The organism is Mycolicibacterium stellerae (assembly GCF_003719305.1).
GTDB classification, from domain to species: Bacteria; Actinomycetota; Actinomycetes; order Mycobacteriales; family Mycobacteriaceae; genus Mycobacterium; species Mycobacterium stellerae.
Genome location: NZ_RARC01000001.1, coordinates 57,672 through 173,014 on the forward strand (window position 1 = coordinate 57,672; position 115,343 = coordinate 173,014).

The window sequence follows — 115,343 nt, forward strand, 5'->3', positions numbered from 1 at the left end:
CTTCGCGATGTTCTCGCCCAACGTGGCCGGGGTGGTCGCCGTCGTCGCGTTGTCCTTCTGTTTGTCCCTGATGTTCCCCACGATCTACGGCGTGGCTCTCCAAGGACTCGGTCCCGCAACCAAATTCGGGGCCGCCGGTCTAGTGATGGCGATCGTCGGCGGGGCGATCATGCCGTTGGTCCAGGGCTTCCTGCTCGACGCGACGAGCCCGGCGATCTCCTTCATCGTTCCCGCCGTCTGCTTCGCCGTCGTCGCCTGCTTTGCCGTCTACGACCTGAGAGCGACGCCCAACGCGGTCAAGGAGGTAGCAGCATGAAGCGCTACTGGATCATCCTCCTGGCGGTCATGCTCGCGGCATGCGGCGGCGGCGGACAAAAGGGCAACTTCTCCGAGCCGACCGAGCGGCTCGAAGTCGTCTCGTGGTGGGTGTCGCCCTCCGAGCACCCGGCTTTCGAGGTGCTGCTCAACGCTTTCAAGGCGGGGAATCCCGACGTGGAGGTCGCTGACGGCGCCATTGCAGGCGGCGGCGGCAGCAACGTCCAGGTCGCGCTCGCCGCGCGCCTGCAGGCGGGCGATCCGCCCGATGTTTGGCAGACGTTCTTGGGAAGCTCGCTGCGCGCGTGGGTCGACGCCAAGCGTCTGGCCGACGTGTCGGGCGTCTATGAGAGCTCGGGCCTGGACCAGACGATGCCGCAGGCGTTGCTCGACGCGGCGACCTACCGCGTCAAAGCCTGGGGTGTGCCGACCGGTTCCCATCGCGGAAATGTGTTGTGGTTCAACCAGCGGATGCTGCGGGACGCAGGCGTGAAGGCGCCAGGACCCGGCTACACGACCGAGGCCTTTGAAGCGGATCTGGCACAGGTGGCGGCAACCGGCAAGGCGGCGTTGTGCCTTGGCGGCAAGGACAGGTTCACCGCGACCGAACTTTTCGAGAACACACTGCTCGGCGCGATCGGCACCGATGGCTGGGCCAGGATTCGCGACGATTCGTTCGATTGGCGGGGATCTCAACTCAGACAAGCGCTTTCGCAGTTCGCCAAGATTGTTTCTCTCGCCGACCCGAATGCGGGCGGCCTGACGTGGGATCAGGCGGCGAAGAAGCTGGCCACCGGTCAGTGCGCATTCCTGTCGATGAACGATTCCGTATACGGCGAACTCGTCGCGAACCGGTCGGTGGAAGGCAAGGACTTCGGGTATGTGCCGTATCCCGGGACCACGGGCGCCTACCTGGCGATCGTCGACACGTTCGTGGTGTCGTCGGATGCCACAGATGGGGTGAACGCCATGAAGTTCATGGCGACCATCGCCGATCCGAAGACGTCGCTGGAGTTCAACAAAGTGAAGGGGTCGGTGCCGATTCGCAACGACGTCGACGTGTCATCGCTGCCGGCCTATCAGCGACAGGCTTCAGAGTCGTTGTGGAAGGACAAGATTCTGCTGTCGATCACCCACGGCGAGTTGATGTCGACGGACTTCCAGCAGGCTGTATATGACGCCGTAGCCGCGTTCGTCCAGAGCAAGAACACGAACGCGTTCATCGACACGCTGCAGAACTCGATCGAGGTGCCAATTGTCGGACGATGACCGCGACGACGGACCGCTGTACCTGGTCGTCACCATCAAGCCGCGACTCGACCGCCTCGCCGAGGCGGAAGCCCAGCTGCAGTCGATGCGCAAGAACACCCTGACCGAGCCGGGCTGCGTGTTCATGCATTTCCTCGCGCCTCAAGATGATTCGGACACCTGGATGATGCTCGAGATGTTCCGTTCGCGCGCCGCGTGGGATGAGCACATGCGTCAGCCCTACAACACCGAGGGCAACAAGATTCTCGAAGACCTGCTCCGCGAGCCCTCCGATCTTAGGTTGCTCCGCGAGAAGTGAGGCCCACCGGGCCCACCGGACTGATGAAGCATGACCGTTCGTCCATCCGGGGCGGCGCGTGCGGGCGCCCACCCCGGGTGGGCACGGGCTACTGATTCAACGCTGCGATGGCGGCGACAATCTCTGGCTTGTCGGATTGCAGACTTCCCCGCCAGCCGACGTCTTCCAGCGGGTAATGATTGACAAGGACGAGGACCTCCTCGGTGTTGGCGAGGCCGTCGTAGGCGGCCGCGATCGCCGTCTCGATTTTTTGCACGAGCTTTCGCTTGGCATCCAAGTTCGTCAGCTCCGGCGCTTCCAGTGAGCACACCGGGCGCACCGGCTCGGCTTGAATGCGCCCATCCTGGGACACGCTGTCGGCGGGGTACTCGCGCAACCAGCCGCGGGTGTCGGGAATGGGCCAAGCTTCGTGGAGCGCCTCGGTGACGTCCTTCATCATCTTGTGCTTGGCGTCCTGCGGCACCCCTGAGGGTGCGTCGATCGTGAACACGGGCATTGGAATTCATCTCCTTGAGAAGGGGTCGAACAGTACAAATCCGACACTACAACTAGTTACTTGGAAATACCAAGTAGATAGATCGAGTTTCCTATTTTGGCTGCTAGAGTGGGTGCTATGACAGGTAGACGCAAGTATGAGCAGGGTTGCGCAGTCGCTCATGCGCTTGACCTCGTCGGCGAACGCTGGGCGTTACTGATAGTGCGGGACCTCCTATTGGGCCCCAAGCGCTTCACCGACCTGCTGGCCGGCCTGCCCGGCGCCAGCCCCGACGTGCTCACCCAGCGACTGCGCGAACTCACCGATGCCGGCGTGCTTCATCGCCGACGACTCGCCCCACCCGCCGCTTCGTGGGTCTACGAGCTAACCGCGTGGGGCGCCGACCTGGCGCCGGTCGTGGTCGGATTGGCTCAGTGGGCCAGCCGCTCGCCGTCGATGCCCTTCGACGCCCCGCTGGGCACCGACTCCCTGATGCTCTCCCTCAACGCACTCTTCGACCCCGCCGCCGCCTCCGACGTCCGAGCGACCATCGCAGTCCATCTCGGCGATGAACGCTTCGAGATCCGCGTCGACGGTGAGCTCACGGTCACCCGCGGCGACGCCGAACATCCGGACGCCACGCTCGAAACAGATCAGGCCACCCTGATTTCGTTGCTACGCACCGACCGTCCTCTCGACGAGGCGCTCACGAGCGGAGAGCTTCGCATCGCCGGGGACCGTGCGGTCGTAGAAAGGTTCCGGCATCTGTTTCCGCTCCCACAATCGATACCGGCAGCCGAAGCTCCCGACGACGCGCTCCGCGCGCCTCGATAGGCTAGTTGTCGTCGGCTGGGCGGGCATCACCGCCGGTCAGCCGCCAAACTTGGCGCACACGAGCTGCCGCGGCGGTCGAACGGCAGCGGCTACTGCAGCGCGATCGTCGCAGTGGCCGACCGCTCACACATCGGCTTTACCGCCGGGGCCTTGGGCGCGTTCAAGACCGCGCAGTTTTTGCGCGGACTCATCGACACGCTGCGATGCGCAGATCCGTTGCCGCCCTTGATGACCAACGAGCTGGATGCCATCCGGGCATCCTCTTGGATCACGGTTTGAGCGTCATCCGCTGAGACTCCGCCACGGAGTCGGCGTGCCGGAGGCGCACGGCAATGACACAGACGTCGTCTTGGCGGGGCGGCGAGGCGAGCGTTTCCGTGAGTTGCCTGCATCCCTGCGCCAACGTGGTCTCCGACGGCCAGCCCGCGAACAGGCGCTGCGCCTGCGAGATCCCTGTCTCGATGTCCCGGCCGCGGCGCTCGATCAGGCCGTCGGTATACATGACCAGGATGTCGCCGGGCTCGAGCCTCACCTGACCCTCGGTGTAGGTGGCGTCGCGGATGGGCCCAAGCACCGGGCCGTCGGCGTCGAGGAGTCGCACGACTTTCCCGTCGCGCGAGCGACGCAGCAAGGCCGGTGGATGGCCGGCCAGACCGTACGACAAGGCGCCGGTCTGCGGATCGAAGATGGCCACGGCCATGGTGGCGAACCGTCCGTGGCTGGTATGGGCGGTGAAGATGTTGAGCTCGGCGAGCAGTCGTGCAGGGGGCAGCCCCTGCAGGGCCATGGCGCGCCCGGCGCTACGCAGTTGCGCCATGTCTTCGACGGCGGGCAAACCGTGTCCGACCACGTCACCCACCGCAATGTAGGTCCGTTGCTTCGGCAGCGCCATCACGTCATACCAGTCCCCCCCGAGTCCATGCTCGGCGTCTGCCGGTTCGTAGCTGACGGCCAAGTCCAGTTCGGCGATGTCGGCCGGTTCCGTTGGCAGGACCGCCGCCTGCAGGACCGCGGCCCTGGCATGCTCGTCGGCATATGCCTGCGCACGCACCAGGGCCTGCTCGACCATGGTGGCGACGGCAGAGATGTAGGCCAACTGGGCGGCATCGAGCGGCTGCGGTCGTGTCCACATCATCCCGAGCACGCCGATCGGATTGCCGCCAGAAGTCAGCGACCAGTTCACCAGCGCCTCTGCCCCCGTCAGCGCCATCATGTCCGCATTGTCGGGATACCGCCGCCGGTATTCCGCGGAGCTGCCGATCACCACGGGTCGGCCGGTGAGCATTGCCTCGGTGGCAGCCGTGTGGTCGTCGAGTGGGATGCCGGCCGCGAATTTGTCGTGCGCGAGTTGGGGATAGCCCGCCGTCCTGACCCACTCCAGCCGGAATCCGTCGGGGGTCACCAGGCCAAGTGCCACCGCCTGCGCCCCCGCGTCGTTGAACAGCTGCGTGACGACGGCGTCGCCGATGTGGCTCGGGGTCAGCGCAGCCGACAGCCGCTGCGCCAACTGCGCCAGAATCTGCAGCCGGTCCCGTTCACGGCGTTCGGCTTCTCCTTGTCTGACTGCCGCGATGCGACCGGCGGCTTCCTGCGCGATCAGCATGGCGACCAGCACGATGACCGCGATGAACACCTGGTTAACGGCTAGCCTGGCCGGCGCCGCAAGGTCCATTCCCGCGAAGAAGCCGCGTCCCGAGCCCGCCATGTAGTTGACGGTGAAGGCCAGCACCGCGCCGGAGACCGCGGCACCGATCACATCGAGCCGAAACGCCGCCCATGCCATCACCGGCAGCAGCAGGAATGTCGGTGGCGCATGCCACCAGAACGCCGTCACTGTCAGCACCGCGGTGCTGGTGACCACCAGCGCAGTTTCGGCGACGCGAGCGCGCAAGATGTGAGATTGTATGGGCCACAGGAGAATTGGTGCCCCCACAACGAGGGCGCCGATCCCGTCGCCTGCACACCAGCGCACGGCGGCCATGGGCCACGAGGTGTCGTTCGACGCGGCGCTGACCACCCCGCCGATCAACCCGCCCACCAGCGGCCCGGCCAGGCAAGCCGCGGCGACGAACTTGGCCAGATCCCCCCGAGCCCGAAGGTCGGGCGCCCCTTTGCACCAGGCCCATGCCAGCGACGCACCGACGACGGGCTCCATCGAGTTGGCCAACGCAAATCCTGACGCAGCGCGCACGCCGACCCCATAGTGGAGATCGACGGCCAACTCCGCGACGACTATCGCGACGACGATGACTGGCCACCGCGATCGCGGTGTCAGCAGCATCGCGGCCACGGTCACGCCGGCGGGCGGAAAGAACGCAGGCCCCACCCCGGCGCCAAATGATTGCCAAGACAGCACCGCGCCGGCCAGATAGGTCAGTGCCACACAGGCGAAAAGCCCGCTAACCGACCGCCAACTCTCACGACGGCTTGCGCGCGTGCTGCTACGCGGCTTGCCAGGCGTGACTGGGGTCCAGGACACCCTCATCAGGGTATCGACACCGCCGTCAATGCGGTGAATTACGGCCCGGCTGCAAGCCGACTCTTATCGAGCGATTTTTCGATAGCTGCGAGTTCTAGAAACCGATGGGCAGACCCGCGTAGTTCTCCGCAAGACCCGCCGCGCCTGCCTCGCTGGAAGTGACCCAACGCAGCTGGGACAGCTGCAGCTGCTCGTCGAACGGGTCCTCGCTGTGATGCAGCATTGTGGTCATCCACCACGAGAAGTGGGTGCACCGCCAGACGCGCCGCAGCGCGGTGTCGGAGTAGCCGTCGGCGAGCCGGTGGTCGTCCTTGCGAATCAGGTCGACCAGCGCTGGCGCGAGCAGGGCGACGTCGGCGACCGCGAGGTTGAGCCCCTTGGCGCCGGTCGGCGGGACGATGTGGGCGGCGTCGCCGGCGAGGAACAGGTGGCCGTGCCGCATCGGGGTCTGGACGAACGACCGCATGGGCAACACGCTCTTGTCGGTTATCGGCCCGGTGTTGAGCTGCCAGCCGTCCTGCCCGTGGCCGAGTCGAGTCGCCAGTGCTGCCCAGATCCGGTCGTCGGACCAGTCTTCGGGTTCGGTGCCGTTGGGCACTTGGAGATAGAACCGGGAAACCGTCGCAGACCGCATCGAATGCAGTGCGAACCCGTTGCCGTGCCAAGCGTAGATCAGCTCGTCGGTCGACGGGGCGACGTCGGCGAGGATTCCGAACCAGGAGTACGGGTAGACCTTCTCCCACTGGTGGCGGACGCTGGGGGGCACCTGCTCGCGGCTGGGCCCGAACGATCCATCACAGCCGACGACGACGTCTGCTCTGACTTGCGCGTCACGCCCGTCGGCGTCGGTGAATGTCACTGCGGGGTGGTCGGTTTCGAGGTCGTGCAGTGTGGTGTCGGCGACCTCGTAGTGGATCTCCTGGGCTGCCGCGGTCCGCGCATCGATCAGGTCCTTCTGCACCTCAGTCTGTCCGTACACCCAGACCGAGCGGCCGGTCAGGTCGACGAAGTCGATGTGGTGGCGCTCGTTGGGCCATTGCAGGTAGATGCCGCGGTGCCGGTCGCCCTCGCGATCCAGCCGCTCCCCAAGCCCGCAACTGCGCAGCAGGTCCACTGTCGACTGCTCGAGGATGCCGGCGCGGATCCGGGACGCCACATATTCCTGCGAGCGGGTTTCCAGCACAATGGATTCGACGCCGTCCGCGGCGAGCAGGTGCGATAGAAGCATTCCGGCGGGGCCCGCTCCGATGATCGCCACCTGGGTTTGCAAGTCGACGTCGGTCATGGCGTCACTCGACGGCGGGTGCGTGCGCAGGCACGGTCGCAAGGGCCAGCACGGCGAGGACCGCCGCCAGCGTGAACGCATAGAAGCCCCACGGGTAAGCGAGGCCGGCCGTCACCAGCAGGCCGCCGAGCGATGGCCCGACGATCGCTCCGATCCGTCCGACCCCGGCGGCCACCCCCAGAGCCGTGCCGCGGATCTCGGGCGGATAGAGATGGCCGACGAACGCGTAGACGAGTACTTGGGCGCTGAACACGAAGATGCCCGCCAGCAGTACCGCGGCGTAGACGAGGAGTCGGCTTTCCATCTTGATCGACAGGAGCGCCAAGAAGATTGCGGCAAGTCCGAACCAGACGAGGACGGCAGGCTTGTTGCCGCGGGTGTCTGCGATGTGGCCCGCGACGAGCAGGCCGATCACCGCACCGACGTTGAGGACCAGGATCAGGGTGGTGCCCTGCTGAATCGAATAGCCCGCGTCGCGCATGATCGTCGGCAGCCAGGTGTTGAGCCCGTAGACCAGCAGCAGACCCATGAAGGACGCCACGCAGAGGCCGATGCTGATCCGGAGGTAGCGGCCCTTGACGACCTTGGCGCTGCGGGCCAAAGTGCCCGGCCCGGACCCGTCGCGGCTCTCGACCGCACGCAGGTATGCCGCGGATTCGGGCAGCTTCGCCCACATGAATGGCAGCGTCAGCAGGCCCAATACGCCGCCGACGACGAACATCGACCGCCAGCCGTAATCCTCGACCAGCCACAACGCCAGCACCGCGGAGAGCACGGCGCCCACGTGGTAGCCGGTCATCATCCGGGTGATCGCCGAGCCGCCGCGGCCGGTTGGTGCGTGCTCGCTCATGAAGGCGAGTGCTGTTGGCAGACAGCCGCCGAGGCCGAGCCCGGCCAAGAAGCGGAAGGTCGTGAACTGGCCGACGCTCTGCGCCAGGCCGGTCGCGATGGTGAGTAGCGAGAAGATGGCGACGCTGGTGATCAGCGCCTGGCGTCGGCCGAACCGGTCGGTCAGCGGGCCGATGATGACGGCGCCGATGCCCATGCCGACCAGACCGAGTGTGGAGGCCGTGGTGATCGTCGGACCGGTAAAGCCGAGCGCGTCTGACTCGAGGAGGGTCGGAATGACGACGCCCAGGACGACGAGGTCGTAGCCGTCGAGGGCGACCGCCACCCAGCACAGCAGGACGGGCCAGAGGTTGGCCGCTCGAGATGTATCGCTGGTCTGCGCGGCCCGCGGGGATTGCGTGGACATCGAATCGCCCCTTGCTGAGAGTCAACTGGGAACGGGATTGCCGCGCAGGACCACATTCACACCTGCTGGCGAAACATTTCGGATATCCGCCGTTTACGAATGCGCTTGCGGATGCGGTGTTAAACAGGCTTGGCCCCGCTAGGCATGGGGCAAGTCGTCTTTCCAGATCTGGAGCACATTGACGTAAGCGTCGGGCTTGACCGACAGTGCACCGACGAACGGATGCTCGAGCGCGAAGATCAGATACAGGACAAAGCCCATCAGAGCCGCCGTCAGCGCGACCCCGACCGCATGAATCAACAGGTCGCGAGTCCCAAACATAAAGGTAAACGCCATCACGACAACCCCGCCGCCGAGCAGAAGCACCCAGAGCTCTCCGGGAATCGCGGACTCCCCCGTTGAGACCCTTAGCTTGCGGTTGGCACTCAGATCGTTCAACTTGACGATGTCGTGATCGAAGAAGGCAATCTCGTTGCGGGTCTCCGGCTGCACCTTGAGGAAGGCTGTCCAGACTGCGGTCATGTGATCGGACTCCTCCTCGATGGTCTGACCCGCTCGCATTCGCGGTAGTTCGTCGTTGATCACATCCTCGGTGTAGGCGACGAGGCTGCGTTGCACCTCGGGCCGATAGGCAGCAGGTATCGCAGTCGAGTCCCTGAGCAGATCGGCGACGGCACTGGCCTCCGCCTGGGTTGCGTTCTCGGCATCGCCGAACTGCTCCCACACCACGACCACCACGAAGGCGACGAGCACCGCGTAAAGGATGCCGGCGAGCTGGAACACCTGACCTGAGACCGCATTCGCATTCTCGAGTCGGGTGTGAGACACCGCCTTTCGGAACAGAATCAATCCGCCGACGGACAGCCCGACGACGATGGCCACGGTGGCGAAACCGAGAATCGGCGCAGGTATCTGCAGAAGCCAGATCACGACACCCCCAGTCGGGCGGACACGCCGTCCGCCCGGCCAGTATGGCTAACTCGTCAGCTGAAGTGGGGACAACGCTCCGACGACGCGAATGTGGAGTTTCGTCGCGCACCACGCGGCTGTAGTCAGTTCTGCAGGCTTTGCGCAGTACTCGGTGAGCGCAATGCACAAAAGCCGAGGAATCGCGCTCTTCGCGGGTTGTGCACACAAGCGAGCCGGCCCCACCTGACGCGCCATAGCTTCATCGGCAGCGAAGTTCATCCCGAACTTCCCAGCTAGCCGAAGGGACAACGAACATGAACCGGACACCGCTCATCGCAACTATCGCCGCTGGCCTCTTGCTCGCAGGCCTGCCGCCCGCGTTCGCTGCCGCCGCACCGAGCACGGCGTCGTGCACTCAGTGGAGCTTCAACGGCGGAACCGCGATCGACGGGATCGCGTTCGTATTTACCGGCCCAACCATCGACCATTACATCCAAGCCTCGCGGCTTCCCGGCGACTCCCATGCAACACCGGTGGGCATACTGAGCGGCGGCATCTCAGGCGACCAACTTCAGCTGACTTACGTCCCGCAGGGCGGGAGAGGATTGAAGGTGCAAGGCCACGTCAACCCCGACGGGTACGCGCAAGGGACCGATGACCAGGGCGGGACATGGCAAATGGACGAAACGCCGCTGAAGTGTCTGACCACCACAGCGACCGCGTCGCCGTCTGCGTGACAGAGCAGATCGGCCGCCGCCCGACCGGCCCGCCGTTCCAGACCCCGGACGGCGGGCCGAACGCACCGGCGAACGAGGAACGTAATTCGGCTACGAACTCAGCGTCAGACGGAACGCGATAGCGGCCCAACGGAACCGACTGACGCTCAACGAGCTACGTAGATGCGGCGGCCAACAACACGCCCGCAACCACCTGTGGCCTGGACAAAAACGGTGAATGACTTCCGGGGAGCTCGACGAGATTCGCGCCAATGTCGCGAGCTTTGCCCCTCGACCATTCGGGGCTGACGACGCGATCCTCGCTGCAAACCACGTAGGTACAGCTGACCGACGGGTGGGCGGTCAACGGGCATGGCACTGCGAACGGGTAGGCCGACTGGGGGCGAAGGTGTTCAATGGCTGCAGCCTGCGTAGCTTCGTCGCAATCGCCATAGAAGACCCGTCGGACGAAATCGAAGTCGGCCCACTGCGTCCGCAGTTGGTCGTCTGGTTCAGTCAATGCCGCCAACCATCCCTCGCCGAACTCGGAGGCCATGATCCCCATCTGAGCAGCTAGGGCGACCCCTCCGTCGGGAATAGAAGCGCATAAATACACGAGATGCCGAATTGGCCGCCTGGACGGTATTAATGCGCCGGTGGCGCCAGCCAACGAGTGAGCCACTACCACCACGTCGTCGCTACATTCCCGGAGAGAAGTGCAAGCGACATCAGCGTAGGTATCGAAATCAGCAGAGCCGTCGTCACTCGGCAACCTGGGGACGATCACGTCGTGTCCCGCTTGCTTGAGCAACGGAGTCACCCGATCCCAACACCAGGCGTCGTGCCATGCGCCATGCAGCAACGCGAAAGTTGTCACACGCGCAGCGTAAATGGCCGACGCCGCTGGCAGGCACAAATGCGGATGGAGACACCGGCCATGACTACTGCTCGGGATTAACGGCCTCGCCGTCAGACTCAAGCCCTGGATACATGACGCACCGAAACGAGCCCAGGAGCCACATGTCGGAAGACCGAATGTCGGTGCGCTCAGCTACCTTCCGGTCTAGTGGGATGTGACCGGACATGATGGGAATGGCGTGGTGGCCGAAGCGAAATCAATGAGCGAGAAGCTCGAACGGAGACCCGTTCGTGTAGTCCTCTCGAACGGGGAGATCCGGTACGAAGTTCGACCAGCCGTCTACCTCCACGGTAAAAGGAAGCGTCTCAGACGACGGTTCAGAACTGTGATTGAGGCCGAGACATTCTTGGCCGAGACGCCAGAATCAATTCGGTTAGGGCGTTACAAGATCAGCGATGACCAGTATCGCGAGGCGGTCAGGCAGTCTCGTTCGATTGCTGGCGCTCTACGGCTGTTAGGCGTCGTGCCAGCGGGTGGAAATTACCGCGTCCTTCGTAGGGCCATCAAGCGACTGGATCTCGATACGTCACACTTCACCGGGCAGTCGTGGTCGAGAGGCGCGACGATCCCTCACCGTGTGCGGCCGATAGAGGACTACCTATCGAACAAGTATCCAATTCAGTCCGATCGGTTGCGCAGGCGACTTATCAAAGAAGGCGTCCTTGAACAGAGGTGCTCCGGCTGCAAGCTCGATACCTGGATGGACCAGCCGATTCCTCTGGAGCTGGACCACATAGACGGCAACCACCAAAACAACGCGCTGGACAACCTCCGACTGGTGTGCACCAACTGCCACTCGCTCACGCCGACCTTCAGAGGGAAGAACAAGGGATCTGCCTCCGCGCTAAACTCTGCTGCCTAGAGGGGACGTAGCCTAATTGGCATCGGCGGGGCGCTTAAAACGCCCGACATTTGTGGGTTCGAGTCCCACCGTCCCCACTCCGTCTGTCGCAAGAAATTCGCAGGTGGCCTTGCTTCAACCGGCGGAATGATCACCGCAGACTCGGCGCTGTACCGGACATGGCTATCACGCTGATCAACCCCGACGGACTGCCGAAAGTCGCCATCTACCGGCAGGTTTCAGTCGCGACAGGATCCAAGCTGATCTTCATCGCCGGCCAGGTGGCGCGCACCGCCGACGGTGAACCGGTCGGCGCAGGCGACCTCGCCGCCCAGGTCGAACAGTGCTACCTCAACCTGGGCACTGCACTCGCCGAGGTCGGCGCATCGTTCGAAGATGTCGCGAAGCTGACCGTGTACCTCGTCGACTGGACGCCCGACAAAATGGAGCACTGGATCGACGGCGTGAAACGTGCCACCTCGAAACTCCGAAGCACCGCGACCCCGCCCCTCACCGGCATCGGCGTCGCGGCTCTAGCCGAGCCCGACCTCTTGGTCGAGGTGGAAGCCATCGCCGTCCTCGACTGACCCGGCTGAGCCCTCGACGTCCATGTCGAACGTCAGCCATCGAGCCGCCTCAGAGCGGAATTTCGATTGGCTTAGCACCGGTTCTTTGCGCCCGAGTGGCTCGCCCAACTAACGCTCGCGATCCCGCATATTCGGCCGCGTCGTCACCTAAGTTGGTTGAAGTGGAACCTCCCCATAGCTATCTACGGGAGCCCTCCGCTTCGGTGGTGCACCACGCCGACTATCTGAACACCCGAGATGACCAAGCGCTCTGCGGTGCGGCATTACCGAATGCGACCGCCGTGACCCAGGCGGACACCGCTGACGCACTCTGCTCTGCCTGTGAGGCACGGCTTGTCGTGTATCACCTCGGGTGGTGGCGCGCGAGAGCGCTGGCGGCCACCGCGGAGCTCGAAGCGTTGCGCGTCAAGTACCCCGAGCTTGTGCAGTCCGGCGATACCGAGCCTCCGGAGCCCCCCACGGCACAGGTTGAGCAGGATCAGTCCGCCGAATCAATCCCAACTGAGGCGACGACGTTCCTCGACCGTGCGCGACGCGAACTCACCGAACTCTGTGGGCAATTCGACGGCGCTGTCCCCTTCTACCGACTGAACAACCTCATGCAGGAGTTCAGCGACAAGTTGGGTGACGACGAAAGGGTGCTCCTGGCACAGGAGATCGGGTCCGACAGCTCTCTCATACGTTGGGCCACAACGGAAGTCGAAGGACTCGGATTGAGCGTCACTAATAATCGTGTCCAGGAGAACTCCGACATGATGTGGGAGGAGTGGCTTCAGGAGTCGCAGCAGGCTCCGAAGGCCAAGCGGCGATTCGGACGGTCCCGGTAGCAGGACCGCAACGGACGGATCGGGTAACGAACCGCGGCCATCTTCTATGCGGCGATACCGCCGATCAAGATGTCGACCACTTGGGAAGCCAGGGTGTGGATGTCCTCGTCATTCTGTTCGTCGATCTTGCGGTACCAGATGTCGACGGCGTTGAGGTTGGTCAGCAGCGTGCGGGTGGCAAGCGCCTCGTCGACTCGGCGCAGCGAGCCGTCGGCGATCCCCTCGCTGATGACGCGGCCGAACATGTGCTCGTAGGCGCGCCTGAGCTCGTTGAGCGCGGTCAACTGGTCGCGCTGGCGGGCCTTCAACGCCGTCGATCCTTGATAGCGCACGCCCTGGTGCACCACGTGGTGATATCCGAGCTCGGTCATCAGGTTCTCCAGGTGCGCGATCGACATCGCCACCAGTCGCTGGCGTCCGGTTCCCGGTGCGCCTACATACGGTTCGACCCGCTCGCGGACCCGTCGCATGCCCTCCTCATAGACCGCGAGGAAGATGTCGAACTTCGACCGGAAGTGGTAGTAAATCAGGCCTTTCGTGGCCCCGAGCTCGTCGGCGATGTCGTCGATGGTCGTGTTCGCGAATCCGCGAACCATGAACGCCTCCGCTGCGGCGTCGAGTATCCGGCCCTTGGCGTTCGGTGCCAGTTCGGCGCTCGCGCTCACTTCAACTCCCGCTTCCGTGTCGTCTTCATTCAGCGTGGTCGGTTGCGGTCCCGCCGCCGCGACTTCACCCATGATTGACAGCTAATGTGACCGCCGTTACCATAATACTCAGTAGTATCCCTGATGGGACGCCATTTGCCCCGGTGAGCTTCGACTATTTTGAGCGACCGCGATGGCGTGTAGACCCGAGCGCTCAAGGCCGAAGATGCCTTGCGACGACCAGAAGGAAACTCATGAGCTTCGATTCTGTGCTCGCCTCAGCAGACGAACTTCACAAGCGCGCGACGCGCAAGGCCGTCCTGCGGCTGCTGCCGGTGATGTGCGCGGTGTACTTCATGGCCTACATCGACCGCACCAACGTCGCCCTGGCCAAGACCCATCTGGAAGCCGACGTCGGCATCAGTGCCGCCGCGTTCGGTTTCGGCGCAGGCATCTTCTTCATCAGCTACGCGTTCCTGGAAGTTCCGAGCAACCTGGTCATGTATCGGGTCGGTGCCCGCAGGTGGATCGCCCGGATCGCCGTCACCTGGGGAACGCTGTCGGCATTGATGATGTTTGTCCAGGGAGATCTGTCCTTCTACATCATGCGGTTCCTCCTCGGCGCCGCCGAAGCCGGCCTCTACCCCGCACTGATGTACATGGTCACCGTCTGGTTCGCCCAGAGCTATCGCGCCACCGTCGTCGGATTCATCTATCTGGCACCGACCATCGCGCTGGTCATCGGCGGTCCCATGGGCGGGGCGCTGATGGAACTCGACAGTGCCCTCGGGCTGCACGGATGGCAGTGGATGTTCCTCATCGAGGGTGCCGTCACGGTTCTCATCGGCGTCCTGGTGTGGTTCAAGCTTCCGGAGGTGCCCAGTGATGCACGGTGGCTGTCCGCCGACGAGGCGCGCATCCTCACCGAGCGGGCCGTCGGCGAAAACCACGACACCACAACGAAGATCCGGGGCAACCTGCGCGAGGCCTTCGGTCGCCCCTTCGTCATCGTCGTTTCGCTGATCTACTTCTTCAACCAGATCACCAACGTGGGCATCGTCTTCAACATCCCCGCGATCGTCGAAGACCTCGACATCAGCGGGTCGTTCGTCATCGGACTCCTGTCCGGCAGCGCAGGCATCGGAGCGACCATCGGCGTGCTGCTGGTTCCTCGCCTGTTCGCCTGGTACAAGCGCGAAGCCAGCGCCGTCGGCATCCTCGCGGCGGCCACCCTTGTCACGGCCGTCGCCTTCATGCTGTCCACGGGCGCGCTTGCCCGCATCATCCTGATCGCCGTCTCGATGATCTTCGTCTTCGGGACGCTGCCGTTGTTCTGGTCGATCGCGATGGCCCGGATGTCCGGGCTGATGGCCGCCGCCAGCCTGGCGTTCATCAACACCATCGGGTTGATCGGCGGGTTCGTCGGGCCTTATCTGTTCGGGCTGGCCGAAACCGCGACCAACAACCCGGCGGCCGGCTTCTACGTCGTCATCATCGCCTCGGTGATCGGAGTTGCGTTGGCGCCGGTGCTCGCCCACACCATCAGGCGCGAGGATGCCGCGACCGCACCGGCAGCCTGACCCGTTCTACCCCAAGGGATTCCGCGATTGGCTCATGCCGAGGGACCTCCCGTGTGTCGAATCGACCAGTCATGAGCAAACTCACTCCATTGACGTTTCCGGCAGTTAAACTGCGCTTGGAAGGCCGACGTAAGAGATGCAGCAAGGCCTTTCGGCTGTGCACCACCGGGGTGGGAGGCCCAGATGTCCAGCACCGGCTCAGGTCACCTGCCTGAGAACTTGGCCCTCGGCGCGGCATTGAGTTCGTTGTCGTTCTTCAGCACCGCGGTGATGAGCGCGCTCGTGAAGGCGACGGAGGAACTGACGTCCACCGCTGTCGTGCTGCTGTTCCAGAACCTCATCTGCTTGGTTCTCATCCTTCCGATTGCACTCCGCGGAGGGTGGGCATCGCTGAAGACCGAGAAGATCGGTCTGCATATCCTGCGCGCCGCCAGCGGGACCGCCGCCTGGTACGCGCTTTTCGTCGCCATCACGATGATGCCGCTGACGAACGCGATCCTGCTGACGTTCAGCGCACCACTGTGGATGCCGGTTCTCGCATGGATGTTGTTCCGCGAGAAAGCATCCAAGGCGACGTGGGTCGGCGCCGCGATCGGGTTCGTCGGTGTACTCATGGTCCTGCAGCCACATCACCAACACTTCAACATCGGCGCCCTCATTGCACTGGCCGGCGCGTTCTGCCTCGCCATCGCCTTCATGTCCGTCCGCTGGCTGGGAGCGACCGAGCCGACATCGAGGATCCTCTTCTACTATTTCCTTCTCTCCACCATCCTGTGCACACCGTTCGCGATCATCGACTGGCGACCGTTCGGGCTGCGCGGATCGATCAACCTCGTGGGCATCGCACTGACGCTTCTGGTGGGCCAGGCGCTCATCGTTCTCGCTTATCGCTACGCATCGGCAGTCAAGGTCGGCCCGTTCATCTACACAGTCATCGTGTTCACGGCATTCATCGACTGGTTTCTCTGGAATCGCGCGCCAACGCTGCTCGTCGTATTCGGCATGGCCCTGGTGATCGGAGGCGGGATCATCGCGATCCGCAAGAAGTCCGAGGTATCGCACACGCCCGTCGAACGGTGACGGTTCACGCCTTGATCAGCACCTGTCGCAGCACATGCCAGTGCTTCGGATTGCCTTCTACGTCGAACCCGTCGTGCTCGGACACCCCGAAGTAGATCGGCTGCAATCCGGTGAAGAGCTGCGCAGCGCGCCGTTCGGTCACGCCATTGATGGGCAAATCCGAAATGACCCACGAATCGCGGACACCGAAGTGGGTGCAGCACAGCACACCCCCGGGTCGAAGTCCGCTGACGATATCATCGGCGACCCGGTCGATGGCGTCGACCGGAATGAACGGGAGGACGTGCAGCGCCACCACCAACGAGTACGCATCCGGGATGATCCGGTGGTTCTGAATTTCATCGGCCACCATGGTGAATCGTGACCGACCGCTGACGACCCCCTTCGCGAGCTCGGTAGCGACAGGGTCGGGATCGACTGCGTCAACGTCGAAGCCGCAGTCCAACAGATAGCGAGTGTCCCCGAACGCACCCGCACCGATGTCGAGGGCGCGGCCAGTCCGCAGTCCCGTTCGACGCAACGCGTAGGCCAGAAGCGGATGGGTCTTGCGCGTGTCGCAGAGCGCCGCATATGACGGCGCGGCCTCACCCACAGACACGCAACAGCCTGGCGGCGACGAGGGCACGGGCCAGCCCGGCACGCTCTTCCCCAGTCAAACCACCGGGCAGCTCGCGAACATGGAAAGCCCCGGTGGTCGACGCGAACATCAGAGCCGAGCGCGCCAATTCGCTGACCCGGAACAGGACGGTGCCGTCCGCGGCGACCAGTTCGACCATGTCGTCCGCGTCCCGGACTGTCAGCGCCCCGACTCGCTCGTTGACCAGCCTTCGGTCTTCGGTGAGTGTCTCCGCGTCGAACCAAACCGAGGGCAGCTCGTCGCCGAACAGGTCCAGATAGCGGGCCTGGAACTCGCCGAATGCGGCTCGCCGCACTGACGAACTCGCACCCGAGGATGGCGAGTTGCTCGGTGCGTGATGCACAAACCGCCCGAAGTGGCGCTCACAAAAGTCGGCGTACTGAAAGGTGAAGAGGACAAACTGGTGCCACGCTTCGTCGACCCGCAACGAGTGCATCTGCCAAGCGGTGGAACGGTCGGACTGCGCGAGGACCAGGTAGCGCTTGGCCTCTCTGAACAACATCTGCGCCTCGGCATCGGAGTCGGCCGTCCGATTCTTGACCAACTTCTCAATCACGTACGGCGCCTCGAAGCGCAGGGCCGCCGTATACGCCGGGCTAAGACCATTACGTTCGGCGTCGACGCTGAGTTGTTCAGTGGGCGCCGTCATTGCCGTCATGACGAACACGAGTTGTCGCAGTGCGACATGCAGACCGAGCACTCGGTGCAAGTGCAATGAAAGGCCTGCCATCCGCTCGTCAGCATCTGCTCCGGCGGCGCAGCGCTCGGGTTCAGCATCGGGCTCTGGATCATCAGTCGGCCGATGCGTCCCTCGGGGAACGAGGACGGGGGCGCGGTGGGTTGGGGCGCACCGCCTTCAGACGAGCTCCCGGTATTCACATGCCGGAACCCCACCACAGCCTCCGGCCGCAACCAGAACATGGTGGCGCCGAACGGCTTAATGGACTCGGGGATCGATTCCGTGTGCACGATGTCGTCGACTGAGATCTCATAACTGCGGTCGAGCGTGCGCAGGCTCGGATATACGAGGACGTAGCCGTCGCGGGACGACCGTCCGACATAGCCGGACAACGCCTTCGGCGGCGTGGCATCCTCGGTCGCCAGCAGCTTGTCGACCACCGGATGGACTGCAGGTACGTTTGACTGGTTCTTGGGCACGTTGCACCTCTGTATCTGTGGTTGCTACCCGTCGAACGCTACGCCCGCTGAACGTGCGGAAATATCGGGTGATCACCTACGAATAGCGTCCGGATGGACCCCCGTGTACGCGGGCGGTAAATCGACCGGTCGGCGCCTGGCATCGGTCAGCGGTGTTTGACCTCGCCCCTTATTGCGATGGAAGCCAATCGGATCACAGGGCAGACCACAGTCACGGTGACGAGCACGACGTAGGCCATCGTTGCGGTTGTCACGAACTCACCCGTCCGGCGCCACAGAAAGCTCGCAGATTCTCATTGGATTTCACGCAACCCAGCATGTCGAGCGCCCCGCGGGTTGCCCACGTTCCTAGCGGTCCCCTGACGGCGCGGAGCGCAATTTCTACGACCTCCTAACGGGATCGTCGGCCACACCTGTCTCGCTTGCGCACTTCGCCGCCCCGAAGCCTGAGGTTCACGTCAGGCACCGCGATCCCGACACCCGTAAATGCCGATCCCGTGTCCAACGACTGGTCGAACAGCGTCCAACGGCCCTGTGCCCGGTCGTCGCGCCTTCTCATGTTTCACCTGGCAAAACCGAATTTTCGAGTCGTCCTATCCCGAAGCTGAGCAGGCGACGGGACTATCTCAGATCGCGGCGAAGTGGGCGCAGCGACGAAGGCCGTAAAGATGCACGGCCGGGGTGTAAGGAAACCGTCAACGACTAGCCAGGAGCCGTTTGAGCGGGTCTAGCGTCGCTGTGGTCCTCGAGGTTTGGGGTCATGCGCATCGGGTGAGGCCCGATGACGACTTCACAGACATGTCATGAACGGAGACGAGATGGGCGCTTTGGCGTACCTCGTGCTGACGGTGGCGATCTTCGCCCTGCTCGGCTGGATCCAGAAGGTGGTCGAGGGACTGTGAACCAGAACCTGATCGGCCTGCTACTGGCGATTCTTCTCGCCCTGTTTCTTTTTGCTGCTCTGCTCTTCCCCGAGAGGTTCTAGTGAGTACGACGACGGCGGGGATCATCTTCCTCGCGTTACTGATCATTGCCCTGGCGGCCGTCCATGTCCCGCTCGGCGACTACATGTACCGGGTCTACAGCTCCGAAAAGCATTCGCGCGCAGAGCGCGTCGTCTACCGGCTGATCGGCGCTGACCCGAAGGCCGAACAGACGTGGGGCGCCTACGCGCGTAGCGTGCTGGCGTTCTCGGCGATCAGCATCCTGGTGCTGTTCGTATTTCAGCTCGTCCAGGGCAAGCTGCCGCTGCACCTCAACGACCCGGCCACACCGATGACACCGGCACTGGCATGGAACACCGCTGTCAGCTTCGTGACGAACACCAACTGGCAGGCGTACTCGGGTGAGTCGACCATGAGCCACCTGGTGCAGATGGCCGGCTTGGCGGTGCAGAATTTCGTGTCGGCCGCGGTCGGTATGGCCGTTGCGATCGCCGTGGTCCGCGGCTTCGCACGCAGGCGCACGAGCGACCTCGGCAACTTCTGGGTGGACCTGGTCCGCGGCACTTTGCGCATCCTGCTGCCGATCTCGATCGTTGCAGCGATCATCCTGATCGCAGGCGGCGCGATCCAGAACTTCCACAACTACGACCAGGTCGTCAACACCATTGCCGGCGGTCAGCAGACCATTCCCGGCGGCCCGGTCGCCAGCCAGGAGGCCATCAAGGATCTCGGCACCAACGGTGGCGGCTTCTACAACGTCAACTCGGCGCACCCGTTCGAGAACCCGACCACGTGGACCAACTGGTTTGAGATCTTCCTGTTGTTGGTGATCAGCTTCTCCCTGCCGCGCACGTTCGGCCGCATGGTCGGCAGCAAGAAGCAGGGCTACGCAATCGCCGCCGTCATGGCGACCCTGGCCGTCATCAGTTGGAGCGCCACGATGTGGATGCAACTGCAGGCCCACGGCACGGTACCCACCGCAGTCAGTTCCGCCATGGAAGGCGTCGAGCAGCGCTTCGGGGTGGCCAACTCGGCGGTATTCGCTGCATCGACCACGTTGACCTCGACCGGATCGGTCGACTCGTTCCATGACTCGTACACCAGCCTGGGCGGGATGGTCTTGCTGTTCAACATGCAACTCGGCGAGGTCGCGCCCGGCGGTACCGGCTCAGGTCTATATGGCATGCTCGTTCTGGCGGTGATCACCGTCTTCGTCGCCGGCCTGATGGTCGGCCGCACGCCGGAGTATCTCGGCAAGAAGATCACGCCGCGTGAGATCAAGCTCGCCGCAACCTATTTCCTGATCACTCCGCTTCTCGTGTTGACGGGTACAGCTGTCGCGATGGCGATGCCCGGCCAGCGGGCCGGGATGCTCAACAGCGGGCCACACGGGCTGTCGGAAGTGTTGTACGCGTTCACATCCGCGGCCAACAACAACGGGTCCGCGTTCGCCGGCATCACGGTCAACACCGACTGGTACAACACGGCACTGGGCATCGCGATGGTGTTCGGCCGCTTCCTGCCGATAATCTTCGTCCTTGCACTCGCCGGTTCCCTGGCCCAGCAGGGCAAGACGCCGGAATCCATCGGCACCCTGCCCACCCACCGACCGCAGTTCGTCGGCATGGTCGCCGGCGTGACGCTGATCCTGGTCGCCCTCACCTTCCTGCCCATGCTCGCGCTCGGGCCCCTCGCTGAAGGAATTCACTGATGTCTGCACCCGCAATCGACACCGCTGAGGCAACGCAGCCGAAATCGAACGCGCCCAAGCGAGTTCAGGGCGGCTTGCTCGACCCGAAGATGCTGTGGAAGTCGATGCCCGACGCGCTGCGCAAGCTCGATCCGCGCACGCTTTGGCGCAACCCGGTCATGTTCATCGTCGAGATCGGCGCGGCGTGGAGCACGATCCTGGCGATCCTGGAGCCCTCCTGGTTCGCCTGGCTCATCGTGGTGTGGCTGTGGCTGACGGTGATCTTCGCCAACCTGGCTGAGGCCGTCGCCGAGGGCCGCGGCAAGGCGCAGGCCGAAAGCCTGCGCAGGACGAAGACGGCCACCATGGCACGCCGCCTCGCCGGGTGGGAGCCCGGCAGCAAGGGCCACGAAGAGGAAGTCGCCGCACCGCTGCTGCAGCAGGGCGACATCGTGGTAGTGGAAGCCGGCCAGACGATCCCCGGCGACGGTGACGTCGTCGAAGGCATCGCGTCCGTTGATGAGTCCGCCATCACCGGCGAGTCCGCACCCGTCATCCGCGAGTCTGGCGGCGACCGCTCCGCGGTCACCGGCGGTACCACCGTGTTGTCGGACCGCATCGTCGTGCGGATCACGCAGAAGCCGGGCGAGAGCTTCATCGACCGGATGATCGCCCTCGTCGAAGGCGCCAACCGGCAGAAGACACCGAACGAGATCGCGCTCAACATCCTGCTGGCCTCGCTGACGATCATCTTCGTGTTCGCCGTCGCCACGCTGCAGCCGCTGGCGATCTACTCCAAGATGAACAACCCCGGCGTTCCGGACACGTTGGCGCTCAACGGTAACGGCGTGACCGGCATCGTTATGGTTTCGCTGCTCGTCTGTCTCATCCCAACCACGATCGGGGCGTTGCTGTCAGCGATCGGCATCGCTGGAATGGACCGACTTGTGCAGCGCAACGTGCTGGCCATGTCCGGTCGCGCCGTGGAAGCCGCCGGTGACGTCAACACCCTGCTGCTCGACAAGACCGGCACGATCACGCTCGGCAACCGACAGGCGGCGGCGTTCGTGCCGCTGGCCGGCGTGACTCCCGAGGCTCTAGCCGACGCGGCTCAGCTGTCAAGCCTCGCCGACGAAACTCCGGAAGGTCGCTCCATCGTCGTGTTCGCCAAACAGGAATACGGCCTGCGTGCACGCAGTCAGGGCGAGCTGGCCCATGCCCACTGGGTCGAATTCAGCGCTACCACAAGGATGTCCGGTGTCGACGTGGACGACCACCGGTTGCGCAAGGGCGCGGCGAGCTCGGTGGCCGAATGGGTGCGCAGCGAAGGTGGCGAGGTGCCCATCCAGCTGGGCGACATCGTCGACGGCATCTCCGCCGCAGGCGGCACACCGCTGGTCGTCGGCCAGGTCCAGAATGGGAAGGCCGAAGTGCTCGGCGTCATTCATCTCAAGGACGTCGTCAAGCAGGGCATGCGTGAGCGGTTCGACGAGATGCGCCGGATGGGCATCCGCACGGTGATGATCACCGGTGACAACCCTTTGACCGCCAAGGCCATTGCCGACGAGGCCGGCGTCGACGACTTCCTCGCGGAGGCGACGCCTGAGGACAAAATGGCGCTGATCAAGAAGGAACAGGCGGGCGGCAAGCTGGTCGCGATGACCGGCGACGGCACCAACGACGCACCGGCGCTCGCACAGGCCGACGTCGGCGTGGCGATGAATACCGGCACGTCGGCGGCCAAAGAGGCCGGCAACATGGTCGACCTCGACTCCGACCCGACCAAGCTGATCGAGATCGTCGAGATCGGCAAGCAGTTGTTGATCACCCGCGGTGCGCTCACGACGTTCTCGATCGCCAACGACATCGCGAAGTACTTCGCGATCATCCCGGCGATGTTTGTCGGGCTGTTCCCCGGCCTGGATCTGCTGAACGTCATGCGGTTGCACAGCCCACAGTCGGCGATCCTGTCCGCGGTGATCTTCAACGCGATCATCATCATCGCGCTGATTCCGTTGTCGTTGCGGGGTGTTCGGTATACGCCCGCCAGCGCGTCAAAGCTGTTGAGCCGCAATCTCTACATCTACGGACTCGGCGGGATCATCGCCCCGTTCGTCGGCATCAAGCTCATCGACCTGGTAGTCCAACTCTTCCCGGGAATGTGAAATGAATTTCTCTAGCCTTGTTCGTCAGCACTGGGCCGCACTGCGGGCGCTTCTGGTGCTCACCATGATCGTCGGCCTCGCCTACCCGCTGCTGATTTGGCTGATCGCCCAAATTCCGGGACTGCGGGCCAACGCCAACGGATCGATCGTCGAGGTGGACGGAAGGCCGGTCGGCAGCAAGCTGATCGGGCAGTCGTTCGCCGACAGCGACGGCAACCCGCTGCCGGAGTACTTCCAGAGCCGGCCGTCGGCGGCCGGTGACGGTTACGACCCCATGGCCACCAGTGCGAGCAACCTCGGGCCCGAGAGCATCGTCGACACAGCGGGCGATCCGTCTCTGCCCGAGGACGACAACGGTGCCAAGTCCAGCCTGCTCACCCTGGTCTGCTCACGCAGCGCCGCGGTCGGCGCCCTCGAAGGCGTGGACGGCTCGCGGCCGTTCTGCACGGGCGACGGGGTCGGCGCCGTGCTGTCGGTGATCGGCCCGCGCGACTCGCGCGGCAACGTCGTGCAGCCGACCAGGGTCGTCAGCGTCAACCAACCGTGCGACACGACCAAGACACCGTTCCTCGACACCTACGAGGGGGTACGCGTCGAGTGTGCCAAGTACGGCGAGGACTACAGCGTGGGCCAGATCGTGCCGATCCGCGGCAGCGCTCCGGCCGATCCGGTCGTGCCGCCCGACGCCGTCACCGCCAGTGCCAGCGGCCTTGACCCGAACATCTCGATCGCCTATGCCGACCTGCAGGTCAATCGGGTGGCCAAGGCCCGCGGTGTCAGTGCGGATTTGATCCGGCAGGCCGTGGCCGACCACTCCGACGGACGGTCGCTCGGGATCTTCGGTGAGCCAAGGGTCAACGTGCTCGAGCTCAACCTCGAACTGGACCAGAAGTATCCCGCCAAGGCCTGACGTCACCGGTGGATGATGAGCGTGTGAGCACGGCCGATCAATCCGTGGCCGACCGGCCCGACTACCGCAAGAAACGCGGTGAGCTGCGCATCTACCTCGGCGCAGCTCCCGGCGTCGGCAAGACCTTCGCCATGCTCGGCGAGGCTCATCGCCGGGTGGAACGCGGCACCGACGTGGTAGCCGCGGTGGTGGAGACACACGGCCGCAAGAAGACCGCCGACCTGCTGTCGGGCATCGAGGTGGTCCCGCCTAAATACATCGAGTACCGCGGAAGCAGGTTTCCCGAACTCGACGTCGAGGCGGTGCGCAACCGCGCGCCTCAAGTCGTGCTCGTCGACGAGCTGGCCCACACCAATACCCCGGGTAGCAAGAATCCCAAGCGCTGGCAGGACGTCGAGGAGCTTCTCGACGCCGGGATCACCGTGATCACGACGGTCAACGTCCAGCACCTGGAGAGCCTCAACGACGTCGTCGCCCAGATCACCGGAATCGAACAGCAGGAGAAGGTACCCGACGAGATCGTCCGCGCGGCTGACCAGATAGAGCTTGTCGACATCACTCCGGAAGCGTTACGGCGCAGGCTCGCCCACGGGAACGTCTACGCGCCTGAGCGGGTCGACGCGGCGCTGTCCAACTACTTCCGCCGCGGCAACCTGACCGCACTGCGCGAGCTCGCGCTGCTGTGGCTGGCCGACCAGGTCGACGCCGCCCTTGAGAAGTACCGCGAAGAGAACCAGATCACCGCTACCTGGGAGGCCCGCGAGCGCGTCGTCGTCGCCGTCACCGGCGGACCGGAGTCGGAAACGTTGGTGCGCAGGGCATCTCGCATCGCATCCAAGTCGAGCGCCGAGTTGATGGTGGTCCATGTCGTGCGCGGCGACGGACTGTCCGGCATGTCCGCACCGCAGATGGGCAAGGTGCGCGAGCTGGCCACCAGCCTGGGCGCGACCCTGCACACCGTCGTCGGCGACGACGTGCCCACCGCGCTTTTGGATTTCGCCCGCGAGATGAACGCCACCCAGCTGGTGCTCGGCACCTCCCGGCGGTCACGATGGGCGCGCATCTTCGACGAGGGTATCGGCGCGTCGGTCGTGCAGCAGTCGCAGAAGATCGACGTCCACATGGTCACGCATGACGAAGCCGCCGGTGACGGACTGTGGGCACGAATCTCGCCGCGGCAACAACATCTCACCTCTTGGCTTGCTGCACTTGTGGTTCCATCGGCCATCTGCGCATTGATCTCCTTGCTGCTAGACCCGTATCTCGGGATCGGCGGAGAGAGCGCCTTGTTCTTCATCGGCGTGCTCGTCGTAGCACTGCTCGGCGGTGTCGCACCGGCCACGCTGTCGGCCCTACTGTCTGGGGTGCTGCTGAACTTCTTCTTCACCAATCCGCGCCATACGTTCGTGATCAGCGAGCCCGACGCGGCCGTGACCATCGTGGTGTTGCTGCTCGTCGCAGTCGCAGTCGCGGCGCTCGTCGACGGAACGGCGAGCCGGGCCCGAGAGGCGAGGATGGCGTCGCAGGAGGCCGAACTGCTCGCCCTGTTCGCCGGATCCGTGCTCCGGGGTGCGGACCTCGAGACACTGCTGGAGCGGATCCGAGAAACGTATTCCCAACGCGCCGTGAGCATGCTGCGGATTCGGGACGGCGAATCCGACGGCCATATCGTCGCCTGCGTGGGAAAGGATCCGTGCGCCGACGTGGACACCGCCGACACGGCCATCGAGGTCGGTGACGACGAGTTCTGGATGCTGATGTCCGGCCGCAGGCTCGCCGCCCGGGACCGCCGTGTGCTCGGCGCCGTCGCCAAGCAGGCGGCCGGGCTGGTCAAACAGCGCGAGCTGGTCGAGGAGGCGGGCAAGGCCGAAGCGATCGCGCAGGCCGACGAACTGCGCCGCTCGTTGCTGTCCGCGGTCAGTCACGACCTGCGGACACCGCTGGCCGCGGCCAAGGCGGCGGTGTCCAGCCTGCGGAGCGACGATATCGACTTCTCCGCCGAGGACACCGCCGAACTCCTCGCCACCATCGAAGAGTCGATCGACCAACTCACCGCGCTCGTCGGCAACCTGCTCGACTCGTCACGGCTGGCCGCCGGCGTGGTTCGGCCCGAACTGCGGCGTGTCTACCTCGAGGAGACGGTGCAGCGTGCGCTGCTCGGAATCAGTAGAGGTGTTACGGGTTTCGGCCGCCAAGGTATCGACCGGGTGAAGGTCGAAGTGGGCGACGCGGTGGCGATGGCCGACCCCGGCCTGCTCGAGCGGGTGCTGGCCAACCTCATCGACAACGCCTTGCGGTACGCACAGGACAGCGCGGTGCGCGTAACCGCGGGCCAGGTCGGCGACCGGGTGCTGATCGCCGTGGTCGACGAGGGACCGGGCATCCCCCGCGGCACCGAAGAGCAGTTGTTCGAACCGTTCCAGAGGCTCGGCGATCACGACAACAGCATCGGCGTCGGCCTCGGGCTATCCGTCGCCCATGGATTCGTCGAGGCGATGGGCGGGACCATCCAGGCCACCGACACACCGGGCGGCGGACTGACCGTCGAGATCGAACTGGCTGCGCCGCCGACGGGCGGCCCGGCATGACCGCAGCGAAGACCAAGGTGCTCGTTGTCGACGACGAGCCGCAGATCCTGCGGGCATTGCGGATCAACCTGTCCGTGCGTGGCTACGAGGTGGTCACCGCCGCAACCGGAGGCGGCGCGCTTCGTGCCGCCGCAGACGAGCACCCCGACGTCGTGATCCTGGACCTCGGCCTGCCCGACATGTCGGGCATCGACGTGATCGGCGGGCTACGGGGCTGGCTGACCGCGCCGATCATCGTGCTCTCGGCGCGCACCGACTCGGCCGACAAGGTCGAGGCACTCGATGCAGGCGCCGACGACTACGTCACCAAGCCCTTCGGCATGGACGAGTTCCTGGCCCGGTTGCGCGCAGCGATCCGACGCGGGGCAGCCGCCGCGGAGACCGACGAGCCGGTCGTCGAAACCGCCTCGTTCACCGTGGATTTGGCGGCCAAGAAGGTGACGAAGAACGGCGTCGAGGTTCACCTGACGCCAACCGAATGGGGCATGCTGGAGATGCTGGTCCGCAACCGCGGCAAGCTCGTCGGTCGCGAGGAACTCCTCAAGGAGGTGTGGGGCCCGGCGTACGCGAAGGAGACCCACTATCTGCGGGTCTACCTCGCGCAGTTGCGGCGCAAGCTCGAGGACGACCCGTCCCACCCCGTGCACCTGTTGACCGAAGCAGGCATGGGCTACCGCTTTCAGGCCTGACTTTCTCCGCCGAGCAGACGCAAAAGTACCCATTTTGGGCCCTCTGCGGGTACTTTTGCGTCTGCTCGCGCTGGGTTAGTGAGCGGTCTCCTTGGTCTCCTCGGCGAGCGCGATCAGCTTCTTGCGCACCAGGTCCGGCCGCTCGTCGACGACGAAATGCCTGGTGTCGACGGATTCCACCGTGTAGTCGTCGGCTTTGACACTGTCCTGAGACACCATCGACGGACGGACGACTTCGTCGCCGGCGCCGTACAGCACCCTGATCGGCACGGTGGCACGACGTGTCTCTGGTTTCCATGCAGCAGAGGGCAACTCGCGAAGCAAGAACGTCCGGTAGGTATCCCTGCCCGCGCGCGCACACACCGGATCGCGAAACCGATCGGCGAAGATGGCGACATCAGGGGGATCGAGCTCGGCTCCTTCGCGCAGGAAGTAATCAACCATTCGCGTGCGCCGTTGAAACGCGACACCGAACGTGGCGAGCGGCACTTGGTATGCCAATCGCCACAGATGCGGCAGGACAGCGCGCGGCGACAGCCACGGATGAAAGATGTTCATCACGAGGTAGCCGTCAAATCGCTCCGGTGATTGCAACACCATCAGGTGACCGACGTAACCGCCCCAGTCATGACCCACCAGCAGGACGCGGTCCAGCCCAAGCGCATCGAGGAGCGCCAGCACATCGGTGGCGACGTCCTCCTTCGCCCACTTGTGTGGAGCGGGCCCAGACCAGCCATAGCCGGGGAGGTCGGGCGCGATGATCCGCAGCCCCGGCGGCGGGTCGGCCAGCAGGTCGCGATACTCCCAGTGGTGTTGCGGCCAGCCGTGAAGCGCGACTACGGGGCGTCCATCGACGGGGCCTGCCTCGGTCACGTGAAAGCGCACCCCGTTGGCTTCGACGAATGAGCGACGCACCCCGTCGATCGGTGGTGGTTCAGAGGTCATGAATCGGACTATAGAGAACGCCTTCCGCGCTACGGTGCGGATATGTCCGGCTACCGTGAATTGTTCGACGCCAGCATCTCTGACCCCACGACCTTCTGGGCCGACGCCGCCCGCGCGGTGACCTGGACGCGGGAACCGAAGCAGATCCTCGACGACTCGAACCCGCCGTTCTACCGCTGGTTCCCCGACGGGGAGCTCAACACGTGCGCCAACGCGCTGGATCGCCACGTCGAAGGCGGCCGAGGCGATCAGGCTGCGCTGATCTACGACTCGCCGGTGACCGGTTCGCAAGCCACGTTCACCTACCGCGAACTACTCGACCAGACAGCGCGGTTCGCGGGTGCGCTGCGCGGGCTCGGCGTCGGCAAGGGCGACCGCGTCGTCATCTACATGCCGATGATTCCCGAGGCCGTCATCGCGATGCTGGCGTGTGCGCGGCTCGGCGCCGTGCACTCGGTGGTGTTCGGCGGGTTCGCCGCCAGCGAGCTGGCCGCCCGCATCGACGACGCCAGGCCCGCCGCCATCGTCACGGCGTCCTGCGGCATCGAGCCGACCCGCACCGTCGACTACAAACCGATGATCGACGCCGCCCTCGACATCGCCAAGTACGCCCCGCCCGCATGCGTCATCGTGCAGCGAGACCAGCGGCCGTGCGAGCCCATCTCCGGGCGCGACCTCGACTGGAACGACGTGATGGCCGACGCCGAGCCGGTCGATCCGGTGCCCGTGGCGGCCACCGACCCGCTGTATGTGCTCTACACATCGGGCACCACGGGCCGACCGAAGGGAATCGTCCGCGACAACGGCGGGCACGCCGTCTCGCTGCTGTGGAGCATGCGGCACATCTACGACACCGAACCGGGCGACGTGTACTGGGCGGCCTCCGACGTGGGCTGGGTGGTCGGGCACTCCTACATCGTCTACGGCCCGCTGATGCTGGGCGCGACGAGCATGCTCTACGAGGGCAAGCCGGTCGGCACGCCGGATGCGGGCGCCTACTGGCGGGTGGCTGCCGAGCACGGCGTCAAGGCGATGTTCACCGCCCCGACCGCGATCCGCGCGATCAAGAAGGAAGACCCCGAAGGCACTCATCTCGGCAAGCACGACCTGTCGAAGCTGCAGTATCTGTTCCAGGCGGGCGAACGCCTCGACCCCGGCACCTACCACTGGGCGTCCGAACGGCTTGGCATCCCGGTCATCGACCACTGGTGGCAAACCGAGACCGGCTGGCCCGTCGCCGCCAACCCGATGGGCGTCGAGCACCTCGAGATCAAGCCGGGCTCGCCGACCGTGCCGATGCCGGGCTACGACGTGCGCATCCTGCGGCCGGACGGATCGCAAGCCGACCCGGGCGAAGAGGGCGCCATCTGTGTGAAGCTTCCGCTGCCGCCGGGCACGCTGCCGACGCTGTGGGGTGACGACGACCGCTACGTGGAGTCCTACCTATCCGCCTACCCCGGCTACTACCTGACCGGTGACGGCGGCTACATCGACGACGACGGCTACCTGTACGTGATGGGGCGCACCGACGACGTCATCAACGTTGCGGGACACCGCATGTCGACCGGTTCGATCGAGGCGGTGCTTGCCGCTCACCCCGCGGTCGCGGAGTGCGCGGTGATCGGTGTCGCCGACGAGGTCAAGGGGCAGGTGCCGCGCGGCCTCGTGGTGCTCAAGTCGGGTGCGTCGGACGAGGGCCTTGCCGACGAGCTGATCGCCGCCGTACGCGAGAACATCGGCGCCGTCGCCGTTTTCAAGGCCGTCGACGTCGTGCCCGCGTTGCCGAAGACCCGATCGGGCAAGATCCTGCGCAAGACGATGCGCGGCATCGCCGACGGACGCGACGAACCTGTGCCGTCGACGATCGAGGACCCGGCGGTGCTCGAGACGCTCAAGCCGATACTCAAGGGCTGATCTGCGGCGACGCAGGTCACAGCGCACGTCCGGGTATCGTCGAGAACAACGACCTGACCTGACGACGTAAGGGAGCAATGAGTAGCGCCTCGCGCGCACCTCGAAGACCCGTCCCACCCCGGACCGACTGCAGTGAGACGTCTCCGGAGGTGGGAGCGTGCTGACAGCGCTGGCCAATATCGGCCTCGGCGTCCTGGTGGTCGTGGTGATCACCGCGTTCACCGCGTACTTCGTCGCTCAGGAATTCGCCTATACGACGGTCAGCCGCGCCGGCCTGACGGCGCATGCCGAGGCGGGTGATTCGGCAGCGGCCCGCGCGCTCGACGTGACAAGGCGAACGTCGTTCATGCTGTCCGGCGCTCAGTTGGGCATCACCGTCACGGGTCTGCTGGCCGGCTATCTCGCCGAGCCGTTGATCGGGACGGGCCTGGCGGATCTGCTTGGCCTGGCGAGCGTTCCGACGGCGGTCGGGGTGGCGATCGGCGCGGCCGTTTCGCTGATCGTGTGCACCTTCATCCAGATGCTGTTCGGGGAACTGTTCCCCAAGAACCTCGCGATCGCCGTTCCAGAGACGGTCGCGCGGCGGCTGGCGGCGTCCACCCGCTGGTATCTGCGACTGTTCGGCGGGCTGATCTGGTTCATGGACGAATCGTCGAACCTGCTGCTGCGCGCGTTGCGCATCGAACCGGTGCACGACGTCGAACAGACCGCCACCGCACGAGATCTCGAGCACATCGTCGCCGCCTCGTTTGCATCGGGCGAGCTGCCGAGCGATCTGTCGACGCTGCTTGATCGGGTCCTGGACTTCCCGACGAGCACGGCCGAACACGCGATGATTCCGCGTACCCGCGTCGACACGGTCCGCTTCGACGAGTCGGTCGACGCGGTGCTCACCCGGATGGCCACCGGCCACACCCGCTACCCGGTCGTCGGCCGGACCACCGACGAGGTGTTGGGCGTCATCGACCTGCACGCCGTGCTGGATGCCGAGCCAACCGACACCGCACGCTCGCGGTGTCGGGCCGCCGTTCAGGTGCCGACGTCGCTGCCCCTTCCCGCGACGCTCAACCGGCTGACCGAGGCCGCCGCCGAGATGGCGGTGGTCATCGACGAATACGGTGGCTTCGCGGGCATCGTCACCGTCGAAGACATCGCCGAGGAGCTCGTCGGCGAGATCGACGACGAACACGACGCGGCCGACAACCAGGTCATGCGGCGCACAGACGGCTGGCTGCTTCCCGGCGACATCCACCTCGACGAGGCCCAGCGACTCCTCGCCGAGCAGCTGCCCGACGGGGATTACGAGACCATCGCGGGGCTGCTGATCGAGCGGTTCGGCCGGCTACCCGCCGTCGGGGACAGCATCGAGATCGCGCTGCCCGACAGCTCCGCGGGTTGGTCAGCCAAGCCAAAGGTGTTGTCGGCCACCGTCCGATCCGTCGAACGGCGCGTGCCGGCCGAGGTGTTCGTGGCCGTGCGGACCAGGGGGGCCGACGGTGAGTAACCCATGGGTGGTGCTCGCGGTCACCGTCGGCCTGATCGCCGTCAGCGCACTGTTCGTCGCCGTCGAGTTCGCATTGCTGACGGCGCGACGCCATCGACTGCAGGACGCCGCGGCCAGAAGCCGGTCGGCGCGCGCGGCGCTGCGCAGCACAACCGAACTGTCTCTGCTGCTGGCCGGCTCGCAACTGGGCATCACGGCGTGCACGCTCGCCCTCGGTGCGACCACGAAGCCGGCCGTGCACCATTGGCTCACTCCGCTGCTACAGGCCACCGGCGCGCCCACCTGGGTCGCGGATGCCTGCGGCTTCGTGCTGGCGCTCGCGATCGTCACCTTCCTGCACCTGGTGATCGGCGAAATGGCGCCGAAGTCGTGGGCTATCGCGCATCCGGAACGGGCGGCGATCATCCTCGCGATACCGATGCGGATGTTCATGGCGGTGACCCGGCCGGTGCTGATCACCCTCAACCGCGCCGCCAACTGGTGTGTGCGCAAGGTCGGCGTCGACCCCGTCGACGAACTCGGCGAGGGGCAGGACCCCGACACCCTGCGCGCGCTCGTGGAGCATTCAGCGGCCGCCGGTGCACTCGATCCGCGGTACTACCGCAATCTCACCACCGCGCTGGACCTCGAGAAGCTCACCGTCGGCGATATCGTCTCGCGCACTGCGCAATTGAGCACGGTGGCCACCGACGCCGGACCGGCCGCAATTCAAGCGATGTCCCAGCTGACCGGCCATCAACGGATACTCGTGCACGGCGACGACCACGCCGTGACCGGAATGGTGCACATTCGCGACAGCCTGCGCGCCGAACCCGGCACCACGGCGCGCGACCTCATGCGGCCGGTGTTACGGCTGCCGTTGGGGATGCCGGTGTACCGCGCGCTGCACCTGATGCGCCAGACACGCAACCATCTGGCGATCGTCGACGACGACGGCGAGTTCGTCGGGCTCATCGCCCTGACCGATGTCATGCAACGGCTGCTTGACGACTCCGCGCCTGCGGCGTGACCGTCAGCGGAACGAGCTGTTGAGCCGCCGCTTGAACACTTCGTCGAAGCGGCGATAGGTGTTGCGCATCGCACGCGCAGGCCATCGACGTGGAATGAGCTCGGCAGGCAGCAACGGGTCGAGCTGGAGATGTCTGACAGCCGCGATGGACAGCGCGAACTGATAGGCGAAGTCTTCGGCGTCGAGAGCTTCGACGTCGAGTTCGTCACGCATGGCGGTGGTGAGTCGGCGCGCATCGACAGCCCAATCATCAAGCCTGAAAACCGATCTCACGGTTTCTGCAGGGATGTCTGTCTCGGCGCGGTGGAAATGCACGCACTGCTGATCCAGCACGGCGCGCATCGACGGCAGGCGGTTCCTTTCGAGGTTGTCGGGGCGCAACCACATCCCTTCGCGGAGTTCGCCGAGGTGCAGCGCGCTGGCGGCCTTGCGCAGCGCGAGCCGATCGGTGGCCGGTCTGCGTTCCATCGAGACGACCGCCAACTCCCACGTCCCGTCCCACGGGGGCAGGTCGGTGTCGTCGATCCGGGATGCGTCGTCGACGCGCTGCCGCCGTTCGAGCAGACGCCCCGCCAGCGCGTAGGTTCCGTCGTCGCCGACGAGTTCACCCGCCGAGGCCATTCGCCACAGGCATGTGCGGGCAGCGCCATCGCTGATGCCGAATAGTGCGGCCATGTCGACGAGTTCGCCGACCTTGAGGTGGGGCTGGTCGGCCCCCAGCAGCGCGGTGGCCAGGACGGACCGCGCGCTCAGCGGTCGGTCACCGATGAGATCGGCGACGCGCGCGCGGCGCTCATCCACTGCGACTGCTGGCACGCATCCATCTTCCCCTATCTCACAAAGTTGTTGACGCATGACATGCATAGTGTGATACTCGCATGGTATGGGCACTCCGACGAAGTCGTCGGTCGCCGAGGACGTGGAGGTCGTTCGCCGCATCCTCGCGCATATCGACGCGGGCACGACCGACGAAGGCGACGCCTGGCGGGAGCCCGTCGAGAACTATCTGGACCAGGGCCGATTCAGCCGCGAGCTCGAGATGTTGCGCCGTTTCCCGAGCGTCTACGCCCCGTCGGCGGCGATTCCGCACGCGGGCGATCACATCGAACGGGTCAGCTTCGGCGTACCGCTGTTCGCCGTCCGGGGCCACGACGGCCGCGCAAGGGTCTTCCGCAACGCGTGCCGTCACCGAGGGTTCGCGCTTGTCGAGGGCCACGGTTGCGCCCACGCGCTGGTGTGCCGGTATCACGGCTGGACGTACCGCCTCGACGGCACGGTGTCGCATGTCCCGCACGCCGACGCCTTCCCCGATCTCGACGTGGCCGGCCGGGGGCTGGTCGAGGTCGACAGCCGGGAGACCGACGGCTTGATCGTCATCGGGCCGGTGCTGGACTGCCCGACCGATTCGCAGCGCATGCGCGCCGATGCCGCGATGGCCTCCCTCACCGAGGGCAGCCCGTGGCGCGACAAACTACTGCCCGCCGAGCGGCTCGTGTACGTCGAATCCACTGCGCGCCCGATGAATTGGAAGGTTCTCGTCGAGCAGTTCCTCGAGGGATATCACATCCGCTCGACGCACAAGACCACCTTCTACCCGATTCAATACGACGACCTCAACGTGATCGAGGCGTTTGGGCCGAATACCCGGATCACGTTCCCCTACAAGAACATCGAGAGGCTGCGTGACCGCCCCGAGTCGGCATGGACCATCGGCCGGCGCGTGACGTTCGTCTATCACCTGTTCCCGAACGTCATGCTGGCAACGTTCCCCGACCAGGTGTTGGTGGTCACGATCGAACCCGTCGACATCGACCACTCCACAGTGACCATCTACGCCATGACCACACCGGCGGTGGCGGAGGTCATCTCGACCGCCCCCGGCGAAACCGCGGGCGCTCGCGGCCTGCTGGCCGTGGGTGCGCTGGAGGACAACGAGATGTCGGAAGGTGTGCAGCGGGGACTTCGGGCAGGCGCCAACACCTTCCTGGAGTTCGGTACACACGAAAGCGCCATCGGGCACTTCCACGCCACCCTCGACGAGCGCCTGGAATGCTCGCGATGAACCACTACGAGCATCTTCTCTACGAACGGCGCGGACCCGTCACGATCATCACCATCAACCGTCCTGACCGGATGAATGCCATTGGCCCGCAAACGCATCGGGAGCTCGTCGACGCATGGGGCAGGTTCCGCGCCGACGGCGATGCGCTCGTCGGCGTCCTCACCGGCGCGGGCGACGCCGCGTTTTGTGCCGGCGGGGACCTGAAGGCGGCTCTCGCCGGCGAGCTCCCCGTCAACGCAAGCCCGCAAGACGGTGTCCTCGGCCCGTCACGGTGGACCGACGTCTACAAGCCGACCATTGCGGCCGTCAACGGCGTCGCGTACGCAGGCGGCCTCGAATGGGCGTGCTGGACCGACCTTGCGATCGCCGACGAGCACGCCACATTCGGAGTGACGTGTCGGCGGTGGAACATCGGGCTTGCCGACGGCGGCACACAGCGCCTGACCCGAATCCTGGGCTACCGCCGCGCAATCGAGCTGATCATCACCGGCCGTGTCGTCGATGCCCACGAGGCGGAGCGGATCGGGTTGGTGAACCAGGTCGTTCCCCGCGGAACGTGTGTGCAACGCGCGATCGACCTCGCCGAGACCATCGCGGCACTACCCCAGCCCGCATTGCGGACCGATCTCGAGGCAGCCCGAAACGGGTTGGGCCGACCCCTCGACGACGGCCTGCTCATCGAGGCCGAGTGCTTCAACCGGTCGATCTCGGCGCCGGAGACCCTCGAGGGCCTGCGCCGATTCAACGACCGCGATCACCCGGATCGACGGCCGGGCGGTACGCCGGTGACACCAGGCATCGTCCGCGTTACGCGATAGACGCTCAGCGTTCGCTCGCCGGCTGCCTGGCTGACTGGTTTGCTCTGTCACGCTTGTCCCGCGTGAAAGGGCCTACCATGAGCGATAATTCGCACGCCTACAACAGTGTCTGGCAGATCCGAGGCGACGCCTGGTGCCGACTCGAGGAAGCCGCTGACCGGCTCACAAGGCCGACGACCGACGGCGCACTGAAGGACGAGTACTCCCAGATCTGCCGCGACCTACTGGCGACGCTGACCCCGCTGGAACCGTATTGGGCCTACCCCGGCTCACCGCAGTTCTCCCGCGTGCAGCGGCTGTTCAACGCAGGCAGCTACGACAAGTTCGCGCACACGGTGGCCCGCATCAACCGTGCGTTGACGACGGAGTCCTACCGCACCGGCGACGTCGAGCACGCCGGCCTCGACGAACACGACATGTTCCCCGCCGACCCCCGCGATCTGGCGAATCAACCCGCGACCAAGCGCGACCAGCCGTACTTCGAGGTGCTCGTCGTCGAGTCGATGACGGAGGCACAGGAACGCGCGCTGCGGAAAGAGGTCCGCAGCTGGCGACGTCCCGACGACGAGTTCATCTACGAGCTGGTTGTGGTGTCCAGTGGCGACGAAGCCCTGATAGCCGCACGGCTCAACGTCAACCTGCAGGCTGTCGTCATTCGCCGCCGGTTCTCGCATCAGTCCATCCGCGACCTGTCCTCCCTCGCGGAGTTCGTCGACACCAAGACCTCCACCGAACTCGATGACCACAAGTCGCCCGACGAGCGGGCCGAGATCCTCGCGAAGTCGATCTCCGAGCTGCGGCCCGAACTGGACCAGTACCTGATGACCGAAATTGAGGTCGAGCAGATCGCCGGACGGCTAGGCCAGCACTTCCGCCGGGTGTTCCACGCTCGCGAGGGCGTGCTGGAGCTGCACCTGTCGCTGCTGCATGGCGTCGCAGAGCGTTATCGCACCCCGTTCTTCAGCGCGCTGAAGCAGTACAGCCACCGGCCGACCGGGGTCTTCCACGCGCTGCCGATCTCTCAGGGCAAGTCGATCGTCAACTCGCACTGGATCAAAGACATGGTCGGCTTCTACGGCCTCGACGTGTTCATGGCCGAGACGTCGGCGACCTGCGGCGGCCTGGACTCCCTCCTCGAACCCACCGGCCCGCTGCGCGAGGCGCAGCAGCTGGCGGCGCAGGCCTACGGCTCGCGGCACACGTACTTCGTCACGAACGGCACGTCGACGGCCAACAAGGTCGTCACCCAGGCGCTGGTGGCCCCCGGCGACATCGTGCTGCTCGACCGCAACTGCCACCAGTCGCACCACTACGGAATGATGCTGGCAGGCGCGCACGTCATTTACCTCGAGGCCTATCCACTGCCCGACTACTCCATGTATGGGGCTGTGCCGCTGCGCGAGATCAAGTCGAAGCTGCTGGAGCTCAAGCGGGCCGGAAAGCTCGACCGCGTCAAGATGATGTCGCTGACCAACTGCACCTTCGACGGCATCGTCTACGACGTGCAGCGGGTCATGGAGGAATGCCTCGCGATCAAGCCAGATCTGGTATTCCTTTGGGACGAAGCATGGTTCGCGTTCGCGCGGTTTCATCCGGTGTACCGGAACCGGACCGCGATGGCGGCCGCCAAGACACTGCGGGACAAGCTGTCGGACGACGGTTACAAGCGACAGTTCGAGGCGACCCTGGAAGGCGACGCCAACCGCCCGCCGACCGACGACGAGCTGATGAACCGGCGGCTGATGCCCGATCCGGCGAAGGCACGGGTGCGGGTCTACGCGACGCAGTCGACTCACAAGACGCTGACGTCGCTGCGGCAGGGATCGATGATCCACGTCTACGACCAAGACTTCGACCAGAAAGTGGCCGAGGCGTTCCACGAGGCCTACATGGCGCACACGTCGACCTCGCCGAATTACCAAATCCTGGCGTCGCTCGACCTGGGCCGCAGGCAGGTCGCTCTCGAGGGCGTCGAGCTCGTCCAGCGTCAGATCGAGAACGCGATGCAGCTGCGCGACGCTATCGACAACCATCCGCTGTTGAGCAAATACATGTCGTGCCTGCGCACATCGGACCTGATCCCCGATGCGTTCCGGCCGTCGGGCATCGCGCAGCCGCTTCGGTCAGGTCTGCGCAACATGATGGCCGTGTGGGACAAGGACGAGTTTGTGCTCGACCCGTCACGGATCACCCTGTCGATCGGGCGGACCGGATACGACGGCGACACCTTCAAACGCGAGCAATTGATGGATCGCTACGGTGTGCAGATCAACAAGACGTCACGCAACACGGTGTTGTTCATGACGAACATCGGCACCACCCGCAGTTCGGTGGCGTTCCTGGTTGAGGTGTTGGTCAAGATTGCCGGAGAGCTGGACGAACGCATCTCCGAGATGGGGCTCGGCGAGCGCGACCGGTTCGAGCAGCGGGTCCGCCGGCTGACCGTGCCTTCCAGCCAGCAGCCAGACTTCAGCGGATTCCACGTGGCCTTCCGCGATGTCGAGGGTCCCGACCACACCCCCGAGGGTGATGTCCGGCGCGCGTTCTACCTGTCCTACAACGACGCCAACTGCGAGTACCTGACGAGCGATGAAATCTTCGACAAGCTCGACGCAGGCAAGGATGTGGTGTCCGCGACGTTCGTCACGCCGTATCCGCCGGGGTTCCCAGTCCTGGTGCCGGGACAGGTGTTCAGCCCCGAGATCCTGGCGTTCATCCGGGATCTGGACACTCCGGAGATTCACGGCTATCGGCCTGATTTCGGATTCCGCGTGTACACCGACAAGGCGGTTGAGATGAGCCGACCGTCGAACGGCCATGCCGGCAACGGCCACCGGACGCTGACCGACGGCCCGGCCGAGCACGCTACCGCCCAAGCCTGACGATCAAGATCAAAAACCGCTGACGTTCCTTTATTTCCAGAGTGACAAGAACTATTGTGAAATCGGCATATGTTGATACGAACTCTGCTCCCACCTGGACAGGGCGGTCAGAGCGACTAAGGAGTTGAACAGCATGCGAGTGTCAGAAACCAAGGCCGGCGGCTGCAATTGTCATTGCAACGCGTGCGACGGCGGTCATCACTGCGGCAACCCGCCCAACTGCAACGTCAGGCGCTGACCGCAGCGATTAACCGGCTCGGCGCCGGGGTACTTCTCTTTCCTGCAGTCCCGTCAATTAGCGGGTCATTAGCGGGTCGAAGGGAGGCGAAGCCGTGTCGTCGCGTCCGAAGATCATGGCGGTGCAGGGTGCCGCCGTACTGGTAGCCAGCGCATTCGTGCTCGTCGGAGTGCTCGGGTTCATCCCGGGCCCGACGAGCAACCTCGACCAGTTGCAGTGGGCCGGTCATCATTCCGGCGCAAAGTTGTTCGGCATGTTCGCGGTATCCGGCCTGCACAACACCGTGCACGTGGCGTTCGGCGTCATCGGCTTCATATTTGCGCGCACGTACGCGGCCTCACGCGGCTACCTTCTGGCCGGCGGCGTCGCCTACCTCGCGCTGTGGATCTACGGCGTAGTCATGGACCAGGGCAGCGCACTGAACATCTTGACGTTGAACAATGCCGACAATTGGCTGCACTTCGGGCTGGGAATCGTAATGGTCGTCCTCGCCCTGACGCTCGCGGGCCAACACGACCCGACGAAACGTCCGAAGCGCCGCGAAAGGATCCGTACCTAGGCGATCGACAGCGCGATGCCGTCAAGGATGTCGTGCTCACTGACCACAAGCTCGCCGATGTCGGCCCGGCTGCCCAACGCGTCCGCGAGTTCCTCGGTGATGATTGCGCCGCCGCCGATCACGTCGACCCGACCCTCGTGCATCGGCCCAAGCGCCGCACGTTGGTCATGACTCATGGCGATGATGTCCTCGCACACCGGCAGCAAGTCGCCGAACCCGACGCGGGACAGGTGGATCGCCGCGGGGTCATACGTCGTCATGCCTTGCGCAAGAGCCGCGAGCGTTGTCATGGTGCCCGCGACGCCGACCCACGTGCGCGCCCGCTCGACGGGCACCACCCGCAGCGCCTCCCCCAGACGTTCCCGCACGACCTCCCGGGCGGCCGCCACCTCCACCGCCGTCGGCGGGTCGCTGTGCAGGCAGCGTTCCGTCAACCGGACGCAGCCGATGTCGGCCGAGTAGCCGGCCTCCATCTCCCGCTCCCCCAACACCACCTCGGTGGATCCGCCGCCGAGATCGACGACGACGAAAGGCGCTGCCGTGGTGTCCAATTCGTAGACGGCGCCGTGAAACGACAGCCGGGCCTCCTCGTCGCCGCTGATCACCTCCGCGACGGCGCCGGGCACGACGGCGCCGAGCACCTCGGACGTCATCGCGAAAAAGTCGTCGCGGTTGGCGGCGTCGCGGGTCGCCGACGTCGCAACCATTCGGACCGTCGAAACGTCGTGGCGCCGAAGCAATTCGGCGTAGTCGACGAGCGCGTGCTTCGTCCGCTCGATCGCCTCAGCTGCGAACTGCCCTGTGGCGTCCACCCCCTGGCCCAGCCGCACGATGCGCATCTCGCGGTGGACGTCGCGCAACCTGCCGCCGGCCGACCCGGCAATTGAGCCCGGGTCGTTCGCATCGGCGATCAGCAGCCTGATCGAGTTTGTGCCGCAGTCGATCGCGCCGACTCGTTTCACGTCCAAACCCCCGGATCCAGTATTCCCGCCATTGCGGGCTCGACAGCCAGCACAGCCAACGCCTCGTCCCCCAGCGGATTCACGCCCGGACCTTTTGCCAGCGAGTGCGCTATCAGCACGTGCAGGCATTTCACCCGCACCGGCATGCCGCCGCCGGAAAACGTGGTGCCAAGAGATTCGATCGCATCCCGCTCGGCCAGATACGACTCGTGCGCGCGGCGGTACGCGGCGGCCAGTTGCGGGTCATCACGCAGCCGGTCGGTCATATCGCGCATCAAGCCCGACGACTCGAGTCGGCTCGCCGCGGCCGTCAACGCCGGATGCGTCAGGTAGTACAACGTCGGAAACGGTGTTCCGTCAGGCAATCTCGGGATTGTCTTGACGACGCCGGGCTCTCCGTTCGGGCATCGATATGCGATCTCAAGGACGCCGCGGGGCTCGCGGCCCAACTGCCGCGCGACGGCATCGAGATCCGACCGGTCAACCACCGGGAGGCGGAACCGGTGCCGGCGGCGCGGGCGGGACGGACGGCACCGTGGTCGGGACGTTGTGTGGATCATCGGCGATGGTGTGCCACAGCGCCGAATACCAGGGCTGGTCCGCCCGTGCGGCCGCCACTACTTGAGCCGGCTCGCTGGGCGCCACCGCGCCGGGAGGCAACTGCACCTGAAACGGGATATCGCCGGGTTTGACGAAGCCGAGCCGCTCACGGGCTTGGGCCGCAATGTAAACGGGGTCAGCCAGTTTCGCCTTCTGCTCCTCGAGCTCGGCGATCTCCGCGCGCAGCATCTCCTCGCTTGCTGCCAGCTGTTTCATCTCGGTCCGCTGGGCGAAATACGTCCGAACCGGTCCCGCGATCGTCAACGTGAGCACGCAGACCACCGCGGCGAGGATGGCCGCCCGCCGCGCAGCAGAGCCCAGCCGCTGTTCGGACTGCTGTTCGGCCGTCTCGGCGATCGACTTGCGAATCGAGTCCGCCGTCGACTCGTCATCGGGCTGCGGCTTGGCCCGCGCTTCGGCCTTGCGCGGCTCCCGCCGCACGGGCGAACCCGTTCGCGGTCGCCCCTTGGCGGTGTCGCCCGGCTTGCCCGACTTGGCTGACTTAGCCGGTCGGGATGCTGGGGACCGCCGCTTCGGGTCGGGCCGCTTCGCTTCGGGCACGGGCTATTTGGCCTCCGGGGCAAACCTGGGGAACGCAAGGTCACCGGCGAAGCGCGCGGCATCCCCGAGCGTCTCCTCGATACGCAGCAGCTGATTGTATTTCGCGACCCGCTCACTGCGGGCGGGCGCGCCGGTCTTGATCTGACCGCTACCGACGGCGACCGCCAGGTCGGCGATCGTGGTGTCCTCGGTCTCGCCGCTGCGGTGGCTCATCATCGTGCGGTACCCGCTGTTGTGCGCCAACGACACCGCATCGAGTGTCTCGGTCAGCGTGCCGATCTGGTTCACCTTCACCAGCAGGGCGTTCGCCGCACCGCGCTCGATACCCTCCTCGAGTCGCTCCGGGTTGGTGACGAAGAGATCGTCGCCGACGATCTGCACGCGGTCTCCGATCGCAGTCGTCAGATTGACCCAGCCGTCCCAGTCGTCCTCCGAGAGTGGGTCCTCGATCGACACGAGTGGATAGGCGTCGATCAGGCCTGCATAGAATTCCGTCATCTGATCCGCGCTGCGGGTCTCCTTCTCGAAGCTGTAACCCGTTCCGTCGGTGAAGAATTCGGTGGCAGCGACATCCAGCGCCAGCGCAACGTCGGTACCTGCCTTGAAGCCGGTCGCGTCGATCGCCGAGAGGATGAGGTCCAGTGCGGCCTTGGTGCCTGCAACGTCGGGCGCGAAACCGCCTTCGTCGCCGAGGCCCGTCGCCAGGCCCTGCTTCTTCAGCACCGCCTTGAGCGAGTGGTACACCTCGGCGCCCCACCGAAGCGACTCCTTGAAGTTCGGCGCCCCGATCGGAGCGACCATGAACTCCTGGACGTCGACACCCGTGTCGGCGTGCGCGCCGCCGTTGAGGATGTTCATCATCGGCACGGGCAGGATGTGTGCGTTGGGGCCGCCGACGTAGCGGAACAGCGGCAGCCCGGCCGACTCGGCGGCCGCCTTGGCCACCGCGAGCGAAACGCCGAGGATCGCGTTGGCGCCAAGCCGGGACTTGTCCGGTGTGCCGTCGAGGTCGAGCAGGGCCTGGTCGATCAGCCGCTGGTCGTCGGCGCTCAACCCGATGACCGCGGGCGCGATCTCGTCGAGAACCGCCTCGACGGCCTTCTGTACTCCCTTGCCGCCGTAGCGCGAGCCGCCGTCGCGAAGTTCCACCGCCTCGTGCTCGCCCGTGGAGGCGCCGGAGGGCACCGCCGCCCTTGCGAACGTGCCGTCGGTCAGGGCCAACTCGACCTCGACCGTCGGGTTGCCGCGGGAGTCGAGGATTTCGCGAGCTCCGACCTGCTCGATAATGGGCACTGGCGTTCTCCTTGGTCAGTCGGGTTGGACTGCGGGCTAGTTGGACTGCGGGCCTAGACGATGAGCCTAGAACGTGCCCGTCGGGTCGGTGCGATTAGAGCGCGTGGCCGTCCGCGTAGGCGGTCGCCCAGTCCCGCACGGTGCGTGCGTACTGGTCGGACAGGTTGTAGGCGCGCAACGCTTTCATCCAGCCCCGCGGCGTCGACAGATCCTTGCCCCGCCAGCACAGATAACCCGCCGCCGACAGCGCGGCGTCGTCGTAATTATCCGGGCTGACCTTGCCGTCGTTGTTGGCGTCGACCCCGTAGAGCCGCCATGTCTCCGGGATGAACTGCATCGGTCCCATCGCCCGGTCGAGGCCTGAATCGCCGTCGAGAAGGCCTCCGTCGCTGTCGATGACCTCGAGGTTGCCCATCGTGCCGTCCAATCGCACACCCCGAATCGGCGGCGTGACGTCGCCGTCCGGCGCGATGTTCGCGCCGCGGTAAGTGCCGTGATGGCTTTCCACCATCCCGATTCCCGCGAGCGTCGGCCAGCTGATGTGGCAGCCGGGGTTCTCCACCTCGGCAACCCTGGCCGCGTACGCGTAGGCCTCCAGCGCCGTAACCGGTATGCCCAGCGTCGGCGCTCGGGCCGCGGCCCAGTCATGCAGCTGGTCGGCCGGCCTGCCCTTGATATGGGTGTCGATCTGCGGCACCGGATCACCCGTCGGCGGCGGCACTCCTTCTGGAATGGGTGCGCCGAGCTGCCATGAGCAGCTGGAAGCCATCAGCAGCGCTGTCGCGCTTATCACCGCGACAGCCCGCAGCCAAAGCACTGGCGACACCGGACTCCCTCAAACCCCTCTGCTTCCAATCCATCGTCCCACGGCTCGCGGAGTGCTCCGCGAAGCGCGCTCCAAGGCGGCGAGATAAGGCCAGGCAAACAATATTTAGGTGTGCCTACCCTCTTCACGACAAATCGTTGTAATGTTCACGCGTCAACTACGAGGAGGCTCAATGAAACTGCATCTCGCCTGGCCCGTGTCGGTTACGGCCGCGGCCTTGGTCCTTGCCGGATGCTCCAGTAGCTCGGGCGGCACCGAAGAGAGCAGTGCCTCGAGTTCGGCCAGCGAGACGTCCACGTCTGCAGCCGCCGCTCCGAGCCCCGAGCTTGAGAAAGCGGCAGCTGACTACAAGGGATACGCGGTCGGCCAGATCGACGAGCTCGTCAAGGGCGTCAAGGTGTTCACCGACGCAGTGCGGGCCAACAACTTGCAGGCGGCCCAGGACGCGTTTGCGCCGTCACGCATGCCCTGGGAGCGCATCGAGCCGCTGGCCGGGCTGGTCGAGGAGATCGATGGCAAGGTCGACGCCCGTGTCGACGACTTCGCCGGCGTCGACGATCCCGCCTTCACCGGTTGGCACCGGCTGGAATTCCTGCTGTTCGAGAAGAACACCACCGAGGGCGGCGCGCCGTTCGCCGACCAGCTCGACAAGGACATCGCCGCGTTGAAGGAGGAGTTCGCAAAGGTCGAGGTCACGCCGCTCGACGTGGCGAACGGCGCCGCGGAGCTCATCGAAGAGGTCTCGGAGGGCAAGATCACCGGCGAGGAGGATCGCTACTCGAAGACCGACCTGTGGGACTTCGACGCCAACCTGCAGGGGTCGCAGGCTGCGATCGACAAGCTGACCCCGGCGCTGGAGAAGGCCGATGCCGCTCTGCTGGGCAAGATCGACGGAGGAATCACCCAGATCTTCGACACCATGCGGCCGCTGCGCCAGGGTGATGGCTGGGTGAACTTCTGCCCGGAAAACAGCGAATACCCGTCGCCGCGGTGCCCCGCGGTCACGGTGACGCCGCAGGTCGTCGACACGCTCAAGGCACAGCTGGCCGGGCTGTCGGAGAGCCTGTCTCAAGTTGCGGGCGTCCTGAAACTTCAGTGACCGAACAGCCACCACGACGGGGAATCTCGCGCCGCGGCTTCGTCACCGGGGCGGTGGGTACCGGCGTCGCGGTAGGAGCGGGCGCGATGCTGGCCGGGTGTTCGTCACCCGAGCCGGCCGCGCCGCCGGTGCCACAGCCGGCGTTCGTCCCGTTCGAGGGGCCGCACCAAGCGGGGATCACCACGCTGCCGATACCGGAACAGGGTTTGGTCGCGTCGTTCAATATGCACGTCCAGGATCGGGCGGGCCTTCGGACGACGCTGCAGGAGCTCACCGAAGAGATCCGCGGGCTGATGGCCGGAAAGCCGCCCGAGACGCGGGACCCGGCCTACCCGCCGGTCGACTCCGGAATCCTCGGCGACAAGCCGCCGCCAGACAATCTGTCGATCGTCGTGGGCGTCGGCGCCTCGTTGTTCGACGACCGTTTCGGCCTGGCTGATCGCAAGCCAAGGGAACTGGAAACCATGCCGTTCCTGGCCAACGACCGGCTCGACCCGAAGCTGTCTCACGGGGACATCTCGATCATCCTCGAGGCCGGGCACAATGACACCGTGCAGTTCGCGTTGCGGCAGTTGATGCGCCGCACCCGAAGCGAGCTGACTCTGCGGTGGATGATCGACGGGTATGCCCGCGGCATCGGGGCGGGCCAGACGTCGGAAGCCGTGACTCCGCGAAACCTGTTGGGCTTCAAGGACGGTACCGCCAACCTCGATGTCGACGACGGCGCGTTGATGGATCAGCATGTCTGGGTGCAACCCGGCGACGGCGAACCCGAGTGGGCGGTCGGCGGCTCGTATCAGGCCGTCCGCATCATCCGGATGTTCGTCGAGTTCTGGGACCGCACCCGGCTCGCCGAGCAGGAGGCGCTCATCGGCCGCAAGAAGGTCAGCGGCGCACCGCTTGGCATGACCGACGAATTCGCCGACCCGGATTATGTCGAGGATCCCGACGGCAAGCGCATCCCGTTGGACGCCCACATCCGGCTGGCCAACCCCCGCACCACGCAGACCGAGCAAAACCTCATCCTGCGACGGGGTTTCAACTACTCGCGTGGATTCGACGGCGCGGGTCGGCTCGACCAGGGCTTGGCGTTCATCGCCTACCAGCGCAGCCTGCAAAAGGGATTTCTCACCGTGCAGAGCCGGCTGAAGGGTGAGCCGCTCGAGGAGTACATCATGCCCGTGGGTGGCGGCTTTTTCTTTGTGCTGCCGGGGGTTACCGGTTCAGACCGGTTCCTCGGCGATCAACTCGTCGATTGACTTTGCGGTGGGGGCGTGATTTTCGCCGAAATCTCGCCCTGCCCGCAGACTCGATGACTATTTCGCGTCGGCGGGCTCTTCGTCGGCAGGCTCTTCGACCTCGACGGCCTCCGTCGACGGCCAGCACGCCCGCCACTCCTCCTCGGTGATGACCCCGAGCGATGCGATGTCGAGCTCTTCGGGGACGTCCTCGCCGCGACGGTCGGCGGCGACCGCCCTCTCCACCGTGCGAACGGTGTCCATGAACTCCAAAACCACTGTCCGCAAATCGTTTTCCGCGTCGCCGTCCAGCGACACCAGCACGCTGGTCATCGCCGCCGGGATCAGGTCGGCGGGCAGACCGCACTGGGTGACCCGGTCGATCACCTTCTGCGCCAACGCCAATGCAGGCTGGCCCGTCGGTACGTCATCCATGGACGACCTGCGCGACTTCTCGGCCGCCTTGCGCTCTTCCCACTGCGCCAGTTGGTCGGCCAGCGATATCGGCTCGCCCGCCAGCACCGCGGGCACCCGGTTGGCGAGCTTGCGCTGCAGCGAGTCGGCGACGTCGTCGATGGTGAACGAATGCTGGGTAGCGTCCTCGGCGATGCGGGCATGGAACAACACCTGCAGCAGAACGTCGCCGAGCTCCTCGCGAAGTTCGTCGGCGTTGCCACTGCGCACCGCGTCGAACAGCTCGTAGGTCTCCTCCAGCAGGAAGCGGCGCAGCGAGTCGTGCGTCTGCTCGCTCTCCCACGGGCCAGCCGTTCGCAACTTGTCCATCATCGCCACGGCGTCGACAAGGCGTTCACCGGTCTGCGGGTCCGGGGCGGCAATCAGCTTGTCGCCGGCGGCCAGTCGGGACTGCACCGCGGGATGATTGGGATCCGACGACAACAGCACCGGCGCGTCGTCACCCTCGTAGGCAGGACGGGCCGACGGCAGCGACCACGGCACCTTGACCGGCATCTCTTCGGTGTACTGGACGTCACCGGCGAGCAGTCCCATCGCCTCGACCGGAATCAAAGACGGGCGGCGCGGATCGACAAGTACGACGGTCATCGCGCTTGTCGCTTGTCGTCCATCGTCGATGTACCTCCGACGTTCGTTATATCAACATCGTCGCGCGGTCTTCCATTAAGGGCCAACACCAGACCGGCGACCATTCTGATCAGCTCGAGATCGCGAATGCGCGGTGCGCCGATGCCGTTGCCCGACCGGGGAATCGGCACCTGCACCGTCGACGTCGTCGCACGGTAATTCGCGCTCGGGTACAACCGCTTCAGCCGCAGTTGCGCAGAATCCAACAACGTCATCGGCGACACCCGCAGCGTCGCCTCAGAAGGAGCGCTGATCTCGGTGACGCCGTACTCGCGGGCCAACAACCGCAACCGCGCAACCGACACCAGCAGCTGCGCCGGTTCCGGCAGTGGGCCGTACCGGTCGATGAGTTCCTCCACCACCGCACCGACGGCGTCCTGGTCGGCGGCCGATGCCAACCGGCGATAGCCCTCCAGCCGCAGCCGGTCGCTGGCGATGTAGTCCGGCGGGAGATTCGCGTCGACGGGCAGATCGATCCGAACATCCTTCGGTTCCTCAACGGCAGCAACGGTTTTCCCGTCCGCGGCGGCGCGGTAGGCGTCGACGGCCTCGCCGACCAGCCGCACGTACAGGTCGAATCCGACGCCGGCGACGTGTCCGGACTGTTCGACACCGAGCACGTTGCCCGCGCCGCGAATCTCTAAGTCCTTCATCGCGACCGCCATGCCCGCACCGAGTTCGTTGTTCTGCGCGATGGTGGCCAGCCGGTCGTAGGCGGTCTCGGTCAACGGAACCTCCGGCGGATACATGAAATACGCGTATCCGCGCTCACGGCTGCGACCCACCCTGCCGCGCAACTGGTGCAGCTGCGACAGGCCGAAAGTGTCGGCCCGTTCGACTATCAACGTGTTGGCGTTGGAGATGTCGAGGCCCGTCTCGACGATGGTCGTGCAGACCAGGATGTCGAATTCGCGATTCCAGAAGCCCTCGACCGTGCGTTCCAGCTGCTCCTCGGGCATCTGCCCGTGCGCGACGACGACCCGCGCCTCGGGCACAAGCACCTTCAGCTGGGCGGCCGCCTGGTCGATCGACCGCACCCGGTTGTGGATGTAGAACGCCTGCCCGTCGCGCAGCAGCTCGCGGCGCAGCGCGGCGGCAATCTGCTTGTCGGAGTGCGGCCCGACGTAGGTCAGCACCGGGTAGCGCTCCTCGGGCGGGGTGAGGATCGTCGACATCTCGCGGATCCCGGCCAGGCTCATCTCCAGCGTGCGGGGAATCGGCGTCGCGCTCATCGTCAGCACGTCGACGTGGGTGCGCATCGACTTGATGTGCTCCTTGTGCTCGACGCCGAACCGCTGCTCCTCGTCGACGATGACCAGACCGAGGTCCTTCCACGTCACCCCGGTCTGAATCAGCCGGTGCGTGCCGATCACGATGTCGACCGACCCGTCCTTCATGCCCTCGAGCACCGCCCGCGACTCGGTGGGGCCGGTGAACCGCGACAGCCCCTTCACGGTGACCGGAAACCCCGCCATTCGTTCGCTGAACGTCTGCAGGTGCTGGTCGGCCAGCAGCGTCGTCGGCACCAGCACCGCCACCTGCTTGCCGTCCTGCACCGCCTTGAACGCCGCGCGCACCGCGATCTCCGTCTTGCCGTAGCCGACGTCGCCGCAGATCACCCGGTCCATCGGGATCGGCTTCTCCATATCGGCCTTGACCTCGGTGATGGCGGTGAGCTGGTCGACGGTCTCGGTGAACCCGAACGCGTCCTCCATCTCGGCCTGCCACGGCGTGTCCGGGCCGAACGCGTGCCCCGGCGACGCCTGCCGTTTGGCGTACAGCGACACCAGCTCGCTGGCGATCTCGCGGACGGCCCGCCTGGCTTTGGTCTTGGTGTTGGCCCAGTCGCTGCCGCCCAGTCGGCTCAGGGTTGGCGCTTCGCCGCCGACGTACCGCGACAGCTGGTCGAGCGAGTCCATCGGCACGAACAGCTTGTCCGACCCGCCGCCGCGCTTGCTCGAGGCGTACTCCAGCACCAGGTACTCGCGTCGGGCCCCGCCGACCGTGCGTTCCACCATCTCGACGAACCGGCCGATGCCGTGCTGATCGTGGACCACGAGGTCGCCTGCGGTCAGCGCGAGCGGGTCGACGACATTGCGGCGCTTGGCGGCCAGCCGCTTCCCTTCTGGCGCGGTGACCCGGTTTCCGGTGAGGTCGGTTTCGGTGATCACGACGAGGTTGGCGCCTGCCAGCACCACGCCGTCGTGCAGCGGGCCCTTGAGCACGCCGACGACGCCCGGCTTGGGCACCTCGCCCGGCTCGAGCATCGCGGCGGGCGTTTCGGCCTCGGCCAGCTGCTCGCACACGCGGTGAGCGGTGCCGGTGCCCGGCGTCACGACGGCCGCCGATCCGCCGGTGGCGACGTGGGCGCGCAGCATCGCGAAGATCTCGTCGACACCGGACTGCTGGCCGCGCGCCGACGGCGACGGGCGGATGTCGAGCTCGATCGCCGACTCGTCGCTCAGCTGGCTGAGCGTCCACCATGGATGGCCGCCCGAGCGGGCCGCTGCTGTCACATCGTCGAGGTCCAGATAACCGGATGCGCCCAATTCCTCGAGGTCGATCGGCGCGTCACCGCCGACCGCCGCCGCCGACCATGACGCTTCGAGGAACTCGCGGCCGGTCTTGATGAGGTCGGCGGCCCTGGTGCGGATCTTCTCGGGGTCGCAGATCAGCAGCGGCGTCTGCGCAGGCAGATGGTCGCTCAGCAGGGACTGGGGGCACCTCCCGCTTGCGGGGGACTCGGTGGGTCGCAGCAGAGGAAGGAGCGCCTCCATGCCGTCGACGGGGATGCCCTCGCCGAGCTTGGCCAGCATGTCGGGCACGCTGCCCGGTACGTCGTTGGCGCTTCGCGGGTGATCCGCCGCCAGCTCGAAGGCGCGGACCCGGACGTCGTCGGTCAAAAGCAGTTCACGGCACGGCATCGCGATGACGGTTTCCACGTCGATGTCGGGGATCGAACGCTGGTCGGCGACGGCGAACATGCGCATCTCGGAGATCTCGTCGCCCCAGAACTCGATACGCACCGGGTGTTCGGCGGTCGGCGGGAACACGTCGAGGATCCCGCCGCGCACGGCGAACTCCCCCCGCTTTCCCACCATGTCGACGCGGGTGTAGGCCAGCTCCACCAGCCGGTGGATGACGTCGTCGAAGTCGGCGTCCTCGCCGAGCGTCAAGGTGACGGGTTCGACGTCGGCGACATCGGGCGCCATCGGCTGCACCAGTGAGCGCACCGTGGTGACCACGACCCGCAGCGGCGGCCCGAGCCGCTCGTCGTCGGGATGTGCCAGCCTGCGCAGCACCATCAGCCGCTCGCCGACGGTGTCCACCCCCGGCGAAAGCCGTTCGTGCGGCAGCGTCTCCCAGGACGGGAACAGCGCCGCCGCGTCACCGAATACGCCCCGCAGTTCGGCGGTCAGATCGTCGGCTTCCCTGCCGGTGGCGGTGACCACGAGCAGTGGTGCCGCCTGGGCCAGCGCGCTGGCGGCGAACAGCCGCGCGCTGGCGGGGCCGATCAGCGTGAGGTCGGCGGGTCTGTCGGCGGCACGGCTGATGACGTCTTGCAAACAAGGATCGCGGAGTGCCAGCTCAACCAGCCCAGCGATCGGGGTTTGGACACTAACGGTCCCCGATGCGGTCATGATGATTCCATCCTAATGGGACGCCCAAATTCACGTTTGGGCGCGAAAGTGCGAGTGCATCGCGCCATTTCGTCGATCTCGACGCGGAGAGACGTGGGTCACTCGTCGAGCAGCGGCGGGTCGTCCTCGAGGTGCTTGAGCCCGTTCCAGCACAGGTTGACCAGATGCGCGGCGACGACTTCCTTCTTCGGCTCGCGCACATCGAGCCACCACTGCGCCGTCATCGACACCGACCCGACGAGCGCCTGGGCGTAAAGCGGCGCCATATCCGGGTCGAGGCCGCGGCGGGAGAAGTCGCCGGCCAGGATCGACGACACCTGATTCACGGCGTCGTTCAGCAGCGTCGAGTAGGTGCCCGACGTGATGGCCGCAGGCGAGTCACGGATGAGGATGCGGAACCCGTCGGTGCGCTCGTCGACGTAGGTCAGCAGGGCCAGCGTGACGCGCTCGATGCGCAGCCGCGACCGGTTGTTGGTCGTCCGCGTCAACGAGGAGGTGATGCCGTCGAGCAGTGCCGACATCTCCCGGTCGACCACCACCGCATAGAGGCCCTCCTTGCCGCCGAAATGCTCGTAGACGACCGGTTTGGAGACGTTGGCGCGCTGGGCGATCTCCTCGACCGAGGTGCCCTCGTAACCGCGCTGCGCGAACAACGACCGCGCGATGTCGATGAGCTGGTGACGCCGCTCAGCACCGGTCATTCGGGCGCGGGGTGCGCGCACTTCCTTGTCCGGTGCAGCCACACCTGTCAGCCTAGTTGCTTCGACTAGCATCACGAGTTGATCAGTCCGTCGTGGTGTAATCGGCAGCACCTCTGATTTTGGTTCAGATAGTTCAGGTTCGAGTCCTGGCGACGGAGCTACGAGCGGATGAATCGATGAGGACACCACATGACTGAGCACGGCCAATCCGCGGTCCTGGTGATGGCCGCAGGCGCCGGCACCCGGATGCGGTCGGACACCCCGAAGGTGCTGCACACCCTCGGCGGCCGCAGCATGCTGTCGCACGTCCTGTACTCGGCCACCAAGGTCGCCCCGCAGCACCTGGTGGTGGTGCTTGGCCATGACCGCGATCGCATCACTCCTGCCGTGACCGAGTTGGCCGAGACGCTTGGCCGCACGATCGACATCGCCGTCCAAGAGCAGCAGCGCGGCACCGGGCACGCCGTCGCCTGCGGGCTGACCGCGCTGCCCGCCGACTTCGCGGGCACCGTCGTGGTGACGTCCGGGGACGTTCCATTGATGGACGCCGACACTCTTGCCGACCTCATCGACGCCCACAGCTCCGAAACCGCTGCGGCGACCGTGTTGACCACAACGCTTGCCGACCCGACGGGATACGGCCGGATCCTGCGCACCCAGGACCGCGAGGTCATCGGCATCGTGGAAGAGGCCGACGCCACCCCGTCGCAGCAGGCCATCGGCGAGGTCAATGCGGGCGTCTACGCGTTCGACATCGATGAGCTGCGCTCGGCGCTGGACCGACTGCGGCCGCACAACGCCCAGCAAGAGCTCTACCTCACCGACGTCATCTCGATCATCCGGCAGGACGGCCGGATCGTGCGCGCCAAGCACGTCGACGACGACGCGCTGGTGGCAGGCATCAACGACCGCGTCCAGCTGGCCGAGCTGGCCGCCGAGCTGAACCGCCGCATCGTGGCCGCCCACCAGCGCGCGGGCGTCACCGTCGTCGACCCCGCGTCCACCTGGATCGACGTCGACGTGAGCGTCGGCCGCGACACCGTCATCCAGCCCGGCACCCAGCTGCTCGGCGCGACCCACATCGGCGGCCGCTGCGAGATCGGCCCCGACACCACGCTCACCGACGTGACCGTCGGCGACGAAGCCACCGTGGTCCGCACGCACGGCTCGGCGTCGAGCATCGGCGACGGCGCCACCGTCGGCCCGTTCACCTATCTGCGGCCCGGCACGGTCCTTGGCGACGTCGGCAAGCTCGGGGCGTTCGTCGAGACCAAGAACGCCACCCTTGGCACCGGCACCAAGGTGCCGCACCTGACCTACGTCGGCGATGCGGACATCGGCGAGCACAGCAATATCGGCGCGTCGAGCGTCTTCGTCAACTACGACGGGGAGACCAAGCGGCGCACCACGATCGGGTCGCACGTGCGCACCGGCTCGGACACCATGTTCGTCGCTCCGGTCACCGTCGGCGACGGCGCCTACACCGGAGCGGGCACCGTGGTGCGTGACGACGTGCCGCCGGGTGCGCTCGCCGTGTCCGCAGGCCCGCAGCGCAATATCGAGGGTTGGGTGTCCCGCAAGCGACCGCATTCGGATGCGGCCGCCGCAGCGGCGGCGGCACTTGGCACGGCCGGGCGGACCAACGAAGCCGGCGAAGACGACAACCCCGAGGACGACGAAACGACGTGAGCCGGTCGCTTTCCGTTCTTGATCTGGCAACCCGGCCACGCGCGTCCAGCCGTGATACGTACGATGAGGCGACATCGATCCCCTACTGGCAAGGGCACACTGTGGGCACCGAGTGGACCGACAACCGCAAGAATTTGATGCTGTTCTCCGGTCGCGCGCACCCGGAACTCGCTGAACAGGTCGCCAAGGAACTCGACGTCCCGGTCACCGCGCAGACCGCACGCGACTTCGCCAACGGCGAGATCTTCGTCCGATTCGACGAATCGGTCCGCGGTTGCGACGCGTTCGTGCTGCAGAGCCATCCGGCGCCGCTGAACCACTGGCTGATGGAACAGCTGATCATGATCGACGCGCTCAAGCGCGGCAGCGCCAAGCGGATCACCGCGATCCTGCCGTTCTATCCGTATGCGCGTCAGGACAAGAAGCATCGCGGCCGCGAGCCGATCTCGGCACGACTGGTGGCCGACCTGCTCGAGACCGCGGGTGCCAACCGGATCCTGACCGTCGACCTGCACACCGACCAGATCCAGGGTTTCTTCGACGGCCCGGTCGACCACATGCGGGCGCAGAACCTGCTCACCGGCTACATCGCCGAGAACTATCCCAACGACGACATGGTCGTGGTGTCGCCGGATTCCGGTCGCGTCCGGGTGGCCGAGAAATGGGCCGACGCGCTGGGTGGCGTACCGCTGGCGTTCATCCACAAAACCCGCGACCCGCTGGTGCCCAACCAGGTCAAGAGCAACCGCGTTGTCGGTGACGTGCGGGGCAAGACCTGCATCCTGACCGACGACATGATCGACACCGGCGGCACGATCGCAGGCGCGGTCAAGCTGCTGCACGAGGACGGCGCGAAGGACGTCATCATCGCCGCGACGCACGGCGTGCTGTCCGATCCCGCACCGCAACGGCTGGCCGACTGCGGCGCCCGCGAAGTGATCGTCACCAACACCCTGCCGATCGGCGAAGAAAAGCAGTTCCCGCAGCTGACGGTGTTGTCCATCGCGCCACTGCTGGCCAGCACTATCCGCGCGGTGTTCGAGAACGGTTCGGTGACAGGACTTTTCGACGGGTCGGCATAAGTGGCTGACTCGGTCATCTATCACAATCCCCGCTGCACGACCTCACGCAAGACGCTGGAGTTGTTGCGGGACAACGGCATCGAGCCGGACGTGATTCAGTATCTGAAGACGCCACCGTCGCGCGACGAACTGGTCAAGCTGATCAACGACGCCGGAATCGACGTCCGCACCGCGGTTCGCAAGCGTGAACCGCTGTACGCCGAACTGAACCTCGCCGACGCCGACGACGACGAACTGCTCGACGCGATGGCCGAGCATCCGATCCTGATCGAGCGGCCGTTCGTCGTCACGCCCAGAGGCACCCGGTTGGCCAGGCCTCTCGACTCGGTTCGCGAGATTCTGTGACCCGTCACCGCATCGCGGCGACACTGGCGTTGCTGGCCGTGACCGCGGCGGGCTGCGGCGCGAAGTCGCCCGACTATACGACGCTGCTGACCACCACCACGAGCCCGAAGCCGACGACCTCGACCGAGGCGCCCGTTCCTATCTCGCAGTATCTGGAAAACGCGGGCGTCGTCGGACAACCCGTCGCCCCCGACAAACTGACCGACCTCACGGTGACGATGCCCAAGCCGAAAGGCTGGGAGCAGTACAGCAATCCGCGGTTCGCGCCGGGCACGCGCGTCATCGCCAAGGGTGACACCTATCCGACCGCGATGTTGCTCGTGTTCCAACTCAGCGGCGCCGACTTCGACCCCAAGAAGGCCCTCGAACACGCCAACGCCGACGCCGAACTGTCGGAGAATTTCAAGCAGCTCAACGCGTCGAGCAACGACTTCAAGGGCTTCCCGTCGTCGATGATCGAGGGCAGCTACGACCTCAACGGCAAGCGGATGCACAGCTACAACCGGATCGTCATCGCCACCGGGCCGCCGCCTGCCAAACAGCGCTACCTGGTTCAGTTCACCGTGACCGGCTACGCAGACAAGGCGCAGGCCGAGGCCCCCGACATCGAGGCGATCATCGCCGGCTTCAACGTCGCCAAGAAATAGTGCCCGCCCCCGCGCGACTAGGGTGGCTGGAATGAGCGAAGCTTGCGAGCGAATCATCGGTACCGAATGAGTGGATGGACCGCCGCCGACCTGCCGTCCTTCGCCGGACGCACCGTCATCGTCACGGGCGCCAACAGCGGCCTCGGCGAGGTGACCGCGCGCGAACTGGCGCGTGTCGGGGCCAAGGTGATTCTGGCCTGCCGCAACACCGGCAAGGGCGATGCGGCCGCCGCGGGCATGACGGGTGACGTCGAGGTGCGCAAGCTCGACCTGCAGGACCTGGCCTCGGTGCGTGCGTTCGCCGACGGTGTCGACGCCGTCGATGTGCTCGTCAACAACGCGGGCATCATGGCCGTGCCGTTCGCGCTCACCGCTGACGGGTTCGAGAGCCAGATCGGCACCAACCACCTTGGCCACTTCGCGCTGACCAACCTGCTGCTGCCCAAGATCACCGACCGTGTGGTGACGGTGTCGTCGGGCCTGCACCTGATCGGCTACATCAGCCTCACAGACCTCAACTGGAAGTCGCGGCCCTATTTCGCGTGGCCGGCCTACGGCCAGTCGAAGCTGGCCAACCTGCTGTTCACCAGCGAACTGCAGCGCCGGCTGGCGGCCGCCGGGTCACCGCTGAAGGCGCATGCCGCCCACCCCGGCTACTCCGAGACCAATCTGCAGGGCAATACGGGCAACCCCGTCGGCACCAAGTTGATCAACTTCGTCACCCCGCTGGTCGGCACGGATGCCGATTTCGGTGCCAGGCAGACGCTTTATGCGGCGTCGCAGGACCTGCCCGGCGACAGCTTCATCGGTCCACGGTTCGCCATGCGCGGGCCGTCCGGGCCGACGTTCCGCAGCCCGCTGGCGCATGACGCAAAGAAAGCCGCCGCCCTTTGGGACCTGTCTGAGCAGCTCACAGACACCAAATTCGCACTCTGAGGCCCTGATCGGATAATCTGGGCTGGCTCACGGCGAGGGTGGCAGATGCCACCGTTATCGACGGGACACGCAAGTGAAGTTGCGACCCTGGCCGTGGAATCAATGACCGGCGTTAGAGGAGCAACATTCCAATGGCCAAGACCGCGGCCCGTAGAGAGAACAAACTGACCGCTGCCGTGCGCACCGAGACCGGCAAGGGCGCGTCGCGCCGCGCACGCCGCGCAGGCCAGATCCCGGCCGTGCTCTACGGCCACGGCTCCGACCCGCAGCATCTGCTGCTGTCCAGCCATGACTTCGCCGCGGTGCTCCGGCACTCCGGCACCAACGCAGTCCTCACGCTCGACATCGACGGCAAGGAGCAGCTGGCACTGACCAAGGCGCTGGAGATCCATCCGATCAAGCGCAACATCCAGCACGCCGACCTGCTGGTGGTCCGTCGCGGCGAGAAGGTCACCGTCGAGGTCAACGTCATCGTCGAGGGCGAGGCGATCCCCGGCACCCTGGTCACCCAGGACAGCAACACCGTGGAGATCGAGGCCGACGTGCAGGCGATCCCCGAGCAGCTCGTCCTGTCGGTCGAGGGCGCCGACGTCGGCACGCAGTTCGCCGCGGGTTCGATCGAACTGCCCGACGGTGTGTCGCTGGTGTCGGATCCCGAGATGCTTGTCGTCAACGTCGTTGCCGCCCCGACCGCCGAGGACCTCGAGGCCGAGGGTGCGGGCGAGGTTGTCGAGGGTGAAGGCGCGGCCGAGGGCGCAGAGGATGCCGAGGGCGGCGAAGGTGGCGAGGAATCATCCGCCTCCGACGACTCCTCCGAGTAACTGGCGGACCCCCACCCGACATGGACAGAGAGCCATCCCCCTTCCCTTCGGGGGGGAGGGGCCCCCATCTGGTGGTGGGCCTGGGCAATCCCGGGCCCAACTACGCCACCACGCGGCACAACCTCGGCTTCATGGTTGCCGACCTCCTCGCCGAGCGCATGGGCGAGAAGTTCAAGGTGCACAAGAAGTCCGGCGCCGAGGTCGTCACCGGCAGGCTGGCCGGCCGGTCGGTGGTGCTGGCCAAACCGCGCGTCTACATGAACGAGTCGGGCCGCCAGGTCGGGCCGCTGTCGAAGTTCTACTCCGTGCCGCCCGCCGATGTGGTGATCGTCCATGACGAGCTCGACATCGACTTCGGCAAGATTCGACTGAAGTTCGGCGGCGGCGTCGCGGGCCACAATGGCCTGCGCTCGGTGTCATCGGCGTTGGGCACCAGCGACTTTCAACGGGTCCGCATCGGCATCGGCCGTCCGCCGGGCCAGAAGTCGGGGGCCTCGTTCGTGCTGGAGAACTTCAGCAAGGCCGAACGGCCCGAAGTTCCTGTGATCTGCGAGCAGGCCGCCGATGCGACCGAATTGCTGATCGCCCATGGCCTCGAACCGGCCCAGAACACCGTCCACGCCTGGGGCTGATTTCCGCTCGGTGCTCAGCGGCCGCTGATCCCACTGTCCACCACCTTGACCTGCTTGTGCGGAAAGCGGCGCTCGGCGTGTTCTTTGGCGGCCGAATTCGGCAGCACGTAGAGCGTCTCCTTCTTGGCCTGAAGGGGTTTGAGCACCAGATCCATGAAACCCTTGCGGTCGTCGAGGTACGGCTCGATGACCTCTTCGCCCGCGGGGCACACCGCGAGGCAGTACGCCGCCTTGTAATTCGCCTTGAACGACAGGCTCTGCCACATCGAGGCGTTCTCGGAATCGCTTACCCGCGAACGGAAGTCGGCGGCATCCTCGCTGTCGGCGATGGTCTGCGCCCAGTCGGTGAACCCGCCCATGAACTCACGGTAGTTGTGCACCGAACATGCGACGAAGTCGAAGTCGCCGTTCTTCTTGATCGCGCCGACGGGGCAGGCCGCCACGCAAAGCTTGCATTCCAGGCACGGCGAATAGTCAAGCGGTTCACCATAGCTGGTGACCGGGGCGTCGACCAGAACGGTGCCGAGCAGAATGAAGTTGCCGAACCGCGGATGGATCACGTTGCGGTGGATGCCCATCACCCCGAGGCCCGACGCGACCGCGACGGGCTTGTGGGCGACCACCCAGATGCGACCGGGAAACCGGTCCATCTCCATCGGGAACGACATCGACGGGTTGATCGCCCGATGGCCGGCGTCCTGCAATGCCCTGGTGATCCGGTGCGCCGCCTCGTTCATGATCTCGCCGCTGCGGTGGAATTCTTGATTGGCGACGCTGCGCGCCGTCGACCGGACGTTGTCGCGGTTCATCTTGACCACGAGCGATATGTAGCTGCGCGTCCCCGGCAGCGCCGCGTCGACGTGTTCGCGTTCGGAAGCGAGATCAGGGTTGTCGACGGAGGCGAACGCGACGTCGTCGGCTCCGGCGTCGAGACAAACCTGACGCAACCAGTCGGCGTCGATGACGCCCGGTTTCCGGCGTTCGCGTGATGCCACCTTGCGGACCGTCGGGTGATCGGCGATCCGGGCCGGCAGGTGTTCGGTCGTCATGCTGAGTATAGTACACAATACTCAGAGTCACACCCGTGTTAAGAACCGCACGCGGGGCGTAAAGGAACCGTTCGGATGTCGCGCAGGACGGTTCGACCGGCGTACACCCGAAGGTATGCAAGAGGACACACAGAATCGCCCCGGTCGGCTCCAGCGCTGGTGTGGCCAGTTGCTCGACGGCGAGAACCGGTGGGGATTCGTTCGCATCCAGGTCGACCGCTTCGGCGTGACGCGCTACCGCCTGGTGGTTTACCCACCCGGCATCAGCGATGTGGAGCGTCGTCGGCTCCGCGTCTGGCGCGGCGCGCCGATCTGGGGAGCGGCGCTGTGGGTGCTGTCGGAGATCTTTCTTCAGCAGCTGATCGGATCGTGGACCGCCCTTGCGGTGTGCACCGGCGGCGTTTTGGCGTTGGCCGGCGTCGCGATGGCGAAGGCGGGCGAAGCGCGCTCGATGGTCCGCTCGATGGGCGTGGTCACGATGCCCGGGCTCACCGAGGTCACGACCATGCAATCGCGCGAGGCGCTTCTGGCGATGGCCATGGCCTTGACGGCCGCCGACGAACGAGTCGACGAAAAGCGAATGTCACCGCTCGACCACGAGGCATTGTGGTGGCAGGTGTACGAGAAGCTAGCGCCGGCCGCGGCAGTCACGAGCGTCCGCAAAATGTCGCACTAGGGCGGCGTGTCGCGGTACAAACACGGTCCCCCTTGCACGCGGGGCGGGGGTTCCCCCGGTGTCACGAGGGGGAGTGCCCCCAGCTCGCGGTGCAAGGGGACTAAGTGACCAGCGAGACGGAGTTCGCGCGGCGGAGCTTGCCCGACGGAGTCTTGGGGATGGTGCCGGGGCCGAGCACCACGACGTTGCGCGGCCGCACATCGACCTCGGCGACGACCTCGTGGGCGACCTGGCGCTCGATGCGGTGCACCTCGTCGGGGTCCTGGTAAGCGTTGGACTCGACAGCGACGGCGAACGTCTCGCGGGAGTGCCCGGCATCCAGTCGCACCGCGACCGCACAGCCGGGGCGGACCCCTTCGACGCGGCCGGCGGCCCGCTCGATATCGGTCGGGTAGATGTTGCGGCCCGCCATGATGATGACGTCCTTGACGCGGCCGCACACCACGACGTGGCCTTCGTCGGTCAGGTAGCCCAGGTCGCCGGTGTCATACCAACCGTGCTCGTCCTGCGCGGGGATGAAGCCACCCATGGTGATGTAGCCGGGCGTGACGGGCTCGCCGCGCAGCTCGATGATGCCGACGCCGCGGGCGGGCATCACGTTGCCCTGCTCGTCGATGATCCGGGCCTCCAGCCCCTCCAGCAGCGGCCCGAGTGTGGCCAGCCTGCGGGTGTTGCCCTTCGTCGCGGGCACCGCACGCCGCAGCGCGGCCATCAGGTCGGCGTCGACCTCGTCGACCACCAGGCCCGCATTGCATTCGGAGAAGGACACCGCCAGCGTCGTCTCGGCCATGCCGTAGGCGGGCAGGATCGCCGACGGGTGCAGGTTGAACGGCTTACCCGCATCGAGCAGGTCCTCGACGTCGGCAGGCTCGACGGGCTCGGCACCCGACAGCGCGAAGCGCAGCGTGGACAGGTCGAACTCGCCGGGCTGGGCCTGGCGCCGCAGCCGCTTCGCGAGCAGCGCGTACGCGAAGTTCGGCGCCGCGGTCATGGTGCCCTTGTACTTGTCGATCAGCCGCGCCCACAGCAGGGTGTCGCGCAGGAAGTCCATCGGGGTGACCTTGACCAGCTCCGCACCGAAGTACATCGGGATGGTCAGGAAGCCGACCATGCCCATGTCGTGGAAGCAGGGCAGCCAGCTGACCATGACGTCCTTGTCGACGTCGTACTCGGCGCCGATGAACATCGCCTCGGCGTTGGAGTGGATGTTGCGGTGGGTGATCTGCACGGCCTTCGGTGAGCCGGTCGAGCCCGACGTCAGCTGCATGAGGGCCAGGTCGTCCTCGCCAACCTCGATCGGGTCGATCGGATCTGAGGCGAGCAGCTCGGGCACGGTCAGCACCTTGATGCCCTGCTCCTCGAGCACGGGCACGGCGACCATGAACGGCTCGGACACGATCACGGCCTTGGCCTCGATCATGTGGACGACGTTCATCGTGTCTTCCGCCCAGACCACCAGGTCGGTGCGCGGAGTGGGCTGGTGGAGCATCGTCAGGCTGGCGCCACGCATCCAGAGACCCTGAGCGGTCGGCGCGATCTCCACGGGGAAGCCGGCCAGCACGCCAACGGCGTCACCGTGGCCGATGCCCGCGGCGGCAAGGCCACCGGCGATCTGGCGGGCCCTCTCGTGCACCTCACCCCAGGTGTGACGAATGGGTTCGTGCGGTTCACCGGTGACCATGCCCGTACTCGCGTTACGAGCATTGCGGTACATCTTCTCGGTGAATCTGCTCACGACAGCCTCCTCGGGTCCACCGCAAATGCCAGTGTGTAATGCTCCGCCTGGTGGGCGGAGCTTTCACGTAGGCGCGCACACATTTGGAGCGCGGTTATGTCTCGATTCGGTGATGCGCTAGGGAGGGACGCCCGCCCACCGGATTCTCCGGCGGCGGCACTATCCGCGTCCACTTCATGACCGCTAGTTTTCACCGTCGCTCATCTTAGGCAACTCTTAAGTAACTGCCAAACTAACGCAGTAATTGAGGTTTGTGTCACACCTGTGGCGGGGGCGCCGGAACGACCCGCGCGCCCTGCACCGGACCGCTGGCCACCCGCACGGTGCGACAGACCCCTGCTCCGGCCAGCTGAGCCCCGATGTCGACGGCAGACGAGGACGAGGGGCATAGGAACGCACACGTCGGCCCCGAGCCGGACACGATCCCAGCCAGGGCGCCGGCCTCGACACCGGCCCGCAGCGTCCGGCGCAGGCTCGGGTGGAGGCTCAACGCCGCGGGCTGCAGGTCGTTTCCCAGCAGCGGTGCAAGGGCGACGGGGTCGCCGGAGGCCAGGGCGGTCAGCAGGGGTTCAGGATCCTCCAGCGGCGCCGGGAGGTTGCGGTCGTCGGCATCGCGAAGCCGATCGACCTCGGTGAACACCGCCGGGGTGGACAAGCCGCCCTCGGCGAAGGCGAGTACCCAGTGGAATGTGCTTCTGGCCAGCACGGTCGCCAGCTCCTCGCCGCGGCCCGTGCCAAGCGCCGTGCCGCCGTGCAGGGCGAACGGCACGTCGCTGCCCAGCTTGGCGGCCAGTGTGTGCAGGTCGCGGCGCGGCACGCCGAGCTCCCACAACGAGTTGATCGCGACCAGCACCGCCGCCGCGTCGGCGCTGCCGCCTGCCATACCCCCGGCGACTGGGATCGACTTCTCGATGGTGATCGAGACGTCGGGAACCCGGCCGACGTGCTCGGCCATCAGCTCGGCGGCCCGCCACGCGAGGTTGCGCTCATCGATGGGCAGCGATTCCGCGCCCTCCCCCGCCAGCTCCAGCGACAGCACGTCGGCGTTGCGGACGGTGACCTCGTCGAGCAGGGAAACAGCGTGAAAGACGGTCGTCAGCTCGTGGTAGCCGTCATCGCGGCGATCGCCGACGGCCAGATACAGGTTGACCTTGCCCGGTACCCGCACGGTGACCGACCCGGTGGGAACCCACTCCGATGCGGTACTGCCATTGGACACCGCACGACACTATCGCCGACAGGCAGGCGAGAAGTGCTCATGCGGTGATAAAGGCGGCCAGGAGGCTCGGCATAGTCTGGAAACGTGCTTCAGGTCGGCGCCGACTTCGCGGGCTATGTCATCGACGCGATACTCGGACGCGGTGGGTACGCCGCCGTGTACCGGGCACACCGGCCTGCCGACCCGAATCGCGTGGTGGCACTTAAGATTCTCGACGAGCACCATCGTGGCGAGGATCAAACTGCGCGGCTGCGACGGGAATTCGAGTTCGCACGTCAGCTTGACCATCCCCATGTCATCACCGTCTACGAGCAGGGTGTCGGCTGGCTGACCATGGAGGTGATCGGCGGGGGCACGTCAAGTGCACTGCCGGACAAGCAGACTCGACTCGCCGCCCTGAAGCAGATCGCCGATGCGCTGGACTACATACACCGCCGCGGAATCGTTCACTGCGACGTCAAGCCTTCCAATATCCTCGTGTCGCAGGATTTTCTACGGGCTGTGCTCATCGACTTCGGTGTGGCGTATGCGGTCTCGGAGACCCTTGGCTGGCATGCGACGCGCATCGAGGCCTCCCTGCCGTACACCGCGCCCGAGCTGCTGCGCGGCAGGCCACCATCGGCGCTCACCGATCAGTACGCGTTGGCATGCACGGCCGTCGAACTCCTACTGGGCAGACCGCCATACACCGGAGCGACATGGATGGAACTCGTCGACGCCCATCTCAACCGGCCCGCGCCGAGCTACTCACACAAGATCGCTTGGGTGCCACGCAGCTTCGACTCGGTCCTGCACAGGGCATTGGCGAAGATCCCGGACAGCCGGTACGACTCGTGCACGGAGCTGATCGAGCGCCTCAGTGACACGCTAGCTTAGCGAACTACGGCTATTCGGCCGGCTGGATCACTTTCTTGGCCTGGTGATCCCACACTCCCGAGCGCTCCAACAGCCTTACGAAGTCGGCGATGGAAAGCGTCTCACCCCGTCGCGACGGATCGATGCTGGCGGCCAGCAGCCGTTGTGCGGACTCGTTGCCGCCGCCCGCCCATTCGGCGAACGCGTTGCGAGAAGTCTTGCGGCGCTGAGCAAAAGCGATATCGATCAGCTTGAAGACCTGCTGGCGGAAACCGTCGTCGGTCGGCCATGGCGAGGTCTCATACCGGTCGATGCGCACCAGTCCCGAGTACACCCGCGGGATGGGCCAGAACACCGTCGGCGACACCATGCCGTGCCTGCGCACCTTGCCGTAGAACCTGATCTTGGCACTGGGCACGCCATAGTCCTTGCCGCCGGGCTCGGCAGCGAGCCGCTCGGCCACCTCGGCCTGCACCATCACCATCACGGTGCGGATCGACGGGAAGTCGGCGAGCAGATGAAGCAAGGCGGGAACCGCCACGTTGTAGGGCAGGTTCGCGACCAGCGCGGTCGGCTGCTCGGGCAGGTCGTCGGGCCGCAGATCGAGCACGTCGGAATTCAGCACCGTCAGCCGGTTGATCTCGCTGTGCGAGTGTTCGGCGACGGTGTGCGGCAGTTGACCGGCCAGCACCGGGTCGATCTCCACGGCGGTGACCTTGGCGCCGCGGTCAAGCAGCGCGAGCGTCAGCGAGCCGAGACCGGGTCCGACCTCCAAGACGTGGTCATGGCGGTTGATTCCGGATGCGGAAACCACACGGCGCACGGTATTTGCGTCGTGAACGAAATTCTGGCCGTAAGCCTTACGCGGCCTGAAATCCAACTCTTTGGCAAGGTGCCGAATTTCGGTACGGCCCAGCAATCTGATGGTCAGGACGCCCCCACTCTTCCGCTACATACGGGCCACGCACCCCAACCTTGACGGGCCCGGGTGACCTCAGCAATCGCGATCTGCTCTTCACGCGTTGCCAAATCTGCCCTCGCAGCATACCTCAGACCACCGTTTCGCTCCCAGGTATTTTGATCAAATTGGACACCACCGAAAAATCCGTTGCCCGTGTTGATCGCCCAGTTGCCGCCCGCCTCACATTGAGAGAGGGCGTCCCAAGCGTTGCCGTTGCTAACGGGAGGCACTTCCGTACCCGGCTTGGCACCCACCCGCAGCACCCCGTCAGTAGCCGGAGTGATGATGACATTAGCTACTGGCAGCCTGCCGGTCTCCACGCCGTTGACCTTGGCGATGGCAAATGTTACGTCCTGAACGCCCGGCGTTCCCGGGTTTTCCACGACTTGTCTGCTCATGTTCATCGTCGGGTCTTCGATGCGCGTGCTGTTCGGCGGCAACGGTACTCGTTGGGTGACCTTTTCGATCCGGACACGAGTGACCTGAACAGCCATTCCCTCGACGACGGGAGACGAGGCGGCAGGCACCACCGAGTCGCTCTGGTCGAGCGGGGCCCCTGCGGCGGCCAGCAGATCGGCAACGTTGGGGGCGGCTAGATGCACCATCCTCACGATTCCACCGTCGTTGATCTGCACGTTCTTGGCGCTCACCACCGGCAGCGACATGCCGCCCAGCGGTACGCGGCTGCCCCGAGAGGCCGCGGCGGGCGCCTTGTCGTCCATCGACAGCTGGTCCAGTGCCTCGTCGACGGTGGACGCGGTGGTCCAGACCTCGCGGCTGTTCTCGCCGTCCAGCGAGATCTGCAGCGGACGGCTGCGCCGCAGCACGATCGTGTCCGACTGATGCACGGCCTGATCGCCCGCGGGATAGAGATCGTCGCGGTCGCCGACGTCGTAGCCGTTCTCCGTGACGACGTCGATGACGCGCGATTTCATCGTCGCCACGGTCATCTGGGTGCCGTCGACGGTCAGTGTGAGGGTCTTGTGCGCCGCCACAGCGAAACCACCGGCGAAGGTCAGCGCCAGCAACGTGACGAAGACCAGCACCCGCAGGTGTGGCGAGCGCGACTCATGGAGTCTGTCTAATGCATTCAAATCAGTGCTTATCCCCGACTCGGGCCCCGGTCTGCTTCTGTGCCCCTGACATAGATCACAAGACGGTAACGAACTGCCCTAGCAACGGCAACTCGCCATCGTTCACGACGAGTTCACCGCGAAGCCGTACACCCGACCCGCGGTCGCCGAGGTCTCTTTGGCCACATCCGCGGCGGGCCGGTCGACGATATCGGCCAGCGCGCGCACGGTGTACGGCAGGCAGTACGGCTCGTTCGGCGCGCCCCGGTACGGATGCGGGGTGAGAAACGGCGCGTCGGTCTCCACCAACAGCTGCCCGGCCGGGATCACCGCCGCCGCCTCGTGCAGCGCGCGGGCGTTGCGGAAGCTGACGGTGCCCGACAGGCTCAGCACCCAGCCAGCGTCGACGCACGTCCGCGCCATCTCGGCGTCCGACGAGAAGCAGTGGAAGATCACCGTCGGGGGTGCGCCCTCGGCCCGCAGCACGTCGAGCACGTCGGCGTCGGCGTCGCGGTTGTGAATCATCAGCGGCTTGCCGGTCCGCTTGGCCAGGTCGATGTGCCAGGCGAAGGCGTCGCGCTGCTCCCCGGGTGACGCGCACCCGTCGAGCCGGCCCGGCCAATAGTTGTCCAGCCCGGTCTCACCGACCGCCACCACGCGGGGATGGCCGACCAGCCGCTCGATAACCGTCTTCGCCTCGTCGGTGAGCGCGTTGGCCCGCGTCGGGTGCAGCGCAACCGCCGCGTAGACGCGGGGGTCCCAGTCGGCGGCCTCGGTGACCCAGCGGGCCGAGTCAAGGTCGTCGGCGATGGTGACGACGGCCGTCACGCCGACGGCCGCGGCGCGGTCCACGATCGCACGCACGTCGTCACCATCCTTGGCGCCGCACGCGTCGAGGTGGGTGTGCGCGTCGACCAAGGGGCCCAACGGCTCGGGAGGCGGCGGCGCCGGACGGGAACTGCTCACCGCCACACCATAAGGTGGTGAGGAAATGACCACCGCCATCCCCGGCGCGAGGACGCGCACCACAGGGAATCCGTACTACATAACCACCGCGATCACGTATCCGAACGGTGCTCCGCACATCGGGCACGCCTACGAATACATCGCGACCGATGCGATCGCCCGCTTCAAGCGGCTCGACGGGTTCGACGTGCGGTATTTGACCGGCACCGACGAGCACGGTTTGAAGATGGCCGAAACCGCCGCAGCCGAGGGCGTTCCGACTGCCGAGCTGGCCCGCCGCAACTCCGATGTCTTCCAGCGGCTGCAGGAGAAGCTGAACATCTCCTTCGACCGCTTCATCCGCACGACCGATCCCGACCACATCGAAGCTTCCATCGACATCTGGAACCGGATGAACGCCTCCGGCGACATCTACCTGGACTCGTACAAAGGTTGGTACTCGATCCGCGACGAACGCTTCTTCACCGAGGGCGAGACGGCGGTCGGGCCCGACGGTGTGCGCGTGGCGAGCGAGACCGGTGCACCGGTGACGTGGACCGAGGAGCAGACCTATTTCTTCCGGCTGTCGGCCTACACCGACAGGCTGCTCGCGCACTACGAGGCCCACCCCGAGTTCATCGGCCCCGATGTCCGACGCAACGAGGTGGTCAGCTTCGTCTCCGGCGGGCTGCGCGACCTGTCGATCTCGCGCACGACGTTCGACTGGGGTGTGCCGGTCCCCGACCATCCTGATCACGTGATGTACGTGTGGGTCGACGCGCTGACCAACTACCTGACCGGCGTCGGCTTTCCCGACACGTCCTCGCAGCTGTTTGCGCGGTTCTGGCCCGCCGACCTGCACATGATCGGCAAGGACATCATCAGGTTCCACACCGTGTACTGGCCGGCGTTCCTGATGTCGGCGGGAATCGAATTGCCGCGAAGGGTTTTCGCGCACGGATTCGTGCTCAACCGCGGCGAGAAGATGTCCAAGTCGGTGGGCAACGTCGTCGACCCGGCGAACCTCGTCGACACGTTCGGCGTCGACCCGGTGCGCTACTTCTTCCTGCGCGAGGTGCCTTTCGGGCAGGACGGCAGCTACAGCGAGGACGCGATCATCACGCGGGTCAACGCCGACCTCGCCAACGAGTTGGGCAACCTGGCGCAGCGGTCGCTGTCGATGGTGGCCAAGAACCTCGACGGGATCGTGCCCTCGCCCGCAGAATTCTCCGACGACGACCGCGCACTGCTGGCCCGCGCTGGCGAGGAGTTGTTGTCGACGGTGCGGGCGCATTTCGATGTGCCCGCGATGCACCTCGCGCTTGAGGCCATCTGGTTGATGCTCGGCGAGGCCAACCGCTACTTCTCGGCCCAGGAGCCGTGGGTGCTGCGCAAGTCGGAGGCCGAGGCCGACCAGCAGCGGTTCCGCACCGTGCTCTACACGACGATGGAGGTTGTGCGCGTCGCCGCGCTGCTGGTGCAGCCGGTGATGCCCGATTCGGCCGCCAACCTGCTTGACCTGCTGGGCCAGCCAGAAGACCAGCGCACCTTCGCCGCGATCGGCACCCGGCTGGCGCCGGGGACCGCGCTGCCCGCCCCGGTCGGGGTGTTCCCGCGCTATCAGGCGGAGTGACTTTCGCTCGCGAGAGTGACACGCGTCACGTCTTGTCACGTCTCGCGGCTCGGCGGTGTCTTGAGGGCATCACCGAGAGAACAGGAGACATCATGACCGGCAAGCGCACACACGTCGTGGTCATCGGCGGTGGATATGCAGGCACGCTGGCGGCCAACCATCTGCGGTTGCGCAGTGACATCGACATCACGTTGGTCAACCCGCGGCCGAAGTTCGTCGAGCGGATCCGCCTGCACCAGCTCGTCGCGGGCACCGGTGAAGCGACCGCCGACTACGGCACACTTCTCGGAGAAGGAATCCAACTGGTCGTCGACAGCGCTAGCAGGATCAACACCGCCGCACAGACCGTGGAATTCGCATCCGGCCGCAAGCCGGTGCACTACGACTACGTCATCTACGCGGTCGGCAGCACAGGGGCCGTCCCGGCGTCCGTTCCTGGCGCGGCCGAATTCGCCTATCCGATAGCCGAATTGGAGCTGGCGCAACGGCTGCGCACCGCAATCGACGAGCTGCACCCCGATGCGCCGGTCACCGTGATCGGTGCGGGGCTCACCGGAATCGAGACGGCCTCAGAGCTTGCCGAGCAAGGTCGCAAGGTCACGCTGGTCTGCGGAGGTCAGCTGGCGCCGTCGCTGTCCGAGCCGGGCCGCCGATCGGTCGCCAAGTGGATGCGCAAGCACCGGGTTGCGGTGCTCGAGTCCGATGTGGTGGCAGAGGTCCGCCGCAATGCCGTGGTGTTCGCCGACGGCGCCGTGCGCCCGAGCGCGGTGACCATCTGGACCGCAGGCTTCGGCGTGCCGGAACTGGCCACCGCCAGCGGACTGCGCACCGACACGTTGGGCCGTCTGCTCACCGACGAGACACTGACCAGCGTCGACGATGACCGCATCGTGGCCGCAGGCGACTGCGCCGCGCCATCCGACCAGCCGCTGCGGATGAGCTGCCAGGCGGCCGGACCGCTGGCCACGCAGGCGGCGGACACCGTGTTGAGTCGCATTGCGGGCGAGGAGCCGGGAGTCATCAAGCCTAGGTTCGTCGGCACATGCACCAGCCTCGGCCGATACGGCGCGACGCTGCAGGTCTCCCGCGCTGACGACACCCCGTTGCGGCTCTACTTCAGCGGTCGACTGGCCGCAAAGGTGAAGGAAGCCGTCTGCAAGGGCACGCTTTGGGGCCTTCGCCAAGAGGCGAAGAAGCCGGGATCGAGTCCCGTCTTCAAGGGCGACAAGCGTTGCGTGCAGTCCGCTGCTGCGCCCCAGGTGGTCACGAACCCGTGACCACCTCGGGCCACGGCCAGCTCACCGGCTCGGGCGGCGATGAACACGCCCAGCGGTTCACGCTTCTGCGTCCGCTGCTGTTCACGATCGTCTACGAGATCCTCGGTTCGGCAACCGAATCCGACGACGTGCTGCAGGACAGTTATCTGAGGTGGGCGGAGGTCGACCTCGCGACGGTGCGGGACACCAAGTCGTATTTGGCGCAATTGGTGACCCGGCAGGCGCTCAACGCGTTACGGGCGGGCGCCCGCCGTCGCGAGGAGTACATCGGGCCGTGGCTACCAGAGCCACTGCTGCTCGACGAGCGCGATGCTTCCACCGATCTCGTTCTCGCCGAGTCGGTTTCGATGGCCATGCTGGTACTGCTCGAGTCGCTCACTCCCGACGAGCGGGCGGTGTTCGTTCTGCGCGAGGTGTTCGGGTTCGATTACGACGAAATTGCGAGCGCTGTAGGGAAATCCGTGACAAGCGTGCGTCAGGTCGCGCATCGCGCACGCGAGCACGTGCAGGCGCGGCGCAAGCGCTTCGAACCCGCCGACTCCGCGAGGACGGCTGAGCTGACCGAGCAGTTCATGGCGGCCGCGTCGACGGGCGATGTGGACGGCTTGATGACACTGCTGGCACCGGACGCCACGTGGACGGCCGACAGCAACGGTAAGGTGTCGGCCGCCCGCAGGCCTGTGATAGGGGCGCGCAAGGTTGCGAGCATTCTCGCCGCGCTGTTCCGGGTCGCGGCGGAGCGGATGCCGGACGTCCGGTTCGAGACGGCCGTCTACAACAGCTCACCGGCGTTCGTGGTCTACAACGGCGACCAGCTGGAGGGCGTGTTCCTCATCGAGATCACCGACGGTCTGATCAGTAACTTCTATGCGATGCGCAATCCGGACAAGCTGCTGGGGATTGCCATCCCGAGAGAGATCAGCCGCAACGTCTGACAAGCTGGGTCGGTGCGGATCGAGCGGCTCGGCGACCTCGGCAGCGCCCCCATGGTGTTGCGGGCGGTCGCGGCGGCGGCAGAGCGGCGCGGGATGGCGCCGCCTGCCGCACTGATCGGCGAATGGTTTCGCTGCGGGGCGGTCATCGCGCCGTCGGTGACGGTGGCCGCGGTCACCTATAGCGATTTCGGCGCGCTCGCCGATGCTCCGCGCACGCCAGCGCGCCGGAATCACCAGGACGACGGGTCGGTCGGGGGCGGCTGGTTCGGGTACCTGTCGTATCCCGATGCAAGCGCCGACGGACGACCGGCGCGTATCCCAGAAGCGGCTGGCGGCTGGTCCGACTGCGTGCTGCGCCAGGACAGCGACGGGCACTGGTGGTACGAAAGTCTTTCCGGTGCAAAGCTTTCCGGATGGATTGCCGAGGCACTACGAAACCCCTTGCCGCCGAATGATTTCGACATTACCTGGGGAGGGGCCGATCGCGACGCCCACCGCAGGGGCGTGCTGGACTGCCTTGAGGCGATCGCAGCGGGTGAGATCTACCAAGCCTGCGTGTGCACGCAGTTCGCCGGCCGACTCGACGGCGCTCCGATCGACTTCTTCGTCGACGCAGTCGAACGCACGTCGCCTGCGCGGGCGGCATTTCTGGCAGGCGAATGGGGTGCGGTGGCCTCGCTGTCGCCGGAGTTGTTCCTTCGACGGGCAGGCGATGTCGTGACGTCTAGTCCCATCAAGGGCACCCTGCCGCGGACTGCGGATCCCGCGGCGCTGCGCGCGTCGGTCAAGGATGTCGCGGAGAACATCATGATCGTCGACCTGGTCCGCAACGACCTGGGCCGCGTCGCGGTGACGGGCTCGGTCACCGTGCCCGAACTTCTCGCGGTGCGGCCCGCACCTGGTGTGTGGCATCTGGTGTCGACGGTGGCGGCGCGCGTGCCCACCGGGCTGCCGGTGGCCGCGCTGCTCGACGCCGCGTTCCCGCCGGCGTCCGTCACCGGCACCCCAAAGACCCGCGCGCGCGAACTGCTGATCGGCTGGGAACAGCATCGGCGCGGAGTATATTGCGGCACAGTCGGTTTGGCTTCGCCGGTCGCCGGATGTGAGCTGAATGTGGCGATCCGAACCGTGGAGTTCGGCGCCGACGGCTCGGCGGTGCTTGGCGTCGGCGGTGGCATCACCGCGGACTCCGACCCCGATCTCGAGTGGGACGAGTGCCTGCACAAGGCCGCTCCGATCGTCGGTGCTACGCGTAGCGCCGACAGCGCTCGACGAGGATCTCGGCCAGCAGTCCCGGCTCGCTGACCATCAGGTTGTGGCACGTGTCGACCGGAATGACGGTCTGCACACCACCCAGCGCCGCGATCGACCGGTGCTGGGCGGTCACGGAGAGCGCGCGGTCGCGCAGCGTGAGGATCCAGGTGCTTGGCACGTCGCGAGGCATGCCTGAGCGGTCGACCTTCTCTACGACGACGGCCGCCCCTTCTGCGTGGAACCGCTCCATGTTGAACGCGCGCTGCATGCGGTTCATACCGTTGCAGAACGCCCACGCTGCAAGGCTGTTGGGCAATGTGGCGACGCCGCCCTTTGCGATGTAGCGACGCGCGTACCAACCCAACGGGCCAGGAAGGGTATCGACCACCGCCGACCCGTCCGGCGGAACGAAAGCGGCGGCGAAGACCATCTCCCGCACGCGTGACGGTCCAAGTTTGGCCACTACGCCGGGAACGCTGATGCCCGCCATCGAGTGCCCGACGATGACGAAGTCGTCGATGCCTGCACCCTGGATGTCGGATACCGCAGAATCCACCCAGCTCTCGATGGTCGCTGTCCTGAGATCGCCCGGCTTGCCGCGCCGACCGGGGAGATCGACGGCCAGCACCGTGAGTCCCGGTGCCAGGCGGCGGATTTCGGCGACGGTCAGATCCCAGCAGTCACCGGCGTGCTGGCCGCCGTGGACGAGCACCAACGCGGGCAGTGCCATGGCGCCTCCGGGTCAGTCGCGCGAGCGCAGAACCGCATCGTAAAGCTCGCGCTTCGACGGCGCCCCTGGATTGGCGGCGACGACCTGGGCGCACGCGTCCTTCACCCGGGCGCCGTCGTCGACAAGCGCGTGCACCTCGGCCACCAGCGTCTCCAGATCGGCCTGCGGCTGCCCACCTTCCAGCACGACGGTGATCTCGCCGAGCACACCGTCGGCCGCCCACCCGGCGAGTTCGGCCAACGTCCCGCGCTTGATCTCTTCGTGGGTTTTGGTCAGCTCCCGGCACACCACGACACGACGCTGCGGGCCGAGCACCTCGACGGCGTCCTGCAGGCAGGCCGCCAGCCGCCGCGGGGATTCGAAGAACACCGCCGTGCGCGCCTCGGTGATCAGCCCGGTCAGCCACGTCTTGCGCGCCGACTGCTTGCGCGGCGGGAAGCCCTCGAAACAGAACCGGTCTGCGGGCAGCCCGGAGACCGCCAGCGCGGTCGTCACCGCCGACGGGCCGGGCAGGCAGCTCACCGTCAGCCCGGCCTCGACGCATGCCGAGACCAGTCGATAGCCGGGGTCGTTGATCACGGGCATGCCCGCGTCGCTGACCACAAGCACCGTCGCGCCGCTTCTGACGTCGTCGACGAGGGCCGGGACCCGCGTCGCCTCGTTCTGGTCGAACAGGCTGACGACCTTGCCCGCGATGCGGACGTCAAGCGCCTGCGCGAGCGCCCGGACCCGGCGGGTGTCTTCTGCGGCCACCACGTCGGCGCCGCCGAGCGCGCTGATCAGCCGTGCCGACGCGTCGGTGGGCAACCCCAGCGGGGTGGCGGCCAGCAGCAATCGTCCGGGGCTCATCCAGCACAGCCTACGATCGGTCCCGTGACCGCCACCGCCACCGAAGAGCCGTCGGCCGCGCGCTCGATCCCCGTGATCAGTCCGGGGCCGCTGATGCCGGTCGCCGACTTCGGGCCCGTCGACCGGCTGAACGGCTGGACGATGACCGCCGTCATCACAGCGCTTGCGGCGCTCACGCGGTTCCTCAACCTGAACTCGCCGACCGATGCGGGCACGCCGATCTTCGACGAGAAGCATTACGCGCCGCAGGCCTGGCAGATGCTGTTCAACCACGGCGTCGAGGACAACCCCGGCTACGGGCTGGTGGTCCACCCTCCTGTCGGCAAGCAGTTGATCGCGATAGGCGAGGCGATCTTCGGCTACAACGGGCTTGGCTGGCGGTTCACCGGCGCGGTGCTCGGCGTCATCGGGATCGCGCTGGTGGCGCGGATCGTGCGGCGGATTACCCGCTCGACGATGGTCGGCGCGATCGCGGGCCTGCTGCTCATCGCCGACGGGGTCAACTTCGTGGCGTCGCGCACGGCTCTGCTCGACGGCTTCCTGGCGTTCTTCGTGGTGGCGGCCTTCGGCGCGTTGATGGTCGACCGCGACGAGGTGCGCGAGCGCATGCACGTCGCACTGCTCGATGGCCGCATCGGCGAGACACCGTGGGGCCCGCGGCTTGGCGTGCGGTGGTGGCGCTTCGGTGCCGGTGTTCTGCTCGGGCTGGCGTGTGCCACCAAATGGTCCGGCCTGTACTTCATCGTGTTCTTCGGGTTGATGACGCTGGCGTTCGACGTCGCGGCCCGCAGGCAGTACCGGGTGCCGCGGCCGTGGGCGGGAACGCTGCGGCGTGACCTCGGCCCGACGGCGTATGCGTTGGCGCTGATTCCGTTCGGCGTATACCTGGCGTCGTATGCGCCGTGGTTCGCGTCGGAAACCGCGGTGAACCGCCACGAAGTCGGCCAGTCGATCGGTCCCGGCGGTTTCATGCCTGACGCCATCCGGTCGCTGTGGCACTACACCTACGGTGCGTACCGGTTTCACTCCGGATTGACCAACGCCGACGGCAACCACCACCCGTGGGAGTCCAAACCGTGGACGTGGCCGATGTCGCTGCGGCCCGTTCTCTATGCGATCGACCAGGAGAACGTGCCCGGATGCGGCGCGCAGTCGTGCGTGAAGGCCGTGATGCTGGTCGGCACGCCTGCGATGTGGTTCGTCGCGGTGCCCGTGCTCGGCTGGGCGTTGTGGCGGGCATTCGTCAAGAAGGACTGGCGATACGGCGCCGTCCTGGTTGGCTACGGCGCGGGTTTCCTGCCGTGGTTCGCCGACATCGACCGGCAGATGTACTTCTTCTACGCGGCGACGATGTCGCCGTTCCTTGTCATGGCGATCGCGCTGATCTGCGGCGACATACTGCATCAGCCGAACCAGAACGCCGAGCGAAGAACGCTTGGCCTGTTGGCCGTCAGTTGCTATGTGGCCCTTGTGATCACGAACTTCGCCTGGATGTATCCGATTCTCACGGGTGTACCGATCTCACAGTCGACGTGGAACCTGGAGATCTGGCTGCCCAGCTGGCGGTAATACCCTCGCCCGCGCGCTAGCGCCGATTTCTACACCACGGCAGCTGTTGGGGCGCATTTCTGCGGTATCCACAGCCGTGGAGTGGATTTGGGCTCTAGGGGATTAGAGGTGTCAGTTCCTCGGGAGACCATCGCGGCATGATGCCCTTCATCAGAGCGGCGCGCGCTGCGCTCGCGGTGATGGACGGCGGGGCATCCTCGCCAAACCAAACCAGGCTGCGCTTGATGGTGCTCGACGCCGGTCTGCCTCGGCCACAACGAGCATCATTCTCCGCGACAGCCTATGGGAGACGGTGCTTTCCATTGGTTGGGATGACGTGAAGATCGGATTCAGATTCGAGTACTCCGCGAACAGTCCACCGCCTCTGTCGTCCGTCGGGTCCGCGCCGCGATGCGGCATCGTCGATGAACTACAGCGGGTCGCGGGCGACGGGGCAGGACATGCAGCGCGGGCCGCCGCGGCCGGTACCCAGCTCACTGGCCGCGATCGGCAGCACTTCGATCCCTGAGTCGGCGAGGCGAGTGTTGGTTTCGACATTGCGCTCGTAGGCGACCACCACGCCGGGCGCCAACGCAAGCGTGTTGTTGCCGTCGTCCCACTGCTCACGCTCGGCGGTGACGGGATCAAGACCGGTGTCGATCACGCGCAGCTTCTCGATTCCCATCGCGTCGGCCGCAGCGTCGACGAACGGTGCGGCCCTGGAGATCGTCACACCGTCGCCCTTTTGACTGATGGTGAACGCCGACAACGAGTCGACGATGTTGGGGTACATGACCACGGCGTCGACGTCGACCATCGTGCAGACGGTATCGAGGTGCATTTGGGCACGCTCCTGGGCGATCGGCACCGCCAACACGGTGTGTGCCAGACCGTCGTCGAAAAGGCTCCGGGCCAACGCCTCTGCGCCTGCCGGCGTGGTCCGCTCGCCAACGCCCACCGCGACAACGCCGGGGGCAAGCAGCAAGACGTCTCCGCCCTCCACCGGCGCAGAACGCGATTCGTACGCGCGCCGTACACCGAGGAACCGCGGGTGGTGGGCGTAGATCAGGTCGGTCAGCGATGTCTCGCGTACCCGGGCAGGCAGCGCCAGCGAGGTGATGGCCACTCGCGGACCGATCCAGAACGACGAGTCGCGGGTGAACAACAGATTGGGCAGCGGATCGATGACAAAGTCTCCGCCGTGATGCATGCGTCGCACCAACGAGAACTCGTTCTCGCCGAACGGAAGCTCGTTGAATGTCATGCCCGCCATCATGACGTGGCCAAGATCGTCGGCATCCAGAGTGCGCAGGTAGGCCGAAAGTTCTTGCGCCAGGGGCAAGCCGAGTCTGCGTGAGTCGACGGCGGCCGAAATGCCGTGCATCCGGGCCGCACCGCTGGCCAGCGCTTCGATCAGCAAGTCCGACAGCAACAACACCTCCACCCCGCGCGACCGTAGAAGGTCGGCGAAGACGTCGTGCTCCTGCTGGGCGCGAGCCACCCATGGCAAGCCGTCGAACAACAGCCTGTCGTTGTTGCGCGGCGTCAGCCGCTGCAGTTCGGCGCCGGGACGGTGCAGGATGACCACCCGCAGCGTCCCGACCTCGGAGTTAACTCCCAGCGCGGTTCCAGGCACGGTAAGCACCGTATCTCGAAGAGTCATTTCGAACATGGGTCCCTCACCTCAACTATTGTTCAGGTGTGGACATCCACGAGCTGACGCCCGGCGAGATGGCCGACCGCAGCGGTGTGGCCGTCTCGGCGCTGCACTTCTACGAACGGCAGGGCCTGATCGCCAGCCGTCGCACCTCCGGCAATCAGCGCCGCTACCCGCGCGAGTCGTTGCGGCGTGTCGCGTTCATCCGGATGTCGCAGCGGCTCGGCATCCCGCTCGCCCGGATCCGGGAGGCCCTCGCCACGCTGCCCACAGACCGCGTCCCGACCAGCAAGGATTGGGCGCGACTGTCGGCAGGTTGGCGCCAAGACATCGACGACCGCATCCTTCATCTGCAGCGGCTGCGCGACAACCTCACGGGCTGCATCGGCTGCGGTTGCCTGAGCCTGAAGACCTGCGCGCTGTCCAACCCCGGCGACATGCTGGCCGACCAGGGACCCGGTGCGGTGCGGCTGTAGATCATTCGAACGCGTGTGCGATAAACTCGTGCGCATGGAGGTGGCGCTTCAAAGCTCGCTCTTCGACCCCGCCGAGCGGCAGCACCTGGGCGGCGGAGCATGGGTCGAGGTGCGCTCGGGCTGGCTGTCTGACGCCGACTCGCTGTTCGACGAACTCATGGAGGTCATCCCGTGGCGGGCCGAGCGCAGGCAGATGTATGACCGCGTTCTCGACGTGCCGCGACTGGTCAGCTTTCACCACCTGATCGACGAACCGGTTCCCCATCCGATGCTCAAGCAGATGCGCAGGCGGCTCAACGACACCTACGGCGGCGAACTCGGCGAACCCTTCACCACCGCGGGGCTGTGCCTCTATCGCAACGGCGAAGACAGCGTGGCATGGCACGGCGACAACATCGGCCGCAGCAGCACTGAGGACACCATGGTTGCAATCGTATGTTTGGGCGCCACAAGGGTTTTCGCATTGCGCCCACGCGGCGGCGGCAAATCGTTACGGCTGCAACACCGGCACGGCGATCTACTGGTGATGGGTGGGTCGTGCCAGCGCACGTGGGAGCACGCCATCCCGAAGACGGTGAAGCCGGTCGGTCAGCGAATCAGCATCCAGTTCCGGCCGCACGACGTGCGGTGAGCCTCATGCCTTCACCGCGGCGACACCCGCGCTGAGCAGTTCGCCCGCGCGCTTGGTGTCGACGGCAGCCACGGGCTTGTCGGGGACGACGAGCGGATTGGCGGTGACGATCACCATCAGCGAGCCGAACCTGGCGACGTAGTTGTAAAGCTCGCCGGTACGCGCCTTTCCGCCGATCGTCGTCTGCACCACTCGGTGCGCACCCTGCGTTGCAACACCGTCGATCTTCGGTGCATCCACCACCTCGATGAGGCCGCGCACTCCCGGGCCGGCGAACCCGACCTTTTGGCAATTCTCCGGAGGTCCATTCACCGGCACGGCTTCCGATGTCTCCACCGCGATCACGATGAACCTGTTGCCCTCGCCCTCGGCGGTGAGCGCGGCCATGTTGCCCTTCACACCGGCGGGCAAAACCTGCTGATTGGCGAACTTTCCGCAATCTGCCGGCTCGAATTTTATTTGCGCAGGCAGCTTTTGGGGCTCCAGGACGCGGGGGTCGATCGCCGTCGGCGCGATATCGGTGACCTTGAACGGCGCAGGAAAGTCCGTCCGGAGGTTCTTGACGTTCGCGATGTCGGCGTGCGAAAGGTCCGGCTCTGCCGATTCGGCAGATCCGCACGCGGCGAGTGCGCCGACGCAGGAGACGACGAGCACGGCCCTCAGGTTCAACATCGCCGCCAATGTACCCGCCGATTCCGCGTCAACCCCGTAACGCCGACACCGTTTTGACCAATAGATCGGCGGCGAATTCTTGGCCGAGTGGAGGATTCGGCGATCCCGGGTCCGCAACCACGGTGACGAACGCCAGGTAGTCGCCGAGATAGGCGCTGAACGTGTACACCGTCGAGGTTGTCTCCATGCCTCCCTCGACGACCGTCGTGGCGACGGTGTCCATGCCCACGGTGGTTGCGCCTTCGACGGCCGGCGCGTCGATGATGTTCACGGTGCCTGTGGTGTTTCCCGATGTCACCGTCCATTGCCCGCATTCGGCGAGCACCGAGGGGTCGAGGGTGATCGGCGACGCGGGCGATCCGGTGACGACGGCATGCACGATGCCGCCGGGACCCGATCCCGACCAGCCTCGGGTCGTCGCGTCGTCGGTGGCCGGGCCTGCCAGCGGTGCACAGTGCGGCGGTTCGGTGACCCAGCCGGGCCCGAAACCCCAGAAGGCTGCGGGAGACGCGGGGCCGAGGACGTCGGCCACCTCGTAGCCTGCGGGCAGTTCGCCGCGCACCCGGCTGATTCTTGCCGGGTTGACCTCGGATTGGTCCGCAGGCGATATGGAGGTCGACGGCACGGGTGGCGGGCCGGCGTGGCCGCAGCCTGCGACGACGCCCGTCACGAGCGCTATCGGAAGCCAGAACCGGCGCACGCCCGTTGATACCACGGACGGCCCGTTGAACCGGCCAGCAACGTTTTGCGTGTCTAGAGCGATCAACTAATGGGTCGGGCCTATTAGAAGTACGGAGAAAACTGTCATGCGAGCAGCACTGGCTATGGCAGGGGGGATCGTGGCGGCGGGCTTGATGCTCGCACCAGCGACTACTGCAACGGCTGAACCCATTGCACCGGGTGGCGCCTACGCAACCATCGGACAGCTGGAGGCTTCCGGCTACGACGTGAACATCGATCGGGTGGGCAGCGCGCCGCTCGATCAGTGCATCGTGACAAGCGTGCGGAATCCGCAGGACATCACCCGAACCATCCGGGTGGACAACGGGCGCAAGGGCGACAAGAGGGACTTCGACTACGTCGAAATCGTGGTCCGCCGGACCATCACCGTCTCGCTCAACTGCGACGCCCGCACCTAGGCGGCCGGCGCGCCAGCGTCGTTCGCCTCGGCGCTTGTGGTCGTCTTGGATTCCTGGCCCGTCAGCGCGTTGATGATCCGCTTCAGCGGTCCATCACCGTTGGGCTGAAGCCCCGCCAACGGCTTCGCCGGATCGAACTTCATCGATTCGCGCAGTTTCGCGAACGGGTCAGGCTTGGTGGCGTCTGGAGTTTCGGTTCCTTCAGACGCGAGGTCATTGCCGAGCTGTTCGGCGTTCTGGCCCGCTTTCCCATCAGGCTCGGTCCCGGGCGTGGAGCTGGTCGTAACCGTCTGCGGCTCGTTGACCTGTGCGGATTCAATCCTCAAGGAATTCGCCTCGTCGGCGTCGGCATCGGCGTCGGGGACGGGGGCGCTCCAGACTCCGTGGCTTTCGACGCCCAGCTCGTTTCCAGCGTCGTCGTACGTCTCACCGCCGACGCCGAAGGGTCGGTTGACATCGTTGGTGCCGAGAAGGCGCCCGATCCCGGCCTCCTCCAAACCATCGTCGATGCCGACCGGGACCGACTGGGCCAGGTTGGCCAGCAGCGTGAGCGCGTCCTCCTGCGGCAGCAGCTGGAATCCGACGGACTCACCCGGACTGGTGCCCCGGTAATAGGCCGATTCGATCAGCACCCGCAACGGTGCGTCGGCGACCGCCAGCAGCGCATCCGGCACTCCCAGCTGCTGCGCAGGCAACAGTATGGGCAGCCGGTCCGAGGTGAGCAGGTAATAGTCGGTGTCGCCGTAGGTGCCCCGGCTGATCGCCTCGTCCAGTGAGTGGCTCGGCACATCGCCGTGCAGATAGTAGTAGGCGGCGGCCGAGTTGGCCCACGCCAAGCCGTTCCACACCACAGCGGGCGCATCGCCGCCGAGCAGGTCGTACTGCTGCGCGACGTCGACGGTCGGGGTGACGAAGTCGTCGGGGTCGCCTTCGCATGAAACACCGTCGCAGCTGTTCTCCGTCGGCCCGTAGAACGTGATGCCGAGGATCGGAATGGTCGTTCCTTCGGGCCCGCGCCCCAAGATCCCGCCGTTGGGCCGCATCGGGTTGGAGATCAGGTAGAACGTGGTCCCGTTGAGGCCTGGGTAGTCGTCCGGATTCTCCACGATCTGGTTCTTCACCAGCGATGCGACCACCGCGCTTTGCGAGTAGCCGAAGACGATGAAGGGCGGAGCTGTCTCGCTAGGGTCTGTCGAGCCAACGCCGCTGTTGTAGTTGCATTCGCCCAAAGAGACCCCAAGACAATGCGACAGATTGTCCTGCCCGATCGCGACGGAATCATCGAATGTCGTCGAGCCGAACACCGGGAAGAATTCCGCGGGGTAGATCACGGCCACCCGGTTGTACTCCGCTGGGTTTGCGGGCACCGGCGTTCCGTCGGGATCGACATAATTATTGATCGCCTGATCCATGTACGCCGTGACGAAATCATTCGAATCCGTCGGCAGGGACAGCGGATGCTGGGTGCCGCCCATGATCAGCACCGTCGTGGCCAATAGCTGGAAGGCCGTCGTGAGGGTCTGCATCGCCACCACCGCGGGTATGGCGATCAGCGCCACGAAAACTACGATCAGCGAATGCGCGATCTTCTTCACCCGTGAACCATCCCCTCGCCACCCCGCAGACTCGCGCTGCCTATCGCCAGCGACGACACCACGAGACCGTTGCGGCCTCCATCTCGCAGCACAGGAGCATTTTGCACTACAGCCGTCCGGCTCGCAGCGAAATCATCAGGCTTTTCCGCTCCGGCCTCACCACGGCTATGTAAGTCACCCCCCGGCAGCCAGCTAAGCAACCGGTTCGACGTCCGAATCGGCACAAATTACCGGTGGCACCGGTTCGCGGCGATTTTCCTTCCATCCGGCGTTTGCCGACCGTAGAGTCATGGCGCAGATTTCAACTGACACGGGAGATTCAATGAGAAAAGTGAGGGCCGGCGGGATCGCCATCATGGCCGTCATAGTCGGCCTCGCCCTTGCGGGCTGCGGATCCGAAGACAAGAAGGTCGAAGCCACCACTTCGAGCTCCACCAGCTCGTCGTCGTCGTCGTCGGCAGCACCTTCGTCGTCGGCGGCCGCCAAGCCCAACGCGACGATTCCCGACTACATCAAGCAGAACGGAATCGCCGAATCACCGGTGAAGCGCGGCGATCCAGGATCTCCCGAAATCAACCTGCCGTTCCCCCCAGGCTGGGAGGACATGGGTGCCCAAACTCCCCAATGGGCTTGGGGCGGAATCAAGTACACCGGTGACCCGGCGATGGCCGCCAACCCGCCGACGATTCTCGCGCTGCTCTCGAAGCTGCAGGGCAACGTCGACCCGGCCAAGATCCTCGAGTTCGCACCGGGCGAGATGAAGAACCTGCCCGGCTATGAGGGCGACGGCGTCGGCTCGGCCAGCACGCTCGGTGGTTTCGACGCCTGGCAGGTCGGCGGCACCTACGTCAAGGACGGCACCTTGCATGCCGTGGCGCAGAAGACCGTGGTGATCCCCGGAGCCGACAGCCTGTTCGTCCTGCAGCTCAACGCTGACGGCACCGAGGACCAGATGGGGGTCCTGATGGACGCCACCAACATCATCGACGAGCAGACAACGATCACTCCGGCACCGTGACGGCGGTTCAGCCGCCCGCTGCGAACGAGCCGCCGCCGCCACAGCGCGGTCAGACTCGGGAGGAGCGGGGCCGCGACATCAGCGAGGCTCAGGCCGAAGCAGAGGCCGAGACGTCGAAGGTGAAGCAGTACCTGAGGATAATGAGCCCTCGGTATGTGCTGTCGATGGCCGAGGGATACCCGGTGGTGCTCAAGCCGTTCATCCAGTTCTGCCTGATCCTCATCTATCCGGCTTGGCTGTTCGCCGTGCTGTTCGGCGCCGCGATGCACGCGCTGTTCTACGTGACGGTCTACCCGGTGTTGTGGCTACTCTTCTGGCCGATGCGCGCCCACCAGAAGAAGCACCATCCGCAGGAGTACGCCGAGTCACAGCGCAAGAAGTAGCCGGCGGAGCTCAGTGGGACTGTTCAACCGGTCGGCCGGCGCTGCGGTGAATGTGGCGCCGGCCGTTGTCCGGCCGCGGCAGACGGTCACGGCCACCGTCACCACCGACAGGCCGGTCAACAAGGTCACCGCGGCGACGCTGGAGTGGGGCTACACGAACTTCTACCGCTACCGATGGGCCGGCCGCGCCGACTCGACGGCCACCGAGATGAACGACGTGTGGTGGATGATGGGCGAGGTCGGCACCGACGCGGGCAGCGAGAAGGATACCGAGGACTGGGTTGGTGTGACGAAGGTCGACCTCCCGACCGCTACAAGCGAATTCACCGGTGCCACTTCGTCATTCACCATCCCGTCCTGGGCGCCGGGCTCCTCGGGCGCGCTCGCTCGATGGTCGGCGAGGCTGACAGTCGAACGCGCCGGCCGCGACATCGACACCCGCGGCGACTTCACCGTGGTCATCGGCGCCGATGATCTTCAGGTCACCGATGCGCCGCAGCAGCGGGTCGCAGGGGACGGCGAGACCGAACTCGACATCGTGGTGCCGTCGCTGGTCTTTCGCGCGGGCGAAGCGATCACCGGCAACATCACACTCACGCCGCGCAAGGACATGTCCGACGGGGAGCTGGGAATCCACTGGGCCTACAAGACGCTCTCTCATCCCCTGGAACGCACACCCGCGGCGGGTGGCGGCTCCAAGTCCGGTGACAGGCTCAAGCTCGGTAAGTCAATACCGTTGCGCAACGGCACACCGGTGACGGTGCCCTTCGCACTGCCGCTTCCGGCCGACGCTCCACCGACAGGTTCAGCCGTGCACTCGTCTCTGGTGTATCTCCTCGAGGCCACCCTGATGTATGCGAAGTGGACCCAGGGCATCGAGAAGGTGTGCCGCCAGATCGTTGTCGTCAACGCGTAGTCAGGCCCGCGATATCGCCGACGCGTCGGCGACCTGCTCGGCCGTCGGCCGCATCCCGGTGTAGCGCTCGAACTGCTCGGCAGCCTGTAGTGCGATCACTTCGCCGCCGGTGATGACCTTCACCCCGGCAGCCCGGGCGGCGACGATCAGCGGGGTCTCCGACGGCAGCGCGACCACATCGAAAACGGTGTCGGCCTTCGCGATTGTCGATGTGTCGAATGCGCTGCGCTGCTCGTCGGGTCCACCGGCCATCCCGATCGGCGTCACGTTGACGATGACGTCGGCGGTCCGTGACCCCACCTCGCCCGCATAGTCGTAGCCGAGTTGCCGCGCCATCGCCCCGCCGGTCTCGGCATTGCGTGCGACGACGAGACCATCGCGAAAGCCGCTGTCCCGGAAAGCCGCTCCGACCGCGCTGGCCATTCCCCCGCTGCCGTGAATCAGTACCGACTGCGAACTGCGCAATCCATGCTCGCCGATGAGCCGCTGTACCGCGATGTAGTCGGTGTTCGACGCGGTGAGGTGCCCGTCGTCGTTGACGATCGTGTTGACGGCGTTGATGGCCAGCGCCGAACCCTCAACGGCGTCGACGAGCGGAATGACGTCCTGCTTGAACGGCATCGACACCGAGCAGCCCCGGATGCCGAGGGCCCGCACGCCGCCGATCGCCGCAACGATATCGGTCGTGGTGAACGCCTTGTAGATGAAGTCGAGGCCGAGCAGGTCGTACAGATAGTTGTGAAATCTGGTGCCGATATTGCTCGGTCGGGCCGCCAGCGAGATGCACAGCCGGGTGTCCTTGTTCAGCGGCGGGCGCATCAGCCGACAGCTCCTATGACTTGCCTTGCCATAGCGTGGATTTCGCGGTAGCTCTCCCGTGAGATCGACAGGTCGCGCAGCGCAGGTACGTCGATGATGGTGGTCACCACGCCGAGATCCTCACGCTCCCAGTGCGCGCCGAACTTGTCGAGGATCGTGCGCATCGCAAGGTTGTCGGATAGCACGCGCGCAGAGAACCTCCGAACGCCGTCGCCACGCGCCGCCACTGCCAACGCCGCCATCAGGAATGAGCCGATGCCGCGGCCCTGGTAGTCGTCGCCGACGATGAAGGCCACCTCGGCCAGCGTCGGATCGGTTTCGTCGCGCACGAACCGGGCGTCGGCGACGACGGGCCCCTCGGGTCCTTCCGTCATCACCCACACGAAGTGGTGCTTGTAGTCGACCTCGAAAAGGTAGGTCATCAGCGACTTGGACGGCGTACGGGGCGTCTGGAATCTGCGGTACAACGTGTCACTGGAGAACTCGATCGTGCTGGTTGAGGTGCGCTCGATGTCGCCCGGCAGCACGGGCCGAAGGTAAAGCCAAGAGTTGTCCCGCATTTGAACCGGTATGGGGGTGATGAATGCGGCCAGTCGTTGACGTGCCGTCCGCACCATCTTGTCCATCACGCCCGGCACGTCGAGCATGGCCGCGAAGGCCGCGTGGCCCCCAGCCCATCCGGTCAGCGGCTCGGTGGCGACCACCGTCGCCGTACGTGGCGTTTCCCGTAACAGCGCGATCTCGCCGACGATCAGCGGCGGCACCAGCTCGAGGATGGTGGGCACTCCGTCGCTACCCATGTGCGTGATCTCGGCTTTTCCGGAATCGATCAACAGGAACGACTCCGCGCGTTCTCCCTGGCGCATCAGGATCCGGCCCGCCGGTGCATTCAGCGGGCGCAGCTGCGCCGCCAGCGTCACAAGGGCTTCCGGCCGGCAGCCCTTGAAAATCTCCAGGGCTGCGAGTTCGTCGGCGCTGACGGCGGTCAGTCCGGCCACGTCACGAGGCTACCGCCTCAAGCCCCGGGCGCCGAGATCTCGGTGGCTTCGGACCGCCCCCGCAGCACCTCGCTGCCCTTCGCGGTCCAGTGGGTGCGTTCAGCGTCGTCGGCGCGTTCGATGGCCGCCGACGAGCACAGGATTCGTCGATCCGAGGTCTTGGCGAGATCGGCGAGCCGCGCGGCCTCGTTGACCGGGTCGCCGATCACCGTGTACTCGTAGCGATTCTCGGCGCCGATGTTGCCAGCGAACACCGAGCCCGCAGAGACACCGATCCCGAAGTCGACGAGCGGCAGCCCGCGCAGCTGTTCGCCGAGGGTGCGGGCGGTCGCCAACGCCGCCGAGGCAGCGCCGTCGGACCGCAGGGGGGCTCCGAACACGGCAAGCGCGGCGTCGCCCTGGAACTTGTTGATCATGCCTTCGCGCGCGTCGACAGCGTTGACGACGATGTGGAAGAACTCGTTGAGTACCTCGGCGACCTGCTGGGGCGGGTGGCTCGCGGCCAGCGCCGTCGAACCGGTCAGGTCGATGAAGAGGATCGCCGCCTCCTGCACATCACCCGACATCGATGCGCCCTCTTCGATGGCACGACGCGCGACGTTGGTGCCGACGTGCCTGCCGAAGAGGTCGCGTACTCGCTCGCGTTCTGCCAATCCAGCGACCATCCGGTTGAATCCGCTTTGCAGCCTGCCGATTTCGGAGCGTTCGAAGACGTCGATCTCGGTCTCCAGGTGACCCTTCTCGACCTCGGCCATGGCGTCGACGACTTCGCCGATGGGGTCGGCGATCGACCTGGACGTGAGGATCATCGTCGGCAGTCCGAGAAGCACCGCGGCGAGTGCAACCACGAGAACGGCGATCTCAACCGATGCCGTTTTCGGAATGAGCCAGCCGTTCGACCGCACCACAACCAGGGCCACGATGACCAGGCACGGCAGCGCGCTGCACAGAAGCCACAGCAGTATGAGTCGCGCCCACACACCTGGCGCGGCGACGAGGCGCTCGGAGGCGTGGGTGGCGGCGGCCAGCATGGGACGAACGATGTCCATCGTCAGCAGCAGGCTGATGCCCGCTGCCGCCGACCCGCCAAGGACGACGCCTGCCGCGGTCGGCGCGATGATGCCGATCCCGCCCTTGTAGTTGAGCGCGACGGAGATGGTTCCGCTGGCCACCCAGGTGCCCGCAAGCAGCGCGCACTGACGTCCGAGCAGCCTCGTCAACGACTTTCGCTGTCGTTCGTCGGGCTCCGAGCCGGGGATGAACCAGCGCAGGGTCGGCGCGATGTTCAGGGCGCCGCCGATCGCGATTACCACGGTTCCGACGGCGACCAGGACCGCAGAGCCGATGATGTTCGCCGGGCTGAAGTAGCGTTGCGTCCCGAGCAGTGCCTCGCCGCCCAGTGGAATGAGGATGGCGACGGCCGCGGTGATCGACAACAGATACGCGCCTGCGAGCCTGCTCGCGTAGTTGGCCGCCAACCTGCTCATGTGAACAACGTAGCGATAGGCCCCTGGTTACGGGTTCGGCTTGAACTCCAGGTGCAGTTCTGCCAGCCCACGCATGATGAATGTGGGCTCGTAGGCATACCGTCGCACCTCCGCCGGACCGTGGTGCTCCTCCGAGATCCGCAAATCGGCCATCCGGTCGAGGATCCGATTCAACGAGATCCTGCCCTCGGTGCGCGCCAGCGGCGCTCCCGGACACGAGTGGGCGCCGCGAACGAAGGCGATCTGCTCGCGCACATTGCGGCGGTCGGGACGGAAGGTGTCGGGATCGGCGAACTTTCGCGCATCCCGGTTGCATGCCCCGGGCAGCAGCATGACGGTGGTGCCCGCGGGTATGTCGGTGTCGCCGATGGTGGTCGACGTGCGCGCCATCCGGAAGTGGGACTTGACCGGACTCTCCATCCGCAGTGTCTCTTCAAGGAAGGCGGGTATGCGGCCACGGTCCTCGCGCAGATATGCCTCATACTCCGGGTTCTCGGCCATCACGCGCATCGCGGAACTGACGAGCTTCGTGGTGGTTTCGGTGCCTGCGGCGAACAGAAACGTCGACAGGTTCATCACGTCGTCGATGTCCGGCGTTGACCCGTCATCGTAGGAGGCCTGCGCCAGTTCGGTGAGGACGTCGCCACGCGGTGCCCGCCTGCGATCCTCGATGTAGGCGTGGAACTTGTCGTTCAGCCACTGCAGCGGGTTGTGCGTCGTCGGCGCTTCTTCGCCGAGTTGGCCGACCAGTTCCCCTGCGAACACGGCTCGGAACTCGTCGTGGTCCTCGGCGGGTACACCGAGCAGGTCGGCAATGACCAACAGCGAGAACGGCTTCGCGTAGTCCTCGAGGAATTCGCATGAGCCCCGGTCGACGAACTTGTCGAGCTGTTCGTCGGCAAGCCGCCACATGAAGTCTTCGTTTTCCTTGAGCCGCTTGGGGGTGATGAGCTTGTTCAGCAGTCCCCTGGTCCGGGTGTGCAGCGGGGGGTCCTGTGTGGTGATGTGTTCGCTCATCGGGACCGCACCTCGGTGCTCTTCGATCAGGTCGGTGACGTCGTCGCCGCCGGGACCGAACGGCAGTCCCGAAAACGGCCCTGCCACCGAAATGCACGACGAGAACGCCGGATCCTTGTACACCGCCAGTGCCTCGTCATAGCCCGTGACGGCCAGCACGTTGAACGGCGTCGCCGGTGTCACAGGGCATTTCGACCGCAGATGATCGAAGTACGGATACGGGTCGGGCACCAGGGCTTCGTCGGTGAAGAAGTCGACTGTTTCGAAGTCGGTCATGTGACACTCCCTTTCATGGCGAGCCCTTTCATGGCGAGCCCTTTCATGGCGAGCAGACGCAAATGCACCCGAAAGTGCGGCATTTAGGGGACTTTTGCGACTGCTCGCGCGGAGGCGGGGTCGAAGAGCACCGGTAGCGATGTCGGCGAGCGGAACACCATGCCGCGGATGTGCGGGTCGTCGCCGCCTGGATCCAGCCGAAGGTTGGGCAGCCGGTCCAGCAGCAGGTTGACCGCGGTGCGCATCTCGAGACGCGCCAAATGCATGCCGAGACAGACGTGGACCCCGTGTCCCCAGCTGATGGGGACCTTCGCCTGCCGGAAGATGTCGAAGCGGTCGGGATCGGGGTATCTGTCCTCCTGCCGGTTGGCCGCGCCCAGCATCGGCATCACAGACGAGCCTTGCGGAATCGGCACCCCGGACAGTTCGGTGTCCCTGGTCGCGACCCGAGTGATGTTCAGCAACGGCGCATCCCATCGCACCGCCTCTTCGATCGCCTGCGGAATGAGCGACCGGTCGGCGCGGACCGCCTCGAGTTGATCCTCGTTGGTCAGCAGCCCGAACAGCAGGTTGCCCAGCGACCGGTACGTGGTCTCCACCCCGGCAGGCAGCAGCAGCCGGATGAACGAGTAGATGTCCTCGTCGGCCAGCTTGTGCCCGTCGATCTCAGCGGCTGCGAGGCTGCTGATCAGGTCCTCGCGCGGTTCGGCCCGACGGGCCGCCAGGATCGGGCTGAAGTAGTCCACCAGCGCCTGCGACGCCGCCATGCCGCGTTCCGGGTTGACGGTGAAGCTGAGCATCGAGATCGACCAGCGTTGGAACTGCGGGAAGTCCTCCTCCGGCAGGCCGAGCAGCGCGGCGATGATGCGGGTCGGATACGGAAAGGTGAATGTCTTGACCAAGTCTGCCTTGCCGTCGCCGGCGAACTGGTCGATCAGTTCGTTGCCGATGCGGCCGACGATCTCGTCCTCCCACCGCGCGAGCGCCTTCTGGGTGAACGCCTTGGTCACCAGCGACCGCAGCCTGCCGTGCACGGGTTCGTCCATGCCAAGCATCACCCCGTGGCCGAGCACGTCGCCGAAGATCTGGATCACCACGTTGGACGAGTAAGTCTCGTTGTCGCGCAACATCGTCTGGATGTCCTCGTGCCGGTACACGATGAACACCGGCTTGCCCTCCTCGCCCGGCATGGCGGACATGTCGATCCGCTGGATCGGTGTCTCGTGGCGTTGCTTGGCCAACTCCGGATAGGGGTCGCGGACGTTGCCCGAGACGACGTCGTCGAACGCCCCGAAGTCCTCGAGGTCGTCGAACAGATCTGACATGCTGCTCCCGTCAAGTCGCCGGGTAGGCGACCGATTTCACTTCGGTGTACTGGTCGAAACCCGTGATGCCGTTCTGCCGCCCGACGCCGCTGGCTTTGTAGCCGCCGAACGGTGTGTCGGCGCCGTAACCGGCGGTGCCGTTGAGCCCGATGAAGCCGGCGCGCAGCCGCTTGGCCACCGCCAGGGCGTGATCGAGCGTTCCGGACATGACGTTGCCTGCGAGCCCGTACGGGCTGTCGTTCGCGATCCGCACGGCGTCGTCTTCGTCGTCGAACGGGATGACGACGAGCACCGGCCCGAAGATCTCTTCCTGCGCGATGGTCATCGAGTTGTCGACATCGACGAAAAGCGTTGGCTTGACGAAGTATCCGTTGTCCAGCCCGTCGGGCGCCTCGGCTCCGCCGACGAGCATCGTGGCGCCTTCCTCGACGCCCTTCTCGATGTAGCCACGGATCCGGCTGCGCTGCTTGTCGGAGATGACGGGGCCGCACATGGTAGCGGGGTCCTGCGGGTCGCCGGGCGCGACGCTTTCGTAGATGCCTTTGAGGATCTCGACGCCTTCGTCGTACCGCGACCGCGGAAGCAGCATCCGGGTCGGCATCGCGCAGCCCTGTCCCGCATGCATGCACGGCGCGATGCCCATCATGCACCCCAACGCGAAGTCGGCGTCCTCCAGCACGATCGTCGCCGACTTGCCGCCCAGTTCCAGAAAGAGGCGCTTCATCGTCGCGGCGCCCTTTTCCATGATCCGCTTGCCGACGACCGTCGAACCGGTGAACGAGATCAGGTCCACCTTTGGTGACAGGGTGAGTTCCTCGCCGACGAAATGGTCCGAGGCCGTCACGACATTGACCACACCTGCCGGGATGTCGGTGTTCTCCGCGATCAGCCTGCCGATCCGGGTGGCGTTGAACGGCGTGTTCGGCGCAGGTTTCACGACAACCGTGTTGCCCGTGGCCAGCGCCTGGCCCAGCTTCTGAATGGTGACCTCGAACGGGAAGTTCCATGGCACGATCGCGCCGACGACACCGGCAGGCTCACGCCACACCACCCGCGTGGTGTTCACCCCGGTGAGCGAGATCATCGCATCGCCAAGCGATGTCTCCCAAGGGTATTCGTCGATCAGCTTGGCGGGGTAGTGCAGCGCGTCGGCAAGCGGCGCGTCGAGCTGCGGCCCGTAGGTGACCGAGCGCGGGCAGCCCACCTCCCCGATGAGCTCTTCGCGGAGTTCCTCCTGCTCGGCCTCGATCGCGTCCTGCAGCTGCAGCAGGCACTTCTGCCGGAACGAGTGGTTCGTAGACCAGTCCGTCTCGTCGAACGCGCGTCTCGCCGCGTCGATGGCACGGTGCATATCCTCTTTCGACGCGTCGGCGACCTCGCCGAGCGGCTCCTCTGTTGCCGGGTTGATATTGGTGAAAGTGCCTGCCGCACCGTCGACGAGCTCGCCGTCGATCATCATCTTCGATTCGAAGGTCACGTTCGGGGCGTCAGCCATCGATGTCACTTTCCCGGGAGGCGTCGGGCGCTCCCATGGTTGCGGCAGGCGTGCCACCCAGAGCGCCGAACCGGGGGATTCCCATCATCAGACGGGTCATGGTGTGCATCCAGGCGCCGGGCAGCACCCGGTTCATGATCAGCAGCATGCGCGCGTCGGCGCCCACTGACCGCCGCACGAACGCCGCCTTCCCGTCCAGCGCCTTGGCCAGCGCCGTCGCGAAGCGATCCGGCGACTTCGCCGCGTACTTCATCGCGGCCCGGCCACGCTTGTCCATCGTGTGATGGTGGGCGGCGTACGGGCCGTCGAAGTCTCGGCTGTCCGTGGTGCCCGCGTCGGTGATGATCTCGGTGTCATGGGTGCCGGTGACCAGGATGGTGACACCGATGCCGAACGATGTGACCTCACCGGCCAAGGCTTCGCCCCACCGCTCGAGCGCACCCTTGACCGCCGAATACGGTGCGGTCGCGGGCATTCCGCGGACACCGCTCGAGCTCGACACAAGCACGATGCGCCCTCTGTCCGCCGCCCGCATCGACGGCAGCAACGCCTTCGTCAGGGCGACCGGGCCGAAGATGTTGGTGGCGAACATGGTTTCCCACAGGCTGATCGGCGCTTCCTCGACCATTCCAGCCGCGGAGATGCCCGCGTTGTGCACCAATGCGGATGGGGCGCCGATGGCTTCGGTGATCGACTTCGCCGCGGCCGCAACGGACGCGGGGTCGGTGAGGTCAAGCGTGACGCCGATCAGCCGCGGATCGTCGGCATCCGCACCGGTGGCTTCCCGCAACCTCTGCATGCCCGCGTCGACCGACCGCATCGCCCCGACAACCCGCCATCCCCGCTTGTACAGCAGTACAGCGGAGGCCAACCCGAGGCCGCGGGACGCTCCGGTGATGACGACGCTGCGCGTCTCAGCCATTCGGGCCCTGGGTCGCGCATGCGCCTTCACCGCGCGGCGGCGGTTCGACGTCGGGCCTGCCGTCCGGCAGACCCTGCTGCCAGGTGGACCACTTCCCCACCGAGAACGGGCCTTGGGCGCCCTCCTTCTCGTAATAGCCTTGCGGGTCATACACTTTGGCCTCTGGATATGGCCACGGGCATGCGACGGACGTGGCAAGCCCACTGGCCTTGATCACCCAGAACCATCCGCCGTAGGCGAAGTAGGAGACGTTGATGATGGCGAACATCACCAGGAAGGTGCCAAGTACCGGCTTCGTCGGGAACAGCTTGGCCTTCGCAGCGAGCTTCTCCGCCACCGACTTTCCCGTGTCGTCGCGGTAGACGAGGATGGCCGCAGGGATCATCACGAAGGTCACCGACAGCGACTCCCAGATCAGCGGGAACTGGAACGTGGTGCCGGGAAAAAGCGTGCCGAACGGGATCGCCTGCGAGTAGATGTACAGCCCCGTTCGCACCAGGCTGATCTCCAGAACGGCGTCGAAGATGAAGCCGATCACCAGCACCAGTGCGGCCAAACTGATCAGCGGGTGCCGGGCGACGAACGCTTCCGGACCGCGCTTGGCCGCCATCCTGCGGAGAATCCAGATCGCGGGGAAGTACGGGCCGAAGTAGAACGTCACGTATCCGAACACGATGAAGGGTTCGACGGTCGGCGACATCATGATCAGCGGCCAGGATTCCGGCCAGTGCAACAACATCGGGTTGTACACCGCATACGGCGACCAGTTCATGATCGGGTCCTGCCACACGATCAGCGTCGTCACCAGAACCATCAGCAACACCGGGCTGCCGGGATTTCGCCGCCAGCCGCGGATGAAGACGACGGTCAGCACCACCACCATGATCAATGCGCCGGCCTGCGGGATGACCTGCCAGTGGTCGAATCCCGTCAGGAACCCGACCGGGCGGGGCCGCCCCTCGACATTCGGGTTGGCCACGCGCGGGTCGACGTCCGTACGCCCGACCGCGGCGAACAACCCGAGGAAGGCGAGCCAGGCAACAAGTGAAATCCATCGACCCCAGTTCGGGCCGGTGCGCGCCGAGGCAGGTGAGACGACCCGTGTACCGGCCGGGGAGGACTCCTGCGTCGTCATCGGATCAGCCGTCCTCTCCGAAGCGATCGACCAAGTGCGAGTTGACGCCGTCCGGGTCGAGCGTCCTGGCCACCAGATAGCCGGATCCCATCCACGCGCGCCGAGTCCATTTGCCAAGCGACACACGGGTTCCTGGCGCACCGGACGCGGCGGGCAGCATCTTCACCCGTTCGAGCGCCTCCTTGACCCCGCGGGGGCTCAACGGGTGGGCATCGGTGAACGCGCGCACCAGGGTGGCGGCGACGTCCCGGTTCACCACGGTCACGCAGAACTCGGGGCGACTGCCGTTGTACTTCTCGGCATAGCGATCGAGGAAGTCCTGGCCGATCGGGTTGCCCTCGTCGTATTGATCGACCCCGACCCAACCCATGAATGCGTTCCACATGACCGGGTTGACCCAGGCGTTCTGGAACGCCGTGGTGGTGAATCGTGGCGGGTCCCAGTCGACCGCCTCGAGGGCCGGGTTGACGAAGACGATCCCGAAGCCGAACCCGAGGTGGACGATCGCCTCGGCCTTCGCGTCGTGCAGGGTGCGAATCGCGTCATTGATGTCTTGCGCGGTCTGAGCGATCTCGGCTTCGGCGACGATTCGAATCCCCATGCGGGCACAGGCACCTCGCAGGTTCTTCAGATAGCTCTCACCGATGAGATTCTGCTCGACAAGCACACCGATATCGGTCAGGCCGCGCTTGGCGACCAGGTCGACGATGAAGATGGGCTCGTCGGTCATCGAGCCCTGCGGGAACGCGAAAGTCCACTCGCCCAGCCAATCGTCGGTGCCGGTGACGCTGATCGCAGGCACCTTGAATCGTTCTTCGATGGCTTCGCGCATCGGCACGCAGTTGTCGGTGATGTTGGGGCCGAACACCACCAGACAGCCCTCGTCGACGAGTTCGCCGTAGGCGTCGATCACCGCCTTCACCGAGCCCTTGGGCAATCCCTCGACCTCGCGATAAATCATCTGCACGGGTCGATCCATCAATCCCTGCTCCACCGCCTCGGAGAAGATGAGGTCGAAGGTCTGCGTGAAGGAGGCGAACAAGTCCTCCGGAAACCCCGGCGGCAGGGTGAAGTCCATCAGGTAACCGACCTTGATCGGTTCGGCTGTGCTCTCGTAGGACATCCGACCTCCGCGATGAAACCTAATATTTGTTCTGACAGTAACGGCGCCGCCGAGCAGCGTCAATCGCCCCCAGCGAGATACACGTTGATCAACTCGTCGAGTCCGCGGGCGACCGTCGGATCATCGGTCAGTGGTCCGGCGACCGCGGCTCGGGCCGCGTCGGAGACGGTCAGGCCTTCCACGACGAGTCGGCCCGCCGCGATGAGGACACGCGTCGAGGCCACCTCGCGCAGCCCCCCGGTTTCCAGCCGCCGGATCGCCTGTCCGAACCGGACCAGCTCGACGGCAGTGGCCTTGTCGACGCCGGACTCCCGCTCGACGATCCCTTCCTCGACGTCGGGTGAGGGAAAGCCGAACTCGATGGCCACCATTCGCTGTCGGGTGGAGTCCTTGAGGTCCTTCAGAACGCTCTGGTAGCCGGGGTTGTACGACACCACAAGACCGAATCCCGGTGCCGCGTCCAGTGTTACGCCGAGACGTTCGATGGGCAGCTGACGACGGTAGTCCGCCAGCGGGTGCAACACGACCGTCGTGTCCTGCCGCGCTTCGACCACCTCGTCGAGGTAGCAGATCGCCCCCTCGCGCACTGCGCGGGTCAACGGCCCGTCCACCCAGACCGTCTCGTCCCCGCGCAGCAGATACCGGCCGACCAGGTCCGCGGTCGTCAAGTCGTCGTGGCAGGCGACGGTGATCAGCGGCCTGCCGAGGTCGTGTGCCATGGCTTCGACGAAACGCGTCTTGCCGCATCCGGTCGGACCTTTGAGCAGCAGCGTCAAACCCTGCCGGTACGCGGCCTTGAAGACGGCTTCCTCGTTGCCTGTCGCCTGGTAGTACGGGCGCGATTCGAACACTGTCACCAGATCCGCCGCCGTACTTCCGCAGCGCGCAATGCGGACCGGAACAACGGGCCGATCACCGCGCCGAGTTGTTCAGGCCTGCCGATCGTCGCGTAAGCGGTGCTACCGAACACCTTCCTGAGCGCCGCCGCATCGGTGCCCGCCCCCACCGTGAGGCACACACAACCGGTCCCCCGGCGGCGCGCCTCCGTCAACGCACGCCGGGCATCGGCCGCGCCATAGGCACGCTCGTATCCGTGGTCGTAAGCGAGTCCATCCGACAGCACGACGAGCAGACGCCGCGACGTCCCTCCGCGCTTTTCGAGCACTGCCGAACCATGCCGGACGGCCGCGCCGAGCCGCGAATACGCCCCCGGCTCAAGGCTGTTGAGGCGTCTCATCACGCGTGTATCGAGATGGTCGTCGAACCGCTTCACCGGCATCACGGTGACCGCCGCCCGGCCTTGTGAGTAGTAGGCGTAGAGCGCCACCCGGTCGCCGAGGTCGTGCAGCGCCACGGTCATGTCGGCGACAGCGGCGCGCTGTTGCTGATGCACGGTGCGCCCCAACGTCCCCGGTTCCGCGGCCGAGCCGGAGACATCGAGCAGCAGCAGCACCGAAAGATCGCGCCGCCTGCGCAGGCTGTCGAGGTACACCGCTTCGTCCGGGGCCGATCCGGCCCTCACCTCCACACGCGCCTCGACGGCCGCGTCGATGTCGATGTCGTCACCTTGCGATTGGCGATGGCGACGATGCAGTCCCATACCGAGACGTGCCAACGGGCGTCGTACCCCGATGTGCCCCTCGATGGCCTGCGGGGCCGACGCCTTGACCTTCGGGTCGACCTCGCGGACGGTGCACCACTCGGGGCGGTAGCCCCTGCGGTCGGCGTCCCATTCCGGATACTTGACGCCGTCGGTCTTGATGTCGGCGGCGTCCTCCGACGACACTGCGCCCGCCGAGCCGACCGCATAAGCGCCTCGGTTTGCCGAATCGGTTCTGTGCGTTGGCGTGTCGGCCCCTGGAGGTCCGCCACCGCTGCTGTCGGATTTGCGCGCCGACGACAGCATCTTCTTCAGCCACTTCCCGATGAACCCGCCGCCTCCGACAGGGCTGGTGAACAAATCCGGGACGTCGCTGTCGTCCACGCTCTCGTCGAGCTCCTCACGCGCTTGTGCGGAGCCACGTCGCGGGACGTGGCCCAAGCTTTCGCCGTCGACTTGGTCGGCAGCGCCAGCGTTGGCCGCGATCACCTTCTTGGCGCGGATCACGCCGAACGCCGCGGGGAGATCTTCGATCGCGCACTTGCCCGATGCCAGTGCCAGCGAGCCTTCCGGCGAATCGCTGCGGGAAGCCCACTCGGACTCGACCAGATGGGCCAACACGCGAGGCAGAATGCGCGCGTTTGCGCCAAGCGCGCGACGCCCTTCGATGGCCAGGTAGCGATTCGCGATCCGCGGACGCCGAACCAGCGAGCCGATCACCTCCGAGTCGAGGCTGCCCGCCGCGATCAGCGATGCGTGTACGGCCGCCGATTCGAGGTTGGCCCGCGCGCCCTGCGCGGGATCGACGTAGACCGTCTGGGCGTCCGTCCACGACGGTTCGCCCGGCGCCAGTGGCGCTACGGCGACAGGTCGTCCGGCGAGGGCGGACGCCAGCATGCCCAGTGCTTGCAGGCGGTCAGCCTCTGCAAGCTTCGGCACGAGCACCTCCAGGCCACGGCGATTGTTGACCAAATATCTGTTCCAGTATCTGGTCCGACCGTAGTGTCCGCACCCGCCGCCCGTCAACGAAGCGAAAGTTCCCCCCAATCGCCGAGCCTGCCGGCTGATCGCGAAGTCACGAGGATTCGCGATCTCCGCGCGGTTTCGGGGGGCCGCGCGGCCCTATGAGCGGCACTTTCACCGATTCGGCGGTCACTGCCCGACACCGCACTTCTGGTAGCGTTAACCAAACATTGGGTCGATAAGGCAAACCCACGACGGGAGTCGGCAGCCGTGCAGGTGTTGTGGGGCGTCCGCACGTGACGCCGTCGAACGCCGGACATGCCTACGACGACGGCACCAGGCGCACCGAGATACTGCAAACCGCCGCGGCGCTCATCGCGACCTCGGGGCTGCGCACCTCGCTCCAGGAAATCGCCGACGCGGCGGGAATCCTGCCCGGCAGCCTCTATCACCATTTCGAATCCAAGGAAGCGATCCTCGTCGAGCTGCTCCGGCGATATCACACCGATCTGGACCGCATCGCCGACCACGCGCAGAGCCGGTTGGACGACGCCAGCTCCCGGTCGGCGTTCGAGCGGATCGTCGACCTCAGTTCGGCGATCGCGCAATGCGCGGTGACGCACGGTGCGGCGCTGCAGATGACGTTCTACGAGGCCCACGGCCCGAACCGGGAACTCACCGCACTCGCCCAGCAGCGGCCAACCGCGATCCTGGAAGCGATGGTGCAGACCCTGCGGGCCGCCAGGTGGAGCGGCTATTTGAAACCCGACGTCGACCTTCCCGTGCTCGCCGACCGGCTCGTCCAGGTGATGCTGCAGGTCGGTCTGGACGTCATCCGCTTCAACGCCAGCGCCGACAAGCTGGCCGAGCTGCTGTGCCGAATCCTGTTGGAGGGCTTGTCCGCCGTGCCACCGGCCGACGCACAGCTGGACCGCTCCGCGGCGTTCGTCGCCGCCGACGACGTGGTGAAGTCGTGGAGCGATGACGCGAACGCCGAGCCGGGCGACAAGGCTGCGCACGTTCGTGCCGTCGCGCGCGCCGAGTTCGGCCGCAAGGGCTACGAGGTCACCACCATCAGGGACATCGCGTCGGCCGCCCAACTCGGCACCGGCACGGTGTACCGATTGATCGGCTCGAAAGACCAACTGCTGGCATCGATCATGCAATCCTTCGGCGAGAAGGTCGCCGAGGGATGGACCCGCGTGCTGCGCTCCGATTCATCGCCGATCGAGAAGCTGGACGCGCTCAACTGGGTGCACACGAACGTGCTGGACCGCTTCGGTGACGAGTTCCGCATTCAGCTCGCGTGGATGCGGCAGTCTCCCCCCGACACACCGAACATCGGCTGGCTGTTCGCCAAGCGGGTTCGACAGATGAAAACGCTTCTGGCCGAAGGCATCAAGTCCGGCGAGATCGTCATCGACAGCCCCGCGAACGAGACGTTGGCGCGGTCGGTGATCGGCATCGGCTGGATTCCCGAGAACATCCTGCACGACCTCGGCATCCGGCGCTCACTGATTCACCTGCGCGATACCGCTATTCGGGGAGTGACGACTAGCCGAGCGTAACCGGCAGCTTCGACCATCCGCGAACGCTTGCGGTGTGCGCCTTTTCGGCGCTCTCGTAGTCGACGTCCCAGTCCGGCCATCGCCGCAGCACCTCCTCGAGCACGACCCGGGCCTGCATGCGGGCCAGCGCCGAGCCCATGCAGAAGTGCAGCCCCTGGCCGAAGGACAGGTGGGCGCCGCCGCGATGAATGTCGAAGCGATCGGGATCGGGATAGTGCCGCTCGTCGCGGTTCGCCGACCCGTTGAGCAGCAGCATCACCGAACCCTCCGGGATGGTCTTGTCACGACACTCCACGTCGTGGGCGACGTAGCGGGCCTGCACGGGTGACGGTGCCTCATAGCGCAGCATCTCTTCGATCGCCGCGGGAATCAACGAGTGGTCCGTCGCCAATTCACGTCGCTGGTCCGGATTTTCGGCAAGGAGCTGTCCTGCGAAGCCGATCAGCCGCGTCGTCGTCTCATTGCCCGCACCCGCGACCATTCCGGTGTACATCAGCACCTCGGTGCGCGTCAGCCTGCGCACTTCGCCGTCCTCCTCCAGCTCGGCGTTGAGCAGCTGGGTCATCAGGTCGTCGGACGGATGGTCGGCCCGCCAGTCGATGTACTGGGCGAACAGCTCGTGACTGTTCTCGAACATTTCGGCGCGCGCTCCGCTGAACTCGCCCTCCGTTAGCGTGATCGCGTTGTTCGAGGTGTCGCGGATCATCTCCTGGTTGTGTTCGGGGATGCCCAGCAGGTAACCGATTGTCCGCATCGGGATCTGCGACCCGATGTCGGCGATGAAGTCGAACCGGTTGGAGCCGACGAGAGGATCGAGGGCACGCACACAGTACTGGCGCGTCAGAGGCTCGATCGCCTCCATCCGCCGAGGCGTGAAGACCCTTGAGAGCAGACGGCGATGAAGGTCGTGGATCGGCGGGTCCTCGAAGAGGATGATGCCGGGCGGCAGCTCGATATCGGCAAGGATGATGTCCATCGTGGTGCCACGGCCCGACCGGTAGGTCTCCCAGTTGTGCAGTTCGCGTGCCACATCCTCGTAGCGGCTCAGCGCGTAGAAGTTGTACTTCTCGTTGTAGTACAGCGGGGCCTCGTCGCGAAGCCGCTTCCAGACCGGGTAAGGATCGTCATCGATCGCGAAATCGTAGGGGTCGTAATACAACTCGGGCGCGCTGGTGCCGGTCATTTGGCCGCCTCGGACATGACCACTTCGCCGACGCGCTTCAGGTACTGCCAGGCGATCTCCGGAGGAACCCCGCCGCACAACGGTGACAGGTTTAGCATCTCGCCTGCGCGCACCCGTGCGACGGCCTCCTCGACGCTGTAGATCCGGTGTGACGTCGGATTGGCGCGCAGTTCCTCGACGGTCTTCACGTCGGAGAATCCCGCCGAGGTGTCGTTGCCCGGGTTCCATGCGGCGTACGTGCGCACGTCGTGGAGCAGATGCGGGCCGAGTTCCTCCCATGCCTTGTCGACGTCTTCGGCGACGAAGCACACCGACGGGTTGTCACGGGCGGGCAGGAAGATCGGCCCAGGCTCGTGGCCGTGCTGGTGACAGGCCTCCTGGTAGGCGTCGTACATGCCTTCGACGTTTGCGTTGCCGAGCATGCCGAGCCCGTAGCGGCCTGCGCGGCGCGCCGCGGCGATCGTGCCGCCACCCCACATCAGCATCGGACCTCCCTCGGTGTGCGGCGGGGGCGTGGTGTTGATGTGGCGACCCTCGAAGATCGCTTCGCCGGAGAGCAGGTCACGCAGCAGGGCCAACTTTTCGTCGACAAGCTTTCCGCGAGTGCGCATGTCGACGCCGAAGTGTTCGAACTCCTCCGGCCGATAGCCCAGCGCAAGGATGTAGGAGGCGCGGCCCTTGCTGATGATGTCGAGTACTGCCATGTCCTCCGCGAGCCGGACCGCGTCGTAGAACGGCAGCAGCAGGATCAGGCTCAGCGCGAGGCGTTCGGTTTTTGCCGCAATCGCCGACGCCAGAATGAGCGGCGACGGCAGGTAACCGTCCTCCGATCCGTGGTGCTCGCACAGCACCGCGGCAAGAGCGCCGTGGTTCTCCGCCCACGCGCACATCTCCGTCGCGGCGGAGTACAGCTGCACCGTTGGCGCGCCGATCTCCGGTGCGCGCATGTCGAAGCGCAGCATGTACACGAGGCCTCCAAGCGGACCCTAAGATCCGTTCCGGAAACGCTACGGCTGGTTGCGGAACCCTGTCAACCGCCAGTCATCCGCGATTTCTGCACAGCGGTCGTCGGCCCCCTGCCGGTCACAACCCTCCCGCAGATTTCGGCGAATCAGTCGAATGCGTGCCGCGGCAAAGCGTTCGGTATGTCCAGCGAGCTCAACAGGCCTGCGGGAGCGTCGATCACGCAGGGGATCGCGTTGACGACGCGGATGGCCGTCGCGGCCATCGCGGCGCGACCGGCGCCGTGCTCCGCGACGTCGCCCCCGACGGACGGACAATAACCCGATTTCCATTGACGATAATAGTGGTCACTGTTAACTTCAGGAGCAAACGTTAGGTCATACCCCCCCGGGCGCGAGGAGCAACGATGACTGAAGGTCAATATCGCGTGGTGGTGTGGGCGACGGGCGGAATCGGATCAATCGCGATCCGCACCATTCATCAGCGACCGAACATGGACCTCGTCGGGGTCTGGGTGCACTCCGACGAGAAGGCAGGCCGCGACGCCGGGGAGCTCGCGAACGGCGAGCCCATCGGGCTGGCCGCCACCAATGACGCCGACGCGCTCATCGCGCTCAAACCCGACTGCGTCATCTACGCGGCAAGCGGACCCGAGCGCGACGCGCTCGCCGTCCCCGACTACGTCCGGCTGCTCAGCGCGGGCATCAACGTGGTGACGACGAGCACCACGCGGCTGGTCAACCCGCACGCCTACGAGCCCGCCGAGTGGCGAGATCAGTTGGTGGCCGCCGCGAAGGAGGGCCAGGTCTCGCTCTACGCGTCGGGCATCGAGCCGGGGTTCGCCGCCGACTACCTACCCCTGGTGCTGACCACGCAGTCGTCGCAGATCGAGAAGATCCACGCCTACGAGATCGGGCTGTACGACGACTACGGCGTCCCCGACATCATGAGCGATGCACTGGGTTTCGGGCGTCCCCTCGACTATCAACCGTGGATCGGCTTCCCCGGCGCGATCGCGGGCGAGTGGCAGGGCCAGATCCGTTTGGTCGCCGACGCCCTCGGCGTCGAAGTTCAGGAGATCAGGGAGACGTTCGACCGCGCGGTGACCGAGCGGACGCTGGAGGTGGCGATGGGCACCGTCGAGGCGGGCACCTGCGGCGCGCTTCGCATGCAGGCGATCGGTGTCGTCGACGGACGCGAGGCCATCGTCATCGAACACGTCACCAGGTTGGCTCCCGACGTCGCACCGGACTGGCCGACGCTCCCCAACGCCCTCGGCTACCGCGTGGTTGTCACCGGGACACCGGATATCGACTGCACCTTTGACGTCACTCTTCGAGACCGCAAGAAGGCCGGCATCGAGGGCATGACCTCCGGGGCAGGGGCGATGGTCGCGACGGCGATGCGAGTGGTGAACGCGGTGCCGTATGTCGTTGCGGCAGAGCCGGGTCTGCTCAGCTCGGTCGACCTGCCACTGACCATTCCGCGCGGGGCGTTCACCTCTGCGTGACAAGCGAAATCACGCGACAGGGGTCAGCGTGAACGGCAGTCGGACGTTGAGCTGCTTGTTCCACCCGCATGCACCGCTGCGCCCTAACGTGGTGTCAAAGCCCATCATGGGAAATGCATCCGGATAGCCCTTCCAGAAGGTGAAGGTCTGCTCCCCCGGCGTCGCCGTGCCGTCGATACACGGCTCCCAGTTGTCCACCGTGCGACGCACCCTCCAACTGCCGCTCATGTAGACCATGTCCGCGCTCCAGCCCTGGTCACTGGTCACCCGTCCGGTGCAGTCCTGATAGGTGCTGCACGCGGAGGTGATCGTCCACGTCTGGGTCACGCTGCGCTCGTCGTGATAGGAGGAGTTCGTCTTGGCCCAGACACCATCCGAAAATGCCGTGTACGCACCGTTCAAAGCGATGCCGTCGCCGGGATCCGCATCCGCCGGGAACGCACTGACCAAGAGCGCGACCGCGGTACCGAATGCCAAGCGCGCGAGCCTCATACGTCGGCCTTGTAGATCAGGTCCTGCCACGACTTGGCGGGATCGACGAGATCCTCCTGGCGAAAAACCCGACCATCAGGTGCCGCATATTGGCCGGTCTGCGGATCGTAGTGTGCGACCGCGACCGACGGCCCTGACTCGGATCCACCTGTGCCGAACGAACTCGGCGCTGCGGGCACAGCCCCTCCGGTGTCCATCGGCGGGAAGACCTCCGCAGGAGGCGGCGGCGCAGGTGGTGCGCCAGGCGGTGACGCATCGGGCGGGGTGCCCGATGGCATCGCGCCTGGCGGCATCGGTGTGCCCTGCACAGGGGCGTACAGCCTTTCGTTGGCATCGACGCGATCGTCGAGCGGAATGCCTTGCGCTATCAGGTTGGGGTCGAACGGATACGGACCAAGCGAATGCTGCCGGACCGCCAGCGGCATGTAGGGCTTGTCGCTGTAGCACTCCTGGACCGTCGGCGCGCGCTTGCCGGGGACACCCATACACGGTGAGTTGCGCGCACCGCGCACTACGATCGGCGCGTCCTGTGGCAGCTTGCAATACAAGCCGTCGGGAGTGTCGATAGTCGTCAGGTCGGCAGGAGATCGCCACTGCGACGGCGGCAGGAACCCGACAGTGCACGGCGGCCCATCACCGATCTGGATCCTGAAGTCGCCCAATGGGATCCCGGTCGGGTTATTCTCGGGCGCCGAGGAGAGAACATCTCCCACAAACGGCGGCAGCAAAACCAGAACCTGCTCCAGTGACGGGTGGTAGGTCACCGCGACCTGACCGAATGTCGTCAGGTTCGCCAGCAAGACGGGCAGCGTCGGCTTCACCTGATCGAGCAGGCGAGACACTTCGTTGGCAGCGGGCGGTCCCTCCTGCAGCAGCGTGCGCACCTGCGGATCGTTCGCCACCACCTGACCCGTGATCCCGGCAAGGCTTCTCGCCCACAGTCGAAGCGAGTCGGTCGTCTGTGCCTGCGAATCGAGAAGCGGACCAGAGTCTTCGATCAGCGCCGAGGACTGGTCGGACACCCTGTTGAGATCCCCGGAGATCTGCGCCGAGGAGTCGAACAGCGAGCCGAGGTCGTAGCCCGCGCCGTTGAACGCATCGAAGGACTCGTTGATAAGCCCGCTCAACTTGTCCTTGGGAACGCTGTTGATCAGCGTGCTCACCTGATCGAGCATCGGGCCGACCGCCTGCGGAATCTTGGTGTCGGACATGGCGATCACCGAGCCGTCCTGTAGGTACGGCGGCGAATCCGTGCGCGGCATCAGTTCGACGTACTGCTCGCCGACGGCCGAAACGCTGCGCACCTCGGCGACCAGGTCGGCGGGGATCTTCGGCGAAGTGTCGAGCTTGAGGGTTGCGGTCGCCTGCGTTCGCGACACGTCCATCCCCGTCACCTTGCCGACTTCGACGCCGCGGTACGTCACGTTGGAAAACCGGTACAGCCCGCCCGATGTGGGAAGTTCCAGCTTGACCGTGATCCGGCCGATGCCGAGCAAGGTCGGCACTTGCATGTAAGCAATCACCATGACCAGCACGCCGATGATCGATGCGATCGTGAAGACGGTCAGTTGGATGCGGACGAACCTGGTCAGCATCAGCCACCACCCCCGGGCTCCCATGGCGCCGGGTCGGCATTCGGGATGGGGCCAAACGGCGGTGAGGTTCCAACGCCGAGCGGGAACTTGGTGTAGTAAGCGTCGTAGCCCGGGTCTCCTGGCGCCGGGATCAACGATGCCCTGTCCTGGCCGAGGCGGGTGCCGAGCAGAAGTCCCCGCTTGATTCGCGGGTTGGTGAGATCAATGGTGACCCATAGGTTTACGTAGTCGCCGCGAACGCCACGGTCGATCAGGTTCTGGGTGAGCGGGAACGTCGGGATGTACGCAAGGGCGGTGTCGATATCCGGGCCTACGTCAGCGAGCGCCTTGAGTGTCGGTTCGAGATTCTGCAGGTTGTTGACGAGGTCGGCCTGTGTATCGTGAACCAGCCCCGAAACGGTTTCGCTCAACGTGCCGAGCTTCTCCAGCGCGGTGGTGAGCCTCGGCCGTTCCTTGATCAGCACATCCAAGGCGGGCGGGATCTTGTTCAGGGCGCGCGTCAGCACTTCCTGTTGGCCGCCGAGCGTCGAGGCGAACCGGTTCAGTTCGTCAATGGTGGCGATGATGTTGTCGCGCTGCTGATAGAGCGTTTCGGCGAACGTGTCGAGGCGAGCGATCAGATCGCGGACAACTTCGCCGCGTCCGCTCAGCGCGGTGTTGAAGTTACCGACGATGTCGCCGACCTGTCCCAGTCCCCCGCCGTTGACCACGGCGGCAAGCGACGACAATGTCTGTTCGGTCGACGGATAGGTCGATGAACTGTTCAGCCCGATTGTGGCCCCCGGCTTCAGGCGACCGCTCGGCGCTTCGCCGGGCGGAGGGTCGAGCGCCACGTGCATCGACCCCAGCAGGCTCGTCTGGCCGACCGTGGCAACGGAATTGGCTGGAACGACGACGTCCGGCTTCAGCGACAGGTCCAGATCGATGTGCCAGCCGTGCAACCTCATCTTGCCGACGCTGCCGACGACCACATCGTCGATCAGCACCGGCGAATTCGATTCGAGGGTACCGACATTGGTGAGCTCGACGTGGTAGACGGCCGCATCGCCGCCCCGCCCGACGGCGCCGGGCAGCGGCAGCGAGTTCACGCCCTGGAACGCACACCCGGAAACGGTCACCATCACGGCGCACCCGATCGCCGCCAGGCGCCGCGCGCTCCTTGCCCCGATCACGGCGGCGTCCCGTCACCCGGAGGTGGCGCCTGTGCGAGCAGGTCACCCGGCGGTGGTGGCGCCTCTGCGGGCAGCAGCATGTCCTGCAATGTCGGTGATGGGGGTTGAGGCGGAGGCGCCTCGGGCAACGACGCCGCGGGCGGCGGTCCCGGCGGCGGCCCGTAGCCCGGCGGCGGAGGTATGTCGCCTGCACCCGTGTAGGCGGATACCGCGGGTGGGTCGGCGTACGGCGGGGGTGGCTGTCCTTCGTTCTCCGGCCTGAGCCTGTCCTCGGAGTATCTGAGCATGTAGTCCGGCGGGTTCGACGTCAGGAACGGGTTGATCGGGATCGGCAGATTGTTGATGTTCACGGTCCGCAGCGCCGGGCCGAGGTACTGGGCGCAGAGCTTCCCGGTCTCAGGGGACGTGACGTTCTCGAGTGCGCCCATCATCGTGCAGATCGCCCACACCGGGCTCGACAGGTTGTTGAGCACGAAGACACCGCTCGCGGCTCCCGTCCGTGGGTCGAACATGTTGACGGCGTTGGCAATCGAGTGCGGTGCGATGTGCAGGACGTTCTCCAGGTCCATGCGGTGATCGGCCAGGTTCTGGGTGACGTTTCCGAGCAGCCGAATCTGTTCGGCGGTCTTGTCGCGGGTGCCCTCGATGAAGCGCTGCGTGTCGTCGACGACGTCGGACAAGTTGGTCAGGGCGGCGTCGAGGTCTGATCTGCTGTCGTCGACGACGCTCGTCAACGTCGCGAACCTGTTCTGGAACTGCACGATCTGGTCGTTGCTGTCCCGAAGCGCGGTGACGAATGTCTGCAGGTTGGTGATGGTGTCCACGATGTTCCCGCTGCCGTCGGCGAGGATCCGTCCGACGCCCGACAGCTGAGCCAGCGTTTGACGCAGCTTGTCTCCGTTGCCGTCAAGAGCGTTGGCGGCGCTGTCGATGAATCGCCCGACCGAGCCCGTCGACATCCCCTTGTCCGGGCCCAATTCCGTTGCCAGCCGCATCAATTGCTCTTTGACCTCGTCCCATTCGACGGGGATCGCCGTTCGGTCGAGCGGGATCACCGCGCCGTCCGACATTTTCGGGCCTGACTCGTAGGCGGGCGCGAGTTGCACATAGCGGGCCGAGATCAGGTTCTGGGCGACGATCACCGCCTTGGCGTCGGCGGGAACGGAGATGCCGCGGTCGACGCGCAACGTCATCTTGGCCTGGGTGCCGAGCGGCTCGATCGAGTCGATCGAGCCCACCTTGACACCGGCGATGCGGACCTCGTCGCCGGGATAGATGGCGACCGTTTTGGTGAAGTACGCGGTGATCGTGTTGGGCGCGAAGATAGTCTGTCCGACGACCACGGCGACGCCGCCGACGAGTGCCACCGCAAGGACCGCCGCGAGTACCAGTTTCAGGATCCTGTTTCCAGTCATGGCGGTGGTGGTCCCCACTGTTCGCCGGGCTGAGGAATCCCGTTGTACGGGAAGGGAAGCTCGGCGCGCGGACCGGCGTTGTCGGGTGGCTGACCGGCGTTGGTTCCCCGCCGGAAGCCGAATGCATAATCGAAGAACGGCTGGAACAGTTCGCTGATGAAGAGGTTGGGAACGTATGCCTGGTAGTAGGGGCCATTGCCGATCGTTTCGCCGAGCGTGGTCTGGAATTTCGCCAGCCCTGGTATGGCCTTGGCGATGTTGTCGCGGTTCTTCTCCAGCACCGCTGTCACCGCGTTGAGCTTGTCCAGTGTCGGCGCCAGCTTCGCCTCGTTGTCGGCGATGAGGCCCGAGAGCTGCTTCGCCAACGCCGACGTATGAACCAGCAGTTCGACGATCGCCTGGCGGCGTTCGTTGAGCACACCGACCAGATCGTTGCCGTTGAGAATGAGAGCGTTCACCTGTGCACTTCGCTCCGACAGAATCTTGGTGACGTCGGCCCCGTCTTTGAGCAGTGCACCGAGCGTGTCGTCTCGGTCGTTGATGGCCTGGGAGAGCTTCGTGATGCCGTCGAAAGCCGGACCCAGTTGCGGCGCAACCTGGTCCAGCGTTTCCGACAGCGTGTCCAGCGATTGGTTGAGTGAATCGGTGTCGGTGCCCGCGGTGTTGGTCGTCAGCTCGCTGACGGCCTCGGTCAGCGAGTACGGGGAAGCCGTCCGCGACACCGGGATGAGGCCCATGGGGTGCATCGTGTCGTCTCCGGCGGACTCCAAAGTGAGCACGCGTTCGCCGAGAAGCGTTCCGGTTCGCACGTGTGCCGTCGTGTCAGACCCGAGTTCGACCGTGCTGTCGATGGCGAACGTCACAAGGGCGTTGCGTCCCTGCAGCGACACATCCGAGACGCTTCCGACCTTGATTCCGGCGATCGTCACGTCGTTGCCCGCGGTAAGGCCACCCGCATCGGAGAATTGCGCCTGGTAACGGATGGCCGTCGCCATCGACGTCAATGTCTCAGGAGAGAGCCCGATCGCGACGATGAGCACCGCAAGGACGACACCGATGAACCCGGTCCTGATAAGCCTCTTTCCACGATATTTCAGCATCAGGGTTCGGTGCACCTCCCCCCGTCTTGCCTGATCCAGGGAAACTCGGCGGTACGTCCCGCAAGGTCGGTCACCCGCCACGTGAGTTGGCAGATGTAGTAGTTGAAGAAGCTGCCGTAGGAGCCGGTGCGGATCAGCTTGCGGTAGTTCTCCGGCGCCTTCTGCAGTGACGCGTCGAGCCGGTCCTTCTGGCCGTCCATGTTCGTGACCAACCGGTTCAACTGGTCGACGGTGCCCTTGAGCGGAGGCCGGGCATCGGTGAGCAGTTCCGCGACGGATGCGCTGCCGTCGTTCAATGACTCGATGGCCGTGCCGATCGGATCCTTCTCCGCCGCAAGCTCAGTCACCAAGGTCTCCAGTTTGGCGATCGTGCCGGAGAACTTTTCGCCCTCCTTGGTCAACGTGGACAGCAGCGTCCGCAGATTGTCGATCAGCGCCTGGATCGTCTGGTTGTGTTCGGCCAGCGCGGTGGTGAACCCGGATGTGTTGGACAGCAGCGACTGCAGGGTGCCGCCCTGCCCCTGAAAGATCTGGATCAGCGACGCCGACAAAGCGTTAACGTCTTGTGGATTGAGCCCTCGGATAACGGGTTTGAGGCCGCCGAGAAGGAGGTCGAGGTCGAGAGCCGGCTGCGTTCGCTCCGCAGGAATCTGTGAGCCGGGCGGCAGCCGTCGGTCCCCCGGCCCGTCGATGAGCTCGAGATAGCGGTCGCCGACGAGGTTGAGATAGCGCACGGCCACCTTGGTGCCGGTGGTCATCTGCACGGCGGGATCGGCATCGAAGGTGACGAGCGCCGTCTTGTCCTTTTGAAGCTTGACGCCGTCGACCGTCCCGACCCGCATCCCGCCGACACGCACCGACTGCCCGACCTTGAGTCGCGAGGCGTCTGCGAAAACTGCCGAATACTCGTGGGTCGAGCCGGTTTGGTACTGCCCGAAGATGAAGAACAGGGATGCGGTCATGACTGCCATGACGATGCCGAAGACGCCGAATTTGACCGCGGTCGGTCGGAGCGAGCGCCTCATCCGGGCTGGCCGATCTGATACGTGTTGCGGGGCGGCCCGTCGATCTCACCGAACATGATCTTCTTGATCGCGTCGGCGTTCAGCACAATGCCGGGATACGTGCGCCTCCACGGGTTGGTCCCGGTGTCGGCGACGACGTACGGAGGCACTCCCTCGAACGGAAGGTTGGGCAGACCGGTGCACTGCGGACCACCGGTGGCAGCCGCCTTCGGCAGATCCATCGGGTAGCGATAGCGCTCCTGCCCCCACAGAAAGCCCGCCAGCACGACGACGCCGGGCTCCTTCAGCGGCGGGCGACTCGAAGCGTTGGCCATCCCGGACAGGGCACACCACAGCGCCTGGTTGTACTCGTTCAGCAGGTCGGTGGTCGGCACCAGCAGGTGAAGGACGTCGGTCAGCGGTTGCCGGTTGGTGCCGATGACGTCGTTGCCGATGTCGGCGAGGCCGGTGACGCTGACGAGTGCGGCGTCGAGGTTCTGTTCTTGGTCGACGATCGTGTCGCTGATTCGCGCCGCGTTGTCGGCCACACTGACGAAGTCGGGCGCTGCGTCAGCGTAGGCCCGCAGAACCTGTGGGGCGAGCGCCAGATCGCGGCTCAGCGCGGGCAGGCTCGGCTCGATCTTCGCCAGGTACGCGTCCAGGTCGCTGAGCATCTGGCCGATCTTCTCGCCGCGGCCGTTCAGCGCCGACGCGATGGCGCCAAGGGTCTCGTTGAGCTTCGGCGGATCGACCTTCGACAACACCGACGTCAGGTTTTCGAACACCGTGTTGATCTCGACCATCACGTGCTTGGCGGCGAGTACCTGGCCGGGACGCAGCGATTCGGCCGACGGGTCGGGCGGAATGACGAACTGTACGTACTTGGCACCGAACACCGTCGTCGAAGCGATGTCGACGAGGACGTTGGCCGGTATCGCGTTCATCCGCTTGGGGTCCATTGCGAGGTGAATGGCGGCTTCGCCGTTGGGCATCTGCTCTATCGAGTCGACCTTGCCCACCTGTACGCCGCGGATCTGAACCTTCGCGTCGGGGTTCATCACCAGGCCGGCCCGTGGCGACATCACGGTCACCGGCACGCTGTCGGTCAGACCGCCGCGAAAGAGTGTCGCCGCGAGGGCGACCACCGCGACGATGGCGGCGACGGCGGCGACGCCGGTCAGGGCGCGCAGGGCGCGACCGCTCACCCGGCCACCATTCGCACCGTCACCCGAGTCCCGAACGGAAAAGATTCACAGTGCCCCCGCTGATGTGATGCCGCTACTCCCCGCCCGGGCGAGCACGTTACCGCCGGAACAAGTATTTGGTCAACACCGGGTTGCGTCGGGAGTGGCCATGCCCCGCGCCGAGATCGGCGCGTGAGCGGTACCTCCATCGGTCCCCCTGATGTCATCGGCCTCCGCCTGGGGTGACGGCTATTATCTAAAAATAACAATAATTGGTCAATAGGCGAAGGGCGGCGGCCCGCGGTCGCCGATCCGTTCGCTGTATTCACACCGGGTTGCACCCACCCGAGATCGCGCCGCCATCACGCCTCCCTGCGGCAGCAGTTGTAGATGCACGGTAAGGGAACTAGTCAGTGCACACGTCGGATTCGGAGATTAATTCGATGTGGGTCAGCTGTCAGGACGGCCCGTCTCGAATGGGTTTCTCCGCCAGTCGGATTGGCGTTCGTTGCTATTTGTCCCCGGCGTCAAATTTGCGACGAATATCGGTCTTGTGTCGCAACACTGCGACATCGACGCCTTTGATGAGTCGTGCGTCGTGCCATCATGCAAGGGGCCGGCTTGCCTCGCGCAGGTGATGTGTGCGGGTTTGCCTGCGGCTGACGCAGCCGCCTCGGAGATCTTCTAGCCGGTCTTGACGGGCAGCCTCGCCCAGCCCCGCACGCTCGACGTCCTGGCCCTGCTCGCGTTGCCGTAGTCGACATCCCAATCAGGCCATCGCTTGAGAACCTCTTCGAACGCGACCCGCCCCTCGAGCCGGGCCAGCGCCGAGCCGAGGCAGAAGTGCAGCCCCTGGCCGAAGCTCAAGTGACCACCGCTGCGGTGGATGTCGTAACGGTCGGGGTCGGTGAATTTCGTCTCGTCGCGATTGGCTGACCCGTTGAGCAGCAACATGTACGACCCTTCGGTCACAGCGCGCCCGTACAGGTCGACGTCGGCGGCGACGTAACGCGCCTGCACCGGCGACGGCGGCTCATAGCGAAGCGTCTCTTCGACAGCTGACGGGATCAACGACGGATCCTCGACGAGTTCGCGCCGTTGATCGGGATGTTCACCGAGCAGTTGCCCCATGAATCCGATCAGCCGAGCGGTGGTTTCGTTTCCGGCGCCGGCGATCATCGCGGTGTAGGCGAGTATCTCGGTGCGTTCGAGGCGACGACGTGTCCCGTCCGGTTCGTCTATCTCCGCGTTCAACAGTTCGGTCATCAAATCGTCGGAGGGATGCGTTGACCTCCACTCGATGTAGTCGGCGAACATGGCGATCGATTCAGCGATGACCGTCTGACTGAGATCACCCTGCTCCGCGCCGACCGTGATGCTCTTGTCGTTGCGATCGCGGATCTGCTGCTGGCCCTCCTCCGGGATGCCCAGTAGATAGCCGATGGTCCGCATCGGCATGAACGCGCCGAGATCGGCGACGAAGTCGAAGCCGTCGGCATCGAGAAGGGGATCCAGTGCGCTGACGCAGAATTCGCGCACCAGTTCTTCTACCGCCAGCATCCGGCGCGGGGTGAACACCCGAGACAGCAACCGCCGGTGCAGATCGTGCAGCGGCGGATCTTCCCACAGCAGGATCCCCGGCGGCACTTCGATTCCGCTGAAGAGAATGTCTGCCGTGGTTCCGCGTCCCGATCGATATGTCTGCCAGTCCGGCAGGGCGCGGGCCACGTCGTCGTAGCGACTCAGCGCATAGAAGTTGTACTTCTCGTTGAAATACAAGGGCGCTTCGGCGCGCATCCGTTTCCACACCGGATACGGATCGTCGTCGATCGCGAAGTCGAACGGGTCGTAATACAGCCCGACGGTCGGACTACTGGCCACAAAACCTCCTTGGCGAAGCTATCTGGGTTGGTTCGGAACACCGGGGAACAACTGCTCCCCCGTTCCCGAAGTCACGTAGCCCATCCGCATGGTGACGAGATGAGGCGCGAAAACCGCCCCATACAAAACGTTTCCGATGACGATGACAGCGACGATGGACACGATCGCCGACTGAGCTCGGGTCGCCGATACCTTGTCCGACCACATTTCGATGACATTGCGTCCTTGCGAATCCGTGCGACCAAGGAGGTAGGTGAAGACCATCATCTGAATGCCCATCGCGATGGCGTCATAAATGGGGTACTGGTGCAGGGTCCCCTCGAACAGGCCCAAACCCGGGATGACATAGGCGTAGTAGAAGACGCCGAGTCGCGCTCCCAACCCCGCGTTGAAGAGCAACGCCCAACAGAAGCCGACGGCGAGACCCACGGTCAGGAAGGTGATCGGCTGGCGCCATCCGAACCGGGCGATCAGCCGTCGCCCGATCGCGGCGCCGATCACGGCGGGCAGGCAGAAGTAACCGATGTATCCCACGGGCACCGACGACGGCAGCCCGCCCCACGTCATGTTCAGCGGCCACCACGACGGCATGCGCGGAAGTGCGGGCGGGAACTGCGCATACATCGCCCAGTCGTAGGGCGCCTCGATCCAAGAGAACGAGATCGCCGAGATGCAGAGCAGCAGCAGCGGGTGCAGTCGGCGATTGCGAATGCTCAGATAGACGCCGGCTACCAAGAACAGAATGCCGCTGACCCAGCCGAAGATCACGGACGCCATCAGCAGCGGCGTCAGTTCGGTGCTCACCGATCGCGCTCTTCACCCGCGCGACCGCGCGCCTCGGGGTCGAAATAGATGACCGCGCCGAAGATGACCGCGATCAGCGCGAACAGCGTGCCGAGCATGATGAGTTGGCCCACAACCAGCCCCTTCCGCGGCGTTCGTCGGATCGTTAATAGTGGACACTATTAAAGGGGGTTGGTCAAGGCCGTCTATCGTGGAGCGCTGTGAAGACGTCGGCTCAGGCTGGCCGCCGGCCCGCAGGCGAGCCGCGCAGACTTCTGCTGGATGCCGCCCGCGAGCTGTTCGCGCGCAAGGACTATCGCAGCACCACAACGCGTGAGATCGCCGAGAGCGCAGGCGTCACCGAATACCTCCTCTTTCGCCATTTCGGCTCCAAGGCAGGCCTGTTCCGAGAGGCGCTGGTTCTCCCGTTCACGAGCATCGTCGACGAGTTCGCCAGGACCTGGCAGACGATCGACCCCGACAGCACCGACGAAGACGAACTGGCGCGCCACTTCGTCGAACAGGTCTACGACGTCGTCGTCGAGCATCGCGGTCTGCTGCTCACCCTGGTCGCGGCAGAGGGCTTCAGCGATGAGGAGATCGCCGACGCGGGCATCGCCGACATCAGGCGCGCGCTCAAGGTGCTGGGTCAGATCAGCGTCGAAGGCATGAAATTGCGTGGCCTGCAATCGAACCAACCAGACCTGCCCGCCCATTCGACGATGGCGATGATCGTCGGCATGGTCGCGCTGCGGTCAAGCTTCTTCGGGACCAAGCCGCCCTCACGAGACGCGATTGTTGACGAACTCGTCCAGGCGACACTGCACGGCTTCCTACACCGCGGCGACTGAGGCCCGACCCGACTCATCACCATGCAGTCACAGGTTCGCAGTCACAGATTCCGAGGACAGAACCCTTGGGATGACCTGTGACCCGAACAGTTCGATGGACCGCATCACCTTGTCGTGTGGAATGCCGCCGATCGCATGACTGGTGATCACCTGGTCGACATCCAGCGCGGCAAAGGAATTGATCGTGTCGAGGCACTCATCGGGATCACCCACGCTGATGACGCCCAAGTCGATCAAGGCATCGATCGGATTGCCGTACTTCTCCACGAGGCGCTCGATGTCTGCGGCGTCTTCCGGGAGCATCTTGGCGTAGATCTCGTATCCCGGCTTTCCAGATACCGTGGAGAACAGCTTGAACACGTTTTCGCTGTACCACTCGACGGCGGGCCCACCCACGGCACGCGCCTCCTCACGTGAATCGGCGCAATGCGTCAACACATACGCGGCAATCTGGTTGTTGATCTCCTCCGGCGGCTTGGGACATTGTCTGATCGCGTCGCGATACACCTCGATGAGCGGTGCCAGCTTTTCGGCGTGCCCGATGATGAACGCCAACACACCCAAGCCGTTGCGGCCGGCAATCTCGAAACTTTCCGGGCTGCTGGCGGCCATCCACATGGGCGGCCCCGGCCGCTGTACGGGCTTGGGCCAGACCTCTCGCGACGGCAGGTTGATGTATGTGCCTTCGACACCCGGATAGGGTTCGTCCCGCCACATCTTCGGTATCTCGTTGAGTGCCTCGAGCCACATCCCTCGTGCGTCCGCGGGTTCGATCCCGAACGCCTCCAGCTCGCTTGCCGTCGCGGCACGCCCAGTGCCGAACTCCACTCGCCCGTTGGACATTATGTCGAGCGCAGCGATCCGCTCGGCAACATGAAAAGGCGGGTTGAACTTCGGCGGCAACAGCACAACTCCGTGACCGATCCGGATGCGTTCGGTGTGCTGAGCGACGGCCGAGAGCCAGACTTCGGGTGACGAACCGTGCGAGTACTCGGTCAGGAAATGATGCTCGACGTGCCAGAGATAGTCGAAACCCACCTTCTCGGCCAGCTTTGCCTGCTCGATGGCGTCCCAATAGTGCCTAAACTCAGCATTTTCCGCCCACGGTCGCGGCCCGAGCTGCATCTCCCACAACATTCCGTACTTCATTCTTGGTTGGCTCCTGTCTCGACGGTGAACTGCACTGAGAGAACAGCACCACGCCGGGACGGGGATGGCATGCGTAGTCGCTACGCCGCGTCTGTGCCGCGCCGTCGACCCGGCTGATCAGGTCCGCAATCGATGGGCGCAGCGTAGTGACTACGCTTCTGCCCCCATCCCCTGTGATGTTGAGTATGTGCGGTGAGCGTTGAGCAACACATGCGTAATCCGACTGTCCGGCTGGATCTTGCGCCGTGCATGTGACCGATCACCTGGCTACCGCAGCACGCTGCTGGCCTCACCGCCGCGGCTTTGGGGGTGATGGCGGAGACATCACCTTTTCCGCGGCAGACGCGGCGGCTAACAGGCTGGCGCGGGCGCTGATCGCCGACGGCTTCACCGTGGGCGCACAGTTCGCCGTGATCAGCCCGAACGATTCGCGAGCGCTGGTGGCGCTGCTTGGCGCCATGCGGGCCGGAGGCGCCTGGTGCAACGTCACCCTGAGCGCTCCCTTCGAAGTCACCGCTTCGCTGCTGAGGCGCGGCGGATGCCGGGTGCTGTTGTTTCATTCCTCGGTCGCCGACAAGGCGACGGCTTACGCCGAAGCGATCCCGAGTATCACGCGGCTGCTGTGCATCGATTCACCTGATACCGACTACCCGTCGCTGACGCAGTGGTCACAGGAGCACTCCGAAGCACACCTGGATCTGGTCATTCCCGGTGACGCCCTTGGCTGCCAGGGAGTCACCGGAGGTACCACCGGACAACCGAAGATCACGCAGGCGACGCACACATTCTTGCTGATGTCGACATTGGCTTGGGCGACCTGCTGGCACTTCGACGAGCCGCCAGTGAACCTCGCCGTCGCACCGATCACCCACGCCGGCGGCATGATCGCCCTCGCGCAGCTGCAATTCGGCGGCACCACCGTCTGCCTGGCAACACCGAAGGTGGACGACGTCATCAAGCGCATCGAGCAAGACCGGGTGACGACGGTGTTCCTGCCGCCGACACTGATATACCGTCTGCTGTCTCACCCGGACCTCCAGCGCCACGATCTGTCGTCCCTGAGATACGTGATCTCCGCGGGTGCTCCGATCGCACCGGACCGGATCAGCCAGGCAGTCGACGCCCTCGGCCCCGTCGTAGCACAGGCATACGGGCAGACCGAGGCCGGCTTCCCGCTGACCTGGATGTCGCCGACGGAAGTCGCGAGGGCCGTGCAGTCTGGAGACGACGAACGGCTACTGTCCTGCGGCAGGCCGACTTTCATCTGCACCACGATCGAGACGATGAATCCCGACGGCGCGGTCCTCCCCCCGGGGGTAACGGGCGAGATCGTGCTGCGCGGACCGACGACGATGGTGCGCTACCTCGACGATCCCGGCGCCACCGAAGAGGTGCAACGCCATGGTTGGCACCACACCGGAGACATCGGCCGACGCGACGAGGACGGGTATGTCTTCATCACCGACCGGCTCAGGGACGTCGTGATCTCCGGCGGCTTCAACGTTTTTCCCTTCGAGGTCGAACAGGCGATCCTGAGCCACCCCGACGTTGCCGATTGTGCGGTCATCGGTATTCCGAGCGACGAATGGGGAGAGTCCGTGCACGCCTGCGTGGAACTCCGGCCCGAAGCAACACTCACCGAAATCACGCTGATTCAGCGCTGCAAGCAATTGGTGGGTCCGGTCAAGGCACCCAAGAGCATTGAGTTCGTCGCCGGCCTTCCCCGCAGCCCGGTGGGCAAGGTCCTCAAACGCGAGTTACGAGCCCGCTATTGGGAGCACCGCGAGCGGACCATCGTGTGAACCGGGCGTCCACGCCGATCACCGGCTTCACAGACCGAGCGACTTGCCGATGATCGACTTCATGACTTCACTTGTACCGCCGTAGATTCGGGTCACCCGCGCATCG

Annotated in this window: 107 protein-coding genes, 2 tRNA genes and 1 pseudogene (2 of these 110 cut by a window edge); 52 read left to right on the plus strand and 58 right to left on the minus strand. The window is 65.6% G+C overall.

From position 1 onward, the window contains the following. The 3 genes in view from fucP to D6M19_RS00270 are tightly spaced (each overlapping or abutting the next) and all read left to right on the plus strand, a layout consistent with a single transcriptional unit that may run on beyond the window. Positions 1–316, plus strand: partial view of an L-fucose:H+ symporter permease gene (fucP, locus tag D6M19_RS00260; protein ID WP_123023175.1) — the end only. 1,013 nt of this gene lie to the left of the window's left edge; 316 of the gene's 1,329 nt are visible here — the last part of the coding sequence; the start codon falls outside the window, past its left edge; it ends in the stop codon at positions 314–316. Further along, complete coding sequence (locus D6M19_RS00265) at positions 313–1,584, plus strand: ABC transporter substrate-binding protein (RefSeq protein WP_123023176.1); 1,272 nt, start codon at positions 313–315, stop codon at positions 1,582–1,584. Before fucP ends, D6M19_RS00265 begins: the two co-directional genes overlap by 4 nt. Next, positions 1,571–1,882, plus strand: a complete 312-nt coding sequence (locus D6M19_RS00270; protein ID WP_164478265.1) for a putative quinol monooxygenase — start codon at positions 1,571–1,573, stop codon at positions 1,880–1,882. The genes D6M19_RS00265 and D6M19_RS00270 overlap by 14 nt, the downstream gene beginning before the upstream one ends. An 88-nt stretch (positions 1,883–1,970) precedes the next feature. Here the strand turns inward: D6M19_RS00270 and D6M19_RS00275 are convergent, their stop codons facing one another. Then, positions 1,971–2,378, minus strand: coding sequence for a tautomerase family protein (locus D6M19_RS00275; protein WP_123023177.1), 408 nt, complete (start codon positions 2,376–2,378; stop codon positions 1,971–1,973). A 117-nt stretch (positions 2,379–2,495) separates the two neighbouring features. Between D6M19_RS00275 and D6M19_RS00280 the strand changes: the two genes are divergently transcribed. Beyond that, entirely contained in the window at positions 2,496–3,191 is a 696-nt protein-coding gene (locus tag D6M19_RS00280; protein WP_123023178.1) for a winged helix-turn-helix transcriptional regulator, read from the plus strand. Positions 3,192–3,280: 89 nt separating this feature from the next. Here the strand turns inward: D6M19_RS00280 and D6M19_RS34520 are convergent, their stop codons facing one another. The 5 genes from D6M19_RS34520 to D6M19_RS00305 form a co-directional block, all read right to left on the minus strand. Next, the gene (locus D6M19_RS34520) at positions 3,281–3,442 is read right to left on the minus strand and encodes a hypothetical protein (RefSeq protein WP_206428405.1); all 162 of its coding nucleotides are present in this window, start codon (positions 3,440–3,442) and stop codon (positions 3,281–3,283) included. Between the two features lie 17 nt (positions 3,443–3,459). Further along, positions 3,460–5,670 (minus strand): SpoIIE family protein phosphatase, encoded by a 2,211-nt coding sequence (locus D6M19_RS00290; protein WP_234834631.1) that lies wholly within the window; start codon positions 5,668–5,670, stop codon positions 3,460–3,462. Between the two features lie 94 nt (positions 5,671–5,764). Then, entirely contained in the window at positions 5,765–6,955 is a 1,191-nt protein-coding gene (locus tag D6M19_RS00295) for a 4-hydroxybenzoate 3-monooxygenase (RefSeq protein WP_206428406.1), read from the minus strand. Between the two features lie 4 nt (positions 6,956–6,959). Beyond that, on the minus strand, positions 6,960–8,210 hold the full coding sequence (locus tag D6M19_RS00300) for an MFS transporter (RefSeq protein ID WP_123023180.1): 1,251 nt from the start codon (positions 8,208–8,210) through the stop codon (positions 6,960–6,962). A gap of 138 nt (positions 8,211–8,348) precedes the next feature. After that, positions 8,349–9,140: a bestrophin-like domain gene (locus D6M19_RS00305; protein ID WP_123023181.1), complete on the minus strand. Its 792-nt coding sequence runs from the start codon at positions 9,138–9,140 to the stop codon at positions 8,349–8,351. A gap of 293 nt (positions 9,141–9,433) precedes the next feature. Here D6M19_RS00305 and D6M19_RS00310 point away from each other — a divergent pair, with 293 nt between their 5' ends. Then, positions 9,434–9,856 carry a hypothetical protein gene (locus D6M19_RS00310; protein WP_123023182.1) on the plus strand — a complete coding sequence of 141 codons (423 nt, stop codon included), beginning with the start codon at positions 9,434–9,436 and terminating at the stop codon, positions 9,854–9,856. A 154-nt stretch (positions 9,857–10,010) separates the two neighbouring features. Here the strand turns inward: D6M19_RS00310 and D6M19_RS00315 are convergent, their stop codons facing one another. After that, the gene (locus D6M19_RS00315; protein ID WP_164478266.1) at positions 10,011–10,712 is read right to left on the minus strand and encodes an alpha/beta fold hydrolase; all 702 of its coding nucleotides are present in this window, start codon (positions 10,710–10,712) and stop codon (positions 10,011–10,013) included. Positions 10,713–10,953: 241 nt separating this feature from the next. On the opposite strand from D6M19_RS00315, the gene D6M19_RS00320 reads away from it, so the two are divergent. The 4 genes from D6M19_RS00320 to D6M19_RS00335 all read left to right on the plus strand — a co-directional run bounded on the left by D6M19_RS00320 (position 10,954) and on the right by D6M19_RS00335 (position 13,009). Beyond that, the gene (locus D6M19_RS00320) at positions 10,954–11,616 is read left to right on the plus strand and encodes an HNH endonuclease signature motif containing protein (protein ID WP_164478267.1); all 663 of its coding nucleotides are present in this window, start codon (positions 10,954–10,956) and stop codon (positions 11,614–11,616) included. Between the two features lies 1 nt (position 11,617). Beyond that, positions 11,618–11,693, plus strand: a tRNA-Leu gene (locus D6M19_RS00325). A gap of 81 nt (positions 11,694–11,774) precedes the next feature. After that, on the plus strand, positions 11,775–12,182 hold the full coding sequence (locus D6M19_RS00330; RefSeq protein WP_123023185.1) for a RidA family protein: 408 nt from the start codon (positions 11,775–11,777) through the stop codon (positions 12,180–12,182). Between the two features lie 161 nt (positions 12,183–12,343). Further along, the gene (locus D6M19_RS00335) at positions 12,344–13,009 is read left to right on the plus strand and encodes a hypothetical protein (RefSeq protein WP_234834632.1); all 666 of its coding nucleotides are present in this window, start codon (positions 12,344–12,346) and stop codon (positions 13,007–13,009) included. Between the two features lie 44 nt (positions 13,010–13,053). Here D6M19_RS00335 and D6M19_RS00340 read toward each other — a convergent pair whose 3' ends face one another. Further along, positions 13,054–13,674 (minus strand): transcriptional regulator DarR, encoded by a 621-nt coding sequence (locus D6M19_RS00340; RefSeq protein WP_407665283.1) that lies wholly within the window; start codon positions 13,672–13,674, stop codon positions 13,054–13,056. A 233-nt stretch (positions 13,675–13,907) separates the two neighbouring features. Here D6M19_RS00340 and D6M19_RS00345 point away from each other — a divergent pair, with 233 nt between their 5' ends. Further along, positions 13,908–15,233, plus strand: a complete 1,326-nt coding sequence (locus D6M19_RS00345) for an MFS transporter (protein ID WP_123023188.1) — start codon at positions 13,908–13,910, stop codon at positions 15,231–15,233. A gap of 183 nt (positions 15,234–15,416) precedes the next feature. Continuing rightward, positions 15,417–16,313 carry a DMT family transporter gene (locus tag D6M19_RS00350; protein ID WP_123023189.1) on the plus strand — a complete coding sequence of 299 codons (897 nt, stop codon included), beginning with the start codon at positions 15,417–15,419 and terminating at the stop codon, positions 16,311–16,313. Positions 16,314–16,317: 4 nt separating this feature from the next. On the opposite strand, the gene D6M19_RS00355 is transcribed toward D6M19_RS00350, so the two are convergent. From D6M19_RS00355 to D6M19_RS00365, 3 genes are read right to left on the minus strand one after another with little or no spacing between them, the layout of a single operon-like run. Next, positions 16,318–16,911 carry a class I SAM-dependent methyltransferase gene (locus D6M19_RS00355; protein WP_164478268.1) on the minus strand — a complete coding sequence of 198 codons (594 nt, stop codon included), beginning with the start codon at positions 16,909–16,911 and terminating at the stop codon, positions 16,318–16,320. Further along, positions 16,898–17,599, minus strand: coding sequence for a glycine-rich domain-containing protein (locus D6M19_RS00360; RefSeq protein ID WP_164478269.1), 702 nt, complete (start codon positions 17,597–17,599; stop codon positions 16,898–16,900). Before D6M19_RS00360 ends, D6M19_RS00355 begins: the two co-directional genes overlap by 14 nt. Before the next feature lie 5 nt (positions 17,600–17,604). Next, positions 17,605–18,108 carry a hypothetical protein gene (locus tag D6M19_RS00365; RefSeq protein ID WP_123023192.1) on the minus strand — a complete coding sequence of 168 codons (504 nt, stop codon included), beginning with the start codon at positions 18,106–18,108 and terminating at the stop codon, positions 17,605–17,607. Between the two features lie 803 nt (positions 18,109–18,911). On the opposite strand from D6M19_RS00365, the gene D6M19_RS34645 reads away from it, so the two are divergent. The 7 genes from D6M19_RS34645 to D6M19_RS00400 are packed head-to-tail and all read left to right on the plus strand — an operon-like array spanning position 18,912 to position 27,094. Next, entirely contained in the window at positions 18,912–19,010 is a 99-nt protein-coding gene (locus D6M19_RS34645) for a potassium-transporting ATPase (RefSeq protein WP_123023193.1), read from the plus strand. After that, positions 19,007–19,093, plus strand: coding sequence for a K(+)-transporting ATPase subunit F (kdpF, locus tag D6M19_RS34650; protein ID WP_123023194.1), 87 nt, complete (start codon positions 19,007–19,009; stop codon positions 19,091–19,093). The genes D6M19_RS34645 and kdpF overlap by 4 nt, the downstream gene beginning before the upstream one ends. Then, positions 19,093–20,763, plus strand: coding sequence for a potassium-transporting ATPase subunit KdpA (gene kdpA, locus D6M19_RS00380; protein WP_123023195.1), 1,671 nt, complete (start codon positions 19,093–19,095; stop codon positions 20,761–20,763). The genes kdpF and kdpA overlap by 1 nt, the downstream gene beginning before the upstream one ends. Further along, positions 20,763–22,907, plus strand: a complete 2,145-nt coding sequence (gene kdpB, locus D6M19_RS00385; RefSeq protein ID WP_123023196.1) for a potassium-transporting ATPase subunit KdpB — start codon at positions 20,763–20,765, stop codon at positions 22,905–22,907. Before kdpA ends, kdpB begins: the two co-directional genes overlap by 1 nt. Position 22,908: 1 nt before the next feature. After that, the gene (locus D6M19_RS00390; RefSeq protein ID WP_123023197.1) at positions 22,909–23,817 is read left to right on the plus strand and encodes a potassium-transporting ATPase subunit C; all 909 of its coding nucleotides are present in this window, start codon (positions 22,909–22,911) and stop codon (positions 23,815–23,817) included. A gap of 23 nt (positions 23,818–23,840) precedes the next feature. Then, positions 23,841–26,405, plus strand: coding sequence for a DUF4118 domain-containing protein (locus D6M19_RS00395; RefSeq protein ID WP_234834633.1), 2,565 nt, complete (start codon positions 23,841–23,843; stop codon positions 26,403–26,405). Next, positions 26,402–27,094 carry a response regulator gene (locus D6M19_RS00400; RefSeq protein ID WP_123023198.1) on the plus strand — a complete coding sequence of 231 codons (693 nt, stop codon included), beginning with the start codon at positions 26,402–26,404 and terminating at the stop codon, positions 27,092–27,094. Before D6M19_RS00395 ends, D6M19_RS00400 begins: the two co-directional genes overlap by 4 nt. A 75-nt stretch (positions 27,095–27,169) precedes the next feature. On the opposite strand, the gene D6M19_RS00405 is transcribed toward D6M19_RS00400, so the two are convergent. Then, positions 27,170–28,039 carry an alpha/beta fold hydrolase gene (locus D6M19_RS00405; RefSeq protein ID WP_123023199.1) on the minus strand — a complete coding sequence of 290 codons (870 nt, stop codon included), beginning with the start codon at positions 28,037–28,039 and terminating at the stop codon, positions 27,170–27,172. Between the two features lie 42 nt (positions 28,040–28,081). Between D6M19_RS00405 and D6M19_RS00410 the strand changes: the two genes are divergently transcribed. The 3 genes from D6M19_RS00410 (at position 28,082) to D6M19_RS00420 (ending at position 32,466) form a co-directional block, all read left to right on the plus strand. Then, positions 28,082–29,953 carry a propionyl-CoA synthetase gene (locus tag D6M19_RS00410; protein WP_123023200.1) on the plus strand — a complete coding sequence of 624 codons (1,872 nt, stop codon included), beginning with the start codon at positions 28,082–28,084 and terminating at the stop codon, positions 29,951–29,953. 157 nt (positions 29,954–30,110) lie between these two features. After that, positions 30,111–31,457: a hemolysin family protein gene (locus tag D6M19_RS00415; protein WP_123023201.1), complete on the plus strand. Its 1,347-nt coding sequence runs from the start codon at positions 30,111–30,113 to the stop codon at positions 31,455–31,457. Continuing rightward, the gene (locus tag D6M19_RS00420; RefSeq protein ID WP_123023202.1) at positions 31,450–32,466 is read left to right on the plus strand and encodes a hemolysin family protein; all 1,017 of its coding nucleotides are present in this window, start codon (positions 31,450–31,452) and stop codon (positions 32,464–32,466) included. The genes D6M19_RS00415 and D6M19_RS00420 overlap by 8 nt, the downstream gene beginning before the upstream one ends. 3 nt (positions 32,467–32,469) lie before the next feature. On the opposite strand, the gene D6M19_RS00425 is transcribed toward D6M19_RS00420, so the two are convergent. Then, positions 32,470–33,282 (minus strand): PaaX family transcriptional regulator C-terminal domain-containing protein, encoded by an 813-nt coding sequence (locus tag D6M19_RS00425; RefSeq protein ID WP_234834634.1) that lies wholly within the window; start codon positions 33,280–33,282, stop codon positions 32,470–32,472. A 67-nt stretch (positions 33,283–33,349) separates the two neighbouring features. On the opposite strand from D6M19_RS00425, the gene D6M19_RS00430 reads away from it, so the two are divergent. The 4 genes from D6M19_RS00430 to D6M19_RS00450 all read left to right on the plus strand — a co-directional run bounded on the left by D6M19_RS00430 (position 33,350) and on the right by D6M19_RS00450 (position 39,025). Continuing rightward, positions 33,350–34,528 (plus strand): aromatic ring-hydroxylating oxygenase subunit alpha, encoded by a 1,179-nt coding sequence (locus D6M19_RS00430; protein WP_123023203.1) that lies wholly within the window; start codon positions 33,350–33,352, stop codon positions 34,526–34,528. Continuing rightward, positions 34,525–35,346: an enoyl-CoA hydratase-related protein gene (locus D6M19_RS00435; protein ID WP_123023601.1), complete on the plus strand. Its 822-nt coding sequence runs from the start codon at positions 34,525–34,527 to the stop codon at positions 35,344–35,346. Before D6M19_RS00430 ends, D6M19_RS00435 begins: the two co-directional genes overlap by 4 nt. A gap of 77 nt (positions 35,347–35,423) precedes the next feature. Beyond that, positions 35,424–38,228, plus strand: coding sequence for an aminotransferase class I/II-fold pyridoxal phosphate-dependent enzyme (locus D6M19_RS00440; RefSeq protein ID WP_123023204.1), 2,805 nt, complete (start codon positions 35,424–35,426; stop codon positions 38,226–38,228). A gap of 332 nt (positions 38,229–38,560) precedes the next feature. Further along, positions 38,561–39,025, plus strand: a complete 465-nt coding sequence (locus tag D6M19_RS00450; protein ID WP_123023206.1) for a DUF4383 domain-containing protein — start codon at positions 38,561–38,563, stop codon at positions 39,023–39,025. On the opposite strand, the gene D6M19_RS00455 is transcribed toward D6M19_RS00450, so the two are convergent. The 5 genes from D6M19_RS00455 to D6M19_RS00475 form a co-directional block, all read right to left on the minus strand. Next, on the minus strand, positions 39,022–39,987 hold the full coding sequence (locus tag D6M19_RS00455) for a Ppx/GppA phosphatase family protein (protein ID WP_123023207.1): 966 nt from the start codon (positions 39,985–39,987) through the stop codon (positions 39,022–39,024). The genes D6M19_RS00450 and D6M19_RS00455 overlap by 4 nt on opposite strands. After that, on the minus strand, positions 39,984–40,475 hold the full coding sequence (locus D6M19_RS00460; RefSeq protein WP_123023208.1) for a DUF501 domain-containing protein: 492 nt from the start codon (positions 40,473–40,475) through the stop codon (positions 39,984–39,986). Before D6M19_RS00460 ends, D6M19_RS00455 begins: the two co-directional genes overlap by 4 nt. Further along, entirely contained in the window at positions 40,468–41,148 is a 681-nt protein-coding gene (locus D6M19_RS00465; RefSeq protein WP_123023209.1) for an FtsB family cell division protein, read from the minus strand. Before D6M19_RS00465 ends, D6M19_RS00460 begins: the two co-directional genes overlap by 8 nt. A 3-nt stretch (positions 41,149–41,151) precedes the next feature. Then, positions 41,152–42,441 (minus strand): phosphopyruvate hydratase, encoded by a 1,290-nt coding sequence (eno, locus tag D6M19_RS00470; protein ID WP_123023210.1) that lies wholly within the window; start codon positions 42,439–42,441, stop codon positions 41,152–41,154. A gap of 94 nt (positions 42,442–42,535) precedes the next feature. Then, positions 42,536–43,267 carry a lytic transglycosylase domain-containing protein gene (locus tag D6M19_RS00475; protein WP_123023211.1) on the minus strand — a complete coding sequence of 244 codons (732 nt, stop codon included), beginning with the start codon at positions 43,265–43,267 and terminating at the stop codon, positions 42,536–42,538. A 172-nt stretch (positions 43,268–43,439) separates the two neighbouring features. Here D6M19_RS00475 and D6M19_RS00480 point away from each other — a divergent pair, with 172 nt between their 5' ends. Together D6M19_RS00480 and D6M19_RS00485 are read left to right on the plus strand one after the other, a co-directional pair. Then, on the plus strand, positions 43,440–44,366 hold the full coding sequence (locus D6M19_RS00480; RefSeq protein WP_123023212.1) for an EfeM/EfeO family lipoprotein: 927 nt from the start codon (positions 43,440–43,442) through the stop codon (positions 44,364–44,366). Then, entirely contained in the window at positions 44,363–45,625 is a 1,263-nt protein-coding gene (locus D6M19_RS00485; protein ID WP_123023213.1) for a Dyp-type peroxidase, read from the plus strand. The genes D6M19_RS00480 and D6M19_RS00485 overlap by 4 nt, the downstream gene beginning before the upstream one ends. 57 nt (positions 45,626–45,682) lie before the next feature. On the opposite strand, the gene D6M19_RS00490 is transcribed toward D6M19_RS00485, so the two are convergent. From D6M19_RS00490 to D6M19_RS00500, 3 genes are all read right to left on the minus strand, one after another. Next, positions 45,683–46,666, minus strand: coding sequence for a nucleoside triphosphate pyrophosphohydrolase (locus D6M19_RS00490; protein WP_123023214.1), 984 nt, complete (start codon positions 46,664–46,666; stop codon positions 45,683–45,685). Continuing rightward, positions 46,663–50,346 (minus strand): transcription-repair coupling factor, encoded by a 3,684-nt coding sequence (gene mfd, locus D6M19_RS00495; protein WP_123023215.1) that lies wholly within the window; start codon positions 50,344–50,346, stop codon positions 46,663–46,665. Before mfd ends, D6M19_RS00490 begins: the two co-directional genes overlap by 4 nt. A gap of 98 nt (positions 50,347–50,444) precedes the next feature. Next, a complete protein-coding gene (locus D6M19_RS00500) occupies positions 50,445–51,047 on the minus strand; it encodes a TetR/AcrR family transcriptional regulator (RefSeq protein ID WP_123023602.1) in 603 nt (200 codons plus the stop codon). Positions 51,048–51,133: 86 nt separating this feature from the next. Between D6M19_RS00500 and D6M19_RS00505 the strand changes: the two genes are divergently transcribed. The 8 genes from D6M19_RS00505 (at position 51,134) to pth (ending at position 57,199) form a co-directional block, all read left to right on the plus strand. Continuing rightward, positions 51,134–51,205, plus strand: a tRNA-Gln gene (locus D6M19_RS00505). 31 nt (positions 51,206–51,236) lie between these two features. Further along, entirely contained in the window at positions 51,237–52,736 is a 1,500-nt protein-coding gene (gene glmU, locus D6M19_RS00510) for a bifunctional UDP-N-acetylglucosamine diphosphorylase/glucosamine-1-phosphate N-acetyltransferase GlmU (RefSeq protein WP_123023216.1), read from the plus strand. A 101-nt stretch (positions 52,737–52,837) separates the two neighbouring features. Then, complete coding sequence (locus tag D6M19_RS00515) at positions 52,838–53,818, plus strand: ribose-phosphate diphosphokinase (RefSeq protein ID WP_123023217.1); 981 nt, start codon at positions 52,838–52,840, stop codon at positions 53,816–53,818. Beyond that, entirely contained in the window at positions 53,819–54,163 is a 345-nt protein-coding gene (arsC, locus tag D6M19_RS00520) for an arsenate reductase (glutaredoxin) (protein WP_123023218.1), read from the plus strand. Further along, a complete protein-coding gene (locus tag D6M19_RS00525) occupies positions 54,160–54,810 on the plus strand; it encodes an LpqN/LpqT family lipoprotein (protein WP_123023219.1) in 651 nt (216 codons plus the stop codon). The genes arsC and D6M19_RS00525 overlap by 4 nt, the downstream gene beginning before the upstream one ends. 66 nt (positions 54,811–54,876) lie before the next feature. Further along, positions 54,877–55,746, plus strand: coding sequence for an oxidoreductase (locus D6M19_RS00530; RefSeq protein WP_123023220.1), 870 nt, complete (start codon positions 54,877–54,879; stop codon positions 55,744–55,746). A gap of 131 nt (positions 55,747–55,877) precedes the next feature. Continuing rightward, the gene (locus tag D6M19_RS00535; RefSeq protein ID WP_123023221.1) at positions 55,878–56,567 is read left to right on the plus strand and encodes a 50S ribosomal protein L25/general stress protein Ctc; all 690 of its coding nucleotides are present in this window, start codon (positions 55,878–55,880) and stop codon (positions 56,565–56,567) included. A 20-nt stretch (positions 56,568–56,587) separates the two neighbouring features. After that, the gene (gene pth, locus D6M19_RS00540; protein WP_123023222.1) at positions 56,588–57,199 is read left to right on the plus strand and encodes an aminoacyl-tRNA hydrolase; all 612 of its coding nucleotides are present in this window, start codon (positions 56,588–56,590) and stop codon (positions 57,197–57,199) included. Positions 57,200–57,213: 14 nt separating this feature from the next. On the opposite strand, the gene D6M19_RS00545 is transcribed toward pth, so the two are convergent. Then, entirely contained in the window at positions 57,214–58,248 is a 1,035-nt protein-coding gene (locus tag D6M19_RS00545) for an epoxyqueuosine reductase (protein ID WP_123023223.1), read from the minus strand. 115 nt (positions 58,249–58,363) lie between these two features. On the opposite strand from D6M19_RS00545, the gene D6M19_RS00550 reads away from it, so the two are divergent. Further along, on the plus strand, positions 58,364–58,924 hold the full coding sequence (locus D6M19_RS00550) for a DUF6611 family protein (protein WP_123023224.1): 561 nt from the start codon (positions 58,364–58,366) through the stop codon (positions 58,922–58,924). Positions 58,925–59,024: 100 nt separating this feature from the next. Here D6M19_RS00550 and D6M19_RS00555 read toward each other — a convergent pair whose 3' ends face one another. Both D6M19_RS00555 and D6M19_RS00560 read right to left on the minus strand, forming a co-directional pair. Continuing rightward, positions 59,025–60,659, minus strand: coding sequence for a fatty acyl-AMP ligase (locus D6M19_RS00555; RefSeq protein WP_123023225.1), 1,635 nt, complete (start codon positions 60,657–60,659; stop codon positions 59,025–59,027). A gap of 256 nt (positions 60,660–60,915) precedes the next feature. Beyond that, positions 60,916–61,878, minus strand: coding sequence for a 4-(cytidine 5'-diphospho)-2-C-methyl-D-erythritol kinase (locus D6M19_RS00560; protein ID WP_123023226.1), 963 nt, complete (start codon positions 61,876–61,878; stop codon positions 60,916–60,918). 84 nt (positions 61,879–61,962) lie between these two features. Here D6M19_RS00560 and D6M19_RS00565 point away from each other — a divergent pair, with 84 nt between their 5' ends. After that, positions 61,963–62,754: a serine/threonine-protein kinase gene (locus D6M19_RS00565; RefSeq protein WP_123023227.1), complete on the plus strand. Its 792-nt coding sequence runs from the start codon at positions 61,963–61,965 to the stop codon at positions 62,752–62,754. Positions 62,755–62,764: 10 nt separating this feature from the next. Here the strand turns inward: D6M19_RS00565 and rsmA are convergent, their stop codons facing one another. From rsmA to D6M19_RS00580, 3 genes are all read right to left on the minus strand, one after another. Next, on the minus strand, positions 62,765–63,664 hold the full coding sequence (gene rsmA / locus D6M19_RS00570) for a 16S rRNA (adenine(1518)-N(6)/adenine(1519)-N(6))-dimethyltransferase RsmA (protein ID WP_123023228.1): 900 nt from the start codon (positions 63,662–63,664) through the stop codon (positions 62,765–62,767). Next, on the minus strand, positions 63,661–64,788 hold the full coding sequence (locus tag D6M19_RS00575; protein WP_123023229.1) for a resuscitation-promoting factor: 1,128 nt from the start codon (positions 64,786–64,788) through the stop codon (positions 63,661–63,663). Before D6M19_RS00575 ends, rsmA begins: the two co-directional genes overlap by 4 nt. A 102-nt stretch (positions 64,789–64,890) precedes the next feature. Then, positions 64,891–65,772 carry a TatD family hydrolase gene (locus tag D6M19_RS00580; RefSeq protein ID WP_123023230.1) on the minus strand — a complete coding sequence of 294 codons (882 nt, stop codon included), beginning with the start codon at positions 65,770–65,772 and terminating at the stop codon, positions 64,891–64,893. Between D6M19_RS00580 and metG the strand changes: the two genes are divergently transcribed. The 4 genes from metG to D6M19_RS00600 all read left to right on the plus strand — a co-directional run bounded on the left by metG (position 65,759) and on the right by D6M19_RS00600 (position 70,862). Continuing rightward, positions 65,759–67,345: a methionine--tRNA ligase gene (metG, locus tag D6M19_RS00585; protein WP_123023231.1), complete on the plus strand. Its 1,587-nt coding sequence runs from the start codon at positions 65,759–65,761 to the stop codon at positions 67,343–67,345. The two genes, D6M19_RS00580 and metG, sit on opposite strands and share 14 nt — an antisense overlap. Before the next feature lie 92 nt (positions 67,346–67,437). Beyond that, positions 67,438–68,622 carry an NAD(P)/FAD-dependent oxidoreductase gene (locus tag D6M19_RS00590; RefSeq protein ID WP_123023232.1) on the plus strand — a complete coding sequence of 395 codons (1,185 nt, stop codon included), beginning with the start codon at positions 67,438–67,440 and terminating at the stop codon, positions 68,620–68,622. Then, complete coding sequence (sigJ, locus tag D6M19_RS00595; protein WP_123023233.1) at positions 68,619–69,557, plus strand: RNA polymerase sigma factor SigJ; 939 nt, start codon at positions 68,619–68,621, stop codon at positions 69,555–69,557. The genes D6M19_RS00590 and sigJ overlap by 4 nt, the downstream gene beginning before the upstream one ends. A gap of 12 nt (positions 69,558–69,569) precedes the next feature. Then, positions 69,570–70,862, plus strand: coding sequence for an aminodeoxychorismate synthase component I (locus tag D6M19_RS00600; protein ID WP_123023234.1), 1,293 nt, complete (start codon positions 69,570–69,572; stop codon positions 70,860–70,862). Here the strand turns inward: D6M19_RS00600 and D6M19_RS00605 are convergent. Both D6M19_RS00605 and rsmI read right to left on the minus strand, forming a co-directional pair. Then, positions 70,804–71,541 (minus strand): alpha/beta fold hydrolase, encoded by a 738-nt coding sequence (locus D6M19_RS00605; RefSeq protein WP_123023235.1) that lies wholly within the window; start codon positions 71,539–71,541, stop codon positions 70,804–70,806. The genes D6M19_RS00600 and D6M19_RS00605 overlap by 59 nt on opposite strands. 12 nt (positions 71,542–71,553) lie before the next feature. Beyond that, positions 71,554–72,390, minus strand: coding sequence for a 16S rRNA (cytidine(1402)-2'-O)-methyltransferase (rsmI, locus tag D6M19_RS00610; protein ID WP_123023236.1), 837 nt, complete (start codon positions 72,388–72,390; stop codon positions 71,554–71,556). Between the two features lie 24 nt (positions 72,391–72,414). On the opposite strand from rsmI, the gene D6M19_RS00615 reads away from it, so the two are divergent. Further along, on the plus strand, positions 72,415–73,959 hold the full coding sequence (locus tag D6M19_RS00615) for a dolichyl-phosphate-mannose--protein mannosyltransferase (RefSeq protein ID WP_206428409.1): 1,545 nt from the start codon (positions 72,415–72,417) through the stop codon (positions 73,957–73,959). 409 nt (positions 73,960–74,368) lie between these two features. Here D6M19_RS00615 and arcA read toward each other — a convergent pair whose 3' ends face one another. Continuing rightward, positions 74,369–75,601: an arginine deiminase gene (gene arcA / locus D6M19_RS00620; RefSeq protein WP_123023604.1), complete on the minus strand. Its 1,233-nt coding sequence runs from the start codon at positions 75,599–75,601 to the stop codon at positions 74,369–74,371. 38 nt (positions 75,602–75,639) lie between these two features. On the opposite strand from arcA, the gene soxR reads away from it, so the two are divergent. Together soxR and D6M19_RS00630 are read left to right on the plus strand one after the other, a co-directional pair. After that, the gene (soxR, locus tag D6M19_RS00625) at positions 75,640–76,071 is read left to right on the plus strand and encodes a redox-sensitive transcriptional activator SoxR (protein ID WP_164478271.1); all 432 of its coding nucleotides are present in this window, start codon (positions 75,640–75,642) and stop codon (positions 76,069–76,071) included. A gap of 34 nt (positions 76,072–76,105) precedes the next feature. Next, positions 76,106–76,702, plus strand: a complete 597-nt coding sequence (locus D6M19_RS00630) for an alpha-ketoglutarate-dependent dioxygenase AlkB (RefSeq protein WP_123023237.1) — start codon at positions 76,106–76,108, stop codon at positions 76,700–76,702. A 3-nt stretch (positions 76,703–76,705) separates the two neighbouring features. On the opposite strand, the gene D6M19_RS00635 is transcribed toward D6M19_RS00630, so the two are convergent. Further along, complete coding sequence (locus tag D6M19_RS00635) at positions 76,706–77,374, minus strand: DUF5642 family protein (RefSeq protein ID WP_123023238.1); 669 nt, start codon at positions 77,372–77,374, stop codon at positions 76,706–76,708. Positions 77,375–77,402: 28 nt separating this feature from the next. Continuing rightward, positions 77,403–78,044 carry a DUF5642 family protein gene (locus D6M19_RS00640; protein ID WP_234834635.1) on the minus strand — a complete coding sequence of 214 codons (642 nt, stop codon included), beginning with the start codon at positions 78,042–78,044 and terminating at the stop codon, positions 77,403–77,405. 154 nt (positions 78,045–78,198) lie between these two features. On the opposite strand from D6M19_RS00640, the gene D6M19_RS00645 reads away from it, so the two are divergent. Next, positions 78,199–78,513: a hypothetical protein gene (locus tag D6M19_RS00645; protein WP_234834636.1), complete on the plus strand. Its 315-nt coding sequence runs from the start codon at positions 78,199–78,201 to the stop codon at positions 78,511–78,513. Here the strand turns inward: D6M19_RS00645 and D6M19_RS00650 are convergent. Further along, the gene (locus D6M19_RS00650) at positions 78,510–80,108 is read right to left on the minus strand and encodes a PE-PPE domain-containing protein (protein WP_123023240.1); all 1,599 of its coding nucleotides are present in this window, start codon (positions 80,106–80,108) and stop codon (positions 78,510–78,512) included. The genes D6M19_RS00645 and D6M19_RS00650 overlap by 4 nt on opposite strands. Before the next feature lie 322 nt (positions 80,109–80,430). On the opposite strand from D6M19_RS00650, the gene D6M19_RS00655 reads away from it, so the two are divergent. The 3 genes from D6M19_RS00655 to D6M19_RS00665 are packed head-to-tail and all read left to right on the plus strand — an operon-like array spanning position 80,431 to position 82,425. After that, positions 80,431–81,126, plus strand: coding sequence for an envelope biogenesis lipoprotein LpqN (locus D6M19_RS00655; protein WP_123023241.1), 696 nt, complete (start codon positions 80,431–80,433; stop codon positions 81,124–81,126). Beyond that, a complete protein-coding gene (locus D6M19_RS00660) occupies positions 81,123–81,509 on the plus strand; it encodes a hypothetical protein (RefSeq protein WP_123023242.1) in 387 nt (128 codons plus the stop codon). Before D6M19_RS00655 ends, D6M19_RS00660 begins: the two co-directional genes overlap by 4 nt. Before the next feature lie 13 nt (positions 81,510–81,522). Next, positions 81,523–82,425 carry a hypothetical protein gene (locus D6M19_RS00665; RefSeq protein ID WP_123023243.1) on the plus strand — a complete coding sequence of 301 codons (903 nt, stop codon included), beginning with the start codon at positions 81,523–81,525 and terminating at the stop codon, positions 82,423–82,425. Here D6M19_RS00665 and D6M19_RS00670 read toward each other — a convergent pair whose 3' ends face one another. The 11 genes from D6M19_RS00670 to D6M19_RS00720 all read right to left on the minus strand — a co-directional run bounded on the left by D6M19_RS00670 (position 82,426) and on the right by D6M19_RS00720 (position 95,519). After that, positions 82,426–83,244, minus strand: a complete 819-nt coding sequence (locus tag D6M19_RS00670) for a shikimate 5-dehydrogenase (RefSeq protein ID WP_206428410.1) — start codon at positions 83,242–83,244, stop codon at positions 82,426–82,428. It abuts the gene before it with no gap. Further along, positions 83,244–84,242 carry an acetyltransferase Pat gene (locus D6M19_RS00675; protein WP_123023245.1) on the minus strand — a complete coding sequence of 333 codons (999 nt, stop codon included), beginning with the start codon at positions 84,240–84,242 and terminating at the stop codon, positions 83,244–83,246. Before D6M19_RS00675 ends, D6M19_RS00670 begins: the two co-directional genes overlap by 1 nt. Positions 84,243–84,259: 17 nt before the next feature. Further along, on the minus strand, positions 84,260–85,729 hold the full coding sequence (locus D6M19_RS00680) for an adenylate/guanylate cyclase domain-containing protein (protein WP_123023246.1): 1,470 nt from the start codon (positions 85,727–85,729) through the stop codon (positions 84,260–84,262). A gap of 27 nt (positions 85,730–85,756) precedes the next feature. Further along, a complete protein-coding gene (locus D6M19_RS00685; protein WP_123023247.1) occupies positions 85,757–87,022 on the minus strand; it encodes a cytochrome P450 in 1,266 nt (421 codons plus the stop codon). 83 nt (positions 87,023–87,105) lie between these two features. Beyond that, the gene (locus tag D6M19_RS00690) at positions 87,106–88,347 is read right to left on the minus strand and encodes a cytochrome P450 (RefSeq protein WP_123023248.1); all 1,242 of its coding nucleotides are present in this window, start codon (positions 88,345–88,347) and stop codon (positions 87,106–87,108) included. 10 nt (positions 88,348–88,357) lie between these two features. Beyond that, complete coding sequence (locus D6M19_RS00695) at positions 88,358–89,806, minus strand: aldehyde dehydrogenase family protein (protein WP_407665284.1); 1,449 nt, start codon at positions 89,804–89,806, stop codon at positions 88,358–88,360. Positions 89,807–89,834: 28 nt separating this feature from the next. Continuing rightward, positions 89,835–90,764 (minus strand): SDR family oxidoreductase, encoded by a 930-nt coding sequence (locus tag D6M19_RS00700; RefSeq protein WP_123023607.1) that lies wholly within the window; start codon positions 90,762–90,764, stop codon positions 89,835–89,837. Beyond that, positions 90,757–91,899: a spirocyclase AveC family protein gene (locus D6M19_RS00705; protein WP_123023250.1), complete on the minus strand. Its 1,143-nt coding sequence runs from the start codon at positions 91,897–91,899 to the stop codon at positions 90,757–90,759. Before D6M19_RS00705 ends, D6M19_RS00700 begins: the two co-directional genes overlap by 8 nt. Before the next feature lie 4 nt (positions 91,900–91,903). After that, the gene (locus tag D6M19_RS00710) at positions 91,904–93,022 is read right to left on the minus strand and encodes an ABC transporter substrate-binding protein (RefSeq protein ID WP_123023251.1); all 1,119 of its coding nucleotides are present in this window, start codon (positions 93,020–93,022) and stop codon (positions 91,904–91,906) included. Positions 93,023–93,081: 59 nt separating this feature from the next. Next, on the minus strand, positions 93,082–93,879 hold the full coding sequence (locus D6M19_RS00715; protein WP_327389770.1) for a CbbQ/NirQ/NorQ/GpvN family protein: 798 nt from the start codon (positions 93,877–93,879) through the stop codon (positions 93,082–93,084). After that, complete coding sequence (locus D6M19_RS00720) at positions 93,876–95,519, minus strand: nitric oxide reductase activation protein NorD (RefSeq protein ID WP_123023608.1); 1,644 nt, start codon at positions 95,517–95,519, stop codon at positions 93,876–93,878. The genes D6M19_RS00715 and D6M19_RS00720 overlap by 4 nt, the downstream gene beginning before the upstream one ends. Before the next feature lie 347 nt (positions 95,520–95,866). Between D6M19_RS00720 and D6M19_RS00725 the strand changes: the two genes are divergently transcribed. Next, a complete protein-coding gene (locus tag D6M19_RS00725; RefSeq protein WP_123023253.1) occupies positions 95,867–97,153 on the plus strand; it encodes a TetR/AcrR family transcriptional regulator in 1,287 nt (428 codons plus the stop codon). Here the strand turns inward: D6M19_RS00725 and D6M19_RS00730 are convergent. The 3 genes and pseudogenes from D6M19_RS00730 to D6M19_RS34655 form a co-directional block, all read right to left on the minus strand. Further along, positions 97,140–98,336: a cytochrome P450 gene (locus tag D6M19_RS00730; protein WP_123023254.1), complete on the minus strand. Its 1,197-nt coding sequence runs from the start codon at positions 98,334–98,336 to the stop codon at positions 97,140–97,142. The two genes, D6M19_RS00725 and D6M19_RS00730, sit on opposite strands and share 14 nt — an antisense overlap. Next, positions 98,333–99,304, minus strand: a complete 972-nt coding sequence (locus tag D6M19_RS00735) for an LLM class flavin-dependent oxidoreductase (RefSeq protein WP_123023255.1) — start codon at positions 99,302–99,304, stop codon at positions 98,333–98,335. The genes D6M19_RS00730 and D6M19_RS00735 overlap by 4 nt, the downstream gene beginning before the upstream one ends. A 143-nt stretch (positions 99,305–99,447) precedes the next feature. Continuing rightward, positions 99,448–99,579, minus strand: a pseudogene (locus tag D6M19_RS34655) (dihydrodipicolinate reductase); the annotation flags it as partial. Between the two features lie 126 nt (positions 99,580–99,705). On the opposite strand from D6M19_RS34655, the gene D6M19_RS00745 reads away from it, so the two are divergent. Further along, positions 99,706–100,809, plus strand: a complete 1,104-nt coding sequence (locus tag D6M19_RS00745; RefSeq protein ID WP_123023256.1) for an NAD(P)H-dependent amine dehydrogenase family protein — start codon at positions 99,706–99,708, stop codon at positions 100,807–100,809. Between the two features lie 9 nt (positions 100,810–100,818). On the opposite strand, the gene D6M19_RS00750 is transcribed toward D6M19_RS00745, so the two are convergent. The 9 genes from D6M19_RS00750 to D6M19_RS00795 all read right to left on the minus strand — a co-directional run bounded on the left by D6M19_RS00750 (position 100,819) and on the right by D6M19_RS00795 (position 111,456). Beyond that, positions 100,819–101,301: an Rv2253/PknI dimerization domain-containing protein gene (locus tag D6M19_RS00750; protein WP_234834637.1), complete on the minus strand. Its 483-nt coding sequence runs from the start codon at positions 101,299–101,301 to the stop codon at positions 100,819–100,821. Further along, the gene (locus D6M19_RS00755; RefSeq protein WP_123023610.1) at positions 101,298–102,896 is read right to left on the minus strand and encodes an MCE family protein; all 1,599 of its coding nucleotides are present in this window, start codon (positions 102,894–102,896) and stop codon (positions 101,298–101,300) included. Before D6M19_RS00755 ends, D6M19_RS00750 begins: the two co-directional genes overlap by 4 nt. Continuing rightward, positions 102,896–104,017 (minus strand): MCE family protein, encoded by a 1,122-nt coding sequence (locus tag D6M19_RS00760; RefSeq protein WP_123023611.1) that lies wholly within the window; start codon positions 104,015–104,017, stop codon positions 102,896–102,898. The genes D6M19_RS00755 and D6M19_RS00760 overlap by 1 nt, the downstream gene beginning before the upstream one ends. A gap of 47 nt (positions 104,018–104,064) precedes the next feature. Beyond that, positions 104,065–105,483 (minus strand): MCE family protein, encoded by a 1,419-nt coding sequence (locus D6M19_RS00765; RefSeq protein WP_123023612.1) that lies wholly within the window; start codon positions 105,481–105,483, stop codon positions 104,065–104,067. Continuing rightward, a complete protein-coding gene (locus D6M19_RS00770) occupies positions 105,480–106,583 on the minus strand; it encodes an MCE family protein (RefSeq protein WP_123023613.1) in 1,104 nt (367 codons plus the stop codon). The genes D6M19_RS00765 and D6M19_RS00770 overlap by 4 nt, the downstream gene beginning before the upstream one ends. Further along, positions 106,583–107,608: an MCE family protein gene (locus D6M19_RS00775; protein ID WP_123023257.1), complete on the minus strand. Its 1,026-nt coding sequence runs from the start codon at positions 107,606–107,608 to the stop codon at positions 106,583–106,585. The genes D6M19_RS00770 and D6M19_RS00775 overlap by 1 nt, the downstream gene beginning before the upstream one ends. Continuing rightward, positions 107,605–108,792: an MCE family protein gene (locus D6M19_RS00780; protein WP_234834638.1), complete on the minus strand. Its 1,188-nt coding sequence runs from the start codon at positions 108,790–108,792 to the stop codon at positions 107,605–107,607. The genes D6M19_RS00775 and D6M19_RS00780 overlap by 4 nt, the downstream gene beginning before the upstream one ends. A 663-nt stretch (positions 108,793–109,455) precedes the next feature. Continuing rightward, positions 109,456–110,652, minus strand: a complete 1,197-nt coding sequence (locus tag D6M19_RS00790) for a cytochrome P450 (RefSeq protein WP_123023259.1) — start codon at positions 110,650–110,652, stop codon at positions 109,456–109,458. Positions 110,653–110,670: 18 nt separating this feature from the next. Next, a complete protein-coding gene (locus D6M19_RS00795) occupies positions 110,671–111,456 on the minus strand; it encodes a spirocyclase AveC family protein (protein WP_123023260.1) in 786 nt (261 codons plus the stop codon). Positions 111,457–111,656: 200 nt separating this feature from the next. Between D6M19_RS00795 and D6M19_RS00800 the strand changes: the two genes are divergently transcribed. Next, positions 111,657–112,286, plus strand: coding sequence for a TetR/AcrR family transcriptional regulator (locus D6M19_RS00800; protein ID WP_123023261.1), 630 nt, complete (start codon positions 111,657–111,659; stop codon positions 112,284–112,286). A gap of 27 nt (positions 112,287–112,313) precedes the next feature. On the opposite strand, the gene D6M19_RS00805 is transcribed toward D6M19_RS00800, so the two are convergent. Beyond that, positions 112,314–113,435, minus strand: coding sequence for an LLM class flavin-dependent oxidoreductase (locus D6M19_RS00805; RefSeq protein ID WP_123023262.1), 1,122 nt, complete (start codon positions 113,433–113,435; stop codon positions 112,314–112,316). A gap of 251 nt (positions 113,436–113,686) precedes the next feature. On the opposite strand from D6M19_RS00805, the gene D6M19_RS00810 reads away from it, so the two are divergent. Beyond that, positions 113,687–115,237 carry a class I adenylate-forming enzyme family protein gene (locus tag D6M19_RS00810; RefSeq protein ID WP_164478273.1) on the plus strand — a complete coding sequence of 517 codons (1,551 nt, stop codon included), beginning with the start codon at positions 113,687–113,689 and terminating at the stop codon, positions 115,235–115,237. A 27-nt stretch (positions 115,238–115,264) separates the two neighbouring features. Here the strand turns inward: D6M19_RS00810 and D6M19_RS00815 are convergent, their stop codons facing one another. Next, positions 115,265–115,343, minus strand: partial view of an acyl-CoA dehydrogenase family protein gene (locus D6M19_RS00815; RefSeq protein ID WP_123023264.1) — the 3' end only. The gene runs 1,067 nt beyond the window's last position; 79 of the gene's 1,146 nt are visible here — the last part of the coding sequence; its start codon lies beyond the right edge, outside the window; the stop codon is at positions 115,265–115,267.

Bases quoted from the DNA above. Each gene is read 5' to 3' on its own strand.
- D6M19_RS00265 (WP_123023176.1), top strand. From the start codon at position 313: ATGAAGCGCTACTGGATCATCCTCCTGGCGGTCATGCTCGCGGCATGC.
- D6M19_RS00275 (WP_123023177.1), bottom strand. From the start codon at position 2,378: ATGCCCGTGTTCACGATCGACGCACCCTCAGGGGTGCCGCAGGACGCC.
- D6M19_RS00280 (WP_123023178.1), top strand. From the start codon at position 2,496: ATGACAGGTAGACGCAAGTATGAGCAGGGTTGCGCAGTCGCTCATGCG.
- D6M19_RS34520 (WP_206428405.1), bottom strand. From the start codon at position 3,442: ATGGCATCCAGCTCGTTGGTCATCAAGGGCGGCAACGGATCTGCGCAT.
- D6M19_RS00295 (WP_206428406.1), bottom strand. From the start codon at position 6,955: ATGACCGACGTCGACTTGCAAACCCAGGTGGCGATCATCGGAGCGGGC.
- D6M19_RS00300 (WP_123023180.1), bottom strand. From the start codon at position 8,210: ATGTCCACGCAATCCCCGCGGGCCGCGCAGACCAGCGATACATCTCGA.
- D6M19_RS00310 (WP_123023182.1), top strand. From the start codon at position 9,434: ATGAACCGGACACCGCTCATCGCAACTATCGCCGCTGGCCTCTTGCTC.
- D6M19_RS00320 (WP_164478267.1), top strand. From the start codon at position 10,954: ATGAGCGAGAAGCTCGAACGGAGACCCGTTCGTGTAGTCCTCTCGAAC.
- D6M19_RS00330 (WP_123023185.1), top strand. From the start codon at position 11,775: ATGGCTATCACGCTGATCAACCCCGACGGACTGCCGAAAGTCGCCATC.
- D6M19_RS00345 (WP_123023188.1), top strand. From the start codon at position 13,908: ATGAGCTTCGATTCTGTGCTCGCCTCAGCAGACGAACTTCACAAGCGC.
- D6M19_RS00350 (WP_123023189.1), top strand. From the start codon at position 15,417: ATGTCCAGCACCGGCTCAGGTCACCTGCCTGAGAACTTGGCCCTCGGC.
- D6M19_RS00360 (WP_164478269.1), bottom strand. From the start codon at position 17,599: ATGACGGCGCCCACTGAACAACTCAGCGTCGACGCCGAACGTAATGGT.
- D6M19_RS34645 (WP_123023193.1), top strand. From the start codon at position 18,912: ATGAACGGAGACGAGATGGGCGCTTTGGCGTACCTCGTGCTGACGGTG.
- kdpB (WP_123023196.1), top strand. From the start codon at position 20,763: ATGTCTGCACCCGCAATCGACACCGCTGAGGCAACGCAGCCGAAATCG.
- D6M19_RS00390 (WP_123023197.1), top strand. From the start codon at position 22,909: ATGAATTTCTCTAGCCTTGTTCGTCAGCACTGGGCCGCACTGCGGGCG.
- D6M19_RS00400 (WP_123023198.1), top strand. From the start codon at position 26,402: ATGACCGCAGCGAAGACCAAGGTGCTCGTTGTCGACGACGAGCCGCAG.
- D6M19_RS00405 (WP_123023199.1), bottom strand. From the start codon at position 28,039: ATGACCTCTGAACCACCACCGATCGACGGGGTGCGTCGCTCATTCGTC.
- D6M19_RS00410 (WP_123023200.1), top strand. From the start codon at position 28,082: ATGTCCGGCTACCGTGAATTGTTCGACGCCAGCATCTCTGACCCCACG.
- D6M19_RS00430 (WP_123023203.1), top strand. From the start codon at position 33,350: ATGGGCACTCCGACGAAGTCGTCGGTCGCCGAGGACGTGGAGGTCGTT.
- D6M19_RS00435 (WP_123023601.1), top strand. From the start codon at position 34,525: ATGAACCACTACGAGCATCTTCTCTACGAACGGCGCGGACCCGTCACG.
- D6M19_RS00440 (WP_123023204.1), top strand. From the start codon at position 35,424: ATGAGCGATAATTCGCACGCCTACAACAGTGTCTGGCAGATCCGAGGC.
- D6M19_RS00480 (WP_123023212.1), top strand. From the start codon at position 43,440: ATGAAACTGCATCTCGCCTGGCCCGTGTCGGTTACGGCCGCGGCCTTG.
- D6M19_RS00490 (WP_123023214.1), bottom strand. From the start codon at position 46,666: ATGACCGTCGTACTTGTCGATCCGCGCCGCCCGTCTTTGATTCCGGTC.
- mfd (WP_123023215.1), bottom strand. From the start codon at position 50,346: ATGACCGCATCGGGGACCGTTAGTGTCCAAACCCCGATCGCTGGGCTG.
- D6M19_RS00500 (WP_123023602.1), bottom strand. From the start codon at position 51,047: ATGACCGGTGCTGAGCGGCGTCACCAGCTCATCGACATCGCGCGGTCG.
- glmU (WP_123023216.1), top strand. From the start codon at position 51,237: ATGACTGAGCACGGCCAATCCGCGGTCCTGGTGATGGCCGCAGGCGCC.
- D6M19_RS00530 (WP_123023220.1), top strand. From the start codon at position 54,877: ATGAGTGGATGGACCGCCGCCGACCTGCCGTCCTTCGCCGGACGCACC.
- D6M19_RS00535 (WP_123023221.1), top strand. From the start codon at position 55,878: ATGGCCAAGACCGCGGCCCGTAGAGAGAACAAACTGACCGCTGCCGTG.
- pth (WP_123023222.1), top strand. From the start codon at position 56,588: ATGGACAGAGAGCCATCCCCCTTCCCTTCGGGGGGGAGGGGCCCCCAT.
- D6M19_RS00545 (WP_123023223.1), bottom strand. From the start codon at position 58,248: ATGACGACCGAACACCTGCCGGCCCGGATCGCCGATCACCCGACGGTC.
- D6M19_RS00550 (WP_123023224.1), top strand. From the start codon at position 58,364: ATGCAAGAGGACACACAGAATCGCCCCGGTCGGCTCCAGCGCTGGTGT.
- metG (WP_123023231.1), top strand. From the start codon at position 65,759: ATGACCACCGCCATCCCCGGCGCGAGGACGCGCACCACAGGGAATCCG.
- D6M19_RS00580 (WP_123023230.1), bottom strand. From the start codon at position 65,772: ATGGCGGTGGTCATTTCCTCACCACCTTATGGTGTGGCGGTGAGCAGT.
- D6M19_RS00590 (WP_123023232.1), top strand. From the start codon at position 67,438: ATGACCGGCAAGCGCACACACGTCGTGGTCATCGGCGGTGGATATGCA.
- D6M19_RS00605 (WP_123023235.1), bottom strand. From the start codon at position 71,541: ATGGCACTGCCCGCGTTGGTGCTCGTCCACGGCGGCCAGCACGCCGGT.
- rsmI (WP_123023236.1), bottom strand. From the start codon at position 72,390: ATGAGCCCCGGACGATTGCTGCTGGCCGCCACCCCGCTGGGGTTGCCC.
- arcA (WP_123023604.1), bottom strand. From the start codon at position 75,601: ATGACTCTTCGAGATACGGTGCTTACCGTGCCTGGAACCGCGCTGGGA.
- D6M19_RS00630 (WP_123023237.1), top strand. From the start codon at position 76,106: ATGGAGGTGGCGCTTCAAAGCTCGCTCTTCGACCCCGCCGAGCGGCAG.
- D6M19_RS00635 (WP_123023238.1), bottom strand. From the start codon at position 77,374: ATGTTGAACCTGAGGGCCGTGCTCGTCGTCTCCTGCGTCGGCGCACTC.
- D6M19_RS00645 (WP_234834636.1), top strand. From the start codon at position 78,199: ATGGCAGGGGGGATCGTGGCGGCGGGCTTGATGCTCGCACCAGCGACT.
- D6M19_RS00655 (WP_123023241.1), top strand. From the start codon at position 80,431: ATGAGAAAAGTGAGGGCCGGCGGGATCGCCATCATGGCCGTCATAGTC.
- D6M19_RS00670 (WP_206428410.1), bottom strand. From the start codon at position 83,244: ATGCGCCCGCCGCTGAACAAGGACACCCGGCTGTGCATCTCGCTGGCG.
- D6M19_RS00680 (WP_123023246.1), bottom strand. From the start codon at position 85,729: ATGAGCAGGTTGGCGGCCAACTACGCGAGCAGGCTCGCAGGCGCGTAT.
- D6M19_RS00685 (WP_123023247.1), bottom strand. From the start codon at position 87,022: ATGACCGACTTCGAAACAGTCGACTTCTTCACCGACGAAGCCCTGGTG.
- D6M19_RS00690 (WP_123023248.1), bottom strand. From the start codon at position 88,347: ATGTCAGATCTGTTCGACGACCTCGAGGACTTCGGGGCGTTCGACGAC.
- D6M19_RS00695 (WP_407665284.1), bottom strand. From the start codon at position 89,806: ATGATGATCGACGGCGAGCTCGTCGACGGTGCGGCAGGCACTTTCACC.
- D6M19_RS00700 (WP_123023607.1), bottom strand. From the start codon at position 90,764: ATGGCTGAGACGCGCAGCGTCGTCATCACCGGAGCGTCCCGCGGCCTC.
- D6M19_RS00705 (WP_123023250.1), bottom strand. From the start codon at position 91,899: ATGACGACGCAGGAGTCCTCCCCGGCCGGTACACGGGTCGTCTCACCT.
- D6M19_RS00710 (WP_123023251.1), bottom strand. From the start codon at position 93,022: ATGTCCTACGAGAGCACAGCCGAACCGATCAAGGTCGGTTACCTGATG.
- D6M19_RS00720 (WP_123023608.1), bottom strand. From the start codon at position 95,519: ATGCTGGCGTCCGCCCTCGCCGGACGACCTGTCGCCGTAGCGCCACTG.
- D6M19_RS00730 (WP_123023254.1), bottom strand. From the start codon at position 98,336: ATGACCGGCACCAGCGCGCCCGAGTTGTATTACGACCCCTACGATTTC.
- D6M19_RS00745 (WP_123023256.1), top strand. From the start codon at position 99,706: ATGACTGAAGGTCAATATCGCGTGGTGGTGTGGGCGACGGGCGGAATC.
- D6M19_RS00750 (WP_234834637.1), bottom strand. From the start codon at position 101,301: ATGAGGCTCGCGCGCTTGGCATTCGGTACCGCGGTCGCGCTCTTGGTC.
- D6M19_RS00755 (WP_123023610.1), bottom strand. From the start codon at position 102,896: ATGCTGACCAGGTTCGTCCGCATCCAACTGACCGTCTTCACGATCGCA.
- D6M19_RS00760 (WP_123023611.1), bottom strand. From the start codon at position 104,017: ATGGTGACCGTTTCCGGGTGTGCGTTCCAGGGCGTGAACTCGCTGCCG.
- D6M19_RS00765 (WP_123023612.1), bottom strand. From the start codon at position 105,483: ATGACTGGAAACAGGATCCTGAAACTGGTACTCGCGGCGGTCCTTGCG.
- D6M19_RS00770 (WP_123023613.1), bottom strand. From the start codon at position 106,583: ATGCTGAAATATCGTGGAAAGAGGCTTATCAGGACCGGGTTCATCGGT.
- D6M19_RS00775 (WP_123023257.1), bottom strand. From the start codon at position 107,608: ATGAGGCGCTCGCTCCGACCGACCGCGGTCAAATTCGGCGTCTTCGGC.
- D6M19_RS00805 (WP_123023262.1), bottom strand. From the start codon at position 113,435: ATGAAGTACGGAATGTTGTGGGAGATGCAGCTCGGGCCGCGACCGTGG.